Origin of the sequence: Pedobacter zeaxanthinifaciens, from assembly GCF_003313335.1 — a bacterium.
Taxonomy (GTDB): Bacteria; Bacteroidota; Bacteroidia; order Sphingobacteriales; family Sphingobacteriaceae; genus Pedobacter; species Pedobacter zeaxanthinifaciens.
Genome location: NZ_QMHP01000003.1, coordinates 346,028 through 461,370 on the forward strand (window position 1 = coordinate 346,028; position 115,343 = coordinate 461,370).

89 protein-coding genes (2 of these 89 running past the window's edge) are annotated in these 115,343 nt (G+C 38.7%); 54 read left to right on the forward strand and 35 right to left on the reverse strand.

The window, feature by feature from the left end:
- A protein-coding gene (locus DUT68_RS06490) for a porin family protein (protein ID WP_113636806.1) crosses the window boundary here: on the forward strand, positions 1-438 show its 3' portion. The gene continues 207 nt to the left of window position 1, outside the view; the window shows 438 of its 645 coding nt (coding positions 208-645); the start codon falls outside the window, past its left edge; its stop codon occupies positions 436-438.
- A 26-nt stretch (positions 439-464) separates the two neighbouring features.
- Complete coding sequence (locus DUT68_RS06495; RefSeq protein WP_113636808.1) at positions 465-2,105, forward strand: NAD+ synthase; 1,641 nt, start codon at positions 465-467, stop codon at positions 2,103-2,105.
- 3 nt (positions 2,106-2,108) lie between these two features.
- Here the strand turns inward: DUT68_RS06495 and DUT68_RS06500 are convergent, their stop codons facing one another.
- From DUT68_RS06500 to DUT68_RS06525, 6 genes are all read right to left on the reverse strand, one after another.
- Positions 2,109-4,334 carry a DUF3857 domain-containing protein gene (locus tag DUT68_RS06500; protein ID WP_113636810.1) on the reverse strand — a complete coding sequence of 742 codons (2,226 nt, stop codon included), beginning with the start codon at positions 4,332-4,334 and terminating at the stop codon, positions 2,109-2,111.
- Positions 4,335-6,206: a transglutaminase-like domain-containing protein gene (locus DUT68_RS06505; RefSeq protein WP_113636812.1), complete on the reverse strand. Its 1,872-nt coding sequence runs from the start codon at positions 6,204-6,206 to the stop codon at positions 4,335-4,337. It lies immediately after the preceding gene.
- Between the two features lie 91 nt (positions 6,207-6,297).
- Entirely contained in the window at positions 6,298-7,371 is a 1,074-nt protein-coding gene (locus tag DUT68_RS06510; RefSeq protein WP_113636813.1) for a glutaminyl-peptide cyclotransferase, read from the reverse strand.
- Positions 7,349-7,714 carry a YraN family protein gene (locus DUT68_RS06515; protein ID WP_113636815.1) on the reverse strand — a complete coding sequence of 122 codons (366 nt, stop codon included), beginning with the start codon at positions 7,712-7,714 and terminating at the stop codon, positions 7,349-7,351. The genes DUT68_RS06510 and DUT68_RS06515 overlap by 23 nt, the downstream gene beginning before the upstream one ends.
- Before the next feature lie 97 nt (positions 7,715-7,811).
- Positions 7,812-9,767: a DNA primase gene (dnaG, locus tag DUT68_RS06520; RefSeq protein WP_113636817.1), complete on the reverse strand. Its 1,956-nt coding sequence runs from the start codon at positions 9,765-9,767 to the stop codon at positions 7,812-7,814.
- Positions 9,768-11,268: 1,501 nt separating this feature from the next.
- Positions 11,269-11,925, reverse strand: coding sequence for an SGNH/GDSL hydrolase family protein (locus DUT68_RS06525; protein WP_113636819.1), 657 nt, complete (start codon positions 11,923-11,925; stop codon positions 11,269-11,271).
- Positions 11,926-12,019: 94 nt separating this feature from the next.
- On the opposite strand from DUT68_RS06525, the gene DUT68_RS06530 reads away from it, so the two are divergent.
- Positions 12,020-12,505 carry a hypothetical protein gene (locus DUT68_RS06530; RefSeq protein ID WP_113636821.1) on the forward strand — a complete coding sequence of 162 codons (486 nt, stop codon included), beginning with the start codon at positions 12,020-12,022 and terminating at the stop codon, positions 12,503-12,505.
- Positions 12,506-12,709: 204 nt separating this feature from the next.
- On the opposite strand, the gene DUT68_RS06535 is transcribed toward DUT68_RS06530, so the two are convergent.
- From DUT68_RS06535 to DUT68_RS06565, 7 genes are all read right to left on the reverse strand, one after another.
- A complete protein-coding gene (locus DUT68_RS06535; RefSeq protein ID WP_113636823.1) occupies positions 12,710-13,663 on the reverse strand; it encodes a hypothetical protein in 954 nt (317 codons plus the stop codon).
- A gap of 81 nt (positions 13,664-13,744) precedes the next feature.
- A complete protein-coding gene (locus DUT68_RS06540) occupies positions 13,745-14,929 on the reverse strand; it encodes a M20 metallopeptidase family protein (RefSeq protein WP_113636824.1) in 1,185 nt (394 codons plus the stop codon).
- 136 nt (positions 14,930-15,065) lie between these two features.
- Positions 15,066-15,491 (reverse strand): SPOR domain-containing protein, encoded by a 426-nt coding sequence (locus DUT68_RS06545; protein ID WP_113636826.1) that lies wholly within the window; start codon positions 15,489-15,491, stop codon positions 15,066-15,068.
- 518 nt (positions 15,492-16,009) lie between these two features.
- A complete protein-coding gene (locus DUT68_RS06550; protein WP_113636828.1) occupies positions 16,010-17,236 on the reverse strand; it encodes a hypothetical protein in 1,227 nt (408 codons plus the stop codon).
- A gap of 170 nt (positions 17,237-17,406) precedes the next feature.
- Positions 17,407-18,321, reverse strand: coding sequence for a PepSY-like domain-containing protein (locus tag DUT68_RS06555; RefSeq protein WP_113636830.1), 915 nt, complete (start codon positions 18,319-18,321; stop codon positions 17,407-17,409).
- 266 nt (positions 18,322-18,587) lie between these two features.
- Positions 18,588-21,893, reverse strand: coding sequence for a preprotein translocase subunit SecA (secA, locus tag DUT68_RS06560; protein ID WP_113636831.1), 3,306 nt, complete (start codon positions 21,891-21,893; stop codon positions 18,588-18,590).
- Between the two features lie 233 nt (positions 21,894-22,126).
- On the reverse strand, positions 22,127-22,429 hold the full coding sequence (locus DUT68_RS06565) for a hypothetical protein (protein WP_113636833.1): 303 nt from the start codon (positions 22,427-22,429) through the stop codon (positions 22,127-22,129).
- 155 nt (positions 22,430-22,584) lie between these two features.
- Between DUT68_RS06565 and DUT68_RS06570 the strand changes: the two genes are divergently transcribed.
- The 7 genes from DUT68_RS06570 to DUT68_RS06600 all read left to right on the forward strand — a co-directional run bounded on the left by DUT68_RS06570 (position 22,585) and on the right by DUT68_RS06600 (position 28,667).
- A complete protein-coding gene (locus tag DUT68_RS06570; RefSeq protein WP_113636834.1) occupies positions 22,585-23,661 on the forward strand; it encodes a sensor histidine kinase in 1,077 nt (358 codons plus the stop codon).
- Positions 23,658-24,368 carry a LytR/AlgR family response regulator transcription factor gene (locus DUT68_RS06575; protein WP_113636836.1) on the forward strand — a complete coding sequence of 237 codons (711 nt, stop codon included), beginning with the start codon at positions 23,658-23,660 and terminating at the stop codon, positions 24,366-24,368. The genes DUT68_RS06570 and DUT68_RS06575 overlap by 4 nt, the downstream gene beginning before the upstream one ends.
- A gap of 115 nt (positions 24,369-24,483) precedes the next feature.
- Entirely contained in the window at positions 24,484-25,200 is a 717-nt protein-coding gene (locus DUT68_RS06580; RefSeq protein WP_113636837.1) for a dioxygenase family protein, read from the forward strand.
- Between the two features lie 59 nt (positions 25,201-25,259).
- Positions 25,260-25,769 (forward strand): hypothetical protein, encoded by a 510-nt coding sequence (locus DUT68_RS06585; protein WP_113636839.1) that lies wholly within the window; start codon positions 25,260-25,262, stop codon positions 25,767-25,769.
- The gene (locus DUT68_RS06590) at positions 25,766-26,443 is read left to right on the forward strand and encodes a pirin family protein (protein WP_157960787.1); all 678 of its coding nucleotides are present in this window, start codon (positions 25,766-25,768) and stop codon (positions 26,441-26,443) included. Before DUT68_RS06585 ends, DUT68_RS06590 begins: the two co-directional genes overlap by 4 nt.
- A 51-nt stretch (positions 26,444-26,494) precedes the next feature.
- The gene (purD, locus tag DUT68_RS06595) at positions 26,495-27,766 is read left to right on the forward strand and encodes a phosphoribosylamine--glycine ligase (RefSeq protein WP_113636842.1); all 1,272 of its coding nucleotides are present in this window, start codon (positions 26,495-26,497) and stop codon (positions 27,764-27,766) included.
- 250 nt (positions 27,767-28,016) lie between these two features.
- Positions 28,017-28,667, forward strand: coding sequence for a hypothetical protein (locus DUT68_RS06600; protein ID WP_157960788.1), 651 nt, complete (start codon positions 28,017-28,019; stop codon positions 28,665-28,667).
- A gap of 50 nt (positions 28,668-28,717) precedes the next feature.
- Here the strand turns inward: DUT68_RS06600 and DUT68_RS06605 are convergent, their stop codons facing one another.
- On the reverse strand, positions 28,718-29,866 hold the full coding sequence (locus tag DUT68_RS06605) for a TlpA disulfide reductase family protein (RefSeq protein WP_113636845.1): 1,149 nt from the start codon (positions 29,864-29,866) through the stop codon (positions 28,718-28,720).
- A gap of 110 nt (positions 29,867-29,976) precedes the next feature.
- Positions 29,977-31,158, reverse strand: a complete 1,182-nt coding sequence (locus DUT68_RS06610; protein WP_113636847.1) for a formimidoylglutamase — start codon at positions 31,156-31,158, stop codon at positions 29,977-29,979.
- A 66-nt stretch (positions 31,159-31,224) separates the two neighbouring features.
- On the opposite strand from DUT68_RS06610, the gene DUT68_RS06615 reads away from it, so the two are divergent.
- The 4 genes from DUT68_RS06615 to DUT68_RS06630 all read left to right on the forward strand — a co-directional run bounded on the left by DUT68_RS06615 (position 31,225) and on the right by DUT68_RS06630 (position 35,966).
- Positions 31,225-32,187 (forward strand): NAD-dependent epimerase/dehydratase family protein, encoded by a 963-nt coding sequence (locus tag DUT68_RS06615; RefSeq protein ID WP_113637058.1) that lies wholly within the window; start codon positions 31,225-31,227, stop codon positions 32,185-32,187.
- The gene (locus DUT68_RS06620) at positions 32,187-33,485 is read left to right on the forward strand and encodes an HAD-IB family phosphatase (RefSeq protein ID WP_113636848.1); all 1,299 of its coding nucleotides are present in this window, start codon (positions 32,187-32,189) and stop codon (positions 33,483-33,485) included. Before DUT68_RS06615 ends, DUT68_RS06620 begins: the two co-directional genes overlap by 1 nt.
- Positions 33,486-33,830: 345 nt before the next feature.
- The gene (locus tag DUT68_RS06625; protein ID WP_113636850.1) at positions 33,831-34,796 is read left to right on the forward strand and encodes a tryptophan 2,3-dioxygenase family protein; all 966 of its coding nucleotides are present in this window, start codon (positions 33,831-33,833) and stop codon (positions 34,794-34,796) included.
- A gap of 102 nt (positions 34,797-34,898) precedes the next feature.
- A complete protein-coding gene (locus tag DUT68_RS06630; protein WP_113636851.1) occupies positions 34,899-35,966 on the forward strand; it encodes a branched-chain amino acid aminotransferase in 1,068 nt (355 codons plus the stop codon).
- A gap of 46 nt (positions 35,967-36,012) precedes the next feature.
- On the opposite strand, the gene DUT68_RS06635 is transcribed toward DUT68_RS06630, so the two are convergent.
- Positions 36,013-37,806 carry an AsmA family protein gene (locus tag DUT68_RS06635; protein WP_113636853.1) on the reverse strand — a complete coding sequence of 598 codons (1,794 nt, stop codon included), beginning with the start codon at positions 37,804-37,806 and terminating at the stop codon, positions 36,013-36,015.
- Positions 37,807-37,903: 97 nt separating this feature from the next.
- Entirely contained in the window at positions 37,904-39,613 is a 1,710-nt protein-coding gene (locus tag DUT68_RS06640; protein ID WP_113636855.1) for an AsmA family protein, read from the reverse strand.
- A 285-nt stretch (positions 39,614-39,898) separates the two neighbouring features.
- On the opposite strand from DUT68_RS06640, the gene DUT68_RS06645 reads away from it, so the two are divergent.
- The 8 genes from DUT68_RS06645 (at position 39,899) to DUT68_RS06680 (ending at position 48,744) form a co-directional block, all read left to right on the forward strand.
- Entirely contained in the window at positions 39,899-41,434 is a 1,536-nt protein-coding gene (locus DUT68_RS06645) for a MiaB/RimO family radical SAM methylthiotransferase (RefSeq protein WP_113636857.1), read from the forward strand.
- 154 nt (positions 41,435-41,588) lie between these two features.
- Positions 41,589-42,824, forward strand: a complete 1,236-nt coding sequence (locus DUT68_RS06650; RefSeq protein ID WP_113636859.1) for a sigma-54 interaction domain-containing protein — start codon at positions 41,589-41,591, stop codon at positions 42,822-42,824.
- 4 nt (positions 42,825-42,828) lie between these two features.
- Positions 42,829-43,341: an LptE family protein gene (locus DUT68_RS06655; RefSeq protein ID WP_113636861.1), complete on the forward strand. Its 513-nt coding sequence runs from the start codon at positions 42,829-42,831 to the stop codon at positions 43,339-43,341.
- 32 nt (positions 43,342-43,373) lie between these two features.
- Positions 43,374-44,750, forward strand: coding sequence for a hypothetical protein (locus tag DUT68_RS06660; protein ID WP_113636863.1), 1,377 nt, complete (start codon positions 43,374-43,376; stop codon positions 44,748-44,750).
- Positions 44,751-44,764: 14 nt separating this feature from the next.
- Complete coding sequence (secG, locus tag DUT68_RS06665; RefSeq protein WP_113636864.1) at positions 44,765-45,124, forward strand: preprotein translocase subunit SecG; 360 nt, start codon at positions 44,765-44,767, stop codon at positions 45,122-45,124.
- 437 nt (positions 45,125-45,561) lie between these two features.
- The gene (locus tag DUT68_RS06670) at positions 45,562-45,840 is read left to right on the forward strand and encodes a co-chaperone GroES (protein ID WP_113636866.1); all 279 of its coding nucleotides are present in this window, start codon (positions 45,562-45,564) and stop codon (positions 45,838-45,840) included.
- Between the two features lie 77 nt (positions 45,841-45,917).
- Complete coding sequence (gene groL, locus DUT68_RS06675) at positions 45,918-47,558, forward strand: chaperonin GroEL (RefSeq protein WP_113636868.1); 1,641 nt, start codon at positions 45,918-45,920, stop codon at positions 47,556-47,558.
- A 526-nt stretch (positions 47,559-48,084) separates the two neighbouring features.
- Positions 48,085-48,744 carry an MgtC/SapB family protein gene (locus DUT68_RS06680; protein ID WP_113636870.1) on the forward strand — a complete coding sequence of 220 codons (660 nt, stop codon included), beginning with the start codon at positions 48,085-48,087 and terminating at the stop codon, positions 48,742-48,744.
- On the opposite strand, the gene DUT68_RS06685 is transcribed toward DUT68_RS06680, so the two are convergent.
- Together DUT68_RS06685 and DUT68_RS06690 are read right to left on the reverse strand one after the other, a co-directional pair.
- Entirely contained in the window at positions 48,741-49,265 is a 525-nt protein-coding gene (locus tag DUT68_RS06685) for an RDD family protein (protein ID WP_113636871.1), read from the reverse strand. The genes DUT68_RS06680 and DUT68_RS06685 overlap by 4 nt on opposite strands.
- Positions 49,266-49,270: 5 nt before the next feature.
- Positions 49,271-50,296: a hypothetical protein gene (locus DUT68_RS06690; RefSeq protein ID WP_113636873.1), complete on the reverse strand. Its 1,026-nt coding sequence runs from the start codon at positions 50,294-50,296 to the stop codon at positions 49,271-49,273.
- A gap of 126 nt (positions 50,297-50,422) precedes the next feature.
- On the opposite strand from DUT68_RS06690, the gene DUT68_RS06695 reads away from it, so the two are divergent.
- Positions 50,423-51,850 (forward strand): L-serine ammonia-lyase, encoded by a 1,428-nt coding sequence (locus DUT68_RS06695; RefSeq protein WP_113636875.1) that lies wholly within the window; start codon positions 50,423-50,425, stop codon positions 51,848-51,850.
- Positions 51,851-51,964: 114 nt separating this feature from the next.
- Here DUT68_RS06695 and DUT68_RS06700 read toward each other — a convergent pair whose 3' ends face one another.
- The 3 genes from DUT68_RS06700 to DUT68_RS06710 are packed head-to-tail and all read right to left on the reverse strand — an operon-like array spanning position 51,965 to position 54,430.
- Positions 51,965-52,576: an FMN-binding negative transcriptional regulator gene (locus DUT68_RS06700; RefSeq protein ID WP_113636877.1), complete on the reverse strand. Its 612-nt coding sequence runs from the start codon at positions 52,574-52,576 to the stop codon at positions 51,965-51,967.
- 2 nt (positions 52,577-52,578) lie between these two features.
- Positions 52,579-53,850, reverse strand: coding sequence for a carboxypeptidase-like regulatory domain-containing protein (locus DUT68_RS06705; RefSeq protein WP_157960789.1), 1,272 nt, complete (start codon positions 53,848-53,850; stop codon positions 52,579-52,581).
- Positions 53,828-54,430, reverse strand: coding sequence for an RNA polymerase sigma factor (locus DUT68_RS06710; protein WP_370738853.1), 603 nt, complete (start codon positions 54,428-54,430; stop codon positions 53,828-53,830). The genes DUT68_RS06705 and DUT68_RS06710 overlap by 23 nt, the downstream gene beginning before the upstream one ends.
- A 175-nt stretch (positions 54,431-54,605) precedes the next feature.
- Between DUT68_RS06710 and DUT68_RS06715 the strand changes: the two genes are divergently transcribed.
- Positions 54,606-56,510, forward strand: coding sequence for a vWA domain-containing protein (locus DUT68_RS06715; protein WP_113636881.1), 1,905 nt, complete (start codon positions 54,606-54,608; stop codon positions 56,508-56,510).
- Between the two features lie 29 nt (positions 56,511-56,539).
- Positions 56,540-57,280, forward strand: coding sequence for a DUF4197 domain-containing protein (locus tag DUT68_RS06720; RefSeq protein ID WP_113637062.1), 741 nt, complete (start codon positions 56,540-56,542; stop codon positions 57,278-57,280).
- A gap of 464 nt (positions 57,281-57,744) precedes the next feature.
- Here the strand turns inward: DUT68_RS06720 and DUT68_RS06725 are convergent, their stop codons facing one another.
- Positions 57,745-59,298, reverse strand: a complete 1,554-nt coding sequence (locus DUT68_RS06725) for a trypsin-like peptidase domain-containing protein (protein WP_237088274.1) — start codon at positions 59,296-59,298, stop codon at positions 57,745-57,747.
- Between the two features lie 180 nt (positions 59,299-59,478).
- On the opposite strand from DUT68_RS06725, the gene dapF reads away from it, so the two are divergent.
- The 9 genes from dapF to DUT68_RS06775 all read left to right on the forward strand — a co-directional run bounded on the left by dapF (position 59,479) and on the right by DUT68_RS06775 (position 69,592).
- The gene (gene dapF / locus DUT68_RS06730; RefSeq protein WP_113636883.1) at positions 59,479-60,264 is read left to right on the forward strand and encodes a diaminopimelate epimerase; all 786 of its coding nucleotides are present in this window, start codon (positions 59,479-59,481) and stop codon (positions 60,262-60,264) included.
- A gap of 22 nt (positions 60,265-60,286) precedes the next feature.
- Positions 60,287-60,865 (forward strand): Crp/Fnr family transcriptional regulator, encoded by a 579-nt coding sequence (locus DUT68_RS06735; RefSeq protein WP_113636884.1) that lies wholly within the window; start codon positions 60,287-60,289, stop codon positions 60,863-60,865.
- 78 nt (positions 60,866-60,943) lie between these two features.
- Complete coding sequence (locus DUT68_RS06740; RefSeq protein ID WP_113636886.1) at positions 60,944-61,561, forward strand: hypothetical protein; 618 nt, start codon at positions 60,944-60,946, stop codon at positions 61,559-61,561.
- A 68-nt stretch (positions 61,562-61,629) separates the two neighbouring features.
- Positions 61,630-62,259, forward strand: a complete 630-nt coding sequence (locus DUT68_RS06745; protein WP_113636887.1) for a hypothetical protein — start codon at positions 61,630-61,632, stop codon at positions 62,257-62,259.
- 150 nt (positions 62,260-62,409) lie between these two features.
- Positions 62,410-62,793 carry an MmpS family transport accessory protein gene (locus DUT68_RS06750; RefSeq protein ID WP_113636889.1) on the forward strand — a complete coding sequence of 128 codons (384 nt, stop codon included), beginning with the start codon at positions 62,410-62,412 and terminating at the stop codon, positions 62,791-62,793.
- A gap of 360 nt (positions 62,794-63,153) precedes the next feature.
- A complete protein-coding gene (locus tag DUT68_RS06760) occupies positions 63,154-63,729 on the forward strand; it encodes a TetR/AcrR family transcriptional regulator (RefSeq protein ID WP_113636892.1) in 576 nt (191 codons plus the stop codon).
- Between the two features lie 23 nt (positions 63,730-63,752).
- Positions 63,753-64,919, forward strand: a complete 1,167-nt coding sequence (locus tag DUT68_RS06765) for an efflux RND transporter periplasmic adaptor subunit (protein WP_113636894.1) — start codon at positions 63,753-63,755, stop codon at positions 64,917-64,919.
- A gap of 73 nt (positions 64,920-64,992) precedes the next feature.
- Complete coding sequence (locus DUT68_RS06770; protein ID WP_113636895.1) at positions 64,993-68,169, forward strand: efflux RND transporter permease subunit; 3,177 nt, start codon at positions 64,993-64,995, stop codon at positions 68,167-68,169.
- Between the two features lie 13 nt (positions 68,170-68,182).
- Positions 68,183-69,592, forward strand: a complete 1,410-nt coding sequence (locus tag DUT68_RS06775; protein ID WP_113636897.1) for an efflux transporter outer membrane subunit — start codon at positions 68,183-68,185, stop codon at positions 69,590-69,592.
- Between the two features lie 95 nt (positions 69,593-69,687).
- Here the strand turns inward: DUT68_RS06775 and DUT68_RS06780 are convergent, their stop codons facing one another.
- Both DUT68_RS06780 and DUT68_RS18630 read right to left on the reverse strand, forming a co-directional pair.
- Complete coding sequence (locus tag DUT68_RS06780) at positions 69,688-70,365, reverse strand: tetratricopeptide repeat protein (protein ID WP_113636898.1); 678 nt, start codon at positions 70,363-70,365, stop codon at positions 69,688-69,690.
- Positions 70,366-70,425: 60 nt separating this feature from the next.
- Positions 70,426-72,714: a helix-turn-helix domain-containing protein gene (locus tag DUT68_RS18630; RefSeq protein WP_113636900.1), complete on the reverse strand. Its 2,289-nt coding sequence runs from the start codon at positions 72,712-72,714 to the stop codon at positions 70,426-70,428.
- 191 nt (positions 72,715-72,905) lie between these two features.
- Here DUT68_RS18630 and DUT68_RS06790 point away from each other — a divergent pair, with 191 nt between their 5' ends.
- Together DUT68_RS06790 and DUT68_RS06795 are read left to right on the forward strand one after the other, a co-directional pair.
- Positions 72,906-75,698 carry an outer membrane beta-barrel protein gene (locus DUT68_RS06790; RefSeq protein ID WP_113637065.1) on the forward strand — a complete coding sequence of 931 codons (2,793 nt, stop codon included), beginning with the start codon at positions 72,906-72,908 and terminating at the stop codon, positions 75,696-75,698.
- A gap of 11 nt (positions 75,699-75,709) precedes the next feature.
- Positions 75,710-76,492 carry a GLPGLI family protein gene (locus DUT68_RS06795; RefSeq protein WP_113636902.1) on the forward strand — a complete coding sequence of 261 codons (783 nt, stop codon included), beginning with the start codon at positions 75,710-75,712 and terminating at the stop codon, positions 76,490-76,492.
- A gap of 161 nt (positions 76,493-76,653) precedes the next feature.
- Here the strand turns inward: DUT68_RS06795 and DUT68_RS06800 are convergent, their stop codons facing one another.
- From DUT68_RS06800 to DUT68_RS06810, 3 genes are all read right to left on the reverse strand, one after another.
- Positions 76,654-77,346 carry a response regulator transcription factor gene (locus DUT68_RS06800; RefSeq protein ID WP_113636904.1) on the reverse strand — a complete coding sequence of 231 codons (693 nt, stop codon included), beginning with the start codon at positions 77,344-77,346 and terminating at the stop codon, positions 76,654-76,656.
- 72 nt (positions 77,347-77,418) lie between these two features.
- Positions 77,419-79,263 (reverse strand): sensor histidine kinase, encoded by a 1,845-nt coding sequence (locus tag DUT68_RS06805; protein ID WP_113636905.1) that lies wholly within the window; start codon positions 79,261-79,263, stop codon positions 77,419-77,421.
- A gap of 140 nt (positions 79,264-79,403) precedes the next feature.
- The gene (locus DUT68_RS06810) at positions 79,404-79,778 is read right to left on the reverse strand and encodes a DUF3127 domain-containing protein (protein WP_113637067.1); all 375 of its coding nucleotides are present in this window, start codon (positions 79,776-79,778) and stop codon (positions 79,404-79,406) included.
- Between the two features lie 66 nt (positions 79,779-79,844).
- Between DUT68_RS06810 and DUT68_RS06815 the strand changes: the two genes are divergently transcribed.
- The 8 genes from DUT68_RS06815 (at position 79,845) to DUT68_RS06850 (ending at position 87,556) form a co-directional block, all read left to right on the forward strand.
- Positions 79,845-81,038: a THUMP domain-containing class I SAM-dependent RNA methyltransferase gene (locus DUT68_RS06815; protein ID WP_113636907.1), complete on the forward strand. Its 1,194-nt coding sequence runs from the start codon at positions 79,845-79,847 to the stop codon at positions 81,036-81,038.
- A gap of 95 nt (positions 81,039-81,133) precedes the next feature.
- A complete protein-coding gene (locus tag DUT68_RS06820; protein WP_113636909.1) occupies positions 81,134-81,370 on the forward strand; it encodes a helix-turn-helix domain-containing protein in 237 nt (78 codons plus the stop codon).
- Positions 81,371-81,505: 135 nt separating this feature from the next.
- Positions 81,506-82,153: an HD domain-containing protein gene (locus DUT68_RS06825; protein ID WP_113636911.1), complete on the forward strand. Its 648-nt coding sequence runs from the start codon at positions 81,506-81,508 to the stop codon at positions 82,151-82,153.
- A 50-nt stretch (positions 82,154-82,203) separates the two neighbouring features.
- A complete protein-coding gene (locus tag DUT68_RS06830) occupies positions 82,204-83,460 on the forward strand; it encodes a putative DNA modification/repair radical SAM protein (RefSeq protein WP_113636913.1) in 1,257 nt (418 codons plus the stop codon).
- Between the two features lie 75 nt (positions 83,461-83,535).
- A complete protein-coding gene (locus DUT68_RS06835; RefSeq protein ID WP_113636915.1) occupies positions 83,536-84,291 on the forward strand; it encodes a TIGR03915 family putative DNA repair protein in 756 nt (251 codons plus the stop codon).
- 126 nt (positions 84,292-84,417) lie between these two features.
- Positions 84,418-85,470 (forward strand): sensor histidine kinase, encoded by a 1,053-nt coding sequence (locus DUT68_RS06840; protein ID WP_113636917.1) that lies wholly within the window; start codon positions 84,418-84,420, stop codon positions 85,468-85,470.
- Between the two features lie 145 nt (positions 85,471-85,615).
- Positions 85,616-86,257, forward strand: coding sequence for a DUF47 domain-containing protein (locus DUT68_RS06845; RefSeq protein WP_113636919.1), 642 nt, complete (start codon positions 85,616-85,618; stop codon positions 86,255-86,257).
- Between the two features lie 6 nt (positions 86,258-86,263).
- The gene (locus DUT68_RS06850; protein ID WP_113636921.1) at positions 86,264-87,556 is read left to right on the forward strand and encodes an inorganic phosphate transporter; all 1,293 of its coding nucleotides are present in this window, start codon (positions 86,264-86,266) and stop codon (positions 87,554-87,556) included.
- Positions 87,557-89,131: 1,575 nt separating this feature from the next.
- Here the strand turns inward: DUT68_RS06850 and DUT68_RS06855 are convergent.
- The 3 genes from DUT68_RS06855 to DUT68_RS06865 form a co-directional block, all read right to left on the reverse strand.
- On the reverse strand, positions 89,132-89,680 hold the full coding sequence (locus DUT68_RS06855) for an ATP-binding protein (protein ID WP_262510294.1): 549 nt from the start codon (positions 89,678-89,680) through the stop codon (positions 89,132-89,134).
- A complete protein-coding gene (gene pnuC / locus DUT68_RS06860; protein ID WP_113636922.1) occupies positions 89,661-90,281 on the reverse strand; it encodes a nicotinamide riboside transporter PnuC in 621 nt (206 codons plus the stop codon). Before pnuC ends, DUT68_RS06855 begins: the two co-directional genes overlap by 20 nt.
- A gap of 496 nt (positions 90,282-90,777) precedes the next feature.
- On the reverse strand, positions 90,778-92,100 hold the full coding sequence (locus DUT68_RS06865; RefSeq protein WP_113636924.1) for a PQQ-dependent sugar dehydrogenase: 1,323 nt from the start codon (positions 92,098-92,100) through the stop codon (positions 90,778-90,780).
- A 260-nt stretch (positions 92,101-92,360) separates the two neighbouring features.
- On the opposite strand from DUT68_RS06865, the gene carB reads away from it, so the two are divergent.
- The 4 genes from carB (at position 92,361) to DUT68_RS06885 (ending at position 99,446) form a co-directional block, all read left to right on the forward strand.
- Positions 92,361-95,258: a carbamoyl-phosphate synthase large subunit gene (gene carB / locus DUT68_RS06870; RefSeq protein ID WP_113636926.1), complete on the forward strand. Its 2,898-nt coding sequence runs from the start codon at positions 92,361-92,363 to the stop codon at positions 95,256-95,258.
- A gap of 614 nt (positions 95,259-95,872) precedes the next feature.
- Complete coding sequence (sigZ, locus tag DUT68_RS06875) at positions 95,873-96,421, forward strand: RNA polymerase sigma factor SigZ (protein ID WP_113636928.1); 549 nt, start codon at positions 95,873-95,875, stop codon at positions 96,419-96,421.
- A gap of 76 nt (positions 96,422-96,497) precedes the next feature.
- Complete coding sequence (gene arsM / locus DUT68_RS06880; protein WP_113636929.1) at positions 96,498-97,433, forward strand: arsenite methyltransferase; 936 nt, start codon at positions 96,498-96,500, stop codon at positions 97,431-97,433.
- A 432-nt stretch (positions 97,434-97,865) separates the two neighbouring features.
- Complete coding sequence (locus DUT68_RS06885) at positions 97,866-99,446, forward strand: peptide chain release factor 3 (protein WP_113636931.1); 1,581 nt, start codon at positions 97,866-97,868, stop codon at positions 99,444-99,446.
- A 59-nt stretch (positions 99,447-99,505) separates the two neighbouring features.
- Here the strand turns inward: DUT68_RS06885 and DUT68_RS06890 are convergent, their stop codons facing one another.
- On the reverse strand, positions 99,506-100,660 hold the full coding sequence (locus tag DUT68_RS06890; RefSeq protein WP_113636932.1) for a hypothetical protein: 1,155 nt from the start codon (positions 100,658-100,660) through the stop codon (positions 99,506-99,508).
- A gap of 361 nt (positions 100,661-101,021) precedes the next feature.
- Here DUT68_RS06890 and dctA point away from each other — a divergent pair, with 361 nt between their 5' ends.
- From dctA to DUT68_RS06920, 6 genes are all read left to right on the forward strand, one after another.
- Positions 101,022-102,275 (forward strand): C4-dicarboxylate transporter DctA, encoded by a 1,254-nt coding sequence (gene dctA / locus DUT68_RS06895; protein WP_113636934.1) that lies wholly within the window; start codon positions 101,022-101,024, stop codon positions 102,273-102,275.
- A gap of 46 nt (positions 102,276-102,321) precedes the next feature.
- Positions 102,322-103,209, forward strand: a complete 888-nt coding sequence (locus DUT68_RS06900) for an alpha/beta hydrolase (RefSeq protein ID WP_113636936.1) — start codon at positions 102,322-102,324, stop codon at positions 103,207-103,209.
- Between the two features lie 5 nt (positions 103,210-103,214).
- Entirely contained in the window at positions 103,215-104,579 is a 1,365-nt protein-coding gene (locus DUT68_RS06905) for a hypothetical protein (protein ID WP_113636938.1), read from the forward strand.
- Positions 104,580-104,648: 69 nt separating this feature from the next.
- A complete protein-coding gene (locus tag DUT68_RS06910) occupies positions 104,649-105,920 on the forward strand; it encodes a hypothetical protein (RefSeq protein WP_157960790.1) in 1,272 nt (423 codons plus the stop codon).
- A gap of 50 nt (positions 105,921-105,970) precedes the next feature.
- Positions 105,971-106,738: a lamin tail domain-containing protein gene (locus tag DUT68_RS06915; RefSeq protein ID WP_113636941.1), complete on the forward strand. Its 768-nt coding sequence runs from the start codon at positions 105,971-105,973 to the stop codon at positions 106,736-106,738.
- 21 nt (positions 106,739-106,759) lie between these two features.
- Entirely contained in the window at positions 106,760-108,181 is a 1,422-nt protein-coding gene (locus tag DUT68_RS06920; RefSeq protein WP_113636943.1) for a hypothetical protein, read from the forward strand.
- Positions 108,182-108,347: 166 nt separating this feature from the next.
- On the opposite strand, the gene DUT68_RS06925 is transcribed toward DUT68_RS06920, so the two are convergent.
- From DUT68_RS06925 to DUT68_RS06935, 3 genes are all read right to left on the reverse strand, one after another.
- On the reverse strand, positions 108,348-108,560 hold the full coding sequence (locus tag DUT68_RS06925; RefSeq protein WP_113636945.1) for a helix-turn-helix domain-containing protein: 213 nt from the start codon (positions 108,558-108,560) through the stop codon (positions 108,348-108,350).
- 955 nt (positions 108,561-109,515) lie between these two features.
- A complete protein-coding gene (locus DUT68_RS06930) occupies positions 109,516-112,959 on the reverse strand; it encodes a hypothetical protein (RefSeq protein WP_113636946.1) in 3,444 nt (1,147 codons plus the stop codon).
- Positions 112,959-115,343, reverse strand: partial view of a sensor histidine kinase gene (locus DUT68_RS06935; protein ID WP_113636948.1) — the 3' portion only. 1,314 nt of this gene lie beyond the right edge of the window; 2,385 of the gene's 3,699 nt are visible here — the last part of the coding sequence; its start codon lies beyond the right edge, outside the window; its stop codon occupies positions 112,959-112,961. The genes DUT68_RS06930 and DUT68_RS06935 overlap by 1 nt, the downstream gene beginning before the upstream one ends.

Genomic DNA, 115,343 nt, shown 5'->3' on the forward strand with positions numbered 1-115,343 from the left:
CTTTTAATTACTACCATTAACGGCTCGGGTGCAATCATCAATTATACGCCTTACCACACTGGTACAGCAACTACGGATTACGATGTGAAGTTTAAAATGCAGTATATCCAAATTCCGCTGAGTATTAAGCTTAAAACAGACGAGCAAAATGACATGAAATGGTTTGGCCAATTTGGTTTAACAACCGATTTCAGGATTAGTGCCAAACAAGACGTGCAACGTGCCAACCAAACCATTGCCGACAATGTTAACGCAAGTGATTTCACCAACTTTTTTAGAGCAGGAATGATTATTGGCGGCGGTGCCGAGTATCGCTTGAGCGGCAAAACCAGTTTAATGGGCGGATTAACCTATAACAACGGCCTCACCAACATTGGCAAAAAAGACCAAACCATTAAAAACCATTACGTAGCCATCAACTTTGGCATTTTCTTTTAAGCAAACTCTACTAGCACGATACAAAGATGAAAATTGCATTAGCACAGCTCAACTATCACATAGGTAATTTCGAAAGCAATACCCAAAAAATTATAGCAAACGTTGATTTAGCGAAAGCAAAGGGAGCAGATATAGTGGTATTTGCTGAATTAGCTATTTGTGGTTATCCGCCACGTGATTTTTTAGAGTTTGAAGATTTTATTTCACTTTGTGACCAAGCTGCGCAACATATTGCAACACATTGCGTAGGCATTGCCTGTATTGTGGGTTTACCTATTAAAAATCCAGTTGTTGAGGGAAAAGACCTTTACAATGCGGCTTATTTTATTGCCGATGGTAAAGTACAGCAAATAGTTAAAAAGGCGTTACTTCCAACTTACGATGTATTTGATGAGTACCGATACTTTGAACCTAATACGGTGTTTGACTGTGTTGAATATCAGGGAAAGAAAATTGCGTTGACAATTTGCGAAGATTTATGGAACATCAACGACAATCCGTTGTATGTTTCTTGTCCGATGGATGAGTTGATTAAGCAACAGCCTGATTTAATGATCAACATTGCAGCTTCTCCTTTTGATTATGGACATGATGAAGATCGTATCAAAGTACTTTCTGATAATGCCAAAAAATACCAGTTGCCTTTGTTTTACGTAAACCAAGTGGGTGCGCAAACAGAGATTATTTTTGATGGCGGCTCTTTAGTTTTTGATGAAGAGGGATCGCTTAAAGCAGAGATGAAGTACTTTGAGGAAGATTTGCAGGTGTTTGATTTGGAAGAAGTACAAAACGTAAAAAACAAATATCCTGCTGCAAATAGGAGCACCGATATTGAGCAAATTCACGATGCATTGGTTTTAGGCATAAAAGATTACTTTGCTAAATCTGGATTTAAAAAAGCAGTTTTAGGACTTTCCGGAGGAATTGACTCAGCGGTAGTTTGTGCATTGGCCTGTAAAGCGCTTGGCTCGGAAAATGTAATGGCGGTTTTGATGCCTTCCAAATATTCTACAGACCACTCGGTACAAGATGCCTTGGATTTAGTAAACAACATTGGCTGTAAACACGAAATTATCCCTATTAAAGAAGCTGCAGATGCTTTCGATAGCATGTTGGCAAAACCATTTGAAGGGTTGCCATTTAACTTAGCTGAAGAAAATATTCAAGCTAGGTGCAGGGGTATTGTGGTAATGGCCATGTCGAACAAATTTGGCTACATTTTGCTCAACACCTCTAACAAAAGCGAGTGCGCCGTTGGGTATGGAACATTATACGGAGATATGTGCGGTGCCATTAGTGTAATTGGCGACGTGTACAAAACGCAGGTATTTAAACTGGCCAAATACCTTAATAAAGACAGAGAAATCATCCCGATTAATACCATTGTAAAACCACCATCTGCAGAGCTAAGGCCTGATCAAAAAGATTCGGATTCACTACCTGAATATGATGAGCTGGACGCAATTTTATACCAACACATTGAGCTTAAAAAGGGATCGAAAGAAATTATTGCACAAGGCTTTGAAGAAGCTTTAGTAAAACGCATCCTACGAATGGTTAATTTGGCGGAGTTTAAACGTTATCAAACTCCACCTATTTTGAGGGTATCACCAAAAGCTTTCGGTATGGGCCGCCGCATGCCAATTGTAGGCAAGTACATGGACTAGGTTTTATTTACCTGTCTTTTCAAATAGTACTTTCTTTTCGGTAAAATCATAAGCGGCGTCTAATAAAGCTAGCAGCTCATTCCATTTTCCTTTTGGCGCATTGGATACGGCATACTTACGACTCACGTTTAAAGTAACCTTATTGGCATTGCTACTACTGGTTACTTTGAAAGTGCCAATTTCGTTGGTCAATTCTGTATTCAAATCTGCTAAGCCTTTAATATCATATCCCGAAGGAACATCAAAAGCAATTTGGTAATTTAACGTTCTGGCAGAAGGCATTACAATATCAGTTTCCCTAGTTCTATCCTTTTGCTCAAATTTATTAATAGTGCCAATTAACTTTCCAACGTTAAAAATGTAATTGCTTCCTGCTCGTTTTACAAAGCCATCCATCGTAAAAGTAGTTTCATACTCAAAAGGCTGTGTATTTGTAACACCGCTATTTACTATTTTGTAAGTACTTAATTCCTTTGGTGCTTGGTCGTACTGCACTCTAATTTCCTCGGAAAAGTTATCCTTTACAGCTTTTCTGGCATCTGCAATGGAGGTCATTAAATTGTTATAGGTTTGCTTTACATTATAGCTTGTTGTTCTTTTCTTCATCTCTTCGCCACCAAGCATTTTGGTCATCTCTGCATCTGTATCCTCCATTAAAAGTAGGCCAAGCTGGTCCGCCAAACGCATGTGACCTTGTTGTTTTACATTTCTTTTAACGCTAATGGTTTGCATGTCAGTTGGAAAGTTTACCACCAAGCTTTCATCTATTTTGTTGTGCTCAGCTGCCGAAACTGGTAAAGTTGCCTCTACACTGGTAAAAGTATATTCCTTAGCAGAGTGTCTAGTTGGTGTTAAAACCAAAGCTTTTTGCCCTTCGTAATACGATGGAAGTTCGTTAAATCTAGTGTTAAATCTCTCAAAAGCCATATAAAGCGGCTTGCTTCCATTGATCCTCAACAGAACATCAAAATCGGTATCATCAAAAACGTTCTCTAATGTGTTTGAATATTTCGATGTAGTAACAATAAGGTCGTGAGGTATTTTCATATCACACAACATTTGGCATGCTGCAGCTGCATTGTACCTGCTAAAAGCCCTCCAATAATTGCGCCTTTGCCCCATTTCATAGTTTCGGTCATCGTAGGTAAAAAAGGTGTTATATCTCCACTGGTCATAAAAAATCTTCATGGTGCTATCCAGTGGCAAGCTCTTCAATTCTTTAGCCTTAAACTTGTTTTCCAATTTTTTCTGCGGACTTTGATCAAAAGGATATAGCACAGCATTAAAAGTTTTTCCGTAGTTATACAATCGGTTTTCCAAAATGGATTTTTTGTTATCAAACTTATCCAAAGGAGAAGCTCCTAAATTCTCTAACTTAGTTCTGTAATTGCTCGAAACCGTAAAATAAGGGATGTTCTTATACCACGAAGACCACACCTCTTCCTTTAACTTTGGCATATTTTCGCCCTTAAAGGTATAAACGATATCTTCGGGGCCACTTGAAGATTCAACTGGAGCTGCAGCACCATTGGCACATAACATATTCACGCGAACCTTTTTGTTGTACTGGAATACATAACTGTACTTTAGCACATGATATTCGTCGGCAAGGAAGAAAAAATACTTATTGGCTTCATCATCTTCCAAACCCTCTATAAGTTTAATGGTACAAATGTAATAGTCAACAATATCCCCAATTTGTAAGCCTGGAATAGCTAATTTGGCAGTTTGATTTTTATTGTTGCTCGAAAGAAGCACTTCCTCATCCGTATTAATTATTTGTTCATTCCCATCGGCTTTAATCACTTTCACACCCACAAAAACCTCGGCTTTATTTTTCATATTGGAAAACAGGAACGATTGTGTTCTATCAACAATTTTCTCATACTCCAACTTAGAAAAACTCTCTAAGGCCGCCTTATCATTAATTTTAACTTTTTCCCTAAAAACGGTAGTTCTATTGGTTTTTGTAATATTTCCACCGCCCAATCCCATAAACTTAAACTTAGAGTTAGATGTTCTTTGCATCTCGAAACTTCGCCCTAATACTACTGCACTTTCTCCTTTATACTTATCGGGAACTGCGTTGCTTGCGAAAATATCAGTGTTACTTTGCCAAATAGTTTGTTTAAGCTCGTCGGATTTTTGTTTGTATGTTTTGGCCTTATTGTCCTGGGCAAAACTGAATGTACAAATAAGTACAAGTAAGAAAGTAAGTTTAAATTTCATTTAAAGGGTTGATTTCAGCGTTATTGGTTCTTGATAGTATTGTGAAAGTTTCTTGAAATCGTTGTTCCAAGCACCAAAGTTTTTCTTGTTGATTTTGGTATTATGTATCTGGATGCTTTTTTTGTAGGTTAACACATCTTTATTTACCTCATACGATAAATTAATTGCATAATCAGGGGTATTGATAACGAGGTTATTTGGCTTATTGGTAACTGCAAAACCAGCTGGTATTTTCAGCACTATTTCCTTTCGCACATTCATTTTATATGGCAACCAGTAGTCGTGGCTTCGCTTTGCTGTATCTATAAAAAAATTCGCAAATTCTTTAGTTGCATCCAAATTAACATATTGTTCTTTTCCGAAAACATCAATACTATTTTTTAGTAAAACCGAAAACTTAGCGCTCACCTGCCCATCGAAACTATTCAAATCAGAATGCGTTAAATCTTTCACTTCAAAATTATTATTGCCGCTATTGATAAAGCTCGACATGCCTTCCAACATTTCATCTTTCTTACTGGCATGTAAGGATGAAAGCATATTTTCTTTTTCCTCCCCTTCCCAAACTTGTTCAGCTGTACCTATCAAATTTTTTCCATCAATGCTCAGTGTCTTTAACTGGAAGTCTAAATTCTGCTGCACTTTTGTAGTGGGAACATTGGTTAAAATGTACTTCTCGCCATCTTCTATAAGCACTTGCCTCCCCTGTATCCGCTCTGCATATTCATTAAAACCCAGGTAAGTTTCTGTGGCATCCAAAAAATGAAAGCGATCGTTAAGTTTTACCGCAGCAATCATGTGATTATCTACCGCTAATGATGGAGTTTCGTAATTGTACGCCAAGTGATTAGTGCCTATCCAGCATAACCTCGCATCTAAATTTAGTGCTTTCAACATGGTTTTAGTCAAATTGGCCATTCCTTTACAGTCGCCGTATTTTTTCCTTAATACCTCGCTGGCTTTATCAGGCCTAAATCCAGCAATTCCATCTTCAAAAGCAATGTATCTGATGTGTTGCTGTATCCAATAAAATACGGCCTTTACTTTATCTAAATCAGTAGTTTTTCCCTTACATATTTCGCTTACTTGTGCCGTAATTGCATTATGCTCGTGTTCGTCCAAATTTGCGGTTAAGCTGTGGTACCAGTTGTATTGCTCCTGTAGCGAGGTAAAATATGCCTTTACATCCTGGTTAGCCTTTTTTGATGCCAGCGCAAACAAATGCGGATAAATAAAGGTGTTGCCCGGACTATATCTTTCCTTTTTTATGGCTGGTAAATTGACCGCTTTATAAACAATTTTTTCTGTGCCGTCCTTGGCGTTTAGCTCCGCGTTTTTTTCAATCTTAAACCCATCGAAGTTAAGTTCCTTAAATGTAACATCCATCCAAGCAGGAATATTGATGGCAATCTCTCTTGCCTGCGTCTTGTAATCGTCAACAAACTGGATATTGGTGAAATAGATGGGATTTAGCGTGGTTTTTTCTACTGTTAGTTCAACAACTGCATTGGCAGGAACCTCAAGATCGTAGTATACCACCCTCGCATCAGAATAAAAAATATCTTTGATAGCAACATAGGTATCTTTAGGTTTATAGTAAAATCTGCTGCCATTAATTTTGCATTCAAAAAGCGTTACTTTAGAATTCTCATTGTAGTAGGCAGCAAGCGGCAAAACTGTAGGTCGGGCACACTTGTATTTGATTTTGTGACTCTCTTTTACCTGAACTTTATCTGTACCTTTTTCTTTAACGAAAGTATAGGAAGAAGAATAAGAAGTGATATTTACAGTTGTATCAATTTCTTGAGATTTTAGCACAAAGCAACTACAAAGCAGTAGCAGCAATGTTAAAAGCGTTTGTTTGAATGGCATGGTATAACAAATATATAAAACGCCTTAAGTTTTTCAAACAAAAAATGAATGGATGGTAGAGCGCCTCACCATCAAGGCTATCAAAGCGTAATTATTTCTCAATCAGTTTGATTTCGTAAAGCTTTGGCCATTTTTTACCAGTAACAAATAGGCGTTTATTCGCAGTATCGTAGGCAATTCCGTTTAACACATTATTGCCAATTTCATACTCGTCTTTAAAGAAATTCTTGGGCACTAACTTACTCAAATCAAGCTCAGCCTCTACTAAACCACTCAGCGGGTTAATCCTAACAATTTTATTTGTGGTGTATACATTGGCATATATTTTACCGTCAATGTATTCCAACTCGTTTAATCTATCCACTGGGCCATTGTTGTCGTACACTTCAATGTAGCTCTCTTCCTTATAGTTTTGTGCGTTCAACTTCCAAATACGGTTTGAGCCATCGCTCTTTAACAAATTTTCACCATCGAAAGTTAAGCCCCAGCCTTCGTTGCTACTCTGGTAAGGAAAGGTACTTTGCTCCTTAAAAGTACTGGCATCATAAACAAGGCCAAGGTTATTTTGCCAAGTAAGTACAATAATCTTGTTATCAATTTGAACAGAACCTTCGCCAAAATAATCGGGCTTTAGCGGAACAGATTTGATAGCTTTTCCGGTTGATAAATTCACGTAAGCAAGCTTAGAGAAGCCTTTCCTACCTGTGCTTTCCAATAAATTACCGGCAACAAAGCTCAAGCCCTGCGTGTACGAAGAGGTATCATGCGGAAACGTGTTTACCAAAGCGTAAGTTAATTTCACAGGTTTTTTATCCGTAGTAAGTATGATGTTACTGGTAACTGTGTCACGTTTTTCGCCACTGTTCACAATTGCAGTAATTAAGCGGTAACCTAACGGAAGTTCTTTTGTATCCATTAAAACTGCATTCTTATCCGTTTTTTGTGCAAAAGATTTTCCATCTACCAAATAATCGATGGTTTGAACCTGCAATTTCTCTGGGATATCAAGTTCTATTTTAACTGGCTTACCAGCATGAAAACTCTCGCCTTGCAATGGATTTTTAAAAGTAATGTATTCAGATACCTTGTTATTGCAAGCCAGCTGAAACATGCTCACGAATAGCAAAAAAGTAAATATGATTTTATTGGTACGGCCAAAAAGCATCTTCAATGTGATTAATTTTAAATTGTTTGTCTTTAGTTAACACAATTGCAATAATGTCAAACCTTATTTCTCCTTGATGATCCATAATGTCGATATAGGCCTCCGAAGCCAGTTCCAATTGTTTCTGCTTACCGGCACTTACAAAGTCTTCGGGCATTCCAAAAGCAACTGAACTGCGTGTTTTAACTTCTATAAAGATAATGGTATTTGATTTAAACGCAATGATATCCACCTCACATTTGCCATGCGTCCAATTTTCGTCTAAAATTTCGTAGCCCTGCTGTAACAGAAATTGGACAGCAGCACTTTCACCCGCTTTGCCTATATCATTGTGAATTGCCATATTGAAAATGATAGATTGATTAAATTTTGAAAGATAGAATAATTAAAGATCAAGCTAAATTAGGCAATCAATCATTCGCTCATTTAAAATTCAATCATTATTTCACAATTACCGACCCTAAGAACTTAGATATTACCCTTTCAATGTTCTTTACCTGCATATAACGTCCCTGCAAAGCTTCCAAATTTACTTCGTCACGTTCTTCTTTCATTTGGTTCATCAAGTCTGTAAGCATCTTATCTACCTTGCGTTTCTTTAAGTGATAAAGGCCACCCAAAACCGCCGACTTGATATTTTGGGCTTCATCCTTAACATAAATTTGATGTTTTTGAAGCCAGTTTTCACTTAATTGATAAGGCGAGGTGGTTAGCGTAATTGCCAAATTGGAGATTTCAGCATCTTTATGTCTCAAAAAATAATTAAACGTGGGCAGTTCACCCATTTCCGATTGACTAATGTAATCATCAACAATACGTTTGCATAAATCGTTATCAAAAGATACATCACCTAAGTTTTGGATGATAAATGAACCCACATGCATTTCGCCAATCTGTTCCCAATTCACCATTTCGTGCCCAAAAAGCAACAATAACCTGATAATTTCCTGTTCCTGTAATAAATCGGTACTTACTTGCTGTACTGCAATAGCGGGATCTTGAACCGGCCCATCCTCAGCAAACAAATCGTCGGGCGGCATATCGGGATGGCCCGGATTGCTGGTCCGTGGTGCAGGTGCCGACTTTTTACTTTTAGCAACTTTGATGGCGTTAAGTTCGGTGAGCAAAACCCGCTCTTCAATTTCCAACAAGTGGCTACATTCCCTTACAAATACAGAAGCTTTAATGTTATCAGGAATTTTGGCAATGCTTTCTACAATATCTCTGATGATACCAGCACGCTTTATAGGATCTTTACCTGCTTCGGCCAATAAAATGTTGGCTTTGTAAAGGATAAAGTCCTGACGTTGCTCTTCGATGTAGGTTTTGAATGCTCCAGCGCCAACCTTGTGCATGTACGAATCTGGATCATCACCATCAGGGAAAGAAACTACTTTTACGTTTAGTCCTTCCTCCAAAATCATGTCCAAACCACGTAACGAAGCTTTTATACCAGCCGCATCTCCATCGTATAAAATGGTAACATTCTGCGTAAATCTGCTAATCAGCTTAATTTGCTCGATAGTTAAAGAAGTTCCCGACGAAGCAACTACGTTTTCGATATAGGCCTGATGTACGGCCAACACATCGGCATATCCTTCAACTAAGTAACAGTTATCTTGATCTCGAATGGCTTTTTTGGCATGGTACAAACCATACAATACATTAGACTTATGATAGATATCACTTTCAGGAGAGTTAACGTACTTTGGAACGTTCTTATCAGTTTTTAACGTACGGCCACCAAAACCTATAACCCTGCCGGTAAAGTTGTGGATGGGGAACATCACCCTGCCTCTAAACCTGTCGTAAAGCTTGCATTTGTCGTTGCGTATAGCTAGCCCCGTTTTTTCTAGATATTCTTCCGCATGCTGATTTTTGATGGCTTCCTGGGTAAGTGCATCCCAAACGTCAGGTGAGTAACCAAGGTTGAATTTTTTAATGATATCTTCCCTAAAGCCCCGTTCCTTGAAATAGCTCAAGCCTATAGCCTTTCCGTCATCGCTATTCCAAAGTTGATCTTCGAAAAAGTTGGCGGCAAATTGGGAAACGATGTAAAGACTCTCCCTAGCACTATTTAACTCAATGTTTTCCTTGCTTTCAACCGTTTCTTCAACCTCAATATTGTATTTGTTGGCCAAGTATTTTAACGCCTCCGGATAAGAATACTTTTCATGGTCCATTACAAAACGTACCGAATCGCCGGCTACGCCACAACCAAAGCACTTATAAATTCCTTTACTAACCGATACGTGAAAGGAAGGCGTTTTTTCTCCGTGAAAAGGGCAGTTACCGATTAGGCTTGTACCACGTTTTTTAAGATGCACGAAATCGCCCACCACCTCCTCAATACGTGCTGTTTCCTTAATCTTTTCAATGGTTTCGGCTGTAATCATATTCCGCTAAATCTTTCTGTGCTGTGGGTAGGCTAAAATAGAATTCAAATTTAGCAATTTATTTTAGCACCTCAGTTAATGTGTTAGCACGATGGGCTTTATTTTAGCTTGCAATGATGCGCAATTCCGAATTTGTTTGAGATTTGTTGAGGATATTCATTAACCGCAAAGTATTGATTGCGGAGATAAACAAGCAAAAAAGAACGTAAAAAGGTTAACGCAAACGGTTTTCAAATGTTTAAGAGAATGTTTACCAGATTCTTCGCTACGCTCAGAATCACAAAATCCCCAGTAGTGCAAAGACCATTCATTAACCACAAAGTATTGAAGACCGCAGAGATAAATAGGCAAAAAGAAACATAAAAAGGTTAACGCAAAACGATTTCCAAATGTATATGAGAATGTTTACCAGATTCTTCGCTGCGCTCAGAATGACAAAATCCCTAGTAGTGCAAAGCCCACTCATTAACCGCAAAGTATTGAAGACCGCAGAGAAAAATAGGCAGCTTGCAAACTAGCCTAAAAAGCGGCAATGACATTCCCAAGAACACATACGGCCTCTTGGCATCGTGAAGCGGAGGCCGATCAGGGCTGTAGCACTTGCAAAAACCTTGCACCAACAAGCAAAATGGAGAAGCGCAGCGGCTCATTTTGCGCAAACAAGCTCTGATTGAGCCGCAGCAAGACGAGGCTAAGCAGCCTTGAACTTTTGGTTCTTTTGGTTCAAGCCAAAAGAACGTAAAAGAACTAAACAAGCTTATCCAATGATGATTACCGCATACGCGGATGACAGCACGTATAGTGAATGTTTACTAGATTCTTCGCTGCGCTCAGAATGACAAAGTTCAAGTTAATCCAGATGCCCATTCATTAACCGCAAAGTATTGAAGACCGCAGAGACAAATAGGCATTAGTTTTAGGCGGCTGTAAACTATCCTAACAACCGGCAATAACATTACCAAGAACGCCTACGGCCTCTTAGCGTCGTGAAGCGGAGGCCGATCAGGGCTGTAGCACTTGCAAAAACCTTGCACCAACAAGCAAAATGGAGAAGCGCAGCGGCTCATTTTGCGCAAACAAGCTCTGATTGAGCCGCAGCAAGACGAGGCTAAGCAGCCTTGAACTTTTGGTTCTTTTGGTTCAAGCCAAAAGAACGTAAAAAATTTAACGCAAAAACGGTTTACGCATACGCAATAATAGCGGCACGTATATAACACGTCTAAAATGTTACTAGATTCTTCGCTGCGCTCAGAATGACAAAGTTCCAGTTAATGCAGAAGCCCATTCATTAACCGCAAAGTATTGAAGACCGCAGAGGTAAATAGGCAAAAAGAAACGTAAAAAGGTTAACGCAAAACGATTTCCAAATGTATACGATAATGTTTACCAGATTCTTCGCTGCGCTCAGAATGACAAAGTGCCTACCACTACAAAGTCCAATTATTAACCGCAAAGGATGAAAGATCGCTGAGATAAATATGTACCCAAAAAACTAACGGTACTACTTAATAAACGAAACCATTTGTTCGGCAACAAACTGATTCCCTTTTTCATTCAAATGTACTTTATCAGAAGTTAGCACACCTTTTTCCAAATCCTGAGCATTGTTCTTTTCCTCATAAGCTGTAAATGCCTTTCTTAAATCACAAAGTGGAATATTGTTCTTTGCTGCAAGTTCTCTTATACCTTCAGCGTATTTGTCCAATTCCCCATCAAGTTCATTGGCATTAGCTTTTTTCTCTCCAATTACCGATGGCGTACAAAGTACCAGCTTACTTCCATTTGCCCTTATTTTATCAATTAAGGCCTGATAAAACTTAATATATTTAGGATAATCAGTTCCAGTCCTGGCGCCTAATTTATGCCAAACATCATTGATACCTACATAAATAAAAACCAAATCAGGTTTCTTCGCCAGTACATCTTCCTCTAGCCTCAAATACAAATCGTAAACTTTGTTACCGCCAATACCCGCTCCTATTAGCTCAAACTTATTGGTATCTACCTGTTTTTTTAACAAATTGATATATCCATTGCCTTGCACTCCCGCTTGAGTAATCGAATCGCCAAAAAATATTACTCTTTTTCTATTAGGTTTCATAGCAAATAAGGAAAGTGCAGCTAAAGCCACAACAAATAGTTTTATGGTTGTTTTCATGTTTAATTTTTGTTCAGCTAATTTAATTGTTTAAGCGTAAATAACAACATGCTTAATTATTTTCTATCTTTGTTAAAAAACACCCCGCTCGTTAATGAAACTATCAATTAAGTTACTATTACCCATCTTATTAACCATAGGTTTTGTAAATTTTGGATTTGCTCAGGTTCAGAAGAAATTTCGTTATAACGCCATTGTAACCACACAAGACAAACAAAAGGTACGTGGCCAAATTACACTGATTAGTGATACAGCCCTAACCCTGGTAGATAAAAGAAACATTACTAGTGCAATAAATTATAAAAAAATTAGCAGCATTAAGGTGTTTAAATCTCATAAAGATATCGGCTATGCCATTGTTACCGGTGCCCTAGCAGCTGGAGCTATTGTAACTGCACAATCTATTGAAGATGCTAACACCGCCATTTTAGTAGGCGTTGGAGGTACCACTGCAGTAGTGGCTTTAAGTATGATTTTACATGGCGCAATTCACGGTGCCGAAGTTAAAATGAAAGCCGATCGAGAAAAAATCGATTATAGTACTGTTTCTGAAAAGCTAAGTAAATACGTCAACCAGTAACTATCGTAAAAAATATAGGTTTATCAGGCATAACTAATCCTGAAATATTCGGGATGACGGTTATATACACTTCCAAGTGCCGTCAAGAAAAAGCCAAAGGCAAACCTTTCAGTGTGAAGACTTTATTTTGCTACAGCTAAACACCAGCTTTTGAGTTGGCTCTTTAGCACAGAATAACCAATACATTGCCTAAGCTAAGCTCGCCTATTGCTTTCCTTTACCCAACTGGTAATCTTTATGAAGCACCAAAAAACTAGCACGCTCTTCTTTCTTTAGAGGATAATCCCAATTTCCTTGGTAAGTAATTTTAGTTGGCAACTTCACTTCATTGAAATAGCTCATTTCGATATTCATTTGTACATCAAAATCAAAAAGCAGATTGCTATACTTCATATCCACATAACGACCTAAAATTTCAAAATTCCGCTTATCGAATATCGTTACCAGTTCTTTAATCATAATCCCATCTTTCGTCCAGCTAGATAAATCAGGTTTAACCGATACCTTAAAGCGATATACCGGAATGGAATCCAGATAAGTACCGCTATAAAAAGTATAATCGTAATATTGGCGCATATTGGCGGTAAATATTTCTGTTTTACTTCCAATAAATGGGATGCCTTTAATCGGTCTTCCCGGATTAAAAATCAAAGTTTTGAGCTTGTCCTTATACCCTTCGTTAGCGCCTTTTTTGCCCTTTGAGCTTGATGGCGCAGCATTTGGAACAAAGTCGGTGTTGTAAGCATTCATGAAAATATAGTCGAACATTTCAACCGTATATAACTGATACTTTCCATTTTTTTTATAAACCTTCCCATTATCCTCCTTTACCAAATATTCCATTTTATAGGGGCCATCATTATTATGCTTTATTTTGCGATAAATTTTTCCATCCACCTTGTTTTTTTTGTCATAAGTATACACCCTGTTTTCAGCAATGAAAGTATACTTTTTCATATTGCGAAAAGCCTGATAAAAACTGGTATCGTTGATGATGGCATCAATAAAAGTTTCGATATTTAAGCGCTTAGCCTTGATATTTACTACCGAATCGAGAGTTATCGTTTTTATCGTATCTGGATTGAAACGCGGTATTTGCTGAGCGTTGGCGCTAACAAAAAAAAAGATTGACAGTAATACGAAATTAAATTTCTTCATTATAGAAGTAATACTTAAGAATGTGGTAAGTTGTAATTTGGCAGCACCAAAAAACTAACTACTAAATAACAAAACAACCACTTAATTGCCCAATTGTTTCAGTGCAATGTAAGCCATTAAACCCGTAGAAGTTTTAAGGGCATCTTCATCGATGTCAAAATTTGGTGTATGTACCGAGTGGCAAGTATCTTTTAGTGCATTTCCAGTACCTAGGCGATAAAAACAAGCATCGGTTACTTGCGAATAATAAGCGAAATCTTCGGCTGCCATCCATATATCTAAATCCACAACATTTTCTTTTCCGAGATAGTCTTCAGCAAAAGCTCTGGCATTGGCGGTGAGTTTCTCTTCATTAATTAAAAAAGGATAACCTCTATGGATATCGAAATGACAATTCCCTCCCATGCTTTCAGCGATACCTTCGGCCATTTTTTTCATTAAACGATGCGCCTCATCACGCCATTTTTCGTTCAGTGTCCTAAATGTACCTTCCAACTTTACTTCGTTAGGGATAACATTAGTAGCGCCATTGGCGATTACTTTACCAAATGAAAGTACCGAAGGCAGGCGTGGATCTGCATTTCTGCTTACTATTTGCTGCAAAGCAACAATAATGTGTGAGGTGATCAACACCGGATCAATATTTTGATGAGGCTGCGCACCATGACCACCTTTACCCGTAACAGTTACGTAAAGTTCATCGGTTGAAGCCATATAAATCCCTGATCTGAAGCCCACTTTTCCAGCATCAATTAAAGGCATTACATGTTGTCCCACTACCGCTTGTGGCGTTGGATTTTGCAATACCCCTTCTTTAATCATGATACTTGCGCCACCAGGCAAAATTTCTTCCGCAGGTTGAAAAATTAATTTTACAGAGCCAGCAAATTCATCTTTCAATTGATTAAGAATATAAGCGGTACCCAGTAATGACGAAGTGTGCACATCATGTCCGCACGCATGCATTACCCCCGGTTTTTTAGACTTATAGGGTTTATCATCGTTTGCTTCGTTTATAGGCAAAGCATCCATGTCACCACGCAAAGCAATTACCTGATCAGAATCCCCTTTACCCTTAATTAAACCTACAACGCCAGTATTGGCCATTTCCGTAAATGGAATTCCCCAAGCGCTCAGCTTATCCTTCACAAATTTAGCGGTTTCGAACTCCTGAAATGAAAGTTCAGGGTTGGCGTGCAAATGCTGGCGGAAACCTACTACTTCGTTAAAAATTTGATCGGCTAATGCTTGTACTTTTTGTTTCATGTTTAGTTGTTGTTGAAAGATTGGAATGTTGTTGAAGGTTGGAATATTGAAAAGTTGGAAAGTTGAAAGGTTGAAAGTTGGAAAGTTACTTATTCAATCATTTAAAATTCTATCATTCAATCATTATTAAACTTCATTACTCTAAAATCGGTGGGTTGATTTTTTCTCTGAAAATAAATAATGTTGGATAAGTTGGCTTTAATTCGGTAAGGAATTTTTGTGCTTCCAACCTGGTACGATAGTCGCCCACCCGCAAAAAGTAATTGGGTTCTTTATAGGTGATGTACGTATTTAGCTTCGGATACTCAGCTTTAAACTTGGCCTGCTGTGCAAAAACTTCGCGTCTATCGGAGCCGTAATAAATTTGCACTCGATAGCCCATGGAAGATACAACGGTTGAGCTTGCGGGGTTGTTTACCGTTGGTTTGGCTTTATTAAGCTCAATGCGTTTAGCAATGAGGCTATCAATCAATGGATCTTTTACCACTATCACTTCTCCTTTGGTTTGGGCAAAAGTGGCATAACTTATCAAAACAGCAATTATAGTAAGTAACACTTTCATTAGCTTAAATATTTCTCGGCATATACAAACTTGGCTTATAACATAACGAGAATGTTTCCGTTGGGTTTGCAAAAATCGGGATTATTGCTGGGCTATGCAAATGTTTGGAAGATAAGCATATCCTGCTAACTCACTTACAGTGATGAAATGGGATACATTAATGGTGTTTTAAGGATGTCCAATGCCTTTTTAACGCTAGGTCGGTTAATTTTAACGCATCATCCCGCTTATTTTAATGATCCAAAGCCTTAATTTAATGACGCGACGAATAAGTTGAATGCTCGGACGAGCTTAGTAAATACTCCGTTGGGTTAATTTAATGCTCCGTTGCGCTTAGGAAGCAGAACGGAGCGCTTAGGAAGCAGAAGCTTGCACTTTGGAAGCGCAAATTTGCAATCTAGAAGCGCAAATTTGCGCTCCGGAAGCAGAACCGAGCGTTAAATAAGTGTTCTTGATAGCAAGAAGCGATGTTAAAATACTAAAAATTTAAATGGTCGCTAAATAGCGACCATTTAAATCTAAGGTATAGTTATAGTACCTGGCTGTGAAAACCCAACTTGTTTTATCCTTTGCGTACCATATGCTGAATAGCTCCACCTAAAACTTAATATACCTGACCAAGTTCCAGTAACCGTCGATCCAAAAGTATTAACGCTTTGATTGGAATAAAAAACTGTTACATTGCGGTTAATCATTCCCCATGTCATGTTATTATATGTAGAATTTGTTGGCGTAACCGAAACGGCTAATGCTGTCGCATTAGTGATTTGACGTGAGATAGGGAAGTAAGTGACTTTTAAACGACAGATGTATTGTAATTGCGTTGGTACTGGCGTATCAATAGGAATTTCACCCATCGGAGGTCCCGACCCAGCTGAAGTTGGTATTTGATAATCATCATCATCAAAATCAGAGAACCATGCCCTTAATTCAAACACTTGCGTCACTTCAACATCAATAGGTTCCTCTAAGCCACCGCCACCACCCTCGCCGCCGCCGTCTCCATCACCATCCCCTCCACCTTCTGTATTTTCACATGTAGTAAATAGATACTCCTCTGTTTGGCCAGTCACCATACCGTTTTCGTCATAATAAACTGTCACTAGATACCAATCTATACACTCTTGATCTTCCATCACCCTTGCTTGAGAGGCTCCTTTTAACGATTTTGAACCCACTTCTAAGTCACTTTTTTTTCTAACGCTACTGTAACTAATTATTTTTTTGTTTTTATATGTAGTTTGATATAACAGCATTCCTTTAATATCATAAAACTTGTAAGTCCCATCATTTTCTATAACGTCATTATTGATAATACTTTTTATTGTACGTTCATCTAACAAAGCTGGCTTACGGTTTTCTGCACTATATGCTACAATCATCGCCCAGCGAAATTTAGCTCTATTTTTAACAGCTACCAATTTTAATGTATAGTCTCCCTGTATTTTTAAATGCCCTTTTACCTTTTGTTCAACTGGAATGATAATAATGTCTTCGCCATTATTCCTCTTTTCAAAAATTACATTTTCAAAATCAAGGTTGCTTTTAATTAAACTTAATGATTTGATTTGTGAATTGCCCTGAGCCTTGTGAAGATCAATCCAATTTAAGATTTCAGATTTCACATTTTTTGAAATGTTAACACTCGGCATAGAGACATCGTTAGCCCTTTCTTTTTTACAGCCCAGTAATAGCACTGCTATGATAAGCAATGTCATCAAAATAGTTTTGATTTGGATTTTCATTTGAGAAATAATTTAGTTACTTAAAGTAAAGCTAAACTATTTTTTTAGCCTTTACGGATATGAGACTTTTTTGCACAATTGAGTAAGAAAATTGAAAAAGCCCCAATTGCGAACAATTGAGGCTTCGTATTTAATGTGAGTTTGGGAATTTATTAGCGGGTATTGGATTGTTAATTTACAATAACGAAGTATTGAAATGCTCCACTTGCACTGAATTTGAACGCATACCTTGAACTGTTAACCGTTACCAATACTACATAATCCTGTACAGTTCCGGCCTTGCTTAGCACATAAGCTTTGTTGAACACATAAGCTGGATATGTTGTCGAAAGGTAGTTGGTAATGGCCGTTGGCAAGTTAGCCTGCAAAACCTCCGTCCTGATACCTTTCACATTATCAACAGCAACTCTCTTTAACAAGGTTCCCTGTTTGCTAATTGCAGTGGCAAAAAGGCCGTTATTTTTACTTAGCAGCACATATACGCTATCTTTGGTTACCTGTGCATGCAAAAGCGTATCACTAGGATAGGTAGTAATGAATATTGATTTTACCGCAGCCGGCAAAGCCGATAAAGCAATGGTATCGCGGTGCTTACCGTCCCTGTGATCGAAGCGACCACCATCGTGCCAGCCTCTACCTTTAAGATCCCTACCCTCACGCTGTTCAAGTACCTTTACAAATACCCCTGACGCATCAAATTTTAAGCCTATCGGTTTGTCGTTGAACTTAATTACTACCACATACGCTGTACCTGCATTATCGGTAATTTTAAAGGCTTTTTTAAAAATATAAGAGGCGTAATTTGCTTGTAGATAAGCACCTACAGCGCTTGGAAGAGCAGCAAAGGCCACGGTGTCTCTTTTTACTTTGCCACTAAAACACCCTACCAAATACAGGCTATCGCCGGGCGCTGTTGCTGCCGTGGAAATTAAAGAGCTAATTGAGATAGCGCCCGTTGCACTAATGGTTGCTGCGTTCGGCGCCATCGTGTCGTCGGTATTATTGTCGGCACTTTTTTTACAGGCAAACAAACTTGTGCACAAAAATAAAACGCACAAAAACAGTTGATTTAATTTCGATTTCATGGTTATAGAAGATTTAGGTTAAAAATTTTTGGTTATATAGACACAAATAAGAGCGAAAAGTAAAATCGATTTTTTGAAGTATCGACAAAAATGAGCAATGTATCGACAAAAACGACCGCAAAAGCTTGTTACTGATACTTTTAGCAGGTTGTACAGATTCAAATTGCGCTGTAATTAGCCGCAAACAAAAAGCCCCAACTGCTTTCACAATTGGGGCTTGGTTGCTTTAAACTTACGAAGTTTTTGAAACTTCGTAAGTTTTCGCACTATGCGTTTGCGCCGTGGCAGTTCTTGAACTTCTTGCCACTTCCGCAAGGGCAAGGTTCGTTTCTGCCAATAGTTGCTTCTTTTCTAATTGGCTGTAAAGGCTGAGGTTCGCGGGTGTCGCCAACCAAATCCAAATCAGAATGCTGATCGCCGTACTCCTGCTTTGTAGTTTGCAATTTAGGCTGAGGCTTTGGTGCCACTGCTTCTCTCACTTGCTCTGGCTCCTGTTGCACAGGGATACCACCTTTAAACAAGAAGCTCACCACTTCCTTATTCACCACACTTAGCATGCCTTTAAACAGGTTAAATGCTTCCATTTTATAGATGATCAAAGGATCTTTCTGCTCATAAACCGCATTTTGCACCGATTGCTTCAGCTCATCCATTTCACGTAAATGCTCTTTCCAACTATCATCAATTAAAGCCAAAACAATGGTTTTTTCGAAAGCTTTAGTAATTTCCTTACCGTTGTTTTCAATTGCTTTCTTCAGCTCAACCGGCACCTGAATGTGGCGCATACCATCAGTAAATGGCACTACAATTTGCTCAATCACATCGCCCCTATCAGCAAATACCTGCTTTAACACTGGCATTGCTTGGTTTACTACCGCTTCCGATTTACGGATGTAGAAATTGGTTACCTCATCAAACAATTTATCCGTTAAATCATGGATCTTTTTGCTATTGAACTCTTGCTCCGAAATTTCAGTATCAACCGAGAAGTTCCTAATAACCTCTAGCTTGAAGCCTTCGTAGTTGGTGCTCTCTTTGTATTCAGTTACAATATCTTCGGCTACGTCGAAAATCATATTGTTCATGTCTACATCTAAACGCTCACCGAAAAGTGCATTACGGCGTTTTGAATAGATTACAGTACGCTGAGAGTTCATCACATCATCATACTCTAGCAAACGTTTACGTACACCAAAGTTATTCTCTTCTACTTTTTTCTGTGCTCTTTCGATAGAGTTGGTAATCATAGAATGTTGGATCACCTCTCCCTCTTCGATACCCATACGAACCATGATGTTAGAGATACGCTCAGAACCGAATAAACGCATCAAGTTATCTTCCAACGACACGAAGAATTGCGAAGTTCCTGGATCACCCTGACGACCAGCACGACCACGCAACTGCCTATCTACACGGCGAGACTCGTGACGCTCAGTACCAATGATGGCTAAACCTCCAGCTTCTTTTACACCTGGGCCTAATTTGATATCGGTACCACGACCAGCCATGTTGGTAGCAATGGTTACCTGACCTGGCTGACCAGCTTCTGCCACAATATCAGCCTCCCTTTGGTGCATTTTAGCGTTCAATACATTGTGTTTGATACCACGGAGTTTCAACATACGGCTTAATAGCTCCGAAATTTCAACTGACGTGGTACCTACCAATACTGGACGGCCTGCCTCCGTTAACTTTACAATTTCTTCTGCTACGGCATTGTATTTTTCTCTTACGGTACGATAAACATAATCCTGCGCATCAATCCTAGAGATTTTTCTGTTAGTAGGAATTTCTACCACATCTAACTTATAGATTGACCAAAACTCGCCAGCTTCTGTAGTTGCTGTACCCGTCATACCGCAAAGTTTGTGGTACATACGGAAGTAGTTCTGCAACGTAATGGTAGCGTAAGTTTGTGAAGCATCTTCTACTTTCACATTCTCTTTGGCCTCAATAGCTTGGTGCAAACCATCCGAGTAACGGCGGCCTTCCATGATACGACCAGTTTGCTCATCAACAATTTTCACTTTACCTTCATCAATGATGTATTCAACATCTTTTTCAAATAAAGTGTAAGCTTTTAATAGCTGATTGATAGAGTGTACACGTTCCGCTTTTACAGAGTAATCACGCATTAAAGCATCTTTTTGAGCAATTTTCTCTTCGCTGCTTAAGCTCGATTTTTCTATTTCGGCAATTTCAGTACCTACATCCGGCAATACGAAGAAACTTGGATCTTCACCGGTTTGGGTAATCAATTCAATCCCTTTTTCGGTTAGCTCAACCTGATTGTTTTTCTCGTCAATATGGAAATACAATTCGGCATCAACCTTAGGCATATTTTTAGATTGATCCGCCATGTAGTAGTTTTCGGTTTTCAACAAGGTTTGCTTGTTGTTGCCTTCGCTCAAAAACTTAATTAATGCTTTATTTTTAGGCAAACCACGATGAGCACGTAACAAAGCCAAACCACCTTCACCTTCTTCGGTTCCTACATTACCGCTATTAATTAAATTTTTTGCTGCATTTAATGCCGATTGAACAAAGGTTTTTTGTGCATTTACCAAACGTTCAATACGTGGTTTTAACTCGTGAAATTCGTGTTGATCACCAAATGGCACCGGACCAGAAATGATTAACGGTGTACGGGCATCATCAATCAATACTGAATCGACCTCATCCACCATAGCAAAGTGTAACCTACGTTGTACCAACTGATCTGGCGTTTGCGACATATTGTCACGCAAGTAATCAAAACCAAACTCATTATTGGTACCATAGGTGATATCCGCCAAATAAGCTTTTCTACGTTCTTCCGAGTTAGGTTGGTGTTTATCAATACAATCTACACTTAAACCATGAAATTCGAACAAAGGACCGTTCCACTCACTATCACGACGGGCCAAATAATCGTTCACCGTTACAATATGTACCCCTTGACCAGCTAAGGCATTTAAGTAAGCTGGCAAAGTACTCACTAATGTTTTACCTTCACCGGTTGCCATCTCAGCAATTTTACCGCTGTGTAGTACCATACCACCAATCAACTGTACATCGTAGTGTACCATATTCCAGGCAACTTCAGTTCCGGCAGCTTCCCATTTGTTGGCCCATAATGCTTTGTCGCCAACAATTTTAACGTTGTTCTTTTTGGTAGCTAATTCTCTATCAAATGCGGTAGCGGTAACTTCTAAAGTTTCGTTTTCGCTTAATCTGCGTGATGTTTCTTTTACTACAGCAAAAGCTTGAGGCAAAATTTGTTGCAATACTTTTTCCAACTCTACATTGCGCTCTTTACCTAAAGCATCAACCTCGTCGTATAAATTGGTTTTCTCTTGTAAAGAAAGCTCCGGGCTCTCGGCCTTTGCTTTCAAATCGCTGATTTTTTGATCGATATCAGCTAAAGCAGTTGCAATAGTTGCTTTAAATTCAAGTGTTTTATTTCTTATTTCATCATTAGTTAACGATGATAATTTGATATATTCTTCATTAATTTGAGCTACAATAGGCTGTAGCGCTTTAATGTCTCTTTCTGATTTGCTTCCAAATATCTTGGCTAAAAATCCTAACATGTTATGATTGTTTTTTGGTCTGAAGTCGGATGTCCGAAGTCAGATGATAATATATTTAATTAGTGTACTCTTGTTCTTACGATTCAAAAAAACTCATTTTCTTTCGATATCGGTCTTCAAACTTCCCACTCTACACAACAACCAAGCCATTAATCATAGTATGACAACTTGACTTTGTAGTATTTTAACGGCAAACTTTCGAACTTCCGATATCGGACATTGGACTTTTTAAACTAGGGGCTATTGTTTCGAGGATTTTCTACTACTGCCGAAAAAAGTGCCGGTTGGTTGGCAACGTTATATTTCGAACAGCTTTTAGCAGAAATAACACCTATGGCGCTTAACTGATTATTGGAAAGGATGAAATGAGGTAAATCTTGAGCATCTTGCACTGCTCTCACAGCCGATTGCTCGTTACTAGTTTGTGTTTTCGCACAATACCTTTCGGTTAAATAGCGAAGCCCTTCCACACGGTCGGCTTTGGCCAAGTGCGAAAGACTAAAAAACACTAAAGATATGGTAACAAGGTGCCTCATTATTCGGGCAAATCTAGTTTTAATCTTTTATATACCGAAATTTGATTTGGAAGTACCCCTATCTCCGCCTAAAAAAGTAGAAATTTCATCTATACAAATCCACCACTTAACGATACTTTTTAAATTAATTAACTTTTACTAGCTTGCTTTGGCGTATGTTACATCAATTAAGGCTTCAACAAGTGTTACAGGTATTGGCCGCATTGTCATTACTATTACTTCCGCTATTATTTTTTTACGGACAAAATCAGAGATATAACTTTAATACTATTGTACTGGTAAAATACATTGGATTTTGCTTGGTTTTTGGTGGCATTTACTTCTTTCATTCCTACTTTCTGTTTCCTAAGCTCTACGCTGAGAAAAAACTGCTGGCCTACATTGCATGCCTTATCGTAATCTTAGCTGTAATTGTAGCTATCCGCCCATTTGATTATTTCATTGCCAAGTCTGGAAATCCGCCACCACCATTACAACCTCATAAATTTGACCACCCTCCGCACCGCAATGAGCATGGACCAAAGCAGGGCGGCCCGCTGATAGATATTATTAGCGTTTTTATTTTTTTCATCATCATTATATTAGATGTTAGTAAAGCTACCAACAAACAATTGCGGCTAACTACAGAAAGAGCTTTAAAAGCCGAAGCCGAAAAAGCGCATGCAGAACTTTCTTTTTTAAAAGCGCAGGTAAATCCCCATTTCCTTTTCAACATACTCAACAACATTTATACGTTGGCCGTTATTAAGGATGAAAACACTGCGCCATCCATCATGAAGCTATCAAACATGATGCGATATTTAACCGATCAGGGCGGTAATGACGAGGTTGATTTAGAAGAAGAAATTACCTGCATGAGCGATTATATTGACCTACAACGGTTACGCCTTACCCAAAAAACAAATTTAATTTACGAAGTAACCGGCGACCCCAGTCAAAAGAAAATTGCACCGCTGATATTGATGGCCTTTGTTGAAAATGTATTTAAGTATGGGATTAGCAACCACAAAAAAAATCAATTGGTAATTAAGCTTTTCATAGAGCAAACTTTTGTTAACCTTTATTGCGAAAACACCATAAATCCTGAAAAGAAGACAGAAAAACGAACAGGCATTGGCTTGGAAAACACTAAAAAAAGGCTAGGCTATCTTTATCCAAACCGGCATATATTAGAGGTCACAAATGATCAAAAAGTGTTTAAAATTAACCTAACCATTCATCTTAATTCATGAAAAAAATAAAGTGTATTGCTATAGATGATGAACCTTTAGCCTTAGCGTTAATTAAAACTTATGTTGATGCTACTGAACATTTACAACTGATAGGAACTTTTGAAGACGCCATTGCAGCAGCTGAACACCTGAACCAGTTTCCTATTGACCTGCTTTTTTTGGACATCAATATGCCCGATATTACCGGTATTGATCTATTCAAATCTTTGAAGGTGAAGCCGATGGTGATTTTTACTACCGCATATAAAAACTTTGCGTTTGAAGGGTTCGAATTAAATGCTATCGATTACTTATTGAAACCTATTGATTATATCCGTTTCAAAAAAGCGGTGCATAAAGCGATAGATTATCATCAATATCAAACAAAAAAAAGTGTTGAAATGCCAGATGAGTACTTGTTCGTTTATGCTGAATATAAACTCATTAAAATAGAGGTTAAAGAAATTTTGTATTTGGAAAGCTTAGAAGATTATGTAAAAATCCATTTGATTAGTGGTAAAATGATCATGACCTTAACTACCTTAAAAAAACTGATAGAAAAATTACCTGCAGATAAGTTCAAACGCATACACAGAAGCTATGTTGTAGCTATTAAAGGCGTGCAACAGGTAGCTAATCGCAAAGCTTACCTCAATAACGATTTTTCTCTTCCAATAAGCGATACTTATATTTCGTTTATCCATGATTGGAAAAATGGTGAGCTTTAACATTACTTAACACTGCCGAGGCTTGTCGGCACAAAGCGAGCGATAATCGACACATTTTTGCTACAATCAATCCCAAATTCCATCTTCGACAAGTGTTTCACCCAAGCTATTGAACATGGAAAGAAAAAATTTTTTAAGGAGTTTATTAATTGGAGCAGTTAGTACACCCGTTATTATGGACGCCTGCAAAAAATCTTCGGATACAGCAGCAACAACTACCACTGCCACCGGTGGCTCATCAACTGGTAATTGTGTGGTAGCTCCCACAGAAACCGAAGGCCCATTTCCAACAAAGGCACCAGCCTCTTATGTTAGGAGCGACATTACCGACGGCCGATCGGGCTATAAACTAACAGCCAAAATTACCATTGGCAACAGCAACAATAATTGCAATGCCTTAGCGGGTGCCATTGTTGACATTTGGCATTGTGACGCTGAAGGTAACTACTCAGAGTACGGCGGTACAGGAATGCAATCTACCAACTACCAGTCGGTTCACTTTTTAAGGGGCCGACAAACCACTGATGCCAACGGATTAGTAACGTTTACCACCATTTTCCCGGGCTGGTACAGTGGAAGAGCAACACATATTCACGTACATGTTTACAACGCAGCTGGCACCTCGTTAAAGATTACTCAAATTGCCTTTCCTGAAGGTAGCGGTTCGGCAGTGGCTTTGGTTAATGGCTACTCAAAAGGAATGAGCGGTTACACCTACAACAAAAGCGACAATATTTTCAGCGATGACTCTACCGGGATTGAAATTGCTACTATTACCGGAAGCCTATCTGCAGGTTTTGAACTGAAAATGCAAATAAGCGTACCGGCATAGCAAAATATTTTAATGAATGGGTTAGCCACTTAGCTATGCCCATTTTTAACGTTTGAAATATGGAAAAGAGCAGCATCATAACCCTGTGTTACCGTAAAATCATCACCATCAACAACGAAAAACCTTGGGATCAACTGGTTTTTAAAGACTCGTACGCCGAACTTAAAATGCAGGCACAGTATTATAATGCTAAAAATGAATTTCGCACTTTTTCGCAACTGCTTCAACATGCTCCAAATGCACAGCAACTGCATTTTTTAACCAGTGCTGCCGTTACACCTTACCTCAGCCAGCTTAACGCCACCATGCCTGATATCAGCAATAACTTAGGCAGGCTTTTTTTAAAATTTAAGTCGTTCCGATTTGAAATCATCAACTCCGATTTCAATGATATAGAAAAGCACAGCGTTGCCATTAACTTTTTTAGCGAAGAGCTTTATCTCTTAAATCAAATTGGTAGCTACCTATTAACCACTACCGTAAATAGCGAAACAGATGAAAACGGCGCTATGCCAACCGAATTGTTCAACATTCCTCCATTTTTGAGCATTTGTAACATTAAACTATGATGACCATATCACCAGGCACTATTTTTCTCGCAGATCAACGAACTTTAGTGGAAAATCAACAGCTAAGGAAATTTAGTGCATTTCGTTCTTTTAAAACCAATGGTAATGCTGCCACAGGTTTATATCTGTTTAACGATGAAATGTTGGCACCCAACGCAACCAGCGGGTTTTACACCGAGCAACCGGGTTTCCTTATCCTAATTCCAATCACCGGAACTATCAATTATTTCGATGACAAAGAAAATGATACCGAGGTGGAAGTTGGAGAAGGCCTGATGATTTTTTTGGAAAGCAACACTTTTGTTAAACTTACCAATCCTTATGAAACAGAAGTGATCAGTTATTTAGTTATTTGCATCAAACAAAAACAGTTAGAGCCTAGCTCGCCAGTTTTCTTTACTGTCGACCTATCTAAGCAAAACACCTTCTCTACGCTAAGTCCAGACGCTGCACCTTTCAAAATCTGCATGGCGCAATTTACTGGCCGCGGAGAAAACGAATACCTGCTCAATCAACGCCAAACCTTTTACGTGTATGTGCTGGCAGGCGCTTTCGAAATTGAGGGCAGGCTATTACACGATAGGGATGGACTTTGTTTATGGCATACCGAAAAAGTAGAGATGGAAGCGCTGAGTAACCATGCCACTATCATCACGGTCGAATTGCCAACTTAGCTTATTTCATATTTTATCTGCCTCATCCGCAGAAAGCAATATCTTTGCGGTATGAATATCTTACTCATCGGTTCGGGCGGAAGAGAGTGTGCTTTTGCCTGGAAATTAAGCCAATCGGAAAAATGCGAAAATTTGTTTATTGCACCAGGCAATGCCGGAACAGCAAATTATGGCAAAAATGTAAATATCAACCCTAATGATTTTGAAGCAGTAAAAGCACTTGCACTGAAAGAGCAGATAGATTTATTAGTGGTAGGTCCCGAAGAGCCTTTAGTTTTAGGTATTCATGATTTTTTTGCTGCAGATGAAGCTTTGGCGCACATCCCTGTAATTGGCCCTAAAAAAGAAGGTGCCATTTTAGAAGGAAGTAAAGATTTCTCTAAGCAGTTTATGGAGCGCCATCATATCCCAACGGCAAAATCAAAGTCGTTTACTAACGAAAACTTGGAGGAAGGACTGGCCTATTTAGCGCAGCACAGCTTGCCAATTGTGCTAAAAGCCGATGGCTTGGCAGCTGGGAAGGGCGTGCTGATCATCGATAACCATCAGGAGGCGCAGGATGAACTTAGGCTGATGTTGGATGGCAAGTTTGGTAAAGCTGGTTCTACGGTGGTAGTGGAGGAGTTTTTAACCGGAATTGAACTTTCTGTTTTTATATTAACCGATGGAAAAAACTATGTGATTTTACCAGAGGCGAAGGACTACAAACGCATTGGACAAGGCGACACAGGTTTGAATACAGGTGGTATGGGATCGGTATCTCCAGTGCCATTTGCTGATGCTGCATTTTTAAATAAAATTGAAGAACGTATCATTAAACCTACCGTAAATGGATTAGCAAGCGAAGGAATTGACTATACAGGTTTTATTTTCTTCGGGCTAATTAAAGTGGGCGATGAGCCTTATGTGATTGAATATAATGCTCGTATGGGCGATCCCGAAACTGAAAGTGTAATGTTAAGGATTGAGAATGACTTGCTAGAATTATTTATGGCTTGTGCCAATAAAAATTTAGGCGACTATCAAATCAAAATCAGCGAAAAAAATGCAGCTACCGTAATGATTGTTGCCGGCGGCTACCCAGGTGATTACGAAAAAGGAAAAGTAATTACCGGCTTAGATAACATTAGAGATTCTTTTGCTTTCCATGCTGGAACTACTTCCGAAGGAGGCTTAGTAAAAACCAATGGCGGTAGGGTATTGGCTATCAGTTCATTAAAAGATTCGCAATTTGAAGCTTTACAATGCGCCACCGCTGATGCTGCCAGAATTTACTTTGATGGCAAATATTTTAGAGAAGATATCGGATTTGACTTAATGTAAATCCACAATTCGAGGAAATTATTTCTCAATTATCAACATTTTTCGTAACCTTGTATTTAACAAGGTGCAACTAACCCATTTCCCAACTAAGCACTTTGCGAACTGCTTAGTTGGGATTTTCTTTTGATCAGCTACCTACGCGGTTAATTGGCATGCTTTTTTAGTATTAAGTTTTTTTAATTGTAGCTTGAAAAAAACATTACATAAGGCCATTTTTTATTCAGCCCTCTTTTTAGGGTTGATTTCTCCTATGCTAGTTTTTTCACAACAGGATATTCCAAAAAGGATATCAGTTGTAGTTACAGCTAAAGAAATTGGTAATGAAAAACAGTTAGTGCAATTGCCTGCTGATAATTTTCCGAAAACTATTGGTAGCGCAGCGGTTAAAAAGCATAGCAAGCCGGTTACAAGAGCAATTCCCGAGAAATACATTGCTGTTATAAAAGAGCCAGCGTCAAAAAAAGTGGAGGAAAAACTGATTAAGCCGGCAGTAAAACCGACAGCAGAAAAGCATGCGGAAGCTAAGGCATCCGTAAGCGAAACTAAAACAACTTCCGCTGTACCAACAGATAATAGTGCTAATCAGCAATTTAATTCAGCTACCAATACATCAGCTACCGAAAACAATACAAGTGATTCTATTTCGCCAGCCGACGATATATCGATTAGTAAAACGGTAGAGCAAATAGGTGAAAAAACGATCACTACTATTAAAGCCAGAAAAGACAATAAAGAATTAGCAACATTTACGCACAGTTCAAAAGTTAACTCCATCAGTTACATTTGGATTGGTTGCTTTTTAATTATCGCCGGCGTAGTATTAGGTTTACTTTTTGGAAGGCCTGCATTCTTGATTTCGTTTGTTGGTGTAGTTTTTATTACGCTAGGCTTGGTGATATAAAAAAGCCCCCTGCTTTTGCAAACAGGAGGCTTCTCGCTTAAATAGCTTTTTTATTTAGATTTCTTATCAAGTAGCTCTGATAACTTATCATGTAAAGCTTTACCTCTTAGGTTTTTAGCAACAATTTTTCCATTTGGATCTACTAGGAAACTGAATGGAATGCTCTGAACTCCAAAACCTTTAGAAACTTCGTTATCCCAACCTTTCAAATCTGAAACGTGTGTCCAAGTTAATTTATCAGCCTCAACAGCTTTTAACCAAGCTTCTTTTGTTGTTCTGGTATTGCCACCATCTAAAGAAACACCTAAAACTGTGAAATTTTTATCTTTAAATTTATTAAAAGCATCCACTACATTAGGGTTTTCTTGACGACAAGGGCCGCACCATGAAGCCCAAAAATCTACCAATACGTATTTACCTTTAAAATCAGATAATTTAACTGGCTTGCCATCTGGGTCGTTTTGCGTAAAATCGGCCACCATTGTTCCAATTTGAGTCTTTTTAGCTCCTTCTATTGAACTTTCAATATTTTTACCTAACGCAGTTGATCTTACATTTGCAGCAAATTTTTTGAATTCTGCATCTGCTACACTTGGATCAAATTCGTAACCTAAGCTCGATCTAAAAGCCATTAAACCGATAAAAGAATCCCTATTGCCTTCAGCAAATTTTTTGTAGATAGGCGTTGCCTCGCCGGTAGCAGCATCATATTTGGCCATAAAAGGCTTCATAAATTCCTCATCCTTTTTTTGCTCTTGGGTGTAAGAATTATACTCTTTCATTAAAACCGCAACTTTATCATCCACTGGTTTTAAAGCAGCTTTTAACTTTGCATTATCTTCATTAACCTTTGAACCGGTAATTTTAGCATTTTTGATAGAGTCAGCAGCAATGATATTAATTACAGCAGGCTCTAAGTAAAAGTTCAGCGCATCAGCAGGCACTCTCTTTTTTGGGTCGGCTGGCGGCATATCATTATGTTTCACTCTAATTGAAGCTTGCGTAATCGAAGGAATGCTTCCTTTGAACTCAAATGCACCATTAACTAAACTTGCAGAATCTGCGATTTTATTGCCATAAGCTAAGTAAGCCTTAGCGGGCGCATTTAAACCAGCCACTTTACCTTTTATCGTAAAATCTGATTGAGCCATTAATGCTACCGGTGCCAGCATTAAGGCTGAAAGAATTGCTTTTTTCATTGTTTTAATTTATTTTTTTGGAATGAGGGCGTGCGTTTTTACACCCACATTATTTAGTACTATAAGTTGTTAATCAAATATACAGATATATCATGCAATTTTTGTAACTATTAGGTTAGTTTTTGATAGGTGCGCCACCATAAATCTGGCATTTCCCCATTTACAGCTGTGTTATAATCGTCATATCTGCAAGGGACTAGGTGAAAACGTTCGTTTTTAGAACCATTTGCAGGGTAAGGTACCTGCATCCACCACCTATCCGATTTTTTGCTCTTTACAAAATTCACTTCCGTAGCACCATCATTTACACTGGCCCGGTAAATGATATATTGTGATTTTGGCGTCAATGGAAAATCCTTTTTCCTATTATAAAAGCCATCCATAAAGTACCATACCATTTGCGACAATAACATGGCTGTTTGGCCGCTTCTATCAAATGCTGGATTGAATTCGTAAAAACCAATCGAAGTTAGCTTATCGCTCATGCCAGCATAACGGGCAATACGACAGGCATCTTCGCCATAAAAACCGTTAGGCACCATGTTCGCATTAGCGCAGGCATCACTAGAACGAATGGCTCCAATATCAAAGCTTACCATATTCGCATTACGAATCACAGGCTCAGATACCGATAAATCCGCAACAAACTCGCCCAACCGGTGTACATCAAAATAAAGTTTATCCATCACTCGCAAACTATCCTGACTTACAAAATAGGTTTGGTAACCCATGTTGCTAAAATTGAATAGGTAGTTGGGCTGATGCAGAAAAATTTTACTCAAATAACTTTGTGAAGTCGTGGTAACATCTTCCGTTTCATCTTGCTCTAAATCAAAGCGATTATCTACCACTAACAAATCAACTTTTTGCTCTAAATTTTCATAACCCATGTATTGCGCATAGGTGATATCTTGACCACCACCAATGATAATTGGCACGATATTCAGCTTAATTAATTCTGAAACAACATTTTTTACAGCAAAATAAGTATCAGAAACGGCTTGCCCAGCAATGATGTTGCCCAAGTCAACTATTTTGGTTGGCACCTGGCCCTCATTCAGCAGATAAAACTGTTCTCTAAAATAATCTGGTGCCAAAGCACAACCGTTGTTATTAACCGCTCCCCTATCATCTTTTACTCCAATAATAGCCAAATCGTACTTTCCTTCTTCCAATTCGGGGAAGCTATCAGTAAAAAATTCCACCTTCATTCCTAGTTGGCTGGTTAGGAAACCATGTTTAGGTGTAAATTTTTCAGTATCAATTGGTGAAAAAAAATCGGATAAAGTCATAAAGCCACTAAAATGTTTGCCCTCAAATATCTATTTTTGAGCGCATATTTCAACACAAAAAATGAAATGATACTCGTTACAGGGGCAACAGGTTTTTTAGGGGCAGAGTTAGTAAAGCAGCTTACCGACCAGAATTTAACAGTTAGGGCCATTAAAAGAAGCACGGCTGTAATTCCATCCACACTTAAAAATAACCCGCTTGTAACTTGGCACACTGCAGATATAAACGAACCAGAAAGCTTGATTGAAGCTTTTGACGGCGTAACCAAAGCTTACCACTGCGCTGCATTTGTTTCTTTTGATCCTAAGGATAAAGCCAAGCTTTTAAAAATCAATATCGAAGGCACCGCTAACATGGTGAACATTTGCTTGGATTTAAATGTGCGTTTATTGCACGTGAGTTCCATTGCGGCCCTGGGCGATGCAAAGCCTGGCGAACTGATTACTGAAAAGCATTTTTGGGATTACAACCCTAAAGCGCACAATTATGCCATTTCTAAATATCAAGGGGAAATGGAAGTTTGGCGTGGCATAGCCGAAGGACTGGACGCCGTAATTGTGAATCCAGCGGTTATTATCGGCAAAAATGCTGGCTACAATGGCAGCGGAGCCATTTTTAAACTGGTAAAGGAAGGCTTGAAATTTTATACCGATGGCGCCACTGGCATTGTTGATGTAGCAGATGTTGCCAAGTGCATGATTTTATTAATGGAAAGCAATATCAGCGAAGAACGATTTACACTTAGCGCCGGAAATTTGCATTACAAAGATTTTTTTGCGGAAATTGCGAAAGGCTTTGGCGCTAAAGCTCCTTCAAAAGAGGCCAAACCCTGGATGCTCGCCTTAGCGTGGCGAGCGGCAAAACTGGCAGCGCTGTTTACCGGTAAGCCCGCAGCGCTCACTAAAGAATCTGTCCGCAGTAGCTTCAATTTAAGTTATTATAGCAACAAAAAAGTAACCGAAACACTCAATTATACATTTAAACCTCTAAACCAAAGCATCGCTGAAGTTTGCAATGCCCTTAAATAATGAAGCAACAAAACTTTTATATCATTGATTTCGACAGTACGTTTACCCAAGTGGAAGCGCTAGATGAATTAGCCAGAATTTCTTTAGCTAAACATCCTGACAGAGAAGCCATTTACCAAAAAATTGAAGACTATACCAATTTAGCAATGGAAGGTAAACTGTCTTTTTCGGAAAGCTTGGCACAAAGGGTAAAATTATTGGAAGCCAATGAAGAGCATTTGCAAAAACTAATCAAGCATTTGAAGAAAAAAGTGTCAAAATCTTTTTCACGCAATGCGGAATTTTTTAAAAAACATGCAGATGAAGTATTGATTGTTTCGGGTGGATTTAAAGAGTTTATCACGCCGGTGGTAAGCCAATACCACATTAAAAAAGAAAATATTTACGCCAATACTTTTGTTACTACTGGCGATGGAAAAATTATTGACTACGACCATGCCAACCCGCTGAGCGAAGAAGGTGGTAAGGTAAAACTGATGCACCAACTACAGCTGCAGGGCAATTTATATGGCATTGGCGATGGCTATTCTGATTATCAACTACGTGAAAGCGGTTTGATTAAAAAGTTTTATGCGTTCACAGAAAATATTGCCCGTGAAAGCATTGTTACCAAAGCCGACCACGTAACGCCAAGTTTTGATGAGTTTTTGTACGTTAACAACCTGCCAAGGGCGATATCTTACCCTAAAAATAGGATCCTTTGCTTGGTAATTGGGGATGTAAATGCTGATAGCATTGCTTTTCTAAAGAAAGATGGCTTCTCTATTCGCCATAAAACAGAATTTGAAGAAAAGTATGTTGGTGATGTAGGCATGTTGCTATTGGCCAATGGCGAAAAAATTGATGATGACATATTGAGAAGGGCGGTTAAGCTCAAAACAATAGGTTATTTAGGCAGTGCAAAAAACAAATTCTCTTTACAAATTTGTAGTGAAATGGGCATTGTTGTTTTCGACGATCCTAAAGGAAATCCTAGGAACTCCTTATTTATTCCAAAGCGTGTAGCCGATTTCATGAACAAAGGCACTACGTATTTGAGCAGTAACTTTCCTAATTTACAGTTGCCAGCTATCGATAAATCGCATCGTTTGATTCATATCCATAAGAATGTACCGGGTATCATGGCTCAAATCAACAATATTTTTGCTAAACACAACATCAATATTGTTGGCCAATTTTTAATGACCAAAGGTGATATCGGCTACGCCATTACTGATATCAATGCTGAGTACGACAAACAACTCTTCAAGTCCTTAAAAAAAATTGAGCATACTATTAAATTTAGGGTGTTGTATTAAAATTTAACTAAACTTTTTTAAGTTTAAGTAACTGTCATTCTGAGCGCAGCGAAGAATCTACAAATTATGTTTAATTGATAATCAGATTCTTCGCTGCGCTCAGAATGACAAAACGGACTAAGAAGTTCCACATGACTTTACTATCGTCGATACATATTTCCAACTTTACACTTATCATCGATAGGCCAAGCTAGCTTATTGTCTTTTTCAAACGGATGCTGAACTAAATTCGTGTAGCATTTCGCCCTGCTACAAATCAGCATGACCCAACTAGACCACCATCCACAACTTGTTTATGGATTGGTGAGTATAAACAAAGAGGTTAAATTGTAAAGACAATATAAAATGGAATTAACTCCACAGATTAAAGAAAAATTAACCCTGCTTCAGGAAAAATACGAAGCCATGGGACAAGATATGGTCTCCTATTTAGATGGCCTTTTATACGCAGATTTCCTCACTTACTGGGATTACATACATTTGGATACTTTGCTGAGTTTGCAGAGCCCAAAAACGCCGTTCCCCGATGAGGAAATTTTCATCATGTATCATCAAATTACAGAGCTGTATTTCAAACTATCATTGCATGAGTGCAAGCAAATAGCTACAAACGAAAACCTCACAGCTAAATTTTTCACTGAAAGGGTGAAGAGAATTAATGCCTATTTCAATGCTTTAACCACTTCATTTGAGGTAATGGTAAATGGCATGGAAAAGGAACAGTTTTTAAAATTCCGCATGTCGTTGTTACCAGCTAGTGGTTTCCAAAGTGGGCAATACAGGATGATTGAAATATCGGCCACTAATTTTAGCCAATTGGTAGACAAAAGTAAGCGTAACGAATTGGCCAATGCCAGTATCGAGGAAAAATTTGAATACATCTATTGGAAATTTGGCGCAACGGAATTGGCCAGCGGAAAGCAAACCCTAACCTTAAAGCAATTCATCAACAAATATGCAACGCAATTTTTAGCCCTAGCAAAAGAACGTGAGCACAGCAATTTTGCATCGCTTTACAAACAATTAGAAGCTAAAGGTGAAGCTGTTGGAGAACTTGCCGAGGAACTGCGAAAGCTGGACCTTTACGTGAATGTGGAATGGCCATTGTCGCATTACAAATCTGCGGTGCGTTATCTCGAAAAAGATCCTGTGGACATTGCTGCTACAGGCGGTACAAACTGGCAAAAATACTTACCTCCTCGTTTTCAAAAAAGAATCTTCTACCCGTTTTTATGGACTGAGCAACAGATGGAAGAATGGGGAAAAGGCTGGGTACTTAGTGTGTTGCAAACACTTAAAAACAAACATTAATTCTTCTAAAAAAGCTAAAAAACACTTGATTTTTAGTACTTTTGCAGCAAATAAGAGCATCGGTATATACAAAATGCCGCTGCTCGCATAAATTTCTATAAGATGACCGAAACATTAGACATCAAAGTAACCAAGGCTGAGCAAACTCGCCTTACTGTTACTGATTTTTCGCAGTTGCCATTCGGTAAAGTGTTTACCGACCACATGTTTTTGTGTGACTATGAAGATGGTGAATGGAAAAACCCAAGAGTAGTTCCTTATGGTCCAATCCCTATGAGCCCAGCAATTTCTGCGCTGCACTACGGACAAGCCATTTTTGAAGGCATTAAAGCCTACCGACTGCCTGATGGGAAAATCAGCATTTTTAGAGCTGATAAAAACTTCCTTCGTTTTAATAAATCGGCTAGAAGAATGGCAATGGCCGAAGTTCCTGAAGAAATCTTTATGCAAGGAATGGCTACCCTAATTAACGTTGATGAAAAGTGGGTTCCTAACCAAGAAGATTACGCACTTTATATTAGACCTGTAATGTATGCTACTGACCCTTATTTAGGCGTTAGACCATCTGACAGTTATACTTTTGCGGTATTAACCACACCAACTGGCAAATATTACAATAAAGCTTTAAGGGTTAAAATAGAGACTGAATTCACCAGAGCTGATGATGGCGGTGTAGGTTTTGCTAAAACTGCAGGTAACTATGCTCGTTCTCTATATCCATTTGAGGAAGCAAGAAAAGAAGGCTTTGACCAACTAATTTGGACTGATGCTCAAACCCATGAGTTTATTGAGGAGGCGGGAACAGCCAACTTGATGTTCGTAATTGACGGAAAGTTAATTACCCCTGCGGTGAGGACTACCGTATTAGATGGCGTAACAAGAGATACCATTATCCAATTAGCTAAAGCTGAGGGCATCACAGTAGAGGAAAGAAGACTATCTGTAAAAGAGATCATCGAGGGGATTGAAAACGGCAAGTTAACCGAAGCATTTGCTGCTGGTACAGCTGCTACCGTTACCCATATTGGTGAAATTGGTTACGAAGGTAAAACTTACACACTAACCGATGTAGAAACCAGACACGTTTCAAATGGCATCGCTAAAAAGCTAAATGACATTAAGTATGGCCTAGCTCCAGATACTTTTGGATGGAACTGGGTAATTTCTTAATCGAAATTCAACAATAATATAATAAGCCTCGGATTTTATTCGGGGCTTATTTATTTGCTTTCAACCTCAGCTCCCTGCGCATCCTTCGTCGCTCCCTATCATCTTTCATATTTTCAAATTTTGTAACGTAGCGCTTAATTTCCATTTCCTTTTGCTTGCTGAGGCCAACACTATGTTTCACCCCTTGAAATAAACTACGCCAAATAAAATTGAAAAAAGAACCAGTTGGCTTACGTTCATAACTAACAGTTGCCAAGGTGAGTTTTCCATCGTCCGAAGGATTATCAGAATAAATTACCATTGCATTGGCCAATAAGGAGAGTATCCCCAAGCGCCGCAACCGCTGACCGCCTTCATGGCGTTTCATTAAGCCTATGGATAAATCGTTGTAAATAAATTCTACCTTGCCTTTGGCTACTTCCTCGTTGGCAGAAATATCAAATGCAAAGCGCCTAATTAAACAGCTTTTAATCATAAGCATGGCCAAAGGTTTTGTGATGTAGTTCAGCTGCCGTCCGTCCATATTTACCAATTGTCCTTTGTAAGAAAAATCTGCCTTGGGCGCCAATACATTAAATTTAAAATTAACATTTAGCTTGCCTTGCCCCATTAAGTAGCTTTCCAAATTGGCCTCAATAATTGGATTTTTGCGTTTTACTTTTGGCTGGTTAGTAACATTGCTGATAATGCCAGAGGTGTTTTTAAAATTGATTTGCCCCCTTTGCCCACTTTGTTTATCAAACTCAGCATAACTGATATTTAATTTGTTGAGCTTTATTTTTTTAACCGTAGTATGTATTCCTATTTTTTGGAGAAGTTGATGAGGAAACTTGCCCGTTTTATCTTTCAACAACTTGGGGTAGGAGTTATCGTTAAATACGGCTAAAGTACCATCAGCGATACCCATTTCATCAGCAATTAGCTCTCTATTTTTGATATAAGCAAACAAATTGATGCCGTAAAAGTCGATATTATTTAATTTTAGCGAATACCTATCCCTAGCGTAACCATTCACCTTGGCAAAATCTTTTTCTGAATAGCGGGGCTCCAATGAAAATTCTTTTATGTTCAACTTCTTTTGAGAAGCACTAAACTCAAACTGGTTAGCCTTGATATAATACATGCTATCAGGGGTGGCATAAATGTAATTATTGAGATACACGTAAGCATCTTTCAACAAATAAAATCGGGTTTTATCTTTTGCTGAGGCGCTGTCAATTAACCAATTTTTTAGGGTAATGGAGATATTCGAAATCGTGTCAGTTTCTGGTATAGCGCCATTGCGATTAACATATTTAAAACTTGCATTTTTAAAGTCGATAGTGCTTACCTGAACTGATTTGAAAATTTTCTTCACATAATCATACGGTGACTGCTCAGGTTGCGGCGGCTTATTTTCATTAAACGGTAGCGATTTGTTCACCATCGTAATTTGAGGCCGATCAAAAAGTAGCAGGTCAACGTCGAGTTTTTTATCAAAATAAATTCTAAAAGGATGAAATCGTTTGATCCTCAACTTTTGCAAACGGATGAAATAAAGATTGTTTGGTGCCTTACGCTGCGCTATCAATTTTTTGTACACCGCCGTATCAGGGATTAAACTTACTTCTGTTAATGATGCGTTGCCCGTTAGCGGGTTCACCATTACCTTCTCAAAACGGATATCGTACAGTCCATTGGTTGCTTTTTTCACTACCGCCGCTAACTCACGCTGAACAAAGGGCTTAATTTTATTGGAAACATACCATGCAGCTAAACCTGTTAACACCAACAAAAATACGAGTACGCCAAAAATCCATTTCCACTTTTTTTTATTCTTAAACAGCGCCTTAAAATTCATTAACAGTATAGAGATTAGCCAACCACAATATACATTTAATTAGCAAATTTTAAATGCTTTGCTGAAAGAGTATTATTGGAATTTCGTTACACTGATATCATTTCTTTTTCTTCGGATCTGGCATTTTTTTCATCGGTACAATTCCAATACCTACTATCTCACGCATCCCTTTAAAAACCGTTTTCCACATTACATTGAAAAACGATGCTTGAGGCGGGCGTTCGTGTGTCACATTCGCAAATCGTCCTTTATCACCTGGAATGTTATCATCCTTAATGAGCAGCGTATTCGCTAAAAACGAAAGCAAACCTTTCTTCTTTTCCTTGCCGTCGGCGTCTTCACCCAACATCTTAATTTTCAAATCCCGATAATAAAAATACACTACACCCTTTGATCCGCTACTGTTAGCCGAGACATCAAAACTAGCGGATGTTACCCTTCCGCTCTCAATAGCAATTTGCCCTAAAGGCTTTGAAATGGTATTTAAAGCCTGTAAATTGAAGCTGCCGACCTCACCTTTATAGTTAAAGGCGCCGTTGTTAGACAACAAATTAAAGTCAATCTTTACGTTAAGTTTAGCTGCACCCATTACGTAAGTTGTTAGGTTGGCATAGGCATGGCCTTTTTTACTTAATCTTGCACTATCGTTAGTTAAATTATTTACCACACCATGTAAACCATCTAATTTAATGGTGCCTATTTCTTTTGTTTTAGGATTGTATTCGCCGTAGGCTACATTTACTTTGACAATTTTCAATTGTTCTACGATAGTTGGAATTGGCAAACGCTTTAAAGCCATATGGGGGAAATTGCCCGACTTATTTAAGCTTGAGGGAGGTAATTCTCTATTCATGAAAACGTTTACGTTAGCAGGCCCTAGGTCAATCTGCTTAACATGCAGTTCTCCATTGGCATTTAGCCCCACATAATCTACGCCTGAAATACTGATCTTTTTAAAATCAAGATCGTACCTATCCTTTTGTACACTATACTTTTTGCTGAACTCAATTTTAGGATATTTGGGTATCATTTTAAATCCACGTACTTCCAAATCTTTACCAGTAATGGAACCTCTTAAAGTATCTAATTTTAGTGTGTAAAGCTTGTCTTTCGTATCAGATTGATAACCAATTAATTCGAATCCAATGTTTTTACTATGAAAAATACGAGTAGTATCAAACTGCGCCGCCGAATCAATTAAAACATCTTTTACATTAATAGACAAATGCTTGATGGCATTCAACTTTTTTCGCCCGTTGTAATAATCAAAATCAGCATCAATTACTTTTATTTGTGCAACGGCAACAGACTTTAACGATTTTGATAATTGCTGATAAAGTGTTCGGTCATCTTTTACCGTATCAGGGCGTTTGGGAACTTTATAATACACCATATCTATTGATGGATGATCCAAGACGATGGCATTCAAATCAATTTTTTTCTTGAAATAAGCAGTTAAAATTCCTACTCTCGCAATTTTTAGGTGTGCTAGCTTTATCCTAAACAAATGGGTTGGCGCTTGCTTTTTTACTTTTAATTGATTGAATATATTGGTATCGGGAATTAAACTAATGCTATCCAATACGGCCGTTCCAGTTAAAACATTAAGGTGTATATCCTTAAAATTAATTTGGTATAAACCGTTGGAAGCATTGTGCACACCTTCTTTAATTTTTGAAGTAAGCATTGGCTTCCATTTTGCACTTAAAATAATGGCTCCTACTCCCAATAAAATGATGATCGCCCCAAAAATACCGCCCAACCAGTACCAAAACTTGCGCTTGCGGTAAAATGTATTTTCGCCCATAAGGATTGCTGTTTGTAAACTTAAAGACAAAAAATATACGCCATTGTTTTTCAAAGCTTAAAACACTGCGATTCTTTGATATAAGATATGCCATACACATCTTTAATTCTTCACCTACCTACACTTGGGAATCAGAGATATCGATTAAAAAACTACGTTAATGGAATTTCTAAATAGCGTTGATAGAACGCAGTGAGTGAATTGTTAACGAATTATAAAATTACTGCCATTATGTCATTTTAGATATAATTTTCGTACTTTTGTGGCCTACAAAAAGTTTGATTAATGATTGATTTTAAGCTTCAGGATAAAACACACGACGAAAGCCGACAAGGTGAAGCACTGGTATTGGAAAAAAAGGGAGATGGGAAAAAGCTTTACATCGAAAGCTACGGTTGCCAAATGAATTTTGCAGATAGCGAAATTGTGGCTTCCATACTTTCGGAAACTGGTTTCGAAACCACTCCTGACTACCAAAATGCTGATGTAATTTTCATAAATACCTGTTCTATCAGAGAAAATGCCGAGCAGCGTGTACGCAATAGGCTATCGCAGTTTGGCAAAGAAAAACGTAAGAATCCAAAGTTGGTTGTTGGGGTATTGGGTTGCATGGCCGAGCGCTTAAAATCTAAATTTTTAGAAGAAGAAAAATTAGTTGATGTTGTAGTAGGGCCCGATGCTTACCGTGATTTGCCAAAGTTAATTAACGAGGTAGAAGATGGCCGCAAAGCCGTTAATGTAATTCTTTCGCGTGAGGAAACCTATGCAGATATTAGCCCAGTGCGTTTAACAGGAAATGGCATAAGTGCTTTCATTTCCATTACTCGTGGTTGCGATAACATGTGTTCGTTTTGTGTGGTACCGTTTACCCGCGGACGTGAACGCAGTAGAGATCCACAAACGATCCTTAACGAAGCCCGTCAGTTATTTGAACAAGGCTACCGTGAAGTTACACTATTGGGACAAAACGTTGATTCCTATTTTTGGAAAGATGGGCAGGAGCTAAAAAGCAAAGCCGATGATTTACAGGACGAAATGAACACTTTAACAGGCGATGCCTTGTTAGAAGCTTTGGTAAATAAAACTGACTTGCCAGAAAAACGTGGTGATCATCATCATGAAAGCTTGGAAGGTTCGGTAAACTTTGCTCAACTGATGGCTATGGTGGCAGAAATCAGTCCCGAATTAAGGGTTCGTTTCTCTACATCGCACCCTAAAGATATTACCGATGAGGTATTGCACACCATTGCCAAGTACGATAACATCTGCAACTACATCCACTTACCAGTTCAAAGCGGCAATAGCAGAATATTGAAATTGATGAACCGCACCTACGATAGAGAGTGGTACATGAATCGTGTAGATGCCATTAAGCAAATTATTCCAGGCTGTGCCATTTCAACAGATATCATCACGGGTTTTTGTACCGAAACGGAAGAAGAACACCAAGATACCTTGAGCATGATGGATTACGTGACCTACAGTTTCGCTTATCAGTTTGCATATTCTGAACGCCCTGGAACTTTAGCAGCACGCAGGTACAAGGATGATATTCCGGAGGAGGTAAAACTGCGGAGATTAAATGATATTATCCAGAAACAGCAGGAAGGTTCACACGCTTACATCAAAAACTTTGTAGGCAAAACCGTGAAAGTGTTGGTGGAAGGTTTCTCGAAAAAGTCTGATAAGGAATACCGCGGGCGTAACGATGAAAATGTAATGGTTGTTTTCCCTGTTACCGATTTTGTAAAACCAGGCGAATATGCAAATGTTTTAGTAGAACGTTGCACTACTGCTACATTAATTGGCAAAGCAGTCTGATTTTAGACTTACGAATTACGATTTTAGCATCTCCCCAAATCTAAAACCTTAATTCGAAATTATAGACATAAACACATTAGTTAATTGACGATTTTGGATTTATGAACAGAACAGACATTGTAAGTCATAAATCTAAATTCGTAAATCTAGAATAATGGACACACAAAGCATCAAACAACGCTTCGGGATTATTGGCAACTCGCCTTTATTAAACCGAGCCATAGATACAGCAAGCCAAGTTGCACCTACTGATATGTCGGTGTTAATTACCGGCGAAAGTGGTAGCGGTAAGGAAGTGTTTTCGCAAATTATACATCAATTGAGCGCTCGTAAACATGGTGCTTTCATTGCTGTAAACTGTGGTGCCATTCCTGAAGGCACAATTGATTCAGAGCTTTTTGGCCACGAAAAAGGTTCGTTTACAGGTGCCCACGAAGCTAGAAAAGGTTATTTTGAAGTAGCAAATGGGGGTACTATTTTTTTAGATGAAGTTGCCGAACTTCCTTTAGGCACCCAAGCTCGCTTATTGAGGATTTTAGAAAGCGGAGAATATTTACGAGTAGGCTCTTCAAAAGTGCAAAAAACCGACGTACGAATTATTGCTGCAACCAATGTTGATGTTTACGATAGCGTTAAAAAAGGCAAGTTCCGTGAAGATTTGTACTACAGGCTAAATACTGTGCCTTTGCGTATTCCGCCGCTTAGAGAACGTAAGGACGATATCTATCTTTTGTTCAGAAAATTTGTATCTGATTTTAGCAACAAATACCGCACCCCTGGCATACAGCTTGAAAATGATGCCGTACAAATGTTAAGTAATTACAGTTGGCCGGGTAACGTAAGGCAGTTAAAAAACATTGCCGAGCAGGTTTGCGTACTTGAAAAAGATAGGAACGTAACTGCACAATCGCTGCTTAACTATATCCCTAACGAGCAAAACAATAACTTACCGATGGCCGTAAATACTTCTAGCAAAGAAGATTTTTCGGAGCGAGACATCCTTTATAAAGTTTTATTCGACATGAAAAAGGATATGGTAGAGCTTAAAAAACTGGTAGCAGAAATTATACAGAATGGCGGCGGCAATATGGCTCATGTTATTGCAGACAATCCACAGTTTATCAATCAGCTGTATCAAGAGGTAGATTCGAACAATCATTCTGCCGAGCCTACGTTAACTATCAAACATCCTTCGCAAAGCAACCCCAACGATTATAATTTTGCCCACGATGCAGAGGAAGTGGAAGAGTCGTTATCTTTAGTTGATAAAGAATCTGACCTGATTAAAAAGGCATTGAAAAAACACAAAGGCAAACGCAAATTTGCAGCGCAGGAGTTAGGAATTTCAGAGCGTACACTTTACAGGAAAATAAAAGAGCTAAATTTATAAGCGGATGAAAAGATTATTTTTGCTTTTAGCGGTGGTATTGGCTTTTGCTAGCTGTAGCTATAAATTTAATGGGGCCTCTATTCCTCCAACCATGAAAACCATTAATGTAAGGTTTTTTGAAAACAGAGCGCCTTTAGTGGTACCTACGCTAGCCCAAACTTTTACGGAAGATTTAAAAGAACGTATTCGTACACAAAGCAGGCTGAGCATTACCACTGGCGAAGCCGATGCCATCATGGAGGGCGAAATCACTGGTTACGACATCAAACCTATTGCCTTTACCGATAACCGTCAGCCTACAGCTGGCGCAAATCGTTTAACCATAACGGTGTCAGTTACTTACACCAACAACTTAGATACTGGAAAAGTAAAAACGAGCTTTAAGGAAACGTTCAGTGCTTTTAAAGATTTTACCCTATCTAGCGGAACGTTACAAAGTCAAGAACAGGCCCTTATTAAACAGGTGAACCAACAGCTTACTGAAAATATTTTTAACCGTGCCTTTGCGCAATGGTAATTTTTTTATCTTTCAATTGTTAACTTAGCGCAATGGAGTTGAAAATAGAGATGAAGCAGCAATTGGATCAGTTACTTGCCAAACCAGCAAAGGTGACGCAAAACGACATTCCGTTGTTGCAGGAACTTATTGCAGCTTATCCCTACTATCAACCATTATATTTATTACTGGCCAAAGCGTCTAAAGATACTGCTCAACAACAGGAAGCTTTAACCAAAGCCGCACTTTACAATAACGGTTTTATTTTACACAGGGTGATTCACTCGCCGCAGCAACTAGTTGCCCTACAAGATGTTGAAGTAACCCAATATGCCACTTGGAATAAGGTACACACTGAGGTTTCAAATGAGGATGTTCCAGCAAATATCCCTAGCAAGGAGAGCCTTATCATAGAAGATGCTCCTGAAATAGAAAATTTAGCTCCCCTTGCTCACGAAATTATTGAAGTTGAAATTTCAACTGAAGTTGCTGAGGGTAAAGCTGAGCAACAGGACGAAGAAACTGCACCAAATGCCGCAGTGCTCAATAATGATTATCCTTTTCCGGAGATTGAAAATATTGAGCCTTTACAAAGTGAAATCATCAAAGTTTGTGACGCCTCTTCTGCGGCAGAAGATCCCGCTACAGCGGAGCCAGACGAACAAGAAACCTTTGAAGAAATTAATGAGCTTGTAATCCCTGCAGATTTTTCAATTTCAGATGACTACGAAATTGCAGCTAGTACTAGCTCGCAACCAAATGAAGAAATAGACTTAGCAGACGATAACTTTAGTGCCGAAACTTTTGCCGCAACTGATTTTTTTGCATTTGATTTAAGCGCTACAGTTACTGATGAAGTGCAAGTTGCTGAAGACGAAAATATTGCAGAAGAACAACCTGAGCCCGAAACACCTAACGTAGAGAAAACGGTTACAGAAAACGTAATCAGTAAGTATGATGACGATAAGCTGCCGTTTACTTTTTTATGGTGGTTGGCCAAAACACGCAAAGACCATGAGCAAATTTTTAGGCCTTTTGTTTCAAGCACTAAAGGACTAGCGCCAGCGCAACATTTGCAGCAGCAATACGTGGAAAACATATTTCATTTACAGGCACCTTTTGAGCTAGAAAATGAATTGGAACAGCCGGTAGAACCAAAAAATAAAAAGGAAAATGAAATTATCGAATCGTTTATTAAAAATGATCCGCAGATAAAAGCTTTACCGCCAAATCAAATTAATACAGAAAATAAAGCCAAAAAAAGTGCAGAGGATGGCAATGATTTGGTATCAGAAACCTTAGCACAAATTTATATTGAGCAAATGCTTTATCACAAGGCGATAGATACTTATCAAAAATTAAGTTTGAAATTCCCAGAAAAAAGCCGTTACTTTGCCGACCTTATACAATCTTTAGAAAAGAAAATTTAAAATTATTATAACATATGTTAACCTTAGTTATTGTTTTATTAGTAATTGCTTGTGTTGGACTAGGCTTATTTGTATTGATACAAAACCCTAAAGGTGGCGGTTTAGCTACTGGTGGCGCTAGCAGCAACATGTTTGGCGTGCAACGTACTGGTGACGTTTTAGAAAAAGGCACTTGGATTTTGTTAGCGTTTATCGTGGTATTTTCTTTAGCAATTACTGCAATGAGCAAATCAGGTTCAACTGGTGGTACAGGTTCAAAAATTGACGATCACATCAACAAAGCGGCTACTCCTTCTCCAATTGGAGGTGCGTTGCCAACAAAATCTGCTACTCCGGCTGCTACACCTGCAAAAGCTGATAGCACTAAAAATTAATTTCAAATAAACGAAATATAAATGTAGGCTCCTTAGTTAACCGCTAAGGAGCTTTTTTTGTACAGCTATTTCTGGATTTGATCATTATAGCACTTTAAAAACGGCGGTCGAATTTAGCCATCCTTGATTTTATTTTCAGAGGCCATTGCTAAATAGCCCCGACAGCAATGGAAAGCCCACAGGCTAGCGTAGCGCAGCCGAGGACTTGTAATGTATGGCGGGACTACAATGGCATAGCTACCCAGGATTTGCGCTTCATCATCATGGCATATCGGCAACAACAACTCTGTCACTCTGACACGCAAAAAATCCAGCTTTTTTTACTTAACTGACATTACGGTGAAAATTTGTCAAGTCAACTCTATTGGCACAAAAAGTGATAAAACCTTAACAGTTAAAATTAAATCATTTATAAAACCAATAATATTATTAGAGTTATGGCTTTAAATTTAAAACCAATTGGAGACAGGATTGTAGTAGAAGCTGCTCCTGCCGAAGAAAAAACAGCGTCGGGTATTTATATTCCTGATACCGCTAAAGAAAAACCTCAACAAGGAACTGTAGTTGCTGTTGGTGCTGGTAAAAAAGATGAACCAATGACTGTTAAAGTTGGTGACGTGGTGCTTTACGGCAAATTCGCTGGTACTGAGGTGTCACACGAAGGGAAAGAATATTTAATTATGCGTGAAGGTGATATTTACGCGGTAATAGGATAACATTAAAATTAGCAGATGCGATAATTGGTGAATAAGCTAATTATCCAATCGTCAAATTATCAAATTTCATAAAAGAAATGGCAAAACAAGTAAGATATAACGTTGAAGCTCGTGACGCACTTAAAAAAGGTGTGGATACTTTAGCAAATGCAGTAAAAGTAACTTTAGGTCCAAAAGGACGTAACGTAATCATCGATAAAAAATTTGGCTCACCAGCAATCACTAAAGATGGTGTATCGGTAGCTAAGGAAATTGATTTGAAAGACCCAATTGAAAACATGGGTGCGCAAATGGTAAAAGAAGTAGCTAGCAAAACTGCGGATATTGCAGGTGATGGTACTACTACTGCTACTGTTTTAGCACAGGCAATTGTTACTGCTGGTATTAAAAACGTTGCTGCTGGAGCTAATCCAATGGATTTAAAACGCGGTATTGATAAAGCGGTAGCTGCAGTGGTTGAGAACTTGAGAACTCAATCGCAAACTGTAGGTGAAGACAACAATAAAATTAAGCAAGTTGCTTCAATTTCAGCAAATAACGACGAAGTAATTGGTTCGTTAATTGCAGAAGCAATGCAAAAAGTAGGTAAAGATGGTGTAATTACTGTGGAAGAAGCAAAAGGTACTGAAACAGAAGTAAAAACTGTGGAAGGTATGCAATTCGATAGAGGTTATCTTTCTCCATACTTCGTAACTAACGCAGATAAAATGGAAGCTGAATTAGATTCGCCTTTCATCTTGATCTACGACAAAAAAATCAGCAACATGAAAGAATTGTTGCCAGTATTGGAAAAAACTGTACAAACTGGCAAACCGCTTTTGATTATTGCTGAAGATTTAGATGGCGAAGCTTTAGCTACTTTGGTAGTAAACAAAATCCGTGGCTCGCTGAAAGTGGCTGCTGTTAAAGCTCCAGGTTTTGGCGATAGAAGAAAAGCAATGTTGGAAGACATCGCTATTTTAACTGGCGGTACTGTAATTTCTGAGGAAAGAGGTTACAAACTTGAAAACGCTGACCTTTCTTACTTAGGTACTGCTGAAAAAGTAGTAGTTGATAAAGATAACACTACAGTAATCAACGGTTCTGGTAAAACTGAAGATATCAAAGCTCGCGTAGGTCAAATCAAAGCTCAAATTGAAACGACAACTTCGGATTACGATAAAGAAAAATTACAAGAGCGCTTAGCTAAACTTTCTGGTGGTGTAGCTGTACTTTATGTAGGTGCTGCTTCGGAAGTTGAAATGAAAGAGAAAAAAGACCGCGTTGACGATGCTTTACATGCTACTCGTGCAGCAGTAGAAGAAGGTATTGTTGCTGGTGGTGGTGTAGCATTCATCCGTGCTGTAGCGTCAATTACTGATTTAAAAGGTGATAATGAAGACGAAACTACCGGTATTGCAATTGTTCGTCGTGCTATCGAAGAGCCTTTACGTCAAATTTGCGAAAACGCAGGTATCGAAGGTTCAATTGTAGTACAAAAAGTAAAAGAAGGTACTGCTGATTTCGGTTACAATGCCCGCACTGATGTTTACGAAAACTTAATTAGTGCAGGTGTAATTGACCCAACTAAAGTATCTCGTGTTGCTTTGGAAAACGCTGCATCAATTGCAGCAATGCTGTTAACTACCGAAGTGGTATTAGCTGATGAGCCTGAAGAGGCTGGCGCTGGTGCTCACTCACACCCTCCAATGGGCGGCGGTATGGGCGGCATGATGTAGAAGCCCCTCTAAACCTCCCCAAAGGGGAGACTTTAAATAGCAAAATCCCTCAAGACGAAAGTTTTGAGGGATTTTTTCTTTTACACCCTGTCATTCAGACGTTAGGGGAAATCTATTTTACACTAAGTTTTTTAAAGATAGCTTTCATATTTTGAAGCGCCCATCAGCTACTCCTGTCTCCCGAAAATCTCGAATTTACTTCGGGAGTTTTTCGCCACAATCTTTTTGTTGTGCACTGTTATCCTGAGCCTGTGGAAGGAGGTCCATTGGCAACAGATGCTTCGATAAACTCAGCCTGGCACTGAAACCAACAGACTGGAAAACAAAACGTATTTCCGCTTCAATTTGGGCTAGTTAACAAAGTCAGCCTCGCATCCAATTCTTTGTCATGTTCCATGCCCCTTGTCCGTATCCGACTTTCTGCTTTCTGACTTACGGACTTCTCAACTTTCCAACTTACCCAACTTCCTGACTTGCGGACTAAAAAACTTTTCGCTTTTCACTTTTTACTTTCTACTTTTAACTCATGTGGGAAATTTTAGGCGATAGAAATCAATTCCTTACCATCACAGAGGTAAACAAGTTTTTGCTGGCCATTTTACTTTGCGGCTTAATTGGTGCTGAACGGGAATATCGGAGCAAATCTGCAGGTTTAAAAACCATGATCATGATTGGCCTCGGTTCAGCTTTGTTCACTGTTTTATCGGTAAAAATTGCCGATGGCAGTCACGATCGTATTGCATCTAACATTGTAACGGGCATAGGCTTTTTAGGTGCTGGTGTCATCTTTAAGGAAGAAAGCCGGGTGAAAGGACTAACCACCGCCTGCGTAATTTGGATTGTTGCCGCTATTGGCATGGCAGTTGGCTCAGGCTATTTCATCCAAGCGGTTGGCGTAACTGCGGTAGTTTTGCTTTCTTTATTAATCTTTCCTTACGTGGAAAACATTGCCGATCGCCGCTTCACCAGACGTACCTACCGCATTGTAAAAAAATACCAAAACAAGGATTTGGACAACTACGAATTGATTTTTAAGCAGCATAAGTTAAAGCCAACCCGTGGCAAACACCAGCTGGCTAACGGCATCATCACCGGCACTTGGGATGCGATTGGTAGTCCGGCCAAACACCACGAATTTGTAGAAACGATGCTCCGTGACCAGAGCATTATCGAGTTTGATTTTTAAGAATTTTCGTCTTCGCTTGTAACAGCAGTCTTCTCTTCTCGCAGCTCTTTGAAAAATACGTCTTTGCGCTGCTGCAAGGCTAAAAGTTTTTCATCAATCACATAAGTATCCGACCACCTATCGTGCCAAGGTACGCAGGGCTGGCCAAAAGCACTTAATGCGTTAAAAGGTACTGCTCTCACGAAATTTCTAGTTAACAATTGTATAAATGTTGGTGGTGCCCCATGTACATTAATAGCCCTAGTACCGGTAATTAGTTTACCCAACGATTTACCTTGAAAAGCCGCCTCAATGGTAAACATTATAACTGCATATAAAAGCAAAGAGACAACACGATCCAACACGGGGTTGATATCGTTGTAGGGAATTGCTCCCGGAAATGCAATCTCTAACAAGAAGCCGAGAAAAAACATAATTACATAGAATGCAACTAAATCAATTAAATAATTAACCAACCTCTTGTTGGTATTAGCTCTGCAATATTCTAAATCAATTTCTTCTAAGTCTTTTATTTGTACCATATTTTCTATTCCATTATTTTAAAGAAAGGCAAAGTACAGCTGTATTTTGCTTTAACATTTTGACCGCGTAGCGTTGCGGGTTTCCATTTTGGCATATTCATTAGCGCCTCTGTTAAGTCGCTTTTAACTTGCTGATTGGTAAAAGCGTAATCAAAAACTACGCTAGCTACATTTCCATTTTCATTAATCGTCAAATGAACTAAAATCCGACTATCACCAAAGTCATATTTCTTAATTGTTGGCACATACTTTTTGTAAAATTGAGTGTCCATCAAATAAAGATCGGCGATGTGGTTGTTGGTATATTTATAATTTGGTGCAGTAAACAATTTCGAATAACTGATTTTCTTACCCGCCGTCATTAACTCTCCACGCTTTAAAATACCTTTCTTATAGTGCTCCAGGTATAATTTTGTACCCGAGGAATTTTTACCCTTCCAAACACCATCTTTAAAACCATCAACATAATTTCCTTCTTCGGTATAATATTCTCCCAAATAATTTAAACGCTCAATTAAATATCCTTTGCCATTCTCTATCAACGTTTTACCTGTACTATCTGCCAAATAATTTAGCTTAAATAAATCATGTCCGAAATTTGGTAGCTCGTTTACATCGCCTCCTGCCCTGTCAAAATCATAGCCCTCTCCAACACTTATCTTTTCCGATTTTCGAAATAAAATTCCATTATTGAAGTATTCCGTTATTAAGCCTTTACTTTTTCCGTATTCAAAACTAAACTCCTGAACTTTTACGCTATTTTCATTGTAAACTTTAAAATCTCCATGGTATATAATCCTATTATTGAAAAAATAACCCGATCCAGTTAGTTTCAATTTCTTATTAGATGTATAGAAATCACTAAAAGAAAAAATTTCTGCGCCAGTTTTTTTGATTTCGCGAATTATAAAGGCATCATGAATACCATTTACTTGCCTATCGTTACGATCAAAATAAAGTACTTGCGTTTCTTGTCCTCGAGTAAAGAAATACGAAAAACAGAAGAAGATTGATAATAGCGTTGTTTTCATTAGGATATTTGGTAGTATAAAATTAATAAAATATAAGAATTATCAAAATTTGCCCTAATAATTTCCATTTGAATAAAAGCATAAGCCCATTTCAAACAAATCACAAAACAATTGTAGCTTTGTACCATGTCCAACGAGCAGATATCAGTTTTCGACATTTTTAAGATAGGCATTGGCCCATCTAGTTCACATACGCTTGGCCCTTGGAGGGCAGCACAGCAGTTTACTAAAAGCTTGGCTTCGCAAGGCTTACTAGCTGATGTAGTACAGGTAAAAATACTGTTGTATGGCTCCTTGGCCAAAACCGGTAAGGGACACGGTACTGATATTGCCATTTTGTTGGGCTTGGCCGGTGGCGATCCCGTTACGTTTGATGTGAATGCCATCGATAGTACTGTTGCAGCAATCAAAGAAACTCAGCAATTGCTACTTGCTGGTCAAATGAAAATTGCTTTTTCTTATCAGGATGATTTGATATTCCTATTCGCAGAAAGCCTGCCATTTCACCCAAATGCGGTAACTTTTCAAGCATTTTTATCTACTGGCAAAGCCATTTCGGAAACATATTACAGCATTGGTGGCGGATTTGTTGTGAAGGAAGGGCAGGACAGTAGCGAAAAAGAGCAGGTTGAACTCCCTTTTCCAATTGAAAAAGCAAGCGAACTTTTACATTGGTGCCTAACCACGGGCCTTAAAGTGAGCGAAATTGTAATGGAAAATGAGGCCTCTTGGCGTACAGAGGCAGAAACTAAAAAGGGCATTTTACAGCACTTTAATGTGATTAGAGATTGTATTTTTAGAGGTTGTCACACTTCTGGCTTTTTACCCGGTGGCTTAGAAGTTGCCAGGAGAGCTGCCAAATTAAATCAGCGTTTAATTGGTGAGCAAACCTACACCGACTACGATAGTTGGATTGTTGCCATTAGAAATGGAGGGATGGGCTTTAACTACATTTTAGACTGGGTAAGCTGCTTTGCATTGGCCGTGAACGAGGAAAATGCTGCTTTTGGTCGTGTGGTAACTGCGCCTACCAATGGTGCTGCAGGCGTTATTCCTGCGGTGCTGCAATACTTCATCACTTTTTGTGACGGCTATACAGAAGATAAAATTATTCAGTTTATTGCCTGTGCTAGTGAAATAGGAAGTATTTTCAAGAAAGGCGCTACCATATCTGCCGCAATGGGCGGCTGCCAAGCAGAAATTGGCGTATCATCAGCAATGGCCGCAGCAGCTTTAACGGAGTGCTTGGGTGGTTCACAACGCCAAGTGCTTATGGCCGCTGAAATAGCCATGGAACACCATTTAGGCTTAACCTGCGATCCTATTGGCGGATTGGTGCAAATTCCTTGCATAGAACGCAATACCATGGGTGCTATAAAAGCCATTACCGCCAGTCAGTTAGCACTACAAAGTAACCCAGATAAAGCTAAAGTGAGTTTGGATGCCGTAGTAAATACCATGTGGGAAACTGCATTAGACATGAATGCTAAGTACAAAGAAACCTCTGATGGAGGCTTGGCTACCAAAGTGCCAATTAGCTTGCCAGAATGTTAGTTTAGGTGAAAAGTGGAAAGTAAAAATATGATCTCTTGGCCAGCAAATAGGTGTAGAAGAAATCAGTTGAAAACCTTACCACAACCACACCAACAACTTTAATAATAAAACAACTTAGCCATTTTCTGTCATTTGACGGGCCACTTCCTGTGCTTGCAAATCATCGCTTTGCGAAAGCTCCTTTACAATGTTTTCCCTGTTAACCTTTGGATGATTTTGGCTGAGCTTAAATATACCATCCAAGCTAGTAACGACAATTTCAAATCCTGCTATTGCCTTTAAATGTTTTTCAACATAATCATCCGCTAAATGATGAAATGCAGCTGGGCTATCCTTGCCCTCGTATTGATTGGTAAGCGCCTCAATTGCCAATCTCGTTTCTTCGGAAGAAAGCAGTTTAATTTTACCCACCGCCTGTACCGAACTGTAGTTCCAAGTGGATGCAGACGCAGGATTTTCATACACTGCAGCACTTACATAAGCGTGTGCGCCATGAAACAGCACCAACACATTTTCGTTAGCTAAAAACGCTTCGTGATGATCAGTTTTGCGCATAATGTGCCCAAGCAACTTGATTTCACCGTCTATTACTTTGATTTGCAGCGGAACTTGTGTGGCAGCAGGAACATTTTCATTTGCACCAATTACTACGGCAAAGGAATGCGCCTGCATAAAGGCTAACAACTTATCGTTATCCTTTTCTAAGAAACTACCAACTTTATACATTTTTAGAATTTAACGCTCAGTACGCCCCTATAGTCAGTTACGCTGGAAGGAGACCATTTACTGCCACTTGTAAGTAAGCGTATGGCTTCCTCATCCTGTAGTTTACCCACAGAATTGTCTACTTTAATATCAACAGGACTACCATCAGCCGAAATACTGAAGCTTAGCACTACTATTTGCGAACCAGTTGTAAATAATTTGTTTTCCTTTCGGAGATATTCCTCGTAAGCTTTCCAACCAATTTTTGGGGCGCCAAATGCATTTTTAACGGCTTTCTTTGATTTTTCCGAATCACTAACAGCTACCACTTCTCTCAACACGTGTGCATCTTCATCCAGACTCACTTTTAGCGGCTCGTTTACTTTAGCTTCAATATTTTTTCTTGCGAAGCCTAATGATGCCACTTCTATAGTAACTTTCTCTGATAAATCCTTTCCAACAGGCAAGGTAAATTCGCCACTCCTGTTGGTAATTGCCCTGATGTCGTCTCCCACCATTTTCACATCAGCACCAGAAATTGGCCGTCCGTAGACATCATATACCGTACCTTTAAGTGATTTCAAGTTAGGATCTGTTTTAGCCTGAATGCCGCTCACTCTACCGTCCAAGGCTTGTACCGGCGATACCGGTGCTACTGTAGGAACGCCTATCATGGTTTGCTGCGTAAAAGTACTCTTCTTTAAGGCTGCACTTGTTGTTCTTTGTTCAAGAGATGTAGAGTCAAAATAGCTTGCTTTATCAGCTGAGTTATTTTTAGCAACCATATTATTTCTCTTGGCTAGCACGTTACCTAAAGCTTGTGTTACCTTTTTATCCAACACCTTATTTGCATTTCCCGTATTGGCTAGCGTATCTACTGGCGCTGCAGCGGCTACTTTTGGTTCAAGGTTTACTTCTATTCCTTTAGCACGTTTTGCAGCTGCTAATTGCTCTTGTTCGCGTCTATTGCTTTCACGCATCATAAACAATACGCCAACGGTAATAAAAAGTACCGCAGCAGTTGCCGCAATGCTAAGGCGATGAGAGGTGAGTTGCCATCTTTTTCGCTCAACAGGCTTCTCCGCCACTCGTTCTTGCAGTTGTTTTTGCAAAAACGATAAGGATTGGGTACGCTTTTTAGCTTCCGTTAAACCTGCTAAAGCTTGGGCCACAAAAGGGTCTTCGAGCGAAACGCGTTCCACCTTATGCATTGTGCTAGCATCCAACCTGCCTTCCAGGTAGTCGTCTAACACATCAATATCTAACCAATCATTATTGCCCACTGTTCTTTTCAATACAAATTTTCAAATTGCGTTTTCCATTTTGGATGTAGCTTTTAACTTTGAGCATATCGTAACCCGTAATTTCGGCAACTTCTTTATAGCATTTTTCTTGAAGATAAAATAAATCTACACTTTTTCTTTGTTCTTCCGAAAGGGTTTCCATGCACTTTTCCATGATGGTTAACTGAGTTTCCTTTGTGTTGTCGATATCAAGATGCACAAACTCATCATTTTCCACAAAATTTTCATCAATTGTTACCGTAGGGTTTTTGCTAGACTTGCGTAAAGCCATGAGGCAATGATTACGGGTAAGCACATGGAGCCAACTTTTGAAATTCTGAACTTGATGTACCCTCAATTTAGTAACCAGTTCTTCAAAAATTTGCATTACTGCATCCTTACTTTGCTCTTCATCCTTCAAATAATTAAAGCATACCCCAAAAACCAAATGCATATACCTGTTGTAAAGTGCCCCTAATACTTCTAAATCGCCGCTTTTTTGATAAGCCGCAACTAAGGAAAGATCGTCCTGCTCCATGCGTTCAACACGTTCTCGATCTCCATTTTTAGAGGTATTTTTTATAAATCTCAATGTATTCGGATTCCTAATTTATTTCCAAGTATAAAAATATTTTTTGAGATGGGTATGGAAAATTGTGGATAGCTACATCTAAGCCTTAAACGGATTAATCAAGTTGGGATTGTTTTGGTTGACGAATCAATTCTTATTCCATCATCAATTCATTTAAAAAAAAACCTTTAACGATATGAAACTTTTACTTACTCCAATAGTATTGCTACTCTTCTTTTTGGGCTATAGTGGTACGCCAACACGTCAAATTACTGGCAAAGTTATCAGCTCAAGTGATGGCCTGGCATTACCAGCTGCCGACATCAGAAGTTTGCCAAGTAAAACTACCGCCAAAACAGATGCTAATGGAAAATACAGTATCAAAATACCCATTACTGATACTCACATAGAGGTAAGCTTTTTAGGCTTTCAAACTCAAAAAGCAGCCATTAAAAAAGCTGACGTAATTAATTTCAGCTTAGCAGACGACGTAAAAGCCTTAGCGGAGATTTCAGTTGTAGGCTACGGGACGCAAAGAAAAATTGTCACTACTTCTGCTTCTCAACATTTAATAGCTGGGTCGCCTGGCGCTGCCGCCAGTTACTTAAATGGCCGTGTAGCAGGCTTACAAGTAATGAACGATGTAAACAACGAGAGTTATGCAAAAATCTCGGAAAACAATTTCAAGCGGGCAACGGACCATCCGCTATCCACCTTCTCAATTGATGTAGATGCGGCATCTTACAGCAATGTACGTAGATATATTAACGGCGGAAATCTGCCTCCTAAAGATGCTGTACGTATAGAAGAGCTAATCAATTATTTTGATTATAACTATGAACAGCCAAAAGGTAATGACCCTGTAAACATTGTCACAGAAATTAGCGCCGCACCATGGAATAAAGCACATCGTTTAGTTCAAATTGGGTTAAAGGCAAAAAACATTCCTACCGAAAAGTTACCCTCGTCTAATTTGGTGTTTTTAATTGATGTTTCGGGATCAATGGAGGCGCCAAACAAACTGCCATTGCTAATTAGTTCCCTACGTTTACTTACCGATAATTTACGCGACCAGGATAAAGTTGCCATCGTAGTTTATGCTGGCAACTCAGGCTTGGTTTTGCCTAGTACATCAGGCGATAACAAACAGGCAATTAAGGAGGCTTTAAGTAAGCTTAGCGCAGGTGGATCAACTGCTGGTGGTGCAGGGATTAAATTGGCCTACAAAGTAGCAACCGACAACTTCATTAAAGGAGGCAACAACCGCATTATACTTGCTACCGATGGCGATTTTAATGTAGGCGCAAGCAGCGATACCGACATGCAAACTTTAATAGAGGAAAAACGAAAAAGCGGCGTGTATTTAACCGTTTTAGGGTTTGGCATGGGGAATTATAAAGATAGTAAAATGGAAGTTTTAGCGGATAAGGGCAATGGTAACTATGCCTACATTGACGATATCAACGAAGCTAGAAAAGTGTTGATCAATGAATTTGGCGGTACATTATTTACCGTTGCTAAAGATGTTAAACTACAAGTAGAATTTAACCCTAGCAAAGTACAAGCCTACCGCTTAATTGGCTATGAAAACAGATTATTAAACAATGAAGATTTTAACGACGACCTAAAGGATGCAGGAGAAATGGGCGCTGGACATACTGTAACGGCACTTTATGAAATTATTCCAGTAGGTGTAGAAAGTAAGTTCCTAAAAAGTGTTGATGCGCTCAAATACCAAAAAACCTCATCATCTTCAAACAACACTGGCAACGAACTTTTAAATGTTAAAATGCGATACAAACAACCTGATGGCGACAAAAGTAAGCTGCTGCAAAAAGCTGTAGTTGACAATGGTGGCAACTTGCTTCAACAAGCTTCCGACAATTTCAAATTTTCTGCGTCGGTAGCCATGTTGGGTATGTTGTTACGCCAATCAGAGTTTGTACAGCAAGGCAACTTTGATACCGCAATTGCTTTAGCTGAAAGTGCAAAAGGTACCGACAAGGAAGGCTACAGAGCTGAATATGTTAAAATAGCTAAATCAGCCAAGCTTTTGGCAAAAGATTTGCGTAATTTTGCTAACACGGGCGAGGGAAAATAACCTTGCCCATCAGCAAATTACCATACTTGATGAGAAAAACAGCGTTATTTTTAGCGGCAGCAACTTGCTTTTGTTTTAGCGGTTGCGATGCGCAAAGCCAAAGTAAATTAGGCAATATTTTAGGGCAAGTGGCCACAGGAGCCACTGGAACACCAACCAGTTTAGAAATTAGCAATGGCTTAAAACAGGCTTTGGAAATTGGCACTTCAGCAGGAGCAGATCGTTTATCAGCAAAGGATGGATTTTTTGGCAACATGGCGGTTAAAATTTTATTCCCAACTGAAGCACAAAAGGTGGAGAAAACTTTACGTAGCGTGGGCTTAAACTCATTAGCTGATAATGTAATTTTAAGCTTGAACCGTGCCGCAGAAGATGCTGCCAAAGAAGCAAAACCTATTTTTGTAAATGCTATCAAACAAATGACCATAGCTGATGCTACTAACATCCTTTTGGGAAATAAAGATGCTGCAACGCAATATTTCAAAAGGGTAACTACAGCGCAGTTAATGGAAAAATTTTCGCCGGTAATTGCCAACAGCTTAAGCAAAGTGGGTGCAACTAGGTATTGGACTGATGCAGCCGCAGCATACAATAAGCTGCCTTTAGTAAAACCTGTAAATACCAATTTAACCCAATATGTAGCAGAAAAAGCAATTGACGGAATGTTTTTACAAGTGGCTCAGGAAGAACTAAAAATTAGGGACAACCTTAGCGCTCGTTCTACTAGCTTATTACAAAAAGTGTTTGGCTACGCCGATAAAAAGAAATAATTCACAAACTTGTGGATTTGTTAATAAAATTTTAAAGTAATAAAACCAATTTTTTGCTAGCTTGTTATCATAAAACAGTAAGCGTTTTAAGATGATAAAAAAAGTCCTGTGAGTGGGCTATCCGCGTAGGGCAGGCACAGCATAAATAGGTTAGTTCCTATCTAAAAGCATCCAATATTTTGGGTGCTTTTTTTTATAGGCTATATATGTAACTATTTGAAAGGTCATCCTCTTTGTGAATTCTGAAAAAATCTTTGCTTAAAAATTAACCGCAAAGGATAAAAGACTCACGCAAAGAACGCGAATAAAATCACGTAGAGGCCTGCGTTATCCTGAGCCTATCAAGGGCTTAACAGTATTCAGTATATGCTTCGATAAATCATCGTGACAACAAACAAAACGATATAAAAAAAAGAGGATACCCTTTACGAGTACCCTCTAATAGCATCATCTATATGTTGTAATTAATTTCCGTTGAACGAGAAAGTAAACGCACCTTCGTCACTTACGCCGGCAATGGTAGTTCTTCCATCCCTTGAAGTTGGCAATGCTTTTTCGATATCTGCAGCGCTGTTTACATCTGTACCATTAATTTTAGTAATGATCAGACCTTTTTTAACGCCCCAATAATCGAACATTTGGCCAGGAACTACGTTAGTTACCACTACCCCATTTTTAACTCCATATTTAGCTTTTTGAGCTGCAGTGGCCGGTGCAAAGCTTGCGCCTAATTTGCTGATGCTAGCGCCGGTTGATTTACTGTTATCACTTTTAGCAGCTAAGGCAACTGAGCTTTCGCCTTTCAAAGTCACATTGATATTTTTTGTAGAACCATCAGCTTTAAGTACTGTTAATGCTACTTTATCACCAGGACTCATACGACCAATACGCTCTTGTAAATCTGGAGAATCGTAAATAGAAATACCTTCTACCTTTTTAATGATATCACCTTCTTTGATTCCGGCCGCTGCTGCAGCACCACCAGGCAATACATCTCTAACATATAAACCAGTATTTTCTTTAATCTTTAACTCTTCAGCTACATCAGCATCTAAGGCAGTGAAAGTTACGCCAATGAAACCACGTTTAACCGAACCAAATTTCTTGAAATCTTCCAATACTTTTTTAGCCAAGTTGATTGGAATAGCGAAACCATAACCTTCGTTTCTTCCACTTTGTGATGCAATAGCAGCATTGATACCAACTAATTCGCCATTAGCGTTAACCAAGGCACCACCGCTATTTCCCGGATTGATAGCCGCATCAGTTTGAATGAAAGACTCAATAGAGTTATTCGTTCTTGACGGCTGCTTACCAGTCCTTCTATATTCATCGTATTCTTCTTCAGTCATCATCCCGTTGTCGCGGTTTAAAATACCAATGTTACGAGCTTTAGCACTTACAATACCTGCTGTTACGGTAGTTTGCAAATCCAGAGGAAAACCTACAGCCAACACCCACTCGCCTACTTGAACGTTATCTGAGTTACCCATTTTAACGTAAGGCAAGTTGTCCACATCTACCTTAATTAAAGCTAAATCGGTATTTGGATCTTTACCTATTACTTTGGCAGTTGCTTTACGACGGTTAGATAAGATTACTTCGATTTTATCGGCATTATCTACCACGTGGTTATTGGTAACGATATAGCCATCTGGTGTTAAAATTACCCCCGAACCAGATGCCGCTTGTGGTTGACGAGGGCCGCGTTGCATACCTCCGCCAAAGCCAAAAAATTGCTCAAACATATCTGGCATGCCACTATCCCTGCTTGATTTACCTTGGTAAGTAGTTTTAATGTGTACCACCGCAGGCGAAACAGCCGCCGCAGCTTGCACAAAATCAGGTGCTCCAGCAGATGAAATGCCTGATACGTTACTAGCAAACATGGTCTTCTGTCTGTCGGCCAATGTAAAGCTATCATTTGGGCGCTCTATTAATTTATAGGCGCCAATTGCGGCTGCACCACCTATGAAAGAGGCAGCCAAAGCAATTAATCCTATTTTTTTAATTTCCATTGTATGTTATTTTTTAAATTGAAATCTTTTTTACTGTTGTTTAGTCAAATTTAATACCATATGAACGATATTTGTATCATAATAAGGTCTGATTACGTGTTAAAAAATGTTAAAGTAGCTGATTAAGATTTTCTTTCATTTTCTAAGCTTAAAATTACCAAAACTAATCTTTCATCATTCATGAATATCAAATTTTACAAATACCAAGGCGCAGGCAACGATTTTATATTGATTGACCATAGAGAAAGCACTTTAAAAAACATTGATACCAAATTAGTAGCGCAACTTTGCGACCGCAGATTTGGCATTGGCGCCGATGGTTTGATGTTTTTATTGGATAGCGAAGATTATGATTTTGAGATGGTTTATCACAACTCGGATGGTAATGTAGGCAGCATGTGCGGCAATGGTGGAAGATGTATTGTTGCTTTTGCGAAACATCTAGGAATTTTTGACACCGAAACTAATTTTTTGGCAGTAGATGGTCCTCATTATGCCAAAATTTCAGCGGAAGGTAATTGGGTTGAGCTTCAAATGATTGATGTAGAAACCATCCATACAGATGGTGATGCTTTTGTGATCAATACCGGCTCGCCACATTATGTACAAGAGGTAAGCGGCTTAGAAAGCTTAGATGTTTACGAGGCGGGCTACCAGATTAGAAACAATGAGACTTATAAAACGGAAGGCATTAACGTCAACTTTGTAGAGCGTAAACCTTCACATTTGTTTGTAAGAACTTTTGAACGTGGTGTGGAAGATGAAACCTATGCTTGTGGTACTGGAGTAACAGCCGTAGCAATGGCTATGGCAAAAAAGCAAAATCAAATTGGCCAAGTGGTAACGCCCGTTACAGTACTGGGCGGCAATTTGGAAATTAACTTTAGTTACGATGGTCAAAAGTTTACCGAGGTGTTTTTATGCGGCCCGGCAGAGAAAGTTTTTGAAGGCGAAATCAATTTATAGTACAAGCTAAGCCACTGGAACAATGGAAGAAATATTGTTTAATTTCATATCAAAATACATTTCAATTAATGAAGATGAAAAGAATGCTATCCTATCTTTAAATCTATTTCATTCCGTTAAAAAGGGGACAATCCTATTGAAGGAAGGCCAAAAATCAAGGGATAGCTACTTTGTATTAAAAGGATGTATCAGAACCTACTACATCATAGACGGGGAAGAGAAAACAACTGCTTTTTACACAGAACTGGATGCCTTAACCCCTCACTGCGTTACCAATCATACGCCGTCTGATTATTTTATCAGCTGTGTTGAAGATAGTATCATCTTGATTTCGGATGCTGATGTTGGAATGGAGATCAACAGCAAATTTCCGAAGTTTGATACCATGTGTAGGATTTTATCCGAAGAGCTATTGGCGAAAGAAAGAGTAGACTTTGATGAGTTTAAAACTTCGTCACCAGAACAGCGGTATCTCAACCTCATTAAGAATAGACCTGATCTTATTCAGCGGGTTCCACAACATCAATTGGCAAGTTATTTAGGCATTAAGCCTCAATCTCTAAGTAGAATAAGGGCAAGGATTTTTGAAAAAAAGAACTGACGCTCATTTCTAAACTTAAGTTAACGAATTATCGCATCTCGCCAATCTACTTTTGCATTATCATTTAATAAAAAAGATATGCAGAAGAACTTTTTATGGCTTGCACTAGCCACATTGATAGCGAGTACTTTACCAATTAAAGCGCAAAATAGTGTGCAAGATAGCACCTCCAAAAAGTGGTTTATAGGCAGCACGTTCTTACTCCTTGGTAATTTCGACAAAACAAATAATCCAGCGTATGTTCAATTAAATGCCGGCTACAGGATTACTCCTAAAGATGTTGTTCATGTTAGGTTCAAAAGATCTGTTTACGCATGGCCATTGGGGATTCCTTTCGGGCCATCATTCGATGCACCGGGCCTCAATTATCCTGGAAGTGCTCGTATCATTGCACCTCAAATAGGTTATCAAAGGTTTTGGTGGAAGGGAATATACACTTCACTTTATGCATTAAACGCCTTTGAAAAATACATGGACGAGGATAAAAAAAAGCTCGGAAACGGGTTTACGCTATATTTAGATTTTTATTTAGGCTACCAGTTCAAATTTCTCAAAAACCGATTCTTTTTTGAGCCAGCTATCGGATGTAGTTATTGGCCACTGCGAACTAATGTACCTGCATCTTTTAAATTGGTAGAAAAAAAATGGCCTAATTATTTTATTCAGCCTGGGCTTGATTTTGGGTTTAACTTCTAAAATCCTTTAAAAGAACCTGGAGACCCAACTAATCACTTCAAATTATAGTATACAATTAGGCTAAAAAAATGCAGAAGAGAATTTTATTCCTTGGCTTCATTGTGCTGCTTGTAGCAAGTACTTTGCAACTTAAAGCACAATACGCCAAAACAGACAGCACATCTAAACGCTGGTTCATTGGCAGCACATTATTTCTATTAGGCAACTTATCTACCACTAATCCGCCGAATTTTGTGCAGCTCAATATAGGTTATCGTATTACAGCAAAAGATGTTATTTCCTTTGAACCAAAAACGTGGAAATATGCTTGGCCAAATGGCATTAACCCAATTTTTAACAGATCTTATGGAAAGGCCGAAGAAAAATTCCCTGGTTATGTTCGTGAGTATGGTATATCGGCGGTATACCAGCGCTTTGTTTGGAAAGGCATTTATACTGAGCTAAATGTAATGCCCACTTTGCAAGTATTTAAAAACGAACAGGGAAGAAAAATTGACAATGGATTTCAGATTTTCAACACCTACCGTTTGGGCTACCATATCAAACTTTTAAAAGATAAATTTTTCATTCAGCCATCCATAGCAGTTACCCATCGTGCTTATCACACCAAATTACCTAATGGATTTAAGGAGCTGGATGATAAGTGGTCAAAATTTGTATTCGGAGAACCAGGATTTCATTTTGGATTTAACTTTTAGTCCGAAAATAACCAACGCTGTATTTTATCATATGCCCAAATTAACATGGACTTGTTAAATACCAGTTGAACAAGTAGGAATGCTTAAGCCGTGTGCCACCGTATCATTACATAAAAAACAATTCAACCCCATTATTTAAATTAAAAATTCATGAAAAAGTTAGTATTTACATTTGTTATGCTATTTGCAATTTTGGTTTCTTGCAAAAAGAAAGATCCTGATCAAAACAGTTCGTCCCGTAAAATCAGATATGAAATAACGGGAAATTTCACTGGAAAATTTGACGTGATTTATAGCGACAATGTTAACGGAACCACTAGAGTTACTAATGTTGCATTACCTTGGTCAAAAGAAGTAACTTATGGCAGCAACGTATTAAGTATTGGCATTGGTGCACAAGCTTCCACTACTGGATTACCCTCGCAAACGGCTACAGTCAAAATTTATCGAGATGAAACAGTAGTGAAAACAACCAGTGCCACATCTGGCTCGTTAGGCGAAATGGTGATCCCTACAATTGCCTACAGTTTCTGACGTTCGTAAAGATCCTACATCTACTTATTATGCTTTTGCGGTGCATATTCATCTATTGGAATGCCCGATAAATTACGAGAAGAAAAAACGCTTTACCGAATGAACTTCTAATTTGCATTCCTTTAAACGCATCAAAAATTACCTCAAAACCGTACAAATAGTAAAAATCAAACTTCGACTAAACAGCTTGCTCATTTTAGGCAAGAATTTAAAATGGCCAAGCGACCAACTTAACCTGCTTCGTGTAACATTTACACGACAAAAATTAATCAAACGATTAAATGAGATTTCCCTGACTTTGCAAATCAAACTCAAAACTAATTTTGGCGTTTAACAATTTTGTTAAACAAAAAAGTCAACATGTTGAGTAAGGAAGAACTGATTAAACAAACCGCCAAGGAGCTTTTTTTTAGTAAAGGCTACCTCCATGCGACTACGCAAGAAATTGCCGATGCAGCTGGCGTTAACCGTTCCTTGATCAATTATTATTTCCGCTCCCGCGATTTACTTTTTCAAACCGTTTACCGGGAAGCGGTTGATGGCTTGAAATTACAATTGGATAAGGTGCTTTACGACAAGATCCCTTTTAAAGAAAAGCTAAATCTATTTATTGATGTTTACATGAAAGAACTCATGAAATATCCGTACAGAGAATCTTTTTTAATCACCGAAATATGCAGCAAAAACTTTGCGCTGAAGGAGAAGAAAAAAAGTGCTGCATTAGCTCATTTTCTACAAGAAATAGCGCAGGAAATGGAAAAAGGAACCATCAAAAAAGGTGAACCAATCCAGTTTATGTTTAACCTTTTCGCTTTGATGGCATTTCCGGTAATTATGACACCACTTTATCAAAAGCTATTAGATATCTCCAAAGAAAAATACAATAAACTTATTGCAGATCGAAAGCAAATCATTTTAGAAAGCATATTCAATTAAACAACCTCAATTACAATACATATATGAAACAATCCTCAATTTATTTATCGCTGATGGGCACTGCCCTATTTTTGGCAGCCTGCAGTTCGGGAAATAAAGATCCGAAGGCGGGAGCACCCACTGGTCCGCAGAATTATCCGGTAGTGCAAATTGATGCCATGAATACTACACTGGAAAGCGATTATCCTGCTACGCTAGAAGGACAACAAAATGTAGACATCAGACCAAAGATTGATGGTTTTATTGAGAAAATTTACGTGGATGAAGGCGCAACGGTAAAGCAAGGACAACCTTTATTTAAAATTAATGCCCCACAATATGAGCAAGCGGTACGTACTGCACAAGCGGCTATCAGCAGTGCCGAAGCGGAAGTAAATGCGGCACAACTGCAATACAACAAAACTAAGCCACTGGTTGAAAAAGATATCATCAGTAAATTTGACTTAGATAATGCCGCTTTAACCCTTACTGCAAAAAAGGCAAATTTAGCTCAAGCTAAAGCTGCTTTAGTTAACGCAAAGGTAAACTTGGGCTATACTGTGGTGAGCAGCCCAACAAACGGTGTAATTGGCACCATCCCTTACAAAGTGGGAGCTTTGGTAAGCAGCACAAGTCAAGAGCCTTTAACAACAGTTTCGAGCATTAGCAAAGTTTATGCTTATTTCTCTTTAAATGAAAAGCAACTGTTACAAATTGCAAGAAATACTAAAGGACGTACACTGGAAGATAAAATCAAGCAAATTCCAAGCGTAACTTTGGTGTTGGCTGATGGCAGCATTTATACAGAAAAAGGAAAAATAGAGACTGTAAGCGGACAAATCAACACCGCTACTGGTTCATCTAGTTTAAGAGCAACGTTTCCTAATCCTAACGGGCTGCTTCGCTCCGGCTCCAGCGCCTCTATTCGCATCCCACAATATGTGGAAAATGCTTTGTTGGTACCACAAAAATCAACTACCGATATACAAGGGAAAAAGTTTGTTTACTTGGTGACCGATACAGGTGGTGTTAAATCAACCAATGTGGAAATTATGGAGCTTACCAAAGGCAATTACTACGTGGTTACCCAAGGGCTAAAACCTGGAAATAAAATTGTTCTGGAAGGTTTTGCTTCACTAAAAGATGGCGATAAAATTAAGCCGCAAGTAAAATCGGCAGACTCTGTATTTGCAGAGGCGAAAAATAAATAAGTTACATTTTTTTGTAAGGTTGAAAGGCTGTAATTAACAACGTTTCAACTTTCAAACATTCCAACAAAGTCTCATGTTTAAAAAATTTATCGAAAGGCCAGTACTTTCTACCGTAATCTCCATCATCATTGTGATTTTGGGGGTGTTAGGTATCATCACACTGCCTGTTTCACAATATCCAGAAATTGCGCCGCCAACGGTGCAGGTTTCAGCTTCTTACCAAGGTGCCAATGCCGATGTAGTAATGAGTAGTGTGGTAGTACCGCTGGAAGAACAAATTAACGGTGTGGAAGACATGACCTACATGACTTCATCTGCCGGAAACGATGGTTCGGCTACAATTACCGTAAACTTTAAATTGGGTACTAACCCTGATTTGGCGGCTGTAAACGTACAAAATCGTGTGGCAAGGGCCAGCAGTTTGCTACCTGCTGAGGTAACTAGAGCTGGTGTAATTACTGCCAAAAGGCAATCCAGTAACGTATTGATTTTTGCACTTAACAGCGAAGACCCAGCTTACGATCAGAAATTTTTGCAGAACTACGCAGAAATCAACATCATTCCTCAAATAAAAAGGGTTACTGGTGTGGGCGATGTGAATGCATTTGGGCAATCTATTTATACCATGCGTTTATGGCTTAAACCTGATGTGATGGCAGCTTACCGACTAATTCCAAGTGATATTAGTGCGGCACTAGCGGATCAGAACATCGAAGCTGCTCCTGGACAACTAGGTGAGCAAGGACAGCAATCCTTCCAATACACGTTGAAATATACCGGCCGTTTGAAAGACGAAACCCAATTTGGTGATATCATCATCAGAACCGCGGAAAATGGACAAGTTTTAAAGCTGAAGGATGTTGCTAGAATTGAACTGGGTGCGCAAAGTTATGCTTCATCGGTTAAATTGAATGGTAAATCGGCACTGGGTTTTGCAGTAAACCAAACCGCGGGCTCAAATGCGAAAGAGGTAATTGATGGTGCATTAAAGGCGTTGGAAACTGCCAAGGAAAATTTCCCTACAGGCATCAAATATGAAGTCTTAACCAACGTAAACGACTTCCTTGATGCTTCCATTGAAAAAGTGCTACACACCTTGGTTGAAGCCTTCATTTTGGTTTTCATTGTGGTGTTTATCTTCCTGCAAGATTTTAAATCGACCTTAATTCCAGCCATCTCGGTACCAGTGGCCATTATTGGTACTTTCTTTTTCTTAAGCCTGTTTGGATTTACCATTAACCTACTTACTTTATTTGCCTTGGTGTTAGCCATTGGTATTGTGGTGGATGACGCCATTGTGGTGGTAGAGGCAGTGCACTCTAAACTGGATAAAGGTTACAAATCGGCACGTAAAGCCACTTTGGATGCCATGGACGAGATTACCGGCGCCATCATCTCCATTACTTTGGTTATGGCAGCGGTATTTGTTCCTGTGAGTTTCATTGCTGGTTCATCAGGGGTTTTCTTCAAACAATTTGGTTTAACGCTGGCCATTTCTATCATTTTATCAGCTATTAACGCTTTAACGTTAAGTCCAGCACTTTGTGCCTTATTGCTTAAGCCACACAAAGATGATCATGAAGAGAAAAAAGGGTTCATGAAACGCTTTTATGCAGCATTCAACGCTTCTTTTGAAACCATGACTCGCCGTTACAAAGGAGCCGTTTACTTCTTCTCCAAGAAAAAATGGTTGGCCGGATTGGGCTTGTTAGCGTTTGTTGCGGCATTTGTATGGGCATTTAACACTACTCCAAAAGGTTTTGTTCCTAATGAAGATTTAGGTGCAATCATGTCGGATATTTCCTTACCTCCAGGAACATCACAAGAACGAACCGATGAGGTAGTGAGTAAAATAGATAGTATTGTAAGAACTGTACCTGAGGTAAGGTTAACACTGAAAGTAGTGGGTAGGGCAATGATCAGCGGTTCTGGAAGTTCGTACGGAATGGTAATTAGCCGTTTAAAACCGTGGGACGAGCGTAAACGCGATGTGAAAACCATTATTGGGGAACTATTCGCCAAAACTGCTAACATGAAGGAAGCGAAGATCATCTTCTTTGCGCCGCCAACCATCCAAGGTTTTGGTACAGGCGGTGGTTTCGAGTTCCAGTTGCAAGACAGAACAGGTGGTACCATCCAAAATTTTGCTCAGGTATCCAATCAGTTTTTAGCGGCACTAAATCAACGTCCCGAAATTCAGTACGCAGCTACCTCTTTCAACCCTAATTTTCCTCAATACTTAATTACAGCAAATGTTGCCAAAATTAAACAGGCGGGTTTAAATGTAAATGATGTAATGAGCGTAATGCAAGGTTATTATGGTGGTGTTTACGCTTCCAACTTTAATAAATTTGGCAAGCAATACCGTGTAGTTTACCAAGCTGACCCTCAATATAGGGCTAATTTAGAAAGCTTGAACAACGTTTATGTGCGTACCCCTAGCGGTGTAATGGCGCCAATTACAGGTTTTATTTCTACCGAGCGAGTTTACGGTCCACAGGCAATTTCGAGGTTTAACCTTTATACCTCTATCGCCATTACTGGTAATCCTAAACCTGGTTATAGTTCCGGCGATGCCTTGAAAGCCGTACAAGAAGAAGCAGCTAAAATTTTACCGCAAGGTTATGGCTATGAGTTCTCAGGCTTATCTAGGGAAGAGCAATCGAGCGGAAACCAAACCGTGTTCATTTTCTTGCTATGTTTGATTTTCGTTTATTTCTTGCTTTGTGCGCAGTACGAAAGTTATGTGCTGCCGTTAGCGGTAATTTTATCCTTGCCAGTAGGTTTAGCAGGTGTATTTATTTTCGATAAAATTTTCGGAATTGATAACAATATCTACACCCAAATTACCTTGATTATGCTGATAGGCTTGTTAGCTAAAAATGCCATTTTAATTGTTGAGTTTGCCGCAGAGCGAAGAAGAAAGGGAATGACCATTTTGCAAGCCGCTTTGGAGGGTGCTACCGCTAGGTTACGTCCAATTTTAATGACATCCTTTGCATTTATACTGGGTATTTTACCGCTGATGCTGTCATTTGGAGTAGGTGCTGCTGGTAATAACTCAATTGGCACAGGCGCTGTAGGAGGAATGCTTTTTGGTACCATTTTCGGGATTTTCATCATCCCGGTACTATTTATTGTCTTCCAAACTTTACAGGAAAAAGTGAGCAGCAAATCGCCTTTTGATGATAGCGTTATGGAAAAACAAACGCATCTAAATTTTGAGCATACTGGAAATCCAGAGGATTAATTTAACCATCGACATGAAAAGAAATCATAAAATATCGATACTATTTGCAAGCGTTTTGATGCTGAGTTTAGGTGCTTGCGTAACACAACAATATAAACGCCCAACCGAATTAAAAACGGATGGATTATACCGCGATGTGCAAAGTGCCGACAGCACCAATATTGCCAATTTGCCAACTAGTACTTTATTTACCGACCCTCAATTACAGGTTTTAATTAAAGAGGGAATTGCAAATAACTTAGATTTGAAAAGCGCTATTGAACGCATGAATAGCGCCGCAGCAAATTTGAGATTAAGTAAAGATGCGTTTTTGCCTAGTTTGAACTTGGATCTTTCGGCTACGGATAATAAGCAGTCTAGAGCTGCCTTAAACTTGCCTTCCAACATTGCCATACCATTGGAAACCCAACTTTACAGAGCGCAATTGAGCACTGCTTGGGAACTGGATATTTGGGGCAAGTTAGGGAGTGCCAAACGTTCGGCTTTAGCATCTTACCTACAAACAGAGGCGGCAAAACGAGCGGTGCAAACGCAATTGGTAAGTTCCATTGCAAACAATTATTACACCCTACTTGCGCTAGATTTGCAACTGAAAATTACGGAGCAAACCCTAGCAAGCAGGATTAAAAATGTAGAAGCCATTAAAGCACTGAAAGAAGCTGGAATTGTAAATGGTGCTGCTGTTGTGCAAAGTGAAGCTAACAGATATGCAGCTGAAGTGAGCATTCCTGATTTGAAACGCAGTATCAGAGAAACGGAAAACGCACTCAATGTGTTGCTTGGAAAATCGGCCGGCCCTATTGCCAGAACCAGCTTTGAAGTACAGCAAGATTACAAGGATTTACAAGTGGGCTTATCTTCCTTATTGCTGAAAAACCGCCCTGATGTGCAACAGGCAGAATTTGCTTTTAGAGCGGCATTTGAAAACACCAACGTAGCTAAAACTTATTTCTATCCGCAACTTACTTTAACTGCAAATGGGGGTTTATCTTCGCTAACGTTAGAAAACTTTTTCAATAACTCGATATTTTACAGTATTGTTGGCGGCTTAACTCAGCCTATCTTTAACAAAGGGCAAAACAGAGCGAGGTTAGCAACCGCAAAAGCTGCGCAACAGGAATCTTTCTATAGTTTCCAAAAAACGATGTTAACTGCGGGATCGGAAGTATCAAATGCACTTTATGCTTACCAAACTGCAGTTGAAAAAGAAAATTCGAGAGCTAATCAAATCGCATCTTTAGAAAAAGCGGTTGACTATACCAAGGAACTGCTGAAATACAGCTCTGCAACGAATTACACTGATGTTTTGACTTCTGAACAAAGTTTATTGACAGCTCAGTTAAATGCAGTGAATGATAAATTACAGAAGCTTCAGGCTGTTGTGAACCTATATCGGGCATTAGGCGGCGGCTGGAGAGAATAAATTGAACGTTTATAACACATAAGAAGTTTAAATACTTTTTATGTGTTATTCAAACTTCGTATTCGTTCGATAGTTTTAACGAAGAATAGTGTAAGCTACTTTCCGCCTAATGCTCTATATCTAGCTGCTGTTGATTTATCTCCCAACCTGCTTGCATATTCTGATATCATCAAAGCTATATCTTTTCTCGACCTGCTGTATTCAAACGCAAGCATAAGCACACCGATTGAAAATGTTTTATAGCCCTTTCCTTTATCTGATTCTCCATTCTGAACATAACTATCGCCATACTGAAAACCCAATTTCCCAATATCAGTAAGGTCTTGTATCGTTAGTTCCCGAATTTCATCTGTAGTGTCCAGAGAAAAAGCTCTGTCAATGTCACTTTTACCTTCCTTAATTTGCCCTAAATTAATTTTACAAAGTCCCATTTCTCTGTAATTTGCTGCCGCATCACCGGTAACTTTATTTGCTTGGTCAAACCAGTATATAGCGTCTTGAAACTGCTTGTCAATATATAAGCCATGTCCCAGTGCACTTCGTACCATCGCGTGGGTTGAATCGAGTTTTAAGGTCTCCTTAAATTTATCAATGGATTGCTTATTAAGCGACATAGACTTTTCAAAGTTTCCTTTGTTTTGTTCTTCTAAAGATTCCAAGCTTAAGGAAACACCTGCATTAAAAGTTTCAAATACTTTATCATGTTTATCCTGTTGACAAGAAAACAGTGAAATAAGCGCAAAGCTCAACGTAGTAATAGTAAGCAACTTCATTGTTTTATCTAAATAATCCTTAGGAAGCGTTTGAAACCCCGGAAGTCTAAAATCTATAAGTTATTCCCCCTCCGCTAAATACGCTGCAATCGCAATTTTGATTTCACCAAAGTCGTAAGCTTTACCTACATGGTCGCGTATTTCATTAAGCTTTAAACTTTTCAGTTCCCTTATGGCGTGCAACAAAACCTCTAGCTTATGTTTGGCAATCACCTTATCCGCAGTAATTTGATTTTGGGAGATGTAATGCGCCAAATGTCCTTCAATTGTTCCTTTGGTCATTTTACGTTCCAAAGCAATTTCAGCCGGCGTTTTACCCTCGTTAAACAAAGCTAAAGTAACCTCTTTCGTATCTATCTTTGGCTTTTTCTCCTTTTCTACTTTCTTTCTGAACCTGCTTATTGGTGTACTTTCCTCCCTTTCCAACTGCTCCTTATCTGGCAAGCTACGGGCCTTTTTCATTTGCTCTTCACGCTTAGCCAAACCAAACAATGCATTTAAGCTTTCTTTGCTCAACTCCTGATTTGACACTTTTGCACTTAGCATTTCTTTAGCTCGCACCACTTTTTTAAACTGCTCGTAGTACATTGCTTCCAAATCTAGCAGTTCATTTAAGTATTCCTTCGTTTGCTTTTGCTGTTTTACCAACTCAATATGATCAAAAATAAGTTCGCTTTGCGAGCTCAATATTGGCTGAAAATAATTTGCACCAGCCTCCACCCTTTCAATTAACTTGGTGAAATCATTGGTTTCGTTAGGTATAAAAAGTTGGTCAAGTTGCTTCAAAAATTTATCAGCATGTACTTTGGCAGCTATCAAATTTTGTTGAAGCTGCGTGGCCCAAAGTAAATGCGTTTGTTTTACTGATCGTTTTTCATCCTTACTATAACTAAACACATGCTCATAAACAAAATTGTCCAACAAGCTAAAATCAAATGCCTGTAATAAAGATTGCTTCAAAAACAAATCAGCCTCTCTAACCACTTGCGTTAACAAACTTTCCTGCTGTTCTTTGGTACGCGAATAGTAGGCCACATTCTGATCGGCCTTCATTCCTCTGCTATTCAAATGCGAAGTAAGCACCAAACCATCCAATGAGCGCAAACGAGAAAGCGCAACGTAAATTTGTCCCGGGGCAAAGGCATCACCAATATCAACTATAGCTTTATCAAACGTTAAACCCTGACTTTTATGAACCGTAATTGCCCAAGCTAGCTTTAAAGGATATTGTGTAAAAGTGCCAATCTCTTCCTCTTCAATTTCGTTGGTACTTTTGTTAGTAGTGTACCTGATGTTTTTCCAAATGTAGCGCTCCACGTTAATAGGATACGTATTCCCTTCGGGCAAAACCTCAATGCTATCGCTTTTTAAAGCAGTAACCACAGCCAACTTGCCATTAAAAAACCGCTGTTCGCCCGTTTGGTCATTTTTAATGAACATCACTTGGGCACCAACTTTCAGTTCCAAAGTTTTCTCCAAAGGAAATGCACTCTCAGGAAACTCCTTTTCAATAGTCGACGTGTAGCTATAAGTTCTTCCCGCTAACTCCGCTAAGGCATGCTTGTTCATTGCATCTGCCTTGCTATTGTGTGTGGTTAGGGTAATGTAGTTTTCGTTGATATCGGGCTTAAAATTTTCTCGGTAATGACTTTTAAGCAAAGCGATATCCTTTTCGGTAGGCGTATTATTGCGTAAGTTATTCAGCAGATCTACAAAAGTTTGGTCAGATTGACGGTAGATTTTATCTAACTCAATATAAATTGGCGGATGACTTTGTAGGCATAAGGCATCAAAGAAAAACGGACTTTGATAAAATTTAGCTAACAGCTCCTGTTCCTGATTTTTAACCACAGGCGGCAGCTGATACAAATCGCCAATAAACAGCAGCTGAACACCACCAAAATTTTGGTTGTTTTTGCGCACATACCTAAGCACAAAATCAATGGCATCCAACAAATCAGCACGCAACATACTTACCTCGTCGATAATCAGAAGCTCCAAATCAAGTAAAATACGGCGCTTAACGGCATTCATGCTCAAATGGCGCACAATGCTTTTAGGGGTATTGTACGGCACGCCTGATGGCAAATCCTGATTAGGCACAATACGAGGAACAAAAGCACCAAATGGCAGTTGAAATAACGAGTGTATGGTTACACCGGCCGCATTAATAGCAGCAATGCCGGTGGGCGCTACAATCACGCTACGTTTGTGCGTTCGCGAAATAATGCCACGCAAAAAGGTAGTTTTTCCCGTTCCGGCCTTCCCTGTTAAAAAGATGTGCCGCGAAGTTTGATTGATGAATCTAGCTGCAAGTTCGGCAGGCTGAAGCTGTTCGTTTTCTTCCAAGGCTTTTGTTTAAATGACACGATGTTGTTTAAAGTACAAATTTAGTGTTAATCAGCAGCTTTTTTGTTAAAAAATCCTGCAACTAAAAGGAGTAATCAGCAAAGCCGCTTACTTAAATAATGTTAAAATTGTTAAAGACTAATAAAACTAAAATTTTAGTTCATATATTAGCAATTCATCAAACTAAACAAATGAAGAAAACGTTTCTCTCTCTCATCATCTTGTTGCTATTTACTGTAGTAGCAAAAGCGCAAAGCAACTCAGTAAAAGGCTTCATTATCGATCTCTCATCAAACGCAAAATTGCACAACGCTACAGTAAGTGTGCTTAACGCAAAGGATTCTACACTCTACAAGTTTACTAGGGCCGCTCAAAATGGCAGTTTTAGTTTCCAAAACGTTAAAAAAGGCAACTTTATCCTTCTGGTTACTTATCCTGAGTATGCTGATTTTGTCAATAAGTTCGCTATCGATTCCGTTAATAATGAAATTGATTTTAATGCCATTGACATGAAAACGAAAGCAAAACTACTGAACGAAGTAATTATTAAGGGACAAGCTGCGGCAATAAAAATTAAAGGTGATACCACTGAATTTAATGCCGCAGCTTACAAAATACAGCCTAATGACAGGGTGGAAGATTTGCTGAAAAAATTCCCTGGAGTGACTGTGGATGCGCAAGGAAAAATTACTGCACAAGGAAAAACGGTTGAAAAAGTTTTAGTAGATGGTGAAGAGTTTTTTGGGGATGATCCAACTTTGGTAACCAAAAACTTAAGGGCTGACATGGTGGATAAAGTACAGCTGTTTGAGAAATCGAGCGATCAGGCTGCCTTTACCGGCGTAGACGACGGAGAAAAAAAGCAGACCTTAAATATTGTTTTGAAAGAGGATAAGAAGCAGGGGTATTTTGGGAAAGTGGATGTTGGTTATGGTACCGATGATTTTTATCAAGTTCAAGCTATGATCAACAAGTTCAAGAACAAGGAAAAAATAGCGGCGTATTTTACCTCAAGCAATACCGGAAAAACTGGATTAGGTTGGGATGATGCTGGGAAATACGGTTCATCAGGCAATATGGAGGTAAGTGACGATGGCATGATTTACATTGGAGGCTTTGATGATTTAGATGACGGCGGACGGTATTGGGGCGAAGGTATCCCGCTTGCCAATAACGGAGGCTTACATTACGAAAACAAATGGAATAGCGATAAGCAAAGCATCAATGCCAATTATAAAGCTGGCGGCTTAAATGTAAAAATCAATAAAAACACCATTAACCAACGTAACTTACCCAATGCTATTTTTAATACTAATACCGACCAAATTACAGATAACGACACTTTTAGGCAAAAAATTGATGCTACCTACAATATCAAAATAGATACAACATCGACCTTAAAAGTAGTAGTTGATGCAACGCTAAAAAATACCGAAAGCAATGTAATCAACAACTCTACTGGACGAAGGGGCGATAACTCTTTACTTAACATCTCCGATCGGAACACAACCAACGAAGGAAAGCAACAATTGTTTAACTTAAACGCATTGTACACCAAAAAGCTTAAAAAAACTGGGCGAAACTATACTGTTAACATCAGCCAAAATTACTCCCAAATAAATAGTGAAGGTTACTTGAAATCTTTCAATAGATTTTATGACGAAAGCGAAAACGAGAAACTTGCCGAGCGTCAGAACATAGATCAATTGAAAGACGACGATATTTTAACCAATAAACTAGCAACCAACATTACCTACACTGAGCCACTGTCTAAATTTTTTAATTTAGTAGCAAATTATGGCTTAACATACACGAGCAGTAAATCAGATCGTGCAACTTACGACGCCAGTACGCCAGGAGTTTACAACAATTTAAACGCAGAATTTAGCAACAACTTTGAGGCTGATCAATTATTAAATCAGTTGGGCGCTATTTTCAACTATAAAAAGGGCAAACAAGTAATCACCTTTGGTACAAAAACCAGTTTCATCAACTTTGACCAAACGGAGGTTTACCGCAATACCAACTTTAAAAGGAACTTTACTAATTGGTTGCCACAGGCCTCTTATCAGTATAAATTTTCCGCACAAAAATCAGTTAACGTGAGCTATAACGGGTCAAATACGCAACCAAGCGTAACCCAGTTACAACCCGTTAGAACAAATGATGACCCTTTAAATATTGTGGAGGGAAATGAAAACTTAAGACCTTCGTACAACAACCGCATTTCAGTAAGGTATAACAGCTACAAGGTAATCAGCAACAAAAGTTTTTATGTTAATGGCAGCTTTAATTTTACAAATAATCAAATTGTGAGCAACAACATTACTGATGTAAACGGAAAAACCACCTATAAATCAGTAAACTTGGACAGCCAAACCCCATTCAACTATTACGTTTACAGTGGCTATTCTCGAAAATTTTCATTCTTAGGCGATATCAATGCAGGTGTTGGCTTAGGCTCTAACGGTACAAGATCCTATAACTATGTTAATGGAGAACTCAATACCACCAATAGTGTAACGTATCGGCCATCTATCAACATGAATAAGTATAGTGATAAGGGGCAATTTTATTTTTCCTTTGGGCCAACTTACAACTCACAGCAGGCTTCATTACAACAACAAAACAACAATAAAGGCTGGGGATACGATGGTTACCTGGATTTAAATTTCAAGCTCCCTAAAAAAATCTCGATAACAGCAAACTCAGAATATATTTATCAGCCTAGCACCACTTCTTTTGATAATAAGCTGGAACGTTTGGTAATTAATGCATCGCTTACGAAAGCCTTTTTTAAAGAAGAAAAGTTAAAATTAATGTTCAGCGCCAATGATATTCTTAAACAAAATATTGGCTTTAGAAGGGTTGCTTCAAGCAATTCTATTATACAAACTACTTATAACAACATCAGTCGCTACTTTTTATTTTCTGTGATATGGGATTTTAACAAGATGGGCGGCGGCACTCCAAAAACAAATTAATTCTCTACAAAATGAATGTGATCAAATACCTCAGCTTTGCAAGTTTATTTTTTTTAAGCTTTAAATCGAGCGCACAAAATGTACGCTTTGTTACGCAAGGCACCATCGAATATGAAAAACGAGTAAATGCCTACGCCCTCATCAAACAGCAACTTAAACTTTGGGATGATGATTCGTTCTCGGCATCAGCTTTTGAGAGCTACCAAAAAAACAATCCACAGTTTAAAGTTGCAAAAAGCAAGCTGGTTTTCTCCAATCAAACTACTGCTTTTATACCTGAAGAGGATGCCGTAGCTCCATCAAATAGTTGGTTTTCAAACATGATTGAGTTCAAACAAGCTAACCATGTTTTAAGTAACCTGGCCACGGGCACCAGTAAAATAGCTAAAAAAGTATATGAAGAAACCTATTTGGTTAGTGATAGTATCAGGAAAATCAACTGGAAAATAACAGATGAGTTTAGGAATATAGCCGGTTACAATTGCCGTCGTGCAAATGCCGTGGTAATGGATTCCGTTTACGTAGTAGCCTTTTATGCTGAAGAAATTGCCGTTAGCGGTGGCCCCGAATCTTTTAGTGGTTTACCGGGCATGATTTTAGGCTTGGCTTTACCACATGACCATGTTACTTGGTTTGCAACTTCGGTTACTGATACGCCCGTTACAGATGATAAACTGAAAATTCCAACCAAGGGAAAGGCAGTGAATAATACCCAACTTTACGACATTTTAAAGAAAGCACTGAAAGATTGGGGTAAATCTGCCAATCAGACCTTCAAGTGGACCATGCTTTAATTAGAAGCATTGTTTTAAAAATCGGTTAGCTCGCAGCTTTGCTAGTTAGCCGATTTTTTTATCCTTCTTTTTAAGAATTTTTTGCTGTTAAAATAAGGAAATATTGATTTTATTTAAGTAAAAACGTGGGCGATACAGCAATTGGCAATCGCTTCAACTGTTCAATTTACTACTAACTTATAACCCTTGCCATGTACATTAATAATTTCAACTTTAGCATCTTCCTTTAAGTACTTCCGCAGTTTGCTTAGGAAAACATCCATACTACGCCCGTTGAAATAATTATCATCATGCCAAATACTGATTAGTGCCTCCTCTCTGGTTAATACACTATTTTTCTTTAGGCAAAGTAACCTCAGCAGCTCAGCTTCTTTGGTTGATAGCTTCTGTTGACTTCCGTTAAAATGGATAAGTTGGGTAGTATAATCGAATGTGTAGTTTCCTATTTCAAACTGTTTTGGCTCTTCCTCCTGACCGGCTTGAGCCGATGAAACTCTTTTCAGCAAAGCGTTAATACGTAACAAAAGCTCTTCAATCCTGAACGGTTTGGTAATATAATCATCACCACCCAGATCATAAGCGGCAGCCTTATCTTCCATCATTGATTTAGCCGTAGCAAAAATAATAGGAACGCGTTGGTCTATTTTTCTGATTTCGGCCCCTAATGTGAATCCGTCCTTTTTTGGCATCATCACATCGAGGATACAAAGATCAAAAGTTTGTTTTGCAAAGGCAGCTAGCCCTTCCTCCCCATCAGCACATAGCACTACGTCAAAATTACCTTTAATTTGTAGGTAATCTTGCAAAAGCAAACCTAAATTCGGATCATCTTCAACCAACAATATTTTTTTCATCAATTTTCTATTTAACGGTAAAAAACCACAGCGCTTAATTTTTTTTTAGGCAACTAAGTGCGATAGCTTTTATTAATTGCTTAATTTAAATGGCAGATAAATGGTAAAAGTCGTCCCTTTATCTTTTTCACTATTTACTTTGATATTGCCGTTCATTTGTTCAACAATATCGCTCACATAGCTTAGCCCCAAACCAAAACCTTTTACATCGTGCAAATTACCTGTAGGCACCCTGTAAAACTGGTCAAATATACGTTTAGCCTGATCTTTGGTCATGCCAATACCTTCATCACTTACCTCAACAACAATTCCGTTGGCCTGGTTCTTAGTTTTTATGCTAATTACTGGAGTTTGCGGACTGTATTTGTTCGCATTATCCACTAAATTGTAAATCATATTGGATAGATGCAGCTCATCACCTATTACCAAATCATTTGCTGCCTCTAATTGTAAATCAACCTGCGCATTCTTTTTTTGCAACTGCAGGCTCATACTATCCACCACAACAGCAATCAAATCATTCATATTAACTGGATTGCGTTCCAATTTGAGTTCTTTTTTATCCAGCTTAGCCACGTTAAGCACTCGTTCAATATGATTGCCCAACCTTACGTTTTCATCATAAATAATTCCCGCTAAACGGTTAATGCGGGCTTTATCTGGAGTCAAATCTGGATCCTTCAATGCTTCGCTGGCAATCATAATAGTTGCTACCGGCGTTTTGAACTCATGCGTCATGTTATTAATGAAATCCGTTTTCATTTCCGACAGCTTCTTTTGCCTGATAATGGCATAGATAGTGTAAGCAAAAATGGAAACCAACACCAAAAGCAAGCCAATAGATGACGCCAAGGTAACGAACATATTGTTGAAGATCAGCGAGTTTTTATTAGGAAAACTAACGTAAAGCATGCCTGGATCTTTGATCATCAAATCGTTGCTAAAAATAACTGTGCTAAATGTATTTTTTGGCAACACTTGTCCACTTGGCAAAGAAACGTTGCGGTAAATTACTTTACCTGTATTTTGCGATGGCGTAACCCAGTAGTTATAAGCTAAATCGATATTCCTACTAAGCAGTTCCTTTTTTATGAGTGTATCAACAATTTCCTGGCTAGGCATTCTTTCCACAAGTGGGATGTCTTTTGTAGCCATTTCCTTTGCAACATCCTGCAACAACCGCACATTGCTTCTATTGTTAAGCAGGCTAACCGTATCTGCATAGAGCCGCTCAAGCTCCATTTTATAATTGTGCTCTGCCTTAGACTCCTCTAATTTAAACTTCACTTTCAACTCGGGCTCAATAGTTGGCAAAATGATAAATTGAGGCCTAAAATCAGCAGGACTATAAGCTAGGTAAATGATGGAATCGGGCAGGTTGTTTAACCTAATTACTGGCCTTTTTCGATTAAAATTAGCGGAAACTTTGCGCCCAACAATCACACCATCAGCTGTTCTGAATTCATCAATTTTATAAGTAAGTGTGTTTTTATTCGGGTTAGGATTAGACAATATCGCATAATCTTCCTCGCTGATAATTTCAGGTTTGAGGTAATTAGCCTGAATAATGCTGTCTTGTTCGCTTAGGTATTTAAAGATTTGCTGCTGCTGTTTAAGCATTCTACGAGCTTTATTTTCTTTATAGCGTTCCTTAAATGCAACAATGCTATCTGTTTTGCTACGTATGTTGCTAACTTCCAACTCTTTCAGCTCAACATCTCTTTTATTAAATCGATTGATGACGTTTTTCTTTTGAATTTTGTTAACCACCGCCGTTAGTGCCTGGTTAACGTCTTGCTCAAATAACTGTGATTTTAGATTGTACGACTCCCTTATGTAATACATTTGCATTACAAAAACGCCTAGCAGTGCTAAGGTCATTAGGGCTGTAATTATCCAAAGGCTCTTCTTCTTCATGCCAACATATCAAAGTTAAGTAACACCACTACAAAACCGACTACCCTTTAACACTTTTTAACACAAGCAGAAACAAAAAAACCGCTCAGTATCAATTACTGAACGGTCTAATATGATGTTTATTCTCTTAAAAAGCGCTATTAAAAAGGCAAATCGTCATCTTCGCCAGCAGCTGTGTTCACATCTACCGGAGCAGCATATTGAGGGGCAGCAGCAGGGGCAGCGCCAGCACCATTAGCCAATGAAGTGATGCGCCAAACAACTAAACTATTAAAATAGGAAGTAACGCCATCTTTATTTGTCCAAGGACGACCACGTAAATTGAACGACACCTCTATCTCATCTCCTGCTTTAAGTGTATCAAACAATGCAGTTTTATCTTGTAAAGCCTCAAACCTAATATACTCTGGGTAAGTAGGATTTTCTGCGTATTCAACAATTAAATCACGTTTTTTAAACGTCTCGCTCACTTGCTGTATGGCACCAATTTCGTGCACCTTCCCTTTAATTTCCATATCTGTACTAATATATTTCTCTTCCTCCCAAATCTCTATATTTTTATTGATAACTTCGCAAATCATATGACACAAGTTTTCCACACTAAGAGCAAGGTAATTATTACCTGTAATAAAAGGCTATCATCTTACCTAACAAAAGAAGTAGAAGAATTAGGCTACGACATTGTTAGGGTTTTTCCAACAGGCGTTGAGCTTAACATTACCCTCAACGAGTGCATCAAACTTAACCTCAATCTTCGTTGCGCCAGCCAAGTGCTTTACAGCTTAAAGAACTTCAACGCTAAAAACCCCGAAGAACTTTATGAGGCTTTATACGCCATGGAATGGGAAGAATTGATAGATTTTGCAGGTTATTTCTCTGTTACTTCAAATGTAGATAACGACTTTATCACTACACCGTTGTTTGCAAATTTGAAGGTGAAAGATGCAATTGTAGATAGAATCAAAGCGAAAAAAGGTATGCGACCAAATAGTGGTGCAGATGCCAACAAAGCGGTGGTACATTTATATTGGAAAGGTGATGATGCCACCATTTTTGTAGATACCAGTGGCGAAACCTTAAGTAAGCATAGTTATAGGAAAATTCCTGGCAAAGCGCCAATGCTGGAAGCGCTAGCGGCTAGTGTAATTATGGCAACAAATTGGGACAAAAAATCCCCTTTTGTTAACCCAATGTGTGGCTCTGGAACTTTAGCAATTGAAGCCGCTTTATTGGCCAGTAATCGCAGGCCAGGATTGTTTCGCATGAACTACGGATTTATGCACCTGATTGGCTATGAAGAAGAGGTATTTTTTGCTGAACGTAGAATTTTAAAGGATCAAGTAGTTAAGGACATTGATGTTCAAATTATAGCTACTGATCTCTCTGCTGATGCAGTAGATATTAGCCAGAAAAACGCCAAAACCGCTGGAGTAGACCAATTAATTCAGTTTAGTGTTTGTGATTTTGCTGATACGCCAGTGCCTGAAAAAGCTAATGGCGTAGTGATTTTTAACCCTGAATATGGGGAAAGGCTTGGCACACACAGCAAACTAGAAATTACCTATAAACGCATGGGCGATTTTATGAAGACCCAATGCAAAGGTTACTACGGTTATATTTTCACTGGAAATCCTGATTTAGCCAAGAAAATAGGCTTAAAAGCTGATAAGAAGATAGAGTTTTACAATGGCAAGCTTGATTGCAGAATGCTAGAATACGAATTGTATGATGGCAGTCGCCGACCAGAAAACGAAAGGCCACAAAAGCACACCTAGCGCCTCTAAAACTTTATTCCGTTGCTTGCTAATTGCACCAGTTGTGGATTGGCAGAGTTTTTGTAAAATTGTTCGCACATTTAACTACCTACACTATGAACGAAACTTACAAAAAGGAGATGCAACGCATTGCTCTTCGAATCAGAAAAGTAAGAGAGTACAAAAATTACTCTCAAGAGTATCTGGCTAAAAAAATCGGAATCTCGCAAAATGCCTACAGTAAAATCGAATTGGGCTACAGCAAAATCACTCTAGACCGACTTTTTCACATTGCTAAATTACTTGATGTGGATACGAATGAGCTCCTTATGACCAAACGAAACGCTATTTAAAGTTTTCTTTCTAGCAACCTAAAATATGCTTGTAATAATTTGCAAGCATATTTTTTTTGCTTAAAATCCAATGTTTTGGCCACAACAGCAAAGTAGTTCTTCCTATGCAACAGCCAATCCGTTACCTTTGCAAGCATGCAACACATCATCGCCAAAACCATTGCCTTTGTTAAAGAAACCCTAGCCACTGCCGAGGCTGGCCACGACTGGTTTCATATAGAACGAGTTTATAAAACAGCTCAGAAAATCAACCAAAAAGAAAAGGCCGACGAACTAATTGTGGCCTTAGCGGCCCTATTACATGATATTGCAGATAGCAAGTTTAACAACGGCGATGAAGAAATTGGGCCACGGAAAGCTGGCGAATTTTTAGAGCACATTGGCGTAGATGCTGAAGTGATTAACGAAGTAAAGCTCATCATTAAAAACTTATCCTTCAAGGCCAGTTTAGGCGAAATCAATTATTCGTCAAAAGAATTAAATGTAGTGCAAGATGCCGACAGGCTTGACGCCATTGGAGCGATAGGAATTGCTAGAGCTTTTACTTATGGCGGCTTTAAAAACCGAGTGCTTTACGACCCTGAGATTAAGCCCAATTTGAATATGAGCAAAGAGGAGTACAAAAACACTACCGCACCAACCATCAACCATTTTTACGAAAAACTCCTGTTACTTAAAGATTTAATGAAGACACCTGCCGGCAAAGCTATGGCACAAAAACGCCACGAATTTATGCTAAGCTATTTATCGCAATTCTACGCTGAATGGGAAGGTGAAAAATAATACTAAATTAAATAGCTATTTTGCTATATTTGTTAGCAAAATAGCAAATCATGTCGGAAAGGTTAATTGAAAAGTTAAATATATTGGCAGATGCCGCCAAGTATGATGTTTCTTGTTCTTCTAGTGGTAGCGACAGAAAAAACACGAACAAAGGTTTAGGCAATGGACACCACTCGGGGATTTGCCATACCTACACGGAAGATGGCCGTTGTGTATCACTACTGAAAATTTTACTCACCAACCATTGCATTTTTGATTGCGCCTATTGTGTTTCGAGGCGCAGCAACGACATTGAACGAGCCGCTTTTACCGTTGATGAAGTAGTGGAGCTTACGATGAATTTTTACAGAAGAAATTACATTGAGGGTCTTTTCTTAAGCTCGGGAATTTTTAAAAATGCTGATTTTACCATGGAACGTTTGCTGCGTGTGGTTAAAAAACTCCGATTGGAAGAAAACTACAACGGCTACATTCATTTAAAAACTATCCCAGGTGCAAGTGACGAGCTAATTACCGAGGCTGGCCTTTATGCCGATAGGATGAGCATCAATTTGGAGATGCCTACAGAAACGGGACTTAAGTTGCTAGCTCCAGAAAAAAGTCACGACGATGTGGTGAAACCATTGGGCTTTGTAAAAAATCAAATCATCCAATTTAAGGAAGAAAAGAAACTAATTAAAAGTGTTCCAAAATTTGTTCCGGCCGGACAAAGTACACAAATGGTAATAGGCGCTACTCCTGAAACCGACAAGGATATTATGTATACCGCGGCCAAGTTCTACAAAAATTTTTCACTTAAAAGGGTTTATTACTCCGGTTATATTCCCATTAGTAATGACAGCCGGATGCCTGTTTTAGGCACACAACCGCCTTTGCTACGAGAAAACAGACTTTACCAAACAGATTGGCTAATGCGTTTTTACGGATTTGATGTAAGGGAGCTGCTAAACGAGGAAAATCCGCACTTAGATACCGATATCGATCCAAAATTGAGTTGGGCTTTGCGAAACCTTCATCATTTCCCAATTGATATCAACACCGCAGATTACCAAATGATACTAAGGGTTCCGGGAATCGGTGTAGGATCAGCACAAAAAATTGTTCAAGCTCGTAAGTTTGGAAAGCTGTACATCCATCAACTTAAAAAAATCGGCATTGCCTACAACAGAGCCAAACATTTTATTACCTGTGCAGATAGCCCTTTTCAACTGAAGGATTTTCAAGGACACCAAATTAAAGGTTTCATTTTAGCTGAAAGCCAAAGCAAGTATTTAAAAACTGCCAATAATCAGATGCTGTTATTTTAATTTAAGGCAGCTCATTTTTTTGAATCTGTAAAGGCAAATGCAACATGTAATTAACAATTAACCATTCAAGCTAGCATGATTTACACCTACGATGGAAGTTTAGAGGGCTTACTAACCGCCGTTTTCGAATGGTTTGAACGGAAACCCGGAGCAATAAGTTTGGTTACTGAGGAAAGGTACCAACCGGATGCCTTTACATCTTGTTTCGAAGTGCTAACCAACAGGTCCAAAGCTGATAGGGTTTGGAAGGGATTGGCTAGTCGTTTGGACAGGGATTGGATGCGCAAAGCCTATTGCACTTTTCTTTCTGAAATTCCTGAAATGCAGCAAGAACTATTTCTGTTCATCTGCTATGTTTTTCAGCATCAGGCAGGTGCCGAAAAAAATTACGGGAACACTCACGTTTTAAATATAGCTCAAACAGCAAGAAAGGTAGAGCGGGAAAAACATCGAATGGAGGCTTTCATCAGATTTCAACAAACTGCAGATGGCATTTTTTACTGTGGAATTGACCCCGATTTTAATGTAATTCCGTTGATTGTAAATCATTTTAAAAATAGATACGCAGATCAGCAATGGGTTATTTATGATTTAAAACGGCATTATGGGATTTTCTATGACTTGCATACGGTTGAAGAAATTGAAATGAATGTTGATCTTCAGCAACTAAAACATGCCAAACAAACACTTTTGGACCAGAAAGAGCAGCTGTATGCCGATTTATGGAAGAACTATTTCAAAAGTACCAATATTGTAGCTAGGAAAAACACCAAGCTGCATACGCAACATGTGCCTAAACGTTATTGGAAATATCTCACAGAAAAACTATAAAGCGGCCGGCAAAGTGATTTTTATAAAGCAGCTAGTTTTTATGAATCAATCTACAAGGTTTGAAATGAGTTAAAAATTAGGCCGATAGTTAACAATTTCTTAACTTAATAGCTTTAGTTTTGTAACATGAAGTTTAGTGTACTAGTTCTTATAACTGCCTTAGCGGTAGGCCTGTCTATTGGTTTGGTTAATTATCATTTTCAACAAAGCTGGTACTATCTACTAATTTCGTTTGGCGTTTCTTTTGGCACTAGTTTTCTAGTGTTTTACTACCTTTTAGAAAAATACATCTACAGTAAAATCAAACTTATTTACAAGCTTATTCATAACTTAAAATTGGGTAAGGATTTAAAAGAAGCGCTTGGTGAATATGTAAGTTCAGACCCAATTAATGATGTACAGCAAGAAGTTGAAGAATGGGCAGGTGCTAAGAAAAAGGAAATCGAGCTTCTCAAAAAACAAGAGCAATTTAGGAGAGAATTTCTTTCCAATGTATCTCACGAGTTTAAAACGCCACTTTTTGCTATACAAGGTTACATTGAAACTTTGCAGGATTGCATTACCGACGATCCTGAAACGGCTTTAAAATTTCTTAAAAAAGCGGAAAATAATATTGAAAGGTTAAGCTATTTAATTAAAGATTTAGATTCCATTTCTAAATTAGAAACCGGCGAAATACCTATCAATTACACCAAATTTGACGTAGTGCCTTTAGTAAAAGAAGTTTTTGAAATATTGGAAGATAAAGCTACTAGCAACGGTACCAAGCTGATTTTTAAAGACAAATACACTACACCAACCATGGTACATGCCGACCGCGAAAAGGTGAGACAGGTAGTGATTAATTTAATACAGAATTCCATTAAATATGGGCGTGAAAACGGCTCTACTTCCATTAAAATATTTGAATTACACGACCAATATTTGATAGAAGTGACAGATGATGGCATGGGCATCGAAGAAAAACATTTACCTCGCCTATTTGAAAGATTTTACCGCATTGACTCACACCGGTCGAGAAAGGAAGGCGGTACAGGACTGGGATTAGCCATTGTGAAGCACATTTTGGAAGCGCACCAGCAAACCATTTCTGTAAGGAGTACTCCAAATATTGGAACCACCTTTGCCTTTACGCTTCAAAAAAGTGTTGAGCCATTGTTACCGTACGGTAAAAAATAAACACACCACAACCTCAATTATTTCAGCCAAAGGCTAATTTTACAGATTTTCAACTGTTTACAAGCCAAGCAACATTTAAAATAGTAGCCAAAGTTAACATTAACTTAACATTGCGGTTTTACTTTTGCATCATATTAAATAAGATATGAATAACATTTTTAGCTTCTTTACCCCTAAGGATAAAAAATTCCAGCCATTATTTGAACAAGCCGGAAGTAACGTTAGGAAAATTGCGGAAGCACTTTTAACGGTAGTTACTGTTAACGACATTGAAAAAAGAAAAGAAGCCATTAAAGAAGTGGAGCGCCTTGAACACGTTGGCGATGACATTACCCACACCATCTTTATTGAGCTGAGCAAAAACTTCATCACTCCTTTTGACAGGGAAGATATTCATGCTTTAGCTAGTGCAATTGATGATATTGCCGACTATATCCACGCTTCAGCTGGAAACATTGAGCTTTATAACGTACAGAACATTGGCGAGCCGATGGTTAAATTGGCAGAATTGCTAGTGGAAATGTGTACCGATTTAGAAAAAGCAATTAAAGAATTAAGAAGCTTTAAAAATATTAGAGTAATTGCTGATGCTTGCGTAAGAATTAACAGTGCCGAAAACCAAGCTGATTACACTTGTAACCTAGCTATTGCACGTTTGTTTGAGTTTGAAACTAATGCTATTGAACTAATTAGACAGAAAGAAGTACTACAAACTTTAGAAATTGCAACTGATAAATGTGAAGATGCAGCAAACGTACTTGAATCTATCTTAGTTAAAAACGCATAATCAATTATGGCTATATTATTAACTATTATTGTTTTAGCCCTCATCTTCGATTACATCAACGGTTTTCATGATGCGGCTAATGCAATTGCAACCATTGTAGCTACTAAGGTACTTACCCCTTTTCAAGCTGTAGTGTGGGCTGCATTTTTCAACTTTTTGGCCTATTGGGTTTTTGGTTTTGGCGTTGCCGATACCGTAGCTAAAACTGCCAATACTATGGAAATTAATTTGACCGTTATTTTAGCCGGTGTTATTGCAGCAATTATTTGGAACCTACTAACGTGGTGGTTCGGGATACCTTCCAGTTCATCACACACCCTTATTGGCGGTTTTGCAGGTGCAGCCATTGCTCACGCTGGCCTAGATGTAGTAAACTGGTACAAAGAAGGTAAAGCGGGAGAGCTTCCAACTGGTGTTTTAGTGATTATTGGATTTATTGTACTTGCTCCACTCATTGGTGCTGTAGTTTCATACTGTATATCTGTTTGGCTATTGCATTCGGCTAAAAAGAGCATAGGGCCTAAGCTTTTTACGCTTGCGCTGATGATTGCTACGGTAGTTTTTGTGTACTTCCAAATGGTCCCTTATGACAAAATACACAAGCCTCGTTTCGAATCACATTTTTGGAGTGTAGCGTTTGAGTCTCATAACATCAAATGGTTTTTAGTTTCGTTTATCGTACTTACCATTAGTTCTTTTTGTTTGATATTCAGCTTCCTAAGCCATCATCAATCAACCAAATGGTTAAAAAAGATGCAGCTTTTATCATCTGCGGCTTTCAGTTTAGGGCACGGCGGAAACGATTCGCAAAAAGTAATGGGTATTATAGCCGCAGCTGTGGTAGTTTATATCCACCAGAGCGGCTCTACACTTGCGGATATGCCAAGCTGGCTACAAGTAGTGCTTCCTTCGAAAGACGCTTTAGGAGACGAAATACCAGGCCAAATGCCATCATGGATTCCGTTAGCTTGTTATAGCGCCATAGCAGTAGGTACATTAAGCGGTGGTTGGAAAATTGTAAAAACAATGGGCTCTAAAATCACCAAAGTTACGCCATTTGAAGGGGTAACTGCTGAAACTGCCGGAGCTTTAACCTTATATTTTACAGAACATTTAAAAGTGCCTGTAAGTACCACTCACACCATCACAGGTTCAATTATCGGATCAGGATTAACTAAAGGCACATCAGCGGTTAAATGGGGAGTTACTGTAAAGCTGGTTTGGGCTTGGGTATTAACAATTCCTGTTTCTGCAGCGCTGGCAGCTATCATTTATTACATCCTTAAAATATTCATTTAAATTCATTTATTGAATAACTGAAAACGGCAGCTAATTAATACTTAGCTGCCGTTTTTGTTTTATATATTAAGGAATGTTTAAAATTAACTGATTATCCATTATTAGGCATAACCTGCATTTTTTAATTCTTGAAAATTTCAAGAGTCTATTTCCATAGTTGCCAAGTATAGATTCCTCCTAACGTCGGAATGACAAAGCGCTTAAAAACAGCGCATTGGATTGCAAGAATTACCGTTGGTTTTATCATTTCGAACGCAGTTAGAAATTCATAGCACGCCATTTAAATGACAGATTCCTCCTAACCTCGGAATGACAAAGCGGTTAAAAACAGGGCATTGGATTGCAAGAATTACCGTTAGTCTTGTCATTTCGAACGCAGTGAGAAACCCTTAACACGCCATTCAAATGATAGATTCCTCCTAGCGTCGGAATGACAGGTGGGCTAAAAAACAGGGTATTGGATTGCAAAAATTACCGTTAGTTTGTCATTTCGAACGCAGTGAGAAATCTATAACATTCCATTTAATTGACAGATTCCTCCTAACGTCGGAATGACAAATGGGCTAAAAAACAGGGTATTGGATTGTAAGAATTACCGTTAGTCTTGTCATTTCGAACGCAGTGAGAAATCCTTAACACGCCATTCAAATGATAGATTCCTCCTAGCGTCGGAATCACAAATGGGCTAAAAACAGTGTATTGGATTGCAAGAATTACGGTTAGTTTTATCATTTTCGAACGCAGTGAGAAATCCTTAACACGCCATTCAAATGATAGATTCCTCCTAGCGTCGGAATGACAGGTGGGCTAAAAAACAGGGCATTGGATTGCAAGAGTTACCATTAGTTTTGTCATTTCGAACGCAGTGAAAAATCCATAACGCTCCATTCAAATGAAAGATTCCTCCTAACGTCGGAATGACAAAGCGCTTAAAAACAGGGCATTGGATTGCAAGAATTACCGTTAGTCTTGTCATTTCGAACGCAGTGAGAAATCCGTAGCACGCCATTCAAATGACAGATTCCTCCTAACGACGGAATGACAAAGCGCTTAAAACCAGTGTATTGGATTGTAAGAATTACCGTTAGTTTTGTCATTTCGAACGCAGTGAGAAATCCATAACACGTCATTTAAATGATAGATTCCTCCTAGCGCCGGAATGACAAAGCGCTTAAAAACAGTGCATTGGATCGCAAGAATTACCGTTAGTTTTGTCATTTCGAACGAAGTGAGAAATCCATAACATACCATTAAATGACAGATTTCTCCTAACCTCGGAATGACAAAGCGCTTAAAAACAGGGCATTGGATTGTAAGAATTAACGTTAGTTTTGTCATTTTCGAACGCAGTGAGAAATCCACAACACGCCATTCAAATGACAGATTCCTCCTAACGTCGGAATGACAGGTGGGCTAAAAAACAGGGCATTGGATTGCAAGAATTACCGTTAGTTTTGTCATTTCGAACGCAGTGAGAAATCCACAACACGCCATTTAATGATAGATTTCTCCTAACGTTGGAATGATAAAACGCTTAAAAAATAGGATTATTAGAAATTACGGACATTCAAAAAGTTAATTATCATTCAACAAAAACTCATCAATTGCTGCAATTGCATTTTTTAAACGCTCCTCTCCAAGCCCCGAGACTACGCTGTATGTAGCACCAAGCTGTTTAAGCTCCCTATGCCAAACCTCCATAAAGTGCTCCCGCTGATTTGGAAAATCTCTCAAAGGATCATCTTCCCAAGGTAAATCAATATCAAGCAACACATAAAAATCATAAGTATGCTCAGGCAATGCATTTAAAACAACTTCAGGTGTTTCGCCAAAAAATGCATCGCTCCAAATTTTCACTGTTAAAAACGTGGTGTCGCAAATTATGAAATCCGTTTCAGCCATAACCATCACCGATTGCTCCAACGCTAGCTGACCATGAAACATATTAATTTCATCCTGCATGGTACATGGCGCTGTTAAGGCCTCGCAGTAATACCTTGAATATTCAGGCACCCAAGGCACTTGGTAATACTTTGCTAAATTGATAGCCATGGTAGACTTACCAGTACTTTCAGGCCCAACTATGGCTATTTTTTTGATTTGCTTATGAAGATGTTTGTTCACGATATGTCTTTTTCCAATCCAGATATCCAACTATTGCAATGATTACTAAAATCGCATATAAAACAGCGTAAAGGTTAAGCTGTTTGTAAATTAATAAAGGCACATAGCAAATATCTACGAAGATCCACAATATCCAATTTTCTAAAATTTTACGCGTAAGCATTATTTGCGCTACAAAACTAACCGCCGTACAAAATCCATCTTCGTAAGGCACATTGGTAGGCGTAAAACGATCAAGAAAATAACCTAATACTACTGTTAATAATATGATAGCCGCAATTGCAATTGCCCAATGTTTTACTGTTATAGCAACAATTGGTTTTTCACTTTCTTTTTTCCGTTTTATCCAAAACCACCAGCCGTAAAATGCAGTAAATAAAAAGTAAAACTGGAGGATGAAATCGCCAAATAGCTGACTTTGAAAAAAAAGCAATGCGCTAATAATGATACTTAAAATAGAAACTGGCCAATTCCAAATATGCTCTTTGGCCGCTAAATAAATACAAGCGATAGTACTAAAAAAACCAGCCCACTCCAACCAAGAAGTTTGATTAAGCTGCTTTAGAAGCAATTGCCAAAAAGATGTGTCGGCTAATAACATTTGCCAAATATAGAGGGTATTTTATTTATTGCAACAAGACCTTTGATTTTTGAAATGTTGTTTGCTGGCAAATTTTGGAAAGCCATAAAAAAAAGAATTCCGGTAGGACACTCCATCCTACCGGAAAATAAACCAAACAAACTATTTATGAAGAATACCCTCTTGCGAGGATGCTTTTGATCAATTTTAATTTTTAATTGCTGTTATCATCAATCTGTTTCAACAACAACTATAAAACTGTATTTGTTTTCTTTTATTGCAACATGTCTGCCAATATTTTCAATTTTGAGTTTTCATGACGCTTTAATGACCTATTAGCTTATCAGCCTCACTTCACGGCTTACTATGCAAGCATAATTTTATTTAGAACTTTAAAATTTGAGTCAGTAATTGTAAAAAGTACACACCAACTAAAACAAATTGTAGTCTATTAAAACAGACAGTGAACAATAAACTATACACCACACAAGTTGTTTATAATCAAAAAGTTACATTGCTACTTCGCTGCAACTCTCCAAATTATACCACTTACATCATCTGCCACGAGCAATGCGCCATCATTAGCTACGGCTACCCCAACCGGCCTGCCATAAACTTCGCTTTTATCAGCATTGGCAATAAAGCCAGTTAAAAAATCTTGCATTGGGGCAGTAGGTTTTCCATCCTTAAAAGGAACAAAACCAACTTTGTAGCCTGCCAAAACAGAGCGGTTCCAAGAGCCATGCTGACCTATAAAAGCACCTCCTTGATATTTTGCAGGAAACTTCGCAGCAGTATAAAAAGCCAAACCAAGTGATGCGGTATGTGAACCAACAGCCACATCAGGCACTATTGTTTTTTTCACTGCTTCTAGGTTAGCATTTTTTAGCCTCGGGTCCTCATGCTGCCCGAAATAAGCATACGGCCAACCGTAAAAACCACCAGGCTTCACGCTTGTGATATAGTCAGGCACCAAATCATCTCCTAAACCGTCACGTTCGTTAACGGCTGTCCAAAGCATATTGGTAGATGGCGCCCAATCCATTCCAACCGGATTTCTTAAGCCACTGGCATAAATCTTTTCACCTGTACCATCAGGATTAACCTCCAATATTGCAGCCCTGCGTACTTCGTGCTCCATTCCATTTTCGCCAACATTACTTCCTGATCCAACAGAAATGTAGATTTTGTCCTTCGCCTTGCTCACCAATAGGTTTCTTGTCCAGTGGTTGTTGTAACCGCCAGCCGGTAAGCTGACAATTTTCTTACCTGCAGCAGTAATTTTCGTATCTCCCGATTTGTAAGGGAACATCCATAAACCGTCCGTATTTGCTACATAAAAGGTATTGCCAATAAAAGCCATACCGTAAGGCTGATTTAAGCCAGTTAGAAAAGTTTCCATCAACTCGGGCTTGCCATCTTTGTTGGCATCCCTAAATAACATAATGGTATTTACACTTTTACCTCCCACTTCAGATTTAGACTTGCCAGAAATTGCATTGGCAATTTTTTCCTTGGTGCTTCTCTCAGAATTGGAAAGTGCCACCAAAATATCGCCGTTAGGAGCTATTACAATATTTCTTGGACTTTTCATACCATCGGCAAACCTAGTTACAACAAAACCTTCCGGAGCCATTGGCATTTTTCCCGTAGGCCAATCTACCACCTTACTAAAATTAGTTTTGGAAGCAGTAGTATCTGGCGCTGGCAAGTTTAAAGAATCAACATCCGTAGTTGCGTTGTGCACCGTATCAGCTGTTTTATCTGATTTGTTGGCGCTATTACAAGCCTCAAACACAAAGGCTGATAGCGCAATGAGTGATAAGTATTTAATTTTCATTTCTATTAATTTGATTAGACAATATTGAATTAACACCGTAATAAACAAGTTGTTTTCGCCCGGCAAGCGAGCTATCACTATGCGGAATAATACCTTGTTTCAAGACCTCAATATATTTTCAAATAATCGTCAGAAAATTGAGCAGCAAATTGTATCTTTGCATCCCGACAGAGATGTTGGGATTTTCGTTTCATAGCAGAGGAATTCTCCCAGCTATCGGTCAGTTAGACTATCACTTTAGACTTTTTTAAAAACTCCACATGCCTAAAGACACTTCCATCAATTCAGTATTGATTATCGGATCTGGCCCCATTATTATCGGACAAGCCTGCGAATTTGACTACTCTGGTTCTCAAGCCGCACTTTCTTTGAAAGAAGAAGGAGTTAAGGTTTCTATCATCAATTCTAACCCGGCAACCATCATGACCGACAAGGTGATTGGTGACCATGTTTATTTAAAACCGCTTACACTCGAGTCCATCGATGAGATTTTAACTGAACACAGAAACAATCCTGACCTGCCAACTATTGATGCCGTACTACCAACCATGGGCGGACAAACCGCACTAAACCTTTGCGTAGACGCTGATGAGAGAGGCTTATGGAAAAAACACGACGTTAGAATTATTGGTGTTGATGTAGCAGCAATTGACAAAACGGAAAACAGGGAATCTTTCCGCCAGTTAATGGTTGATATCGGTGTAGGTGTAGCTACTTCTAAAATTGCAAATTCATTTTTAGAAGGTAAAGAAGCAGCACAAGAAATTGGCTTTCCGCTAGTTATTCGTCCATCGTACACCCTTGGTGGCTACGGTGGTGGTTTTGTACACAAAAAAGAAGATTTTGACGCTGCCCTTAAACGTGGATTAGAAGCTTCGCCAACTCATGAGGTGTTGGTTGAGCAGGCCGTTTTAGGATGGAAAGAATATGAGTTAGAGTTACTAAGAGACAGTAACGACAACGTAATCATCATTTGTTCTATTGAGAATTTCGACCCAATGGGTATCCACACCGGAGATTCCATTACGGTTGCTCCTGCAATGACCTTATCAGATCGTTGCTACCAAGAGATGCGTAACCAGGCGATCAAAATGATGCGTGCCATCGGTAATTTTGCAGGTGGCTGTAACGTACAGTTCTCGGTAAATCCAGAAAATGATGAGATTATAGCGATTGAGATTAATCCTCGTGTATCGCGTTCATCAGCCTTGGCAAGTAAAGCAACAGGTTATCCAATTGCTAAAATTGCTGCTAAATTGGCCATTGGTTACAACCTAGATGAAATTGAAAATCAAATTACTAAAACTACTTCAGCTTACTTTGAGCCGACTTTAGACTACGTAATTGTAAAAATTCCTCGCTTTAACTTCGATAAATTTAAAGGTGCCAACACAGAACTTGGCTTGCAGATGAAAGCTGTAGGTGAGGTAATGGGTATTGGTCGTAGCTTCATAGAGGCATTGCAAAAAGCGTGTCAGAGTTTAGAGATTGGTCGTGCCGGTATCGGTGCAGATGGCCGCCAAAAACGTGACATCGAAGAAATTATGCATGGCTTACAGCACCCAAGCTGGAACCGTGTGTTCCTGATTAAAGATGCCATGAGCATGGGTGTGCCTTTGGAGTCGATCCGCAAGGTAACCAGAATTGATAAATGGTTTTTGAACCAAATACAAGAGCTAGTAGCGCTAGAAACAGAGTTGAAACGTTACTCTCTAAATAATATCCCAAGAGATTTCTTCTTCAACTTGAAGCAAAAAGGTTTCTCTGACGTACAAATTGCTTTCATTTTAGGCAACGTTACAGAAGATGAAGTTTACAACCGCCGTAAAGAGCTTAACATTAGAAGAGTTTACAAAATGGTGGATACCTGCGCTGCAGAATTTGCGGCCCAAACACCTTACTTCTACTCTACTTTCGAAGAAGCTCCTCAACAAATTTCTTTGGTAAGCGGAGAAATGCTGTCTGATGGTGATGAATTAGGCACTAACGAATCTATCGTGTCTGACAAGAAGAAAGTAATTGTTTTAGGCTCAGGACCTAACCGTATCGGCCAAGGTATCGAGTTCGATTACTCTTGCGTTCACGGTTTACTTGCCGCAAAAGAGAATGGTTTCGAAGCCATCATGATTAACTGTAACCCAGAAACGGTAAGTACAGACTTTAACATGGCCAACAAGCTTTATTTTGAGCCTGTTTTCTGGGAGCATGTACGTGAAATCATTGACTTGGAAAACCCTTACGGCGTAATTGTTCAGCTAGGTGGTCAAACTGCCTTGAAAATGGCCGAAAAGCTTCACGAAAACAACATCCGCATTATCGGTACTTCTTACGAAGACATGGATGTTGCCGAAGATCGTGGTAGTTTCTCAGACTTACTGAAAGAATTAGATATTCCTTATCCAAAATATGGTGTTGCTGAAAATGCAGAGGAAGCAATTAAAGTGGCTAACGAAGTAGGCTACCCTGTGTTGGTACGCCCAAGCTACGTATTAGGTGGCCAGGGAATGAGCATCGTAATTAACGACGAGGACCTAGAAAATGCCGTAGTTAAATTGTTGGGAGATCTTCCGGGCAACCGTGTATTGATTGACCACTTCTTAGATAGGGCAGAGGAAACAGAATCTGACTCGATTTGCGATGGCGAAGATGTACATATTGTTGGTTTAATGGAGCATATTGAGCCTGCAGGTATCCACTCTGGAGATTCTAGCGCAGTGTTACCTCCATTTAGTTTATCGGAAAAGGTAATTGCCGACATGGAAAACTACTCGAAGAAAATTGCCAAAGCTTTAAATGTAATTGGCTTGTTGAATATCCAGTTTGCAGTGAAGGATGATAAAGTATATGTAATTGAGGCTAACCCACGAGCTTCACGTACGGTTCCTTTCATCGCCAAAGCGTATGATGTGCCTTACATCAATATTGCCGCTAGAGTAATGCTAGGTGTAAATAAATTGAAAGATTTTAACATCGAACGTAAGCTTAAGGGATTTGCAATTAAAGAACCTGTTTTCTCTCACAATAAATTCCCTGAGATAACTAAAGAATTAGGCCCAGAAATGAAATCTACAGGTGAGGCAATTCGCTTCATCAAAGACTTGGAAGATCCTTATTTCTTGAAATTAGTGAAAGATAAATCGATGTATTTGTCGAAATAAAATAGTCAGGAAGACGCAAGTCGGAAAAAATTAAAGTCCCTTAGCATATTGTTAAGGGACTTTTTTGTGTTATTACTTAGTGTCAGTTTTATTTTTCGAAGAGCAAAACCAGTGTCTTACATTATCGTTAGCCCTGCTTTACGTTACAACCTTTTTGTTTTGTTTGCCGCTGTCATTCCGAGTTAAGCCTGCCCCGAAACTTCGGGGAGGAATCTGTATCCAAACTACTTTAAGTACAGATCCTTCACTAGTGTTCAGGATGACAGAAGTAAAAAACAAAAAGTATTTCCGCTACAATCAGGTCTGTTTAACAAAGGCTCAGCTAAATTGTTCAAATCTCGTATATCGCTTTAAGATTGCTTCGCAAAGCTCGCAATGACGGCAAATTTAAGACCGCTTTTCGGAATTTGCAGCTTCAAAGTTTTATGAACGGTTTAGTTAACGAGCAATACAGGACGTAAACTAAACCCGATTGAAGGAAAATACTTTTTGTTATTTATGCTTGCTATCCTTATCCGCCAGTTAGTAGCAATGCGGTGCGACCCAAAAAACATTTGCGTCTTTTTCAAACTTTGAACATCTTACGTTTGGACAATTAATTTTACAGACAGAATATGACAACAGACGTTACCAATATTTGGACAAATTTTAATAAAGAGCTCAAAGGCTTTATCTACAACAAGACAAGAAATTCGGCTGACACAGACGACATTTTGCAGGAAGTTTTTGTAAAAATCATTCGCAATATTGACAAAGTAAATCAATCCGAAAACTTGCGACAGTATCTTTATGGAATAGTTCGTAACACGTTAAACGACTATTTTAAAAACCAAAAGACATTTTCCAGCGACACCGAAATTCAAGAACAATTTTCAGAAACAGAAACCAATTCATTAAACGAAACCATTGCAGAATGTTGTATAAAACCCTTTATCAACAAACTGCCTGACAACTACAAACAGGCACTTTTAATTACAGAGTTTCAAGACATTTCTCAAAAAGAATTAGCTGAAAAATTGAATATTTCATATTCAGGTGCAAAATCAAGAGTGCAACGTGGTAAAGAAAAATTGAAAGAGTTAATCTTAAATTGTTGTGCTTACCAAAATGACAAATACGGAAACTTAATTGATACAGAAGGCAAAAATTGTGGTTGCTCATAATTTCTGCGTCTTTTCTATTGTATTCAAGTGTTACTATCAAATGGCGATGTTGCCATAAATTAAGAAAAGTAAAACGATGAATACAGAAGTAATCAAAGAAGAAATTAAAAAATCCTATGGCGATGTAGCAAAAGGCAATATCCAAGTAGGCTGCTGTTTAACAGACACAGGTTGTTGCACCACAAACGAATTTAGCAACTCAATGAGTGAAGATTACAGCAATGTAGAAGGCTACGAAAAAAGCGCAGACCTTGCATTAGGTTGTGGACTTCCAACAGAAATTGCTAACATTCACGAAGGCGACACCGTTATTGACCTTGGTTCAGGAGCAGGAAACGATGCTTTTATTGCTAGTAGAATTGTTGGTGAAACAGGAAAAGTAATTGGCATAGATATGACACCAGAAATGGTTATACGTGCCTTACAAAATACTCAAAAATTGGGCTACAAAAATGTTGAATTTGTGTTGGGCGAAATTGAAAGTATGAAAGAAATTTCAAACAATGTTGCAGACGTTGTAATTAGCAACTGCGTTATGAACCTTGTGCCTGACAAAGAAAAAGCCTTTAATGAAGTAAACAGAGTTTTAAAAATTGGCGGACATTTCAGCATTTCCGACATTGTTTTTCAAGGTGCAATTCCGAAGGGAGTTTTAGAAGCTTCTGAAATGTACGCAGGTTGTGTAGCAGGTGCAAGCGAGAAAGGACAATATTTAGGAATTATCAAAAAAACAGGTTTCAAAAACATTCAAATTAAAAAGGAAAGATTAATTGAATTGCCTGACGAACTTCTTTTGAAATACTTAAACCAAAATGAACTTGACGACTATAAAAAATCAGGTTCAGGCATTTACAGCGTTACAGTTTATGCCGACAAGTTAGAAGAAGGTTCTTGTTGCAACACAACAGAAAATGGTTGTTGTGGTAGTGAAACAAAAACAGACAACGAAGCGACTGAAAAATCTTCTTGTTGTGGAGCGACTTCAAACGAAAATTCAAGTTGCTGTGGATAAAGGCACTGCCACTAACAAGGTATTGGCAAAAGCAGGGCCGAAGTGCAAACTTCAGCTTTTGTGCTTCTATTAAACTCTTGTATATTAGCCGAACGGTAGTACTTCGATTGCCCTGCCTTTGCCAATACCCGAACCGTTGGCGGAGAATGATACGGGAGTAGAAGTAGTTCAGATTTAGGTTCCTCCCCGAAGTTTCGGGGCAGGCTTAACTCGGAATGAAAGGATAGTTAAACAAAAAGATTGAACTGAAAGCGGGACTTTCGGTACCGAAGAACCACTACAATTGCTTTTCGAAAACAAACATTTATACTCGTTTTTTAGCGTCATGCTTTTTGTGTACCTTTGCAGCTCGATGAAGCATTGCGTAGTTATATTATTCGATTTGAGGTTTTTATAACCTGGATTACGCTATTGCCATAACCCCAAAATTTTATGCTACACCCAGAGATAGAAAAAAGAAAAACCTTTGCTATTATTAGTCACCCCGATGCGGGAAAAACTACCCTTACCGAGAAGTTTTTGCTTTTTGGAGGGGCAATTAACACTGCCGGTGCGGTAAAAAGGAATAAAGCTAACCAAAGTAACACCTCGGATTTCATGGAAATTGAGCGCCAGCGTGGTATTTCGGTAGCTACATCGGTAATGGGGTTTGAATATAGCGACAAACGTATTAACATTTTAGATACCCCAGGCCACAAGGATTTTGCGGAAGATACCTACCGTACACTCTCTGCAGTGGATAGTGTAATTTTGGTGGTTGACTGCGTTAAGGGTGTGGAGGAACAAACGGAGAAACTGATGTCGGTTTGTAGAATGCGTAACACTCCGGTAATTATTTTCATTAATAAAATGGACCGTGAGGGTAAAGAAGCCTTTGATTTGCTAGATGAAATTGAGGAGAAGCTAAACATTAGCTTGTGCCCGCAAAGCTGGCCTATTGGGCAGGGCCATACCTTTAAAGGTGTTTACAGTATTTACCATAAGCAACTGAACCTTTTTCACTCTGATAAAAGTAAGGTAACGGACTCGGTAGTGAAAGTTAGTGATTTAAATGATGCTGCTTTATTGGACTACCTGCAAGAAAAGGAAGTTTCGAATTTGAAAGATGAAACTGAATTGGTAAATGGAGTTTATGGCGATTTAGACGTGTCGTTGTACAAGGAAGGCTTATTGGCTCCGGTATTTTTTGGATCGGCAATTAACAATTTTGGTATTAAGGAACTACTTGACACGTTTATTGAAATTGCACCAAGCCCTAGGCACCGCGAAGCTGAAGAGCGTGATGTGCTAGTTGACGAAAAAAACTTTAGCGGTTTTGTTTTTAAAATCCATGCCAATTTAGACCCTAAGCATAGGGATAGAATTGCCTTTTTACGAATTTGCTCGGGCAAGTTTGAGCGTAATAAATTTTATTACCATACCCGCCAAGACAAGAAAATGAAGTTTGCCAACCCTATGGACTTTATGGCTAACGAAAAAAGTTTAGTGGAGGAGGCTTGGCCTGGTGATGTGGTTGGTTTGTACGATAGTGGCAACTTTAAAATTGGTGATACTTTAACCGAAGGGGAAAAATTGCAGTTTAAGGGCATCCCTAGTTTTTCGCCAGCTATTTTTAAGGAGGTGGAGAATATGGACCCAATGCGTACCAAGCAGCTGGAAAAAGGCATTGAGCAGTTAACTGATGAAGGTGTGGCGCAGCTTTTTGTGATGCAGCCGGGTAACCGTAAAGTAATTGGCGCTGTTGGCGAACTCCAGTTTGAGGTAATCAATTTCCGTTTAGAGCATGAGTACGGTGCTAAATGTCGTTTCCGTACTTTAACTTACAGTCGCTCACGTTGGGTAACTTCTGATGACAAGAAAAAGCTGGATGAGTTTGTAAAGCGTAAGCAGCAGCACATAGGAACTGATAAAGAGGGCAACCCGGTTTATTTATCTGACAATGATTTTATGATTGAGATGACTAAACGCGATTATCCAGATATTAGCTTCCACACAACAAGTGAATTTAAATAGCAAACGATAGCAAAAGCAGCGGGATCATCGCTGCTTTTTTGCTTAGCCTAATGGATGTCTTATTTCTTTAATATCGTCACACTATCGGGATACCTTAACAAAATACTGTGCTCATCAATTAGTTTCTTAAGGCCATCATCCTTTATCGTGTCTAAAAATTCATTTCGTAGGTAAAAGGCCCTTTCCACCTTATTGGTTTTCCACTGTATAATTTTACAGTTACAAGCATGGTTGTCTATCGTATTAATCACTTCTTTGATTTCGCCGCCATTTCCTTGCTTGATGTACACTTCGCGTATTCCAATGATATCGTTGTTTATCCCCGCATCAAAATTCCAAGACGCCGATACCACCATAACCTTATCTGCATTACCAGACAAGCGCATCAACGATAAACGAGGTGCTTCAATTTTGTTATCTGCACCTTTAACATACGAACGGATAGACACTACATCCGGACTTTCGTATTGCATGTATCCATAATGGTCGAAACCTGCTCCATATCTATTGAAAACAAAGTACCCATCCTTGTATTTCACGCTCATAATGTTGCGCACAAATTTGTGAAAGCGGTTACTATCTGATTTACGTGCCTGCGGCGATCCAATGTAAACAACCCAAACGCCTTCTAATTTTTCAATTTCTTTTGCAGTAGGCTGATAAGGAGTGATCACCAAATCCTTTCTCAATGTAGCAAGCTGACTTTGACTAGATAACCATTGGTAGCTTACCAAAGCCAGCAACACCAACAAAATTAGTGGCAAAACCAAACGCCTAAAGTTGATTGCTTTAGCCTTATTAATTGATACTATTTGGCTTTCGGCATCGACCAATAAGTTAGGGTCTGTTACATTTTCTTCAAACCTATTACGACCCATCCCGTACAAATAAATATAACAAGCATCAATCAAAAAAGGGCGTGGTTTAGCTACCAGTCCATTAAATGCGTCTTTAATTTGGCCACCTGTAACATCGTATTTTTGGTAAGGATATTCCGTTTTTGCAGCGTTTCTGTCCTCAGGATAAGGAGAATGGCCAAGTTTTTCGGCAGTGTAAGGTAATTGATTACTGATCTCACTAAGTATTCTTGCAATTTCTTCGTAATTTCTACGATTAGTATTCAAGTTGAGCTTACTGCCCGTTTGGGCTTCATACTTCTTAAACACTTGGCCTAGCAAATACTCAATCTCTTCTCTTCCTGCTTTTAATGCCATAATATTCTTAGTTGTTTTAAACCAAAGTTGGCAAACCTTATTGCGAAACTTATCATTAGCCAGTTAATACAGTTAAATATATCAATTATTATCCCATTTGAAAACCTAACTATAAAACAGCGTTGCTCAAAAGTATAATAGCTATAAATAATTGAAATTCAATTATTTAATTATGTTTCGGAAATATAGTTGCCAATTTCCGAAATTAAAAATAAACTTTCTAAAACTAATACAGGTCGATAATACATGAATATCGCCTTAACTTTAGAATTAAGCCCTATGCGAATTGTGCACCACTGAAATCATTGCAGTGGGGATCAAATTGAGGGTTAACCAAATATTTACTTAATACCGTACTCCCTTGAAGTATTTCAAAATTTTGTATGTACAGGTGCTTATTGCCATTGTACTCGGCGTAATTGTCGGCCATTTTTTCCCCGGTTTTTCTACTACGGCTAAGTTGTTGGCTGATATGTTCATCAATGCAATTAAGATGATTATCGCTCCAGTAATCTTCATTAGTATTGTGTTAGGTATTGCTGGCGCCGGCGATTTAAAAAAAGTTGGCAGAGTAGGCGTAAAAGGGCTGATCTACTTCGAAATTGTAACTACCGCAGCAATTATTATTGGATTATTAGTTGGCAACTGGGTTAAACCAGGAAGCGGAGTTAATAGTGCAGCCGTACAAGCAACACCCGCAGCAGCCGCAACGGCCTCCTCGCCGGGCATGGACTGGACAGAATTCATTAAACATATTGTACCTGATAACGCCATTGCCGCTTTTGCCAAGGGAGAAATTATCCAAGTACTTTTCTTCGGGATTTTATTTGCAGTTGCGTTAGCCAAAATGGGCGAAAAAGGCAGCCCAGTGATTGTCGGTTTGGAACGAATCAATAAAATCTTGTTTAATATCCTGCACATGGTCATCAAAGTTTCGCCAATAGGTGCCTTTGGTGGTATGGCTTACACTATTGGTAAGTTTGGCTTTGCAACACTTGCGGTTTTAGGAAAGTTATTGATCACTTTCTACGTAACCGGATTCCTTTTCATCTTTGTAGTGCTTTATTTGATCCTAAAATTCAACGGATTCAGTTTATGGAAGCTCCTTGGCTATATTAAAGCAGAACTATTGATTGTACTAGGATCAAGCAGTAGCGAAGCGGTTTTACCCAACATCATGGAAAAACTCGAAAAAGCAGGCTGTAGCCGAAATGTAGTAGGATTGATTATCCCCTCTGGATATAGTTTCAACTTAGATGGCACTAGTATTTACCTCAGCTTGGCAATTATATTTTTGGCTCAAGTTTTTGGCGTAAACCTAACATTGGGGCAGGAGTTAACCGTTATCGGTATTTTATTACTAACCAGTAAAGGAGCCGCAGGAGTAACTGGGAGTGGATTTTTAGTGCTAACATCAACCCTTACCATTTTAAAAATTATCCCGTTGGAGGGTATGGCTTTGCTAGTTGGCGTAGATAGATTTATGAGCGAAGGCCGAGCCATCATCAATGTAATTGGAAATACTGTAGCTACTGTGATCATTTCTAAAAGTGAAAAAGAAATTGACCTGCAGCAATATAAACAAGTGGTAGAAAAAACTGATGTTGCGGCCTAAAATAATTTTAGTGCAACTCTATTATTTAATGATTAAATAGAAAGTTATGAGATATATTTTGCTTTTAACCCTGTTAACGCTTACCGGTATAAATTCGTTGTTTGCACAAATTAACGCCGCCACCACTGGTAAAACTTCATTTTATTTTGATAATGGAGGGAAGCTCAAAAGTCCAATTAAGGTATTTTACTTCAGTCCTAAGGCCAATGCGCCTGACATGCCTGTGGTAGTGATGCTACATGGCGCCAACCGCGACGCCGGAGCGTATATGAACGATTTAATTAATGCCGCTACCGTATTTGGATGTAAAATTATTGCACCAGAGTTTGATCAAGAAGATTACCGTGGAGTGGAGAAGTATAACTTGGGGAATGTTTACGAGAAAAATAAAAAAACCTTTCTTTCATCGGATAAATGGAGTTTTTCGTTAATTGAGCCTTTATTCGACTATGTAGTTGCGCAAACCAAGAGCAATAGCAAGGGCTACTATTTATATGGCCACTCGGGCGGAGCACAGTTTGTACATCGTTTTTTAATGTTCGTGAAACAACCTCGCGTCATTAAAACTGCTTTCTCTAACGCTGGCTGGTATACCCTACCCAATACCGATACAGAGTTTCCTTACGGGATAAAAAATGCGCCTATAGATCAACAACAGCTTGCTCATTTTTTTGCTACCAAAGCTTTTGTGATTTTGGGTATGGACGACCTATCGACCGACGAAAAATCTTACAATATCACTGATGATGCCGAAGCTCAAGGCAAAACAAGATTCGATAGAGGGAAAAATTATTTTAAAACCATTAAAGCAAAGGCCGAAGAGCTGAAACTACCATTTAACTGGACCCAAATTGATGTGCCTAATGTTGGTCATGATAACGGCAATATCGGAAAGTTTGCTTTTGCTACCTTTTTTATGGACATCCAACAATAAACCAAATGATAAATCAACCAAAATTTTTAACCCTTTTAGGTACTTTTTTGGGTATAAGCATGGGGCAATTCGCTTTTGCGCAAAGCGATGAACTTTATACCCGCGACTCTACCTATAATTTTGTCGAAACTCCCGGCAATACTCAGTTACTGAGAATTAAAAAGGGATACCTATTAGGCGATGGGATTACTTTTATTTCTGGCAAAGGAAATTTCAACCTCAGCCCATCCCTGCAAACATTGTACTCGATTAGTTCACTTAACAAAAATTTGTCAGACCCAAATGCCATGTTTGCTATCAACCGGGCCAGGTTGAATGTATTTTCTAACTTGTTCGACAACAAGATCAGCTTAAATGCCAGAATTAATTTTGCCACTAATTTTACTAGCGTAACTACCGGGAATAGAACGTTTAATACCACCTTACAGGAGGCTAACATAGAATACCGCCCCAACCGTACGCATGTATTTAATTTCGGTTTAAGAGCCGATTACGTAGATGGCCGTGAAACGCGAATAGAAGGTGAAAGCTTAGGTTTTATTGATAGAAGCATCATGTCAGATGCTTTTGACGCCATTTTCGATTTTGGAATTAGGTACAAAGGCACCTATCGTCTGGGCGGCAAACATTTGCTGAAACCCTATCTGTCAATTACTACAGGGGAAAGCCGCAGTGCTTTGCAGCAAAACTTTGGAGGCCTAAAATATGGTGTTAGGATTGATTACTTGCCTTTTGATAAGTTTTCTCGTGGTGGAGAGTTCTACATGGACGACCTTTATCGAGAAGAAAAACCAAAATTGGTAATAGGTGTGGTTTACAGCTTTAACGACGGAGCTACATCAGCCAAAGGCACTAATGGTGGGCGCTGGTTATACGGCGATGCACAACAAAATCTCTTATTACCAACCTATAGTAAATTTGGTGCCGATTATATGTTCAAATACAATGGCTTTTATTCAATTGGAGGTTTTGTAATTACGAAAGCAACAGTTCCAGACAATATTGCTGGTGAGTTTAGATTAAACGGAACATTTAACACAGCTGGATACAATTCACAAACGCCAGAACAAATCAAAAACACCGTATTATCTCGCCTTAATTTGGGCAGAGGTTTTAACGTACAAGCAGGTTATCTGCTTCCATCTAATTGGGCTTTTGGCGGTAGGTTTTCGGCATTAAAAGAAGATAACGTAACCGCAACTTTTGCCAACAACGACAGGGCGTACACCTTTGTAACTACCAAATATTTATCGGCCCATGCCTTAAAAATACAGTTTGAGCTTGGTTATAGTCAATTAAGGCAAAGCTTAAAAACAGCTACGCAAAACGGCACCTACTACAGCCAAATACAATTTACTATTCAACTATAGGCTATGAAAAATTTAATGCTTACGGTACATCAAAATCATCCAGAAACATCGATTATAAATTTAAACCAGATGAAAAAAATATTATTCTTCTTATGCCTAAGTTTATTCGTTATTAACAACCAAACGAAGGCCCAACTTATACAGGCAGACTCTACGTTTGTATATGTCAACGGTGAAGGAACCTTTATTAGGCTCGGCAAGGGCGAAGGCACAGTCATCAATCTGTTAAGCATGTTGCAGTCGGGCGCTCAGTTTGGCAGAATTGATTCCTTAAACAAAAAAAGCAACAATAGCCGCATGAGTATCAATTTGGCTCGAATTGCATTAACAGCTACTAACGCAAGGCATAAAGTTTCGGCGGGCTTCGTTACCGATTTTACCGGAATCACGCCAATATTGGAGGGTTGGATTGGTTTTGATATCCATAAAAGGGCAAAACTGATATTGGGTCAAAGGCAAACACATACCAATAACCGTTTGGCTATGGCTGATGAGCGCTACGCACAAACTATGGCGCAAAGCTTGGCTGGGAAATCTAATGACGGCATTTTATACGGTGGATTGATGCACAATTTTGTAGGTGCTACACGTGAGGGCGGCTTGTTCTTAGAAACAAATTTCAGCATCCATAAAATGAGGATTTATCCTTCTGTTTCGGTAACTACTGGAGAAGGGCAAAATTTCTTCACATCACAACCTACTAAACAGGGGTTTAAATATGGTGGCCGTTTAGATATCTTACCATTGGGTGATTTTACAAAGAACAATGCCTTTATTGGCCATGATTTGTATCGCGAAGCTAAACCTAAATTAGTATTAGGAGTAGCAGCAAGTTATAATCAAAAAGCAAGTAGTCCGAAAGGAAGCGAGTCTGGGTTAATTACTGGAATTTTTGATCAGGCTGGTGTGGCTACTTTAGCAGACTATAGAAAGTTGGTTGCAGATTTTGCTTTTAAAAGCAATGGTTTTGCGCTTGTTGGAGAATATGTAGTGAGCACAGTTACCGGTAAAGATTTATTTACCAATGCTGCAGGTACCAGCCAATTTACACCACAGATTGCCAGCACTTTTTACAATTTAGGTAGCGCCTACAATGTACAATCTTCTTACGTTTTTAAATCGGGGTGGGCTTTTGATGGCCGCTATACCATTATTAAACCAGAATTTGATGTGGCGGGATCAAAAATAGTTGATCAAAAATGGGCAACCTTTGGCGTAAATAAATTTTTAAAAAATAACGCCTTGCGCATTGGAGTGAACACAAACTACATTGAAATGAGTACGCCAACTGCCAAAACTAAAAAATGGCTGAGCAATTTTGCCGTGCAAGTTTTATTATAAGATGTTGAACTAGCACAAACACATCGTTTTAACATATAAAAATACAAGACATGAAAACATATATTCCAGCTATACTTTTTGCCATTGCTACAAGTTTTGGCTGCTCTTCTGAAATTGAGTTTACACCTGTAGCACCGCCTTCAGCAACTGGCAATTCGGATTTGTTGTTATCAGAAATCTCGACAGCTATCAATACAGATGCTACTACGGGAGCTACAAGACCTCATTATGTAGAAATTTATAATGGCACTGCGGCCAATGCTGATTTAAGCAACTACGCTATCGGCTACTTTGCTACTTTAGATGCAACTACGTTGGCTAACTGGGCGTTTCCCGACGGAAATTTTCTTTTATTATCAGGAAGTTTAGAAAAGGCAAAGTGTTACGTGATTTCATCACCGCAGGCTGATGCAACTATCGGGAAAAGAGATATTACTTGGGGTACAACAAGCACAGCGAATGCTAATGCTAGTGTGCCTTTGCAGTTAAGCGGAAATAGCGCTATTGCTTTGTTGAAAAAAGATGCAACCGGAACCATTACTTTAAGCGGTAATACGTACAAAATCATCGATGTTTTCGGTAGTCCGCAGGTAGCCAGGGTAACGAGTACTGGAACTAGTAGCGCCCGCAATAATTTTATTTGGACAGTAGCAGGCGAAACTGATACCCGTAATAGAACTTTCTTCAGGAAAACTACGGTAACTAGCCCTACTACAGATTGGGCTAGGGCCAAAGGTACCACGCCACAAGATAGTGAATGGCAACTGTCTGCAGACAGAGCTTGGGACTATACCAACATTGGCTTAGCAACAAAATAATTAACCCTTAACCTAACTTAAATGAAAAAGCTAGCTGCTATTTTAATAACATTGGGATTTGCAACAACAGGTTATACGCAAACCACATGGAATTTAAATTTTGGAATAGGTACCGGCCAATTCGTAATTGCCGCCAATAGCGCAATCGAATCTTCGGTATCACAAAGTCCAAATCTAGATGTTCCAACTCCGTCGCCCTCCTCAACGCAAGTGGTTAGGTTGAGAATGAGCAACCCAATTTCCGGCAAATTTGAACTCGTTAACACGGGTGCTACAATTGGCTCGGGCTCTAGGTTAAAGATTACTGCTCCAACCTCCACATCAAGCAATAAATTTTCTATTTATAATATTGGAGCCACTACTAAACTTATGAGAGTTAGGTTTAAAGTTAGGTTTGATGCCGGTACAAATGGCGAACAGATTTTTTCTGTGGGTAATAACGACGGGGGGTTATTTTATAGCAATGGTAGTGGTATTGTTGATGGAGGCTTTGCTTCCATGCAATGGAATTTAGGTGCTAGCAAACACGCTTTTAGCTATTTTAAAAACACTAGTTCCAATAATTCAACAACTGCCATAAGCGAGGCACTAAACCCGGTTATAGCTGGATTTACTCCCAACAGCGAACATACTATAGAAGTATTTTGCAACAACACTGCAATTCCAATGCAATATGCATCTGGTAGCACAAATTATACTGTAGCTGCTGGAAAATGGCATATCTGGGTAAACGGCACACAGTTGTTTTCTGCCGCAGCCGTTACTGATTTTGATGCTGGTATACTTGGTGCTAATACAAATTTGAATGCGATTGCTTTTAACTCTAAATCTTCTACTACTCAAGCTATAACTTATTTAGATGATTTTGAGTACACCGATTTTTTACCGGCTCCTGTTTTACCCGTTACATTGGTATCATTTCAGGGAAATAAGCAGGCCGCGGCAATTGCTTTACGGTGGGCCACCGCGTCAGAAGTTAATAATTCACATTTTTTAGTTCAAAAATCTGCCGATGGGACAACCTTCGAGACCATCGCTAGAATTAAGGGAGCGGGTACAAGCAACCAGCTAAACAACTATTATTTTACAGACCATTCTCCATTGCAAGGCACCAACTATTTCCGCTTAACACAGGTTGATTTCGACGGGAAGTCTACTAGTAGTAACTTAATAGCTGTCAATTTTGGTCTAGGTGACATAGCCATGAAAGTGTTAACAGGCAATGTAAATGATAAAATTGAGTTGATTGTTAGCGCTGAGCAGGATCAGCAAGGCACATTAGATATCTTCACAATAAATGGCGGCAAAGCTGCAACGCAGAAGCTCTCGCTTCAAAAAGGCAACAACAGGATAAGTGTTGCATTACCAAGTTCGGCTAAGGGAGTATTCGTTGCATCACTACAAACCTCACAATTTCTAGTAAAAACCAAGTTTGTAAAGTAAGATGGGCCGCTCAAACGACACCAAGTAAATGACTAAATTTATTAAGGAAGCAGCGAAACGATCGCTGCTTTTTGTTGCAGTCAGTTTTTCATTGTCGGTCTAACCGCTTAAAACTTGGTTGGACTTAGAGGCTTCAAATGAAACTAATATAATCATGCCAAACCATCTAAATCAGAGAGCGATCTGGTGGAAGCAAATCATGAATAGAAACGTGTAAAATATCCGCTAACTTATAAAGCTGGCTAGCCTTTATTTCTGTCTTTCCTCGTTCAATTTTGGAATAAGCCGCCTGCGACATTTCCATTTCAAATGCAACCTCATTTTGAGATTTTCTTTTAAGCTGCCTAATTTCTCTAATAATTTGCCCAATATTTTTCATAGTAAAGATAGTTTAAGCAAATGTAGTTTTTACCAAAAAATAAGCAAACCTTTTAGAACAACTATAAGTTTTCAACTTCTTTGATATTAACATAACTAGCTCAAAAACAATAATTTGACAATAAAAATTAATAAGCTCATGCCCGAGAGTTTTAGTAATAAGATAACTATTTGAATTAAATTAGGTGCTGTACAGTTAAATTTTCAAAATATTACTTGTGGTTGTTGCGACATTTAAAAAACCGATTTAAGTTAGTAATTATATAACTCTGCGGTAAGTACATGTTAATCGACCCAGTTAATAACCTATTTTTATGTATAGAAGATATAAAAAATACATATTCCTTCTAATTTCTATATTGAATGCTTACCTACAGTTATCTGAAAAACCTATTAGAGTAAGCGGTTACCTAAGTGCATTTAGCTTCTTAGGTTTAGCAGTTATGCACTTGTTACGCGAGAGAAAGAAAAATCCTAATAAATAAGTTGTGGAATCCTATGAAGATAAATGAATTTATTAGCAGGTATATTGCCTACTTTTTTTCATCTACATGTATTCTGTCTTTTATAGTCAATTTTGTAAATGATTTTGACCAGAAGAATAAATTTTGGAACGCTACCTTATATGTTAGCCTAATTTATATTGTTTTATATCAAATATTTGTCCTTCGAGCAAACCATTCAGTTAATAAAAATCTTTAAAGGCAGATTAATGCCATTTAAATTACCTCTCTTTCTTTACCAGTTATTGAATAATAAAGTACGTTAGAAGAAGCAAAAAGTGCCCAATAGTGCGAATATTTCTTTTAACAAATACAGTTTCAATAGCTATTTCGAAACCTTTCCTCAAGGTTACTTCACCTTACTAGGTACGTCGAAAGAACTTATTAATTCTGATAATCTTTATAGCCAACTTGTAAGTGCGTAATTGCTAAACAACGTGTTTACTCAGCACCTTAAAAATATGCCCTAACCTGCATATTGCCCGTATGTACCACACTTACATTTGGTGATTTACGACCTTCGTAACTGATATTAAGCTGAATACCATTGCCCACAGTGCGCTGTAAACCCAAACCCCAAGTATAATTGTTTCCAGTTTGTAGGCCCGATAACATTTCGTAGCCGATGGTACTGTTAGCATTTCCACTAAATTTGTTGTTGATGTAGCTTAACCTTCCTGTTAAAACTCCTTTTTTGAGAACATTGTATCTGGTTTCGGTAGTAAAAGTCAAGTTATCGTTTTGCTCGCCACCAAATTCATCGGAGTTACTTTGCTTGCCATAAGCTCCGGCTAAAGTTAACCTCAAATCAATATTGAATTGGTAATTCAACTCTGGTAAAAGTTCAAAATAGCTGATTTTGTAATTGCGCTGCTGAAAAAGTTCCGAGTTATAATTCTTCAATCCTTGATTCAACGTCACGTTGATGTTTGTACTTTTTACGGGCGAAGTTCGTATTCTCAAACCTCTTTCATTACGCTTTCTGCTGTCGAAACCATTGCTCAAAAAGCTTTTACCTCCATCAGATAAGTAATTAAAATCTACCCCAAATTTAGGATTGCTCCTATTAAAGAAAAGGGTGTTCCTTAGAAAAGAACTTAACGAAATTAAATTAGCGGCATCAATTCCGGTATTGAAAGGATTATAAACTTGAAAACCATCACCTGCTAAAATCTTCCTATCTATTTTATATGAAAGCTGGTTGGTAAAGCGACTTACAAATTTTTCAAATCCCTTACTACCTTTTAAAATAGCACCTGGCGTAAGGCGTATACTTTGGTTTACCCCGGTAAAATTGGTACGAACATAAGCCGTACCTGCTGTAAAAACCCTAATGTATTTTGCTTGATCCGGAAATCGGGAAATCTCAAATTCATTCAATTCCTTCACGCCATTACCGTTATAATCGTTCCATGCATAAATACCCTGACCTGGCAATACCTCCAAATAAGTAATTTCTCGGCGTGGCTCCTGACCGCTTCCTACTTCGTAATATATCGAGGTGTTGACAAAGCCTTTCATTGCATTAAGGTTGTAATCCAGCCGTCCCACTACGTTTTCATCACTATTCACCTGTGCAAAACCGTTTTCATAGTTGGTCTTTCGGTATCCAGCGGTTAAACTTAAGGTAGAATTTACGTTTTTAGTTAGCTCTACACCCACGTCTACACTTTGCGAATTTGAGCTGTTTAACAAGCTGGAGTTACGTGGCAACTGATCCTGCCTAAAACTGTAGGCTAATTTATATCTGTTGCTTTGATTAGCCAGACTTTGCAAATACATTTTATAGATGTGGTACGAGAAGCTACTTCCCGTTAGTAAGTCTGTCTGTTTATCGGTAGTGGTGTTTTGCTGCTGCTCAAAAACAAAACCTGCCTGCATTTTAAAAACTTCCCGATTTAGATCAAGGTAATGTTTGAAAAAAGTACCATTGCTTGAAGTAGCATCTGAGTTAAGTAAACTTCCATCATATTTTAACCCGTACTTACCTATTTTGTAAAGTGCATTTACCTTATGTAAAAATCCTTGATATTCTCCTCGCCTTGAGAATGTATTTAACGAGTAGGCCAAATTTTTAGTATCGCTTTGATATAGCTGCAATGTGGTGGAAAACAAGTTTTCGGTAGCGGGTGTACTTACCGCCTCTAAATTAAAATCGCGGTTAAATTCCACTATGCGGTATCTTTCAATAGGCTTAAATGTTTTACTGACATACTCGTAATTAGTGGAAGTATTTAGTTTCAACCCTTTTTGATTCAGTAAAAATGGATGTAATGCCTGCAACCTTAGTCCGTAGCCTGTTAAATTGGCTGCCGATTTATCTGCAAATAGATTGACGTTGTTGTTACTTACTGCTACTTCAGTACTTAATAGCGTTGCTTTTTTTGGTTTAAAATCGGCCGCTAAGGTAATTAATTGCTGTTGTTTTGGGGTGATGAGCAAGGTAATAGGCTCATAACTCCCCTGCATTACACCTGCTACTGGTTCAACAAATTCATACACCTTTCCATTAGCAGCCGATTGGCTGTTGATGCGATAATTGCCTCTTCCTTCGCCTATAAAAGAAAAGCCTACGCGGTATTTTGCCAAAGCTGGATCAATACTGTAACGGTAATAAGTTATACCCGTAATGGAGGTTAAGCGCTCATACAAAATCTCATTTTCGCTAAATGAAACTTCAGTTACATTGGGGAAATAAGCTTGCGTAATATTACTTCCCAACATAGCCATAAATTGCTTTTGTTCATCACTTAGCGTTTGCAAAAAGGGTTGATTTCGGTTGTCTTTTTCGTTGTAATAATTAAAGCGAATAGCCAGCCGATCTGTCTCAAAACGCTGATTTAAGAAAGTAAGCGAACGGGAGTAGTTCTTATCTGAATATTCAAATTCTATTGAAATACGTGTGTTTAAATTGATGAGATGCTTTGCTGTAAACGTAATTTCCGCAGTGTTGTAATCAATCACATAATCATTATCCTGGCCCCGTACCAAAGGAACACCATCAATAAATACCCGTTCCGTTCCGGCTATCACCACCACATAAGTTTCGCCGTTGTTTCCTGTTAAGCGGTATGGCCCTTGATTACCCTCTTCGCCTAAAAACTGGTTACGTGCCGAGCGCCCTTTCGCCACTGCAGCAGCAACGGTGGTGCTGGAGCGCATCCCATTAGGCAATACAAAATTATGACTGAGCATAGCTCCTTGAGTTCGCTTATAAAAATTCATAAAGTAGCTATCAGGACGCTTCAGCTCATAATCGCCCGCCGTAAGCACAGTGCTATCTTTTTTAAGCTGTACAAAAACACGATCAAACTCATTCAATTGTTGGGTGTTGCCTTCTGGCTGTATCGGCAGGTTATCGTCAGATATTGCCGCCAAAATTTCAATGTCGTTGCCAATTTTACCCGACATTTGCAGTACCATGTTAGAGTTGAGCGACAAATTTTGATTGTTGCCAAACATAATTCCTCTCGAAATACTTCCACTTTTGTTTAACCCCTTCATTGAAAACAGCGTGTTTTCTTGTGTTACAGGCTTATACACATAAAAGCTGCTGTTATCAATTGCCAACTGCTCTAAAGCCTTGGCATCTTTATGGTAATAGCGCTTCGAGAAAAGAATTGGATAAACTTTATAGCCAATTAGCAAATTAACGCCAGCCGCACCTTTCCATAAAAAAGTAGCTTTTGCAAAATCTACGGCGTACATGCTGGTATCAGCTGGCAAATTGGTTTCGTAGCGTACTGTGAGCGACTGAGGCACAATGCTCAAGCTATCTAGGTTAATTAATACGTTGCTGGTGGTTATTTTTTTTACCCGCTGGTTGCTACTTAACTGCGCCTTTGATGTTGTTACCAAAATCACTAAAAGCGATATGAGGCCCAACCTAAACATCATTATACCAAAGGAAATGTAAGGTAGAAAATGGTACCATTGTTAAGCACCGAAGTAAACTCTACTTTACCGCCAGCATTTTCGATAGCTTGCTTAACGAAAGCTAGGCCCAAGCCAGTACCAGATGATTTGGTGGTAAAGTTAGCTCTAAAGATATTGCTTTGCAGCGCAGGATCTATTCCCTTTCCATTATCTTCTACTTCCACAAAAGCCTGTTGCTCATCATTAGCCAAATGCACTTTAATAACGCATTTTTCCTTACCATCGGCAGCTTCAATCGCATTTTTAAATAAGTTATTGAACGACCTTAGCAATTGATCTTTATCTCCCAAAACAATAATGGTTTTTGTAGCCCTGTTTAACACGTGTATTTCAACATGATCCATTGAGCTAAACACTTCCCTAGCCTGCTCAATAATGGGCAACAATTGGATATGTTCCAATTTGGTATCAGGCATTTTTGCAAAGTTCGAAAACTCGGATGCAATAGTTGCCAAACTGTCTATTTGCTCTACAAATGATTTGTTAAAGCTTGCAAATTTTTTCTCAAAATTAGGATCCTGCTCTTTCCACGATTTTTCTAATAGCTGCACCCCTAACTTTAATGGTGTTAACGGATTTTTAATTTCATGAGCTACCTGTTTTGCCATTTCACGCCAAGCACTTTCTCGCTCGCTTCTTGCAAGTTTGTTGGCACTTATTTCCAGCTCAGCAATCATTTTGTTGTACTCCTTAATCAACACACCAATTTCATCTTGCCGGTGCCATACAATTGGTTGGTTGGTTTGGCCAAACTTTGTACGGCGAATGTTCTCTTGTATAAACGTAAGCGGACTGGTAATTTGATTGGCTAAAAACACCGCCAAAACTCCAATCAGCACAAAAACTAATGCGTAAATATTAATCAAGGTATTGATGAAAAGACCAATTTTAGCTTGATAATCTTCTTCGTTAGCATAGTATGGAATGCTGATATAGCCTACCGTTTGATTGTTACTGTTGCGGATTGGTGCATAAGCTGCCGCATAGGTAAAGTCGCCAATTTTTTCAATAGGATTGATAAACTCTGATTTTTGCTGAACGGCCAGCCTCATGTAAGCCATAGGCCCCATTTTGCGGGCAATAATTCCTAAATCATAAAGCTTTGGCAAAGAGGTTAAATATAAATTTCCATCAATGTCGTACAGGTTCAAATACACGCCGTTCACGTCCGCAAATTGGTTAAATTCAAATTGCGATTCGCTATCATTGCTTATGGTGCCAGGCAAAGAAATTTGCTTCTCGTAACCCAATTGTATTTTACGGATTTTCTCCCTTACCTGCTCATTTTGTTGCTCTAAATATTGATGCTTGATATTAAAAAAAGTGGCCCAGCCAACAATAACTAAAGTAGCCACTACCGATAGTACAATAGAAACCTGTATCCTCGTTTTGTACAAAATCTTATTGGCATTAATCATCAAATACCTATTGATATTGAACAAACCGCCCCTGCTATCGCTTATGTTAATGGCCAACCAAGTAACCATGTAACTTATCAATCCAAAAATGATAAAAATCAAGAAAAAGAAGGAAAGTGTAGCCAAACGAACGGTAAAATCAACTTTTTCAATGGAAATGATGATTAAACGATTGCTCAAAGGTTTGTAAACAGCATGGCTATAATTAGTCCCATCTTGGCGCTCATTTATAAAAGTGATGTTATCCCGTTCACCTTTAAAATTGGTGTTTATCATTGGATAAACGTATTTTCCAGATTGCCCAAACAGCTGATTGCTCTTGTAAAAAGCCAACGAATATTTACTTAAATCCTCATCGCTTTTCAGCTTTCCATCAATTAGCAGGTCTGGGAAAAAACTATTATAATCATACGGTCTGGAGGTAAGCTCCACTACCATAGTCCCTAGCAGGTTGTCACCATCAAAAATTGGGATTAGCCCAAAATAATTCTGGAAACCAAACGTATCGTTAACCCGGTAAAAATAATCGCCCTGCGGCGCTTTTACAGCACCATATTTTACCAGATTTTTGTACTTCGCAATAGGCAGCCCTTCCGCCAACTTTAAGGATTTATCGTCTAGCCCGTACTCAAAAATTTTGTACTCAAACCTGGAGAGGTAGCCATCCAAATAATTTTTTACAATGTAGTTTTGGAAGTTGGATGTTGGCGTAAGCATGGGCTGCTTAAAATAACTCACCACCTGGCTATCCAAGGTAAGCCCTTGCTCCAAAAGTTCTATGGCATTCAATACTTTTGGGTCATCATCGTACATCAGTTTTCTTGCAATGCCAGCTCTGGTATTTCGCTCCTTAATGTCTTCAAATTTAATGTACTTGATAGACGTTATGGAGGCCATACATAAAAAAACCACCGCCATTACTGATAT

Bases quoted from the DNA above. Each gene is read 5' to 3' on its own strand.
- DUT68_RS06495 (WP_113636808.1), top strand. From the start codon at position 465: ATGAAAATTGCATTAGCACAGCTCAACTATCACATAGGTAATTTCGAA.
- DUT68_RS06500 (WP_113636810.1), bottom strand. From the start codon at position 4,334: ATGAAATTTAAACTTACTTTCTTACTTGTACTTATTTGTACATTCAGT.
- DUT68_RS06505 (WP_113636812.1), bottom strand. From the start codon at position 6,206: ATGCCATTCAAACAAACGCTTTTAACATTGCTGCTACTGCTTTGTAGT.
- DUT68_RS06510 (WP_113636813.1), bottom strand. From the start codon at position 7,371: ATGCTTTTTGGCCGTACCAATAAAATCATATTTACTTTTTTGCTATTC.
- DUT68_RS06515 (WP_113636815.1), bottom strand. From the start codon at position 7,714: ATGGCAATTCACAATGATATAGGCAAAGCGGGTGAAAGTGCTGCTGTC.
- dnaG (WP_113636817.1), bottom strand. From the start codon at position 9,767: ATGATTACAGCCGAAACCATTGAAAAGATTAAGGAAACAGCACGTATT.
- DUT68_RS06525 (WP_113636819.1), bottom strand. From the start codon at position 11,925: ATGAAAACAACCATAAAACTATTTGTTGTGGCTTTAGCTGCACTTTCC.
- DUT68_RS06530 (WP_113636821.1), top strand. From the start codon at position 12,020: ATGAAACTATCAATTAAGTTACTATTACCCATCTTATTAACCATAGGT.
- DUT68_RS06535 (WP_113636823.1), bottom strand. From the start codon at position 13,663: ATGAAGAAATTTAATTTCGTATTACTGTCAATCTTTTTTTTTGTTAGC.
- DUT68_RS06540 (WP_113636824.1), bottom strand. From the start codon at position 14,929: ATGAAACAAAAAGTACAAGCATTAGCCGATCAAATTTTTAACGAAGTA.
- DUT68_RS06545 (WP_113636826.1), bottom strand. From the start codon at position 15,491: ATGAAAGTGTTACTTACTATAATTGCTGTTTTGATAAGTTATGCCACT.
- DUT68_RS06550 (WP_113636828.1), bottom strand. From the start codon at position 17,236: ATGAAAATCCAAATCAAAACTATTTTGATGACATTGCTTATCATAGCA.
- DUT68_RS06555 (WP_113636830.1), bottom strand. From the start codon at position 18,321: ATGAAATCGAAATTAAATCAACTGTTTTTGTGCGTTTTATTTTTGTGC.
- secA (WP_113636831.1), bottom strand. From the start codon at position 21,893: ATGTTAGGATTTTTAGCCAAGATATTTGGAAGCAAATCAGAAAGAGAC.
- DUT68_RS06565 (WP_113636833.1), bottom strand. From the start codon at position 22,429: ATGAGGCACCTTGTTACCATATCTTTAGTGTTTTTTAGTCTTTCGCAC.
- DUT68_RS06570 (WP_113636834.1), top strand. From the start codon at position 22,585: ATGTTACATCAATTAAGGCTTCAACAAGTGTTACAGGTATTGGCCGCA.
- DUT68_RS06575 (WP_113636836.1), top strand. From the start codon at position 23,658: ATGAAAAAAATAAAGTGTATTGCTATAGATGATGAACCTTTAGCCTTA.
- DUT68_RS06580 (WP_113636837.1), top strand. From the start codon at position 24,484: ATGGAAAGAAAAAATTTTTTAAGGAGTTTATTAATTGGAGCAGTTAGT.
- DUT68_RS06585 (WP_113636839.1), top strand. From the start codon at position 25,260: ATGGAAAAGAGCAGCATCATAACCCTGTGTTACCGTAAAATCATCACC.
- DUT68_RS06590 (WP_157960787.1), top strand. From the start codon at position 25,766: ATGATGACCATATCACCAGGCACTATTTTTCTCGCAGATCAACGAACT.
- purD (WP_113636842.1), top strand. From the start codon at position 26,495: ATGAATATCTTACTCATCGGTTCGGGCGGAAGAGAGTGTGCTTTTGCC.
- DUT68_RS06600 (WP_157960788.1), top strand. From the start codon at position 28,017: ATGCTAGTTTTTTCACAACAGGATATTCCAAAAAGGATATCAGTTGTA.
- DUT68_RS06605 (WP_113636845.1), bottom strand. From the start codon at position 29,866: ATGAAAAAAGCAATTCTTTCAGCCTTAATGCTGGCACCGGTAGCATTA.
- DUT68_RS06610 (WP_113636847.1), bottom strand. From the start codon at position 31,158: ATGACTTTATCCGATTTTTTTTCACCAATTGATACTGAAAAATTTACA.
- DUT68_RS06615 (WP_113637058.1), top strand. From the start codon at position 31,225: ATGATACTCGTTACAGGGGCAACAGGTTTTTTAGGGGCAGAGTTAGTA.
- DUT68_RS06620 (WP_113636848.1), top strand. From the start codon at position 32,187: ATGAAGCAACAAAACTTTTATATCATTGATTTCGACAGTACGTTTACC.
- DUT68_RS06625 (WP_113636850.1), top strand. From the start codon at position 33,831: ATGGAATTAACTCCACAGATTAAAGAAAAATTAACCCTGCTTCAGGAA.
- DUT68_RS06630 (WP_113636851.1), top strand. From the start codon at position 34,899: ATGACCGAAACATTAGACATCAAAGTAACCAAGGCTGAGCAAACTCGC.
- DUT68_RS06635 (WP_113636853.1), bottom strand. From the start codon at position 37,806: ATGAATTTTAAGGCGCTGTTTAAGAATAAAAAAAAGTGGAAATGGATT.
- DUT68_RS06640 (WP_113636855.1), bottom strand. From the start codon at position 39,613: ATGGGCGAAAATACATTTTACCGCAAGCGCAAGTTTTGGTACTGGTTG.
- DUT68_RS06645 (WP_113636857.1), top strand. From the start codon at position 39,899: ATGATTGATTTTAAGCTTCAGGATAAAACACACGACGAAAGCCGACAA.
- DUT68_RS06650 (WP_113636859.1), top strand. From the start codon at position 41,589: ATGGACACACAAAGCATCAAACAACGCTTCGGGATTATTGGCAACTCG.
- DUT68_RS06655 (WP_113636861.1), top strand. From the start codon at position 42,829: ATGAAAAGATTATTTTTGCTTTTAGCGGTGGTATTGGCTTTTGCTAGC.
- DUT68_RS06660 (WP_113636863.1), top strand. From the start codon at position 43,374: ATGGAGTTGAAAATAGAGATGAAGCAGCAATTGGATCAGTTACTTGCC.
- secG (WP_113636864.1), top strand. From the start codon at position 44,765: ATGTTAACCTTAGTTATTGTTTTATTAGTAATTGCTTGTGTTGGACTA.
- DUT68_RS06670 (WP_113636866.1), top strand. From the start codon at position 45,562: ATGGCTTTAAATTTAAAACCAATTGGAGACAGGATTGTAGTAGAAGCT.
- groL (WP_113636868.1), top strand. From the start codon at position 45,918: ATGGCAAAACAAGTAAGATATAACGTTGAAGCTCGTGACGCACTTAAA.
- DUT68_RS06680 (WP_113636870.1), top strand. From the start codon at position 48,085: ATGTGGGAAATTTTAGGCGATAGAAATCAATTCCTTACCATCACAGAG.
- DUT68_RS06685 (WP_113636871.1), bottom strand. From the start codon at position 49,265: ATGGTACAAATAAAAGACTTAGAAGAAATTGATTTAGAATATTGCAGA.
- DUT68_RS06690 (WP_113636873.1), bottom strand. From the start codon at position 50,296: ATGAAAACAACGCTATTATCAATCTTCTTCTGTTTTTCGTATTTCTTT.
- DUT68_RS06695 (WP_113636875.1), top strand. From the start codon at position 50,423: ATGTCCAACGAGCAGATATCAGTTTTCGACATTTTTAAGATAGGCATT.
- DUT68_RS06700 (WP_113636877.1), bottom strand. From the start codon at position 52,576: ATGTATAAAGTTGGTAGTTTCTTAGAAAAGGATAACGATAAGTTGTTA.
- DUT68_RS06715 (WP_113636881.1), top strand. From the start codon at position 54,606: ATGAAACTTTTACTTACTCCAATAGTATTGCTACTCTTCTTTTTGGGC.
- DUT68_RS06720 (WP_113637062.1), top strand. From the start codon at position 56,540: ATGAGAAAAACAGCGTTATTTTTAGCGGCAGCAACTTGCTTTTGTTTT.
- DUT68_RS06725 (WP_237088274.1), bottom strand. From the start codon at position 59,298: ATGGAAATTAAAAAAATAGGATTAATTGCTTTGGCTGCCTCTTTCATA.
- dapF (WP_113636883.1), top strand. From the start codon at position 59,479: ATGAATATCAAATTTTACAAATACCAAGGCGCAGGCAACGATTTTATA.
- DUT68_RS06735 (WP_113636884.1), top strand. From the start codon at position 60,287: ATGGAAGAAATATTGTTTAATTTCATATCAAAATACATTTCAATTAAT.
- DUT68_RS06740 (WP_113636886.1), top strand. From the start codon at position 60,944: ATGCAGAAGAACTTTTTATGGCTTGCACTAGCCACATTGATAGCGAGT.
- DUT68_RS06745 (WP_113636887.1), top strand. From the start codon at position 61,630: ATGCAGAAGAGAATTTTATTCCTTGGCTTCATTGTGCTGCTTGTAGCA.
- DUT68_RS06750 (WP_113636889.1), top strand. From the start codon at position 62,410: ATGAAAAAGTTAGTATTTACATTTGTTATGCTATTTGCAATTTTGGTT.
- DUT68_RS06760 (WP_113636892.1), top strand. From the start codon at position 63,154: ATGTTGAGTAAGGAAGAACTGATTAAACAAACCGCCAAGGAGCTTTTT.
- DUT68_RS06765 (WP_113636894.1), top strand. From the start codon at position 63,753: ATGAAACAATCCTCAATTTATTTATCGCTGATGGGCACTGCCCTATTT.
- DUT68_RS06770 (WP_113636895.1), top strand. From the start codon at position 64,993: ATGTTTAAAAAATTTATCGAAAGGCCAGTACTTTCTACCGTAATCTCC.
- DUT68_RS06775 (WP_113636897.1), top strand. From the start codon at position 68,183: ATGAAAAGAAATCATAAAATATCGATACTATTTGCAAGCGTTTTGATG.
- DUT68_RS06780 (WP_113636898.1), bottom strand. From the start codon at position 70,365: ATGAAGTTGCTTACTATTACTACGTTGAGCTTTGCGCTTATTTCACTG.
- DUT68_RS06790 (WP_113637065.1), top strand. From the start codon at position 72,906: ATGAAGAAAACGTTTCTCTCTCTCATCATCTTGTTGCTATTTACTGTA.
- DUT68_RS06795 (WP_113636902.1), top strand. From the start codon at position 75,710: ATGAATGTGATCAAATACCTCAGCTTTGCAAGTTTATTTTTTTTAAGC.
- DUT68_RS06800 (WP_113636904.1), bottom strand. From the start codon at position 77,346: ATGAAAAAAATATTGTTGGTTGAAGATGATCCGAATTTAGGTTTGCTT.
- DUT68_RS06805 (WP_113636905.1), bottom strand. From the start codon at position 79,263: ATGAAGAAGAAGAGCCTTTGGATAATTACAGCCCTAATGACCTTAGCA.
- DUT68_RS06810 (WP_113637067.1), bottom strand. From the start codon at position 79,778: ATGGAAATTAAAGGGAAGGTGCACGAAATTGGTGCCATACAGCAAGTG.
- DUT68_RS06815 (WP_113636907.1), top strand. From the start codon at position 79,845: ATGACACAAGTTTTCCACACTAAGAGCAAGGTAATTATTACCTGTAAT.
- DUT68_RS06820 (WP_113636909.1), top strand. From the start codon at position 81,134: ATGAACGAAACTTACAAAAAGGAGATGCAACGCATTGCTCTTCGAATC.
- DUT68_RS06825 (WP_113636911.1), top strand. From the start codon at position 81,506: ATGCAACACATCATCGCCAAAACCATTGCCTTTGTTAAAGAAACCCTA.
- DUT68_RS06830 (WP_113636913.1), top strand. From the start codon at position 82,204: ATGTCGGAAAGGTTAATTGAAAAGTTAAATATATTGGCAGATGCCGCC.
- DUT68_RS06835 (WP_113636915.1), top strand. From the start codon at position 83,536: ATGATTTACACCTACGATGGAAGTTTAGAGGGCTTACTAACCGCCGTT.
- DUT68_RS06840 (WP_113636917.1), top strand. From the start codon at position 84,418: ATGAAGTTTAGTGTACTAGTTCTTATAACTGCCTTAGCGGTAGGCCTG.
- DUT68_RS06845 (WP_113636919.1), top strand. From the start codon at position 85,616: ATGAATAACATTTTTAGCTTCTTTACCCCTAAGGATAAAAAATTCCAG.
- DUT68_RS06850 (WP_113636921.1), top strand. From the start codon at position 86,264: ATGGCTATATTATTAACTATTATTGTTTTAGCCCTCATCTTCGATTAC.
- pnuC (WP_113636922.1), bottom strand. From the start codon at position 90,281: ATGTTATTAGCCGACACATCTTTTTGGCAATTGCTTCTAAAGCAGCTT.
- DUT68_RS06865 (WP_113636924.1), bottom strand. From the start codon at position 92,100: ATGAAAATTAAATACTTATCACTCATTGCGCTATCAGCCTTTGTGTTT.
- carB (WP_113636926.1), top strand. From the start codon at position 92,361: ATGCCTAAAGACACTTCCATCAATTCAGTATTGATTATCGGATCTGGC.
- sigZ (WP_113636928.1), top strand. From the start codon at position 95,873: ATGACAACAGACGTTACCAATATTTGGACAAATTTTAATAAAGAGCTC.
- arsM (WP_113636929.1), top strand. From the start codon at position 96,498: ATGAATACAGAAGTAATCAAAGAAGAAATTAAAAAATCCTATGGCGAT.
- DUT68_RS06885 (WP_113636931.1), top strand. From the start codon at position 97,866: ATGCTACACCCAGAGATAGAAAAAAGAAAAACCTTTGCTATTATTAGT.
- DUT68_RS06890 (WP_113636932.1), bottom strand. From the start codon at position 100,660: ATGGCATTAAAAGCAGGAAGAGAAGAGATTGAGTATTTGCTAGGCCAA.
- DUT68_RS06900 (WP_113636936.1), top strand. From the start codon at position 102,322: ATGAGATATATTTTGCTTTTAACCCTGTTAACGCTTACCGGTATAAAT.
- DUT68_RS06905 (WP_113636938.1), top strand. From the start codon at position 103,215: ATGATAAATCAACCAAAATTTTTAACCCTTTTAGGTACTTTTTTGGGT.
- DUT68_RS06910 (WP_157960790.1), top strand. From the start codon at position 104,649: ATGAAAAAAATATTATTCTTCTTATGCCTAAGTTTATTCGTTATTAAC.
- DUT68_RS06915 (WP_113636941.1), top strand. From the start codon at position 105,971: ATGAAAACATATATTCCAGCTATACTTTTTGCCATTGCTACAAGTTTT.
- DUT68_RS06920 (WP_113636943.1), top strand. From the start codon at position 106,760: ATGAAAAAGCTAGCTGCTATTTTAATAACATTGGGATTTGCAACAACA.
- DUT68_RS06925 (WP_113636945.1), bottom strand. From the start codon at position 108,560: ATGAAAAATATTGGGCAAATTATTAGAGAAATTAGGCAGCTTAAAAGA.
- DUT68_RS06930 (WP_113636946.1), bottom strand. From the start codon at position 112,959: ATGATGTTTAGGTTGGGCCTCATATCGCTTTTAGTGATTTTGGTAACA.